This window comes from Nitrospira tepida (assembly GCF_947241125.1).
Classification (GTDB): domain Bacteria; phylum Nitrospirota; class Nitrospiria; order Nitrospirales; family Nitrospiraceae; genus Nitrospira_G; species Nitrospira_G tepida.
Genome location: NZ_OX365700.1, coordinates 1,887,672 through 2,003,014, shown reverse-complemented (window position 1 = coordinate 2,003,014; position 115,343 = coordinate 1,887,672). Strand labels below are relative to the sequence as shown.

Annotated in this window: 104 protein-coding genes, 1 pseudogene and 1 CRISPR repeat array (1 of these 106 only partly in view); of the genes and pseudogenes, 32 read left to right on the top strand and 73 right to left on the bottom strand. The window is 62.2% G+C overall.

The genetic code is table 11. From position 1 onward, the window contains the following. From QWI75_RS09460 to QWI75_RS09390, 15 genes are all read right to left on the bottom strand, one after another. Nucleotides 1–512, bottom strand: the 5' portion of a protein-coding gene (locus tag QWI75_RS09460; RefSeq protein WP_289268452.1) for a hypothetical protein. The gene continues 139 nt to the left of window position 1, outside the view; 512 of the gene's 651 nt are visible here — the first part of the coding sequence; it begins with the start codon at nt 510–512; its stop codon lies beyond the left edge, outside the window. 171 nt (nt 513–683) lie between these two features. Further along, a complete protein-coding gene (locus QWI75_RS09455) occupies nt 684–1,148 on the bottom strand; it encodes a peptidylprolyl isomerase (protein ID WP_370693632.1) in 465 nt (154 codons plus the stop codon). Between the two features lie 67 nt (nt 1,149–1,215). Further along, nucleotides 1,216–2,307 (bottom strand): ligand-binding sensor domain-containing protein, encoded by a 1,092-nt coding sequence (locus QWI75_RS09450; RefSeq protein ID WP_289268450.1) that lies wholly within the window; start codon nt 2,305–2,307, stop codon nt 1,216–1,218. A 14-nt stretch (nt 2,308–2,321) separates the two neighbouring features. After that, nucleotides 2,322–3,104: a twin-arginine translocase subunit TatC gene (gene tatC / locus QWI75_RS09445; RefSeq protein ID WP_289268449.1), complete on the bottom strand. Its 783-nt coding sequence runs from the start codon at nt 3,102–3,104 to the stop codon at nt 2,322–2,324. Nucleotides 3,105–3,172: 68 nt separating this feature from the next. Then, the gene (locus QWI75_RS09440) at nt 3,173–3,418 is read right to left on the bottom strand and encodes a DUF465 domain-containing protein (RefSeq protein WP_289268448.1); all 246 of its coding nucleotides are present in this window, start codon (nt 3,416–3,418) and stop codon (nt 3,173–3,175) included. Nucleotides 3,419–3,477: 59 nt separating this feature from the next. Continuing rightward, on the bottom strand, nt 3,478–3,999 hold the full coding sequence (gene rimI / locus QWI75_RS09435) for a ribosomal protein S18-alanine N-acetyltransferase (RefSeq protein ID WP_289268447.1): 522 nt from the start codon (nt 3,997–3,999) through the stop codon (nt 3,478–3,480). Nucleotides 4,000–4,485: 486 nt separating this feature from the next. Then, nucleotides 4,486–5,265: a tRNA (adenosine(37)-N6)-threonylcarbamoyltransferase complex dimerization subunit type 1 TsaB gene (gene tsaB / locus QWI75_RS09430; RefSeq protein ID WP_289268446.1), complete on the bottom strand. Its 780-nt coding sequence runs from the start codon at nt 5,263–5,265 to the stop codon at nt 4,486–4,488. Nucleotides 5,266–5,281: 16 nt separating this feature from the next. After that, nucleotides 5,282–6,163 carry a hypothetical protein gene (locus tag QWI75_RS09425; RefSeq protein WP_289268445.1) on the bottom strand — a complete coding sequence of 294 codons (882 nt, stop codon included), beginning with the start codon at nt 6,161–6,163 and terminating at the stop codon, nt 5,282–5,284. 1 nt (nt 6,164) lies between these two features. Beyond that, a complete protein-coding gene (radA, locus tag QWI75_RS09420) occupies nt 6,165–7,532 on the bottom strand; it encodes a DNA repair protein RadA (protein ID WP_289268444.1) in 1,368 nt (455 codons plus the stop codon). A gap of 100 nt (nt 7,533–7,632) precedes the next feature. Further along, complete coding sequence (locus tag QWI75_RS09415; RefSeq protein WP_289268443.1) at nt 7,633–8,490, bottom strand: hypothetical protein; 858 nt, start codon at nt 8,488–8,490, stop codon at nt 7,633–7,635. A gap of 42 nt (nt 8,491–8,532) precedes the next feature. Then, entirely contained in the window at nt 8,533–8,997 is a 465-nt protein-coding gene (bcp, locus tag QWI75_RS09410) for a thioredoxin-dependent thiol peroxidase (protein WP_289268442.1), read from the bottom strand. Nucleotides 8,998–9,051: 54 nt separating this feature from the next. Beyond that, complete coding sequence (locus QWI75_RS09405; protein ID WP_289268441.1) at nt 9,052–9,525, bottom strand: tetratricopeptide repeat protein; 474 nt, start codon at nt 9,523–9,525, stop codon at nt 9,052–9,054. Between the two features lie 49 nt (nt 9,526–9,574). Beyond that, a complete protein-coding gene (locus QWI75_RS09400; RefSeq protein WP_289268440.1) occupies nt 9,575–9,853 on the bottom strand; it encodes a DUF507 family protein in 279 nt (92 codons plus the stop codon). 14 nt (nt 9,854–9,867) lie between these two features. Beyond that, nucleotides 9,868–10,149 (bottom strand): DUF507 family protein, encoded by a 282-nt coding sequence (locus QWI75_RS09395; protein WP_289268439.1) that lies wholly within the window; start codon nt 10,147–10,149, stop codon nt 9,868–9,870. A 46-nt stretch (nt 10,150–10,195) separates the two neighbouring features. Continuing rightward, on the bottom strand, nt 10,196–10,579 hold the full coding sequence (locus QWI75_RS09390) for a cyclophilin-like fold protein (protein ID WP_289268438.1): 384 nt from the start codon (nt 10,577–10,579) through the stop codon (nt 10,196–10,198). 187 nt (nt 10,580–10,766) lie between these two features. Here QWI75_RS09390 and QWI75_RS09385 point away from each other — a divergent pair, with 187 nt between their 5' ends. The 5 genes from QWI75_RS09385 (at nt 10,767) to QWI75_RS09365 (ending at nt 19,207) form a co-directional block, all read left to right on the top strand. Further along, nucleotides 10,767–11,576, top strand: coding sequence for a Stp1/IreP family PP2C-type Ser/Thr phosphatase (locus QWI75_RS09385; RefSeq protein WP_289268437.1), 810 nt, complete (start codon nt 10,767–10,769; stop codon nt 11,574–11,576). A gap of 62 nt (nt 11,577–11,638) precedes the next feature. Continuing rightward, complete coding sequence (locus tag QWI75_RS09380; protein WP_289268436.1) at nt 11,639–12,085, top strand: hypothetical protein; 447 nt, start codon at nt 11,639–11,641, stop codon at nt 12,083–12,085. 567 nt (nt 12,086–12,652) lie between these two features. Next, on the top strand, nt 12,653–16,243 hold the full coding sequence (locus QWI75_RS09375) for a serine aminopeptidase domain-containing protein (protein WP_289268435.1): 3,591 nt from the start codon (nt 12,653–12,655) through the stop codon (nt 16,241–16,243). 141 nt (nt 16,244–16,384) lie between these two features. Next, a complete protein-coding gene (locus tag QWI75_RS09370) occupies nt 16,385–17,800 on the top strand; it encodes a sigma-54-dependent transcriptional regulator (RefSeq protein WP_289268434.1) in 1,416 nt (471 codons plus the stop codon). A 267-nt stretch (nt 17,801–18,067) separates the two neighbouring features. Further along, nucleotides 18,068–19,207, top strand: a complete 1,140-nt coding sequence (locus QWI75_RS09365) for an HD domain-containing phosphohydrolase (RefSeq protein ID WP_289268433.1) — start codon at nt 18,068–18,070, stop codon at nt 19,205–19,207. A gap of 8 nt (nt 19,208–19,215) precedes the next feature. Here QWI75_RS09365 and recN read toward each other — a convergent pair whose 3' ends face one another. The 10 genes from recN to moaC all read right to left on the bottom strand — a co-directional run bounded on the left by recN (nt 19,216) and on the right by moaC (nt 29,851). Continuing rightward, nucleotides 19,216–20,907 carry a DNA repair protein RecN gene (gene recN, locus QWI75_RS09360; protein WP_289268432.1) on the bottom strand — a complete coding sequence of 564 codons (1,692 nt, stop codon included), beginning with the start codon at nt 20,905–20,907 and terminating at the stop codon, nt 19,216–19,218. 32 nt (nt 20,908–20,939) lie between these two features. Then, nucleotides 20,940–21,287, bottom strand: a complete 348-nt coding sequence (gene trxA, locus QWI75_RS09355; RefSeq protein ID WP_289268431.1) for a thioredoxin — start codon at nt 21,285–21,287, stop codon at nt 20,940–20,942. Between the two features lie 121 nt (nt 21,288–21,408). Continuing rightward, nucleotides 21,409–21,969: a hypothetical protein gene (locus tag QWI75_RS09350; RefSeq protein ID WP_289268430.1), complete on the bottom strand. Its 561-nt coding sequence runs from the start codon at nt 21,967–21,969 to the stop codon at nt 21,409–21,411. A gap of 86 nt (nt 21,970–22,055) precedes the next feature. Further along, nucleotides 22,056–24,503 carry an LPS-assembly protein LptD gene (locus QWI75_RS09345; protein ID WP_289268429.1) on the bottom strand — a complete coding sequence of 816 codons (2,448 nt, stop codon included), beginning with the start codon at nt 24,501–24,503 and terminating at the stop codon, nt 22,056–22,058. A 1-nt stretch (nt 24,504) separates the two neighbouring features. Then, the gene (locus QWI75_RS09340; protein WP_289268428.1) at nt 24,505–25,812 is read right to left on the bottom strand and encodes a bifunctional folylpolyglutamate synthase/dihydrofolate synthase; all 1,308 of its coding nucleotides are present in this window, start codon (nt 25,810–25,812) and stop codon (nt 24,505–24,507) included. A 19-nt stretch (nt 25,813–25,831) separates the two neighbouring features. After that, complete coding sequence (accD, locus tag QWI75_RS09335) at nt 25,832–26,668, bottom strand: acetyl-CoA carboxylase, carboxyltransferase subunit beta (protein WP_289268427.1); 837 nt, start codon at nt 26,666–26,668, stop codon at nt 25,832–25,834. Between the two features lie 59 nt (nt 26,669–26,727). Next, nucleotides 26,728–27,438, bottom strand: a complete 711-nt coding sequence (locus QWI75_RS09330) for a HoxN/HupN/NixA family nickel/cobalt transporter (RefSeq protein WP_289268426.1) — start codon at nt 27,436–27,438, stop codon at nt 26,728–26,730. Between the two features lie 62 nt (nt 27,439–27,500). Beyond that, nucleotides 27,501–28,568 (bottom strand): GTP 3',8-cyclase MoaA, encoded by a 1,068-nt coding sequence (gene moaA, locus QWI75_RS09325; protein WP_289268425.1) that lies wholly within the window; start codon nt 28,566–28,568, stop codon nt 27,501–27,503. Between the two features lie 48 nt (nt 28,569–28,616). Next, nucleotides 28,617–29,351 (bottom strand): molybdenum cofactor biosynthesis protein, encoded by a 735-nt coding sequence (locus QWI75_RS09320; RefSeq protein ID WP_289268424.1) that lies wholly within the window; start codon nt 29,349–29,351, stop codon nt 28,617–28,619. A 2-nt stretch (nt 29,352–29,353) separates the two neighbouring features. Then, nucleotides 29,354–29,851 (bottom strand): cyclic pyranopterin monophosphate synthase MoaC, encoded by a 498-nt coding sequence (gene moaC / locus QWI75_RS09315; RefSeq protein WP_289268423.1) that lies wholly within the window; start codon nt 29,849–29,851, stop codon nt 29,354–29,356. Here moaC and QWI75_RS22780 point away from each other — a divergent pair. From QWI75_RS22780 to QWI75_RS09305, 3 genes are all read left to right on the top strand, one after another. After that, nucleotides 29,745–30,509 (top strand): addiction module protein, encoded by a 765-nt coding sequence (locus QWI75_RS22780; RefSeq protein ID WP_370693564.1) that lies wholly within the window; start codon nt 29,745–29,747, stop codon nt 30,507–30,509. The genes moaC and QWI75_RS22780 overlap by 107 nt on opposite strands. A gap of 182 nt (nt 30,510–30,691) precedes the next feature. Continuing rightward, nucleotides 30,692–30,979, top strand: coding sequence for an encapsulin-associated ferritin-like protein (locus QWI75_RS09310; protein WP_289268422.1), 288 nt, complete (start codon nt 30,692–30,694; stop codon nt 30,977–30,979). Between the two features lie 277 nt (nt 30,980–31,256). Next, nucleotides 31,257–31,532 (top strand): hypothetical protein, encoded by a 276-nt coding sequence (locus QWI75_RS09305; protein WP_289268421.1) that lies wholly within the window; start codon nt 31,257–31,259, stop codon nt 31,530–31,532. A 35-nt stretch (nt 31,533–31,567) separates the two neighbouring features. On the opposite strand, the gene nhaA is transcribed toward QWI75_RS09305, so the two are convergent. Next, entirely contained in the window at nt 31,568–32,920 is a 1,353-nt protein-coding gene (gene nhaA / locus QWI75_RS09300; protein WP_289268420.1) for a Na+/H+ antiporter NhaA, read from the bottom strand. A gap of 313 nt (nt 32,921–33,233) precedes the next feature. Here nhaA and QWI75_RS09295 point away from each other — a divergent pair, with 313 nt between their 5' ends. Continuing rightward, on the top strand, nt 33,234–34,292 hold the full coding sequence (locus tag QWI75_RS09295; protein WP_289268419.1) for an alginate export family protein: 1,059 nt from the start codon (nt 33,234–33,236) through the stop codon (nt 34,290–34,292). A 511-nt stretch (nt 34,293–34,803) separates the two neighbouring features. On the opposite strand, the gene QWI75_RS09290 is transcribed toward QWI75_RS09295, so the two are convergent. The 29 genes and pseudogenes from QWI75_RS09290 to QWI75_RS09145 all read right to left on the bottom strand — a co-directional run bounded on the left by QWI75_RS09290 (nt 34,804) and on the right by QWI75_RS09145 (nt 69,299). Continuing rightward, a complete protein-coding gene (locus tag QWI75_RS09290; protein WP_289268418.1) occupies nt 34,804–35,739 on the bottom strand; it encodes a mechanosensitive ion channel family protein in 936 nt (311 codons plus the stop codon). Nucleotides 35,740–35,787: 48 nt separating this feature from the next. Further along, nucleotides 35,788–36,774 (bottom strand): hypothetical protein, encoded by a 987-nt coding sequence (locus tag QWI75_RS09285; RefSeq protein WP_289268417.1) that lies wholly within the window; start codon nt 36,772–36,774, stop codon nt 35,788–35,790. Nucleotides 36,775–36,869: 95 nt separating this feature from the next. Continuing rightward, nucleotides 36,870–37,448: a hypothetical protein gene (locus QWI75_RS09280; RefSeq protein ID WP_289268416.1), complete on the bottom strand. Its 579-nt coding sequence runs from the start codon at nt 37,446–37,448 to the stop codon at nt 36,870–36,872. 121 nt (nt 37,449–37,569) lie between these two features. Then, complete coding sequence (locus QWI75_RS09275) at nt 37,570–37,875, bottom strand: lipopolysaccharide assembly protein LapA domain-containing protein (protein ID WP_289268415.1); 306 nt, start codon at nt 37,873–37,875, stop codon at nt 37,570–37,572. 72 nt (nt 37,876–37,947) lie between these two features. Next, a complete protein-coding gene (locus QWI75_RS09270) occupies nt 37,948–38,160 on the bottom strand; it encodes a cbb3-type cytochrome c oxidase N-terminal domain-containing protein (protein WP_289268414.1) in 213 nt (70 codons plus the stop codon). 5 nt (nt 38,161–38,165) lie between these two features. Next, a complete protein-coding gene (locus tag QWI75_RS09265; RefSeq protein WP_289268413.1) occupies nt 38,166–41,048 on the bottom strand; it encodes a cbb3-type cytochrome c oxidase subunit I in 2,883 nt (960 codons plus the stop codon). Between the two features lie 87 nt (nt 41,049–41,135). Then, the gene (locus QWI75_RS09260) at nt 41,136–41,672 is read right to left on the bottom strand and encodes a hypothetical protein (protein WP_289268412.1); all 537 of its coding nucleotides are present in this window, start codon (nt 41,670–41,672) and stop codon (nt 41,136–41,138) included. A 79-nt stretch (nt 41,673–41,751) separates the two neighbouring features. Next, nucleotides 41,752–43,929 (bottom strand): amylo-alpha-1,6-glucosidase, encoded by a 2,178-nt coding sequence (locus QWI75_RS09255; RefSeq protein WP_289268411.1) that lies wholly within the window; start codon nt 43,927–43,929, stop codon nt 41,752–41,754. Nucleotides 43,930–44,058: 129 nt separating this feature from the next. Beyond that, nucleotides 44,059–44,298, bottom strand: coding sequence for a hypothetical protein (locus tag QWI75_RS09250; protein ID WP_289268410.1), 240 nt, complete (start codon nt 44,296–44,298; stop codon nt 44,059–44,061). A 35-nt stretch (nt 44,299–44,333) separates the two neighbouring features. Beyond that, nucleotides 44,334–44,702, bottom strand: coding sequence for a BON domain-containing protein (locus tag QWI75_RS09245; protein ID WP_370693563.1), 369 nt, complete (start codon nt 44,700–44,702; stop codon nt 44,334–44,336). Next, nucleotides 44,590–45,141, bottom strand: coding sequence for a BON domain-containing protein (locus QWI75_RS09240; protein WP_289268408.1), 552 nt, complete (start codon nt 45,139–45,141; stop codon nt 44,590–44,592). The genes QWI75_RS09245 and QWI75_RS09240 overlap by 113 nt, the downstream gene beginning before the upstream one ends. Nucleotides 45,142–45,209: 68 nt before the next feature. Next, nucleotides 45,210–47,039, bottom strand: a complete 1,830-nt coding sequence (locus tag QWI75_RS09235) for a glycoside hydrolase family 15 protein (RefSeq protein WP_289268407.1) — start codon at nt 47,037–47,039, stop codon at nt 45,210–45,212. Nucleotides 47,040–47,047: 8 nt separating this feature from the next. Further along, nucleotides 47,048–47,959, bottom strand: coding sequence for a YihY/virulence factor BrkB family protein (locus QWI75_RS09230; RefSeq protein ID WP_289268406.1), 912 nt, complete (start codon nt 47,957–47,959; stop codon nt 47,048–47,050). Between the two features lie 47 nt (nt 47,960–48,006). Further along, entirely contained in the window at nt 48,007–49,104 is a 1,098-nt protein-coding gene (locus tag QWI75_RS09225) for an AI-2E family transporter (protein ID WP_289268405.1), read from the bottom strand. A 29-nt stretch (nt 49,105–49,133) separates the two neighbouring features. After that, nucleotides 49,134–50,276: a site-2 protease family protein gene (locus QWI75_RS09220; protein WP_289268404.1), complete on the bottom strand. Its 1,143-nt coding sequence runs from the start codon at nt 50,274–50,276 to the stop codon at nt 49,134–49,136. 33 nt (nt 50,277–50,309) lie between these two features. Next, the gene (locus QWI75_RS09215) at nt 50,310–50,711 is read right to left on the bottom strand and encodes a cupredoxin domain-containing protein (RefSeq protein ID WP_289268403.1); all 402 of its coding nucleotides are present in this window, start codon (nt 50,709–50,711) and stop codon (nt 50,310–50,312) included. Between the two features lie 112 nt (nt 50,712–50,823). After that, complete coding sequence (locus QWI75_RS09210; RefSeq protein ID WP_289268402.1) at nt 50,824–50,985, bottom strand: hypothetical protein; 162 nt, start codon at nt 50,983–50,985, stop codon at nt 50,824–50,826. 10 nt (nt 50,986–50,995) lie between these two features. Next, nucleotides 50,996–53,794 carry a cation-transporting P-type ATPase gene (locus QWI75_RS09205; RefSeq protein ID WP_289268401.1) on the bottom strand — a complete coding sequence of 933 codons (2,799 nt, stop codon included), beginning with the start codon at nt 53,792–53,794 and terminating at the stop codon, nt 50,996–50,998. Between the two features lie 382 nt (nt 53,795–54,176). Continuing rightward, nucleotides 54,177–55,547: pseudogene (locus tag QWI75_RS22775) on the bottom strand (ammonia-forming cytochrome c nitrite reductase subunit c552). Between the two features lie 17 nt (nt 55,548–55,564). Continuing rightward, the gene (nrfH, locus tag QWI75_RS09190) at nt 55,565–56,035 is read right to left on the bottom strand and encodes a cytochrome c nitrite reductase small subunit (RefSeq protein WP_289268398.1); all 471 of its coding nucleotides are present in this window, start codon (nt 56,033–56,035) and stop codon (nt 55,565–55,567) included. Next, nucleotides 56,032–58,515, bottom strand: a complete 2,484-nt coding sequence (locus QWI75_RS09185; protein WP_289268397.1) for a phosphoketolase family protein — start codon at nt 58,513–58,515, stop codon at nt 56,032–56,034. The genes nrfH and QWI75_RS09185 overlap by 4 nt, the downstream gene beginning before the upstream one ends. A 199-nt stretch (nt 58,516–58,714) precedes the next feature. After that, nucleotides 58,715–60,133, bottom strand: a complete 1,419-nt coding sequence (locus QWI75_RS09180; protein ID WP_289268396.1) for a glucose-6-phosphate dehydrogenase — start codon at nt 60,131–60,133, stop codon at nt 58,715–58,717. Between the two features lie 13 nt (nt 60,134–60,146). Beyond that, entirely contained in the window at nt 60,147–60,827 is a 681-nt protein-coding gene (locus QWI75_RS09175; protein WP_289268395.1) for a cyclase family protein, read from the bottom strand. A 37-nt stretch (nt 60,828–60,864) separates the two neighbouring features. After that, nucleotides 60,865–61,323: a c-type cytochrome gene (locus QWI75_RS09170; RefSeq protein WP_289268394.1), complete on the bottom strand. Its 459-nt coding sequence runs from the start codon at nt 61,321–61,323 to the stop codon at nt 60,865–60,867. A gap of 184 nt (nt 61,324–61,507) precedes the next feature. Continuing rightward, nucleotides 61,508–61,936, bottom strand: coding sequence for a cupredoxin domain-containing protein (locus QWI75_RS09165; protein ID WP_289268393.1), 429 nt, complete (start codon nt 61,934–61,936; stop codon nt 61,508–61,510). A 409-nt stretch (nt 61,937–62,345) separates the two neighbouring features. Further along, nucleotides 62,346–62,771 (bottom strand): cupredoxin domain-containing protein, encoded by a 426-nt coding sequence (locus QWI75_RS09160; protein ID WP_289268392.1) that lies wholly within the window; start codon nt 62,769–62,771, stop codon nt 62,346–62,348. 401 nt (nt 62,772–63,172) lie between these two features. Beyond that, on the bottom strand, nt 63,173–66,517 hold the full coding sequence (locus QWI75_RS09155) for a DUF3971 domain-containing protein (RefSeq protein WP_289268391.1): 3,345 nt from the start codon (nt 66,515–66,517) through the stop codon (nt 63,173–63,175). 131 nt (nt 66,518–66,648) lie between these two features. Then, entirely contained in the window at nt 66,649–67,332 is a 684-nt protein-coding gene (locus tag QWI75_RS09150; RefSeq protein WP_289268390.1) for a response regulator transcription factor, read from the bottom strand. Further along, entirely contained in the window at nt 67,329–69,299 is a 1,971-nt protein-coding gene (locus tag QWI75_RS09145; protein ID WP_289268389.1) for a PAS domain-containing sensor histidine kinase, read from the bottom strand. Before QWI75_RS09145 ends, QWI75_RS09150 begins: the two co-directional genes overlap by 4 nt. Nucleotides 69,300–69,523: 224 nt before the next feature. Between QWI75_RS09145 and QWI75_RS09140 the strand changes: the two genes are divergently transcribed. The 4 genes from QWI75_RS09140 to QWI75_RS09125 all read left to right on the top strand — a co-directional run bounded on the left by QWI75_RS09140 (nt 69,524) and on the right by QWI75_RS09125 (nt 72,809). Continuing rightward, nucleotides 69,524–70,438, top strand: coding sequence for a P-loop NTPase (locus tag QWI75_RS09140; RefSeq protein ID WP_289268388.1), 915 nt, complete (start codon nt 69,524–69,526; stop codon nt 70,436–70,438). Between the two features lie 98 nt (nt 70,439–70,536). Beyond that, nucleotides 70,537–71,466 carry a dihydroneopterin aldolase gene (gene folB, locus QWI75_RS09135; RefSeq protein WP_289268387.1) on the top strand — a complete coding sequence of 310 codons (930 nt, stop codon included), beginning with the start codon at nt 70,537–70,539 and terminating at the stop codon, nt 71,464–71,466. 13 nt (nt 71,467–71,479) lie between these two features. Further along, nucleotides 71,480–72,343, top strand: coding sequence for a PHP domain-containing protein (locus QWI75_RS09130; RefSeq protein WP_289268386.1), 864 nt, complete (start codon nt 71,480–71,482; stop codon nt 72,341–72,343). A 37-nt stretch (nt 72,344–72,380) separates the two neighbouring features. Then, on the top strand, nt 72,381–72,809 hold the full coding sequence (locus tag QWI75_RS09125; protein WP_289268385.1) for a hypothetical protein: 429 nt from the start codon (nt 72,381–72,383) through the stop codon (nt 72,807–72,809). Nucleotides 72,810–72,832: 23 nt separating this feature from the next. Here the strand turns inward: QWI75_RS09125 and QWI75_RS09120 are convergent, their stop codons facing one another. Further along, a complete protein-coding gene (locus QWI75_RS09120; RefSeq protein WP_289268384.1) occupies nt 72,833–73,420 on the bottom strand; it encodes a DUF3332 family protein in 588 nt (195 codons plus the stop codon). 165 nt (nt 73,421–73,585) lie between these two features. Between QWI75_RS09120 and QWI75_RS09115 the strand changes: the two genes are divergently transcribed. The 3 genes from QWI75_RS09115 to QWI75_RS09105 are packed head-to-tail and all read left to right on the top strand — an operon-like array spanning nt 73,586 to nt 76,614. Then, nucleotides 73,586–75,031: a serine/threonine-protein kinase gene (locus QWI75_RS09115; RefSeq protein WP_289268383.1), complete on the top strand. Its 1,446-nt coding sequence runs from the start codon at nt 73,586–73,588 to the stop codon at nt 75,029–75,031. A 4-nt stretch (nt 75,032–75,035) separates the two neighbouring features. Next, nucleotides 75,036–75,899 (top strand): PP2C family protein-serine/threonine phosphatase, encoded by an 864-nt coding sequence (locus QWI75_RS09110; protein WP_289268382.1) that lies wholly within the window; start codon nt 75,036–75,038, stop codon nt 75,897–75,899. Then, entirely contained in the window at nt 75,892–76,614 is a 723-nt protein-coding gene (locus QWI75_RS09105; protein WP_289268381.1) for an FHA domain-containing protein, read from the top strand. Before QWI75_RS09110 ends, QWI75_RS09105 begins: the two co-directional genes overlap by 8 nt. A gap of 15 nt (nt 76,615–76,629) precedes the next feature. On the opposite strand, the gene QWI75_RS09100 is transcribed toward QWI75_RS09105, so the two are convergent. From QWI75_RS09100 to QWI75_RS09090, 3 genes are all read right to left on the bottom strand, one after another. After that, the gene (locus QWI75_RS09100; RefSeq protein WP_289268380.1) at nt 76,630–77,241 is read right to left on the bottom strand and encodes a cysteine rich repeat-containing protein; all 612 of its coding nucleotides are present in this window, start codon (nt 77,239–77,241) and stop codon (nt 76,630–76,632) included. Nucleotides 77,242–77,300: 59 nt separating this feature from the next. Continuing rightward, nucleotides 77,301–78,317, bottom strand: coding sequence for a hypothetical protein (locus QWI75_RS09095; protein WP_289268379.1), 1,017 nt, complete (start codon nt 78,315–78,317; stop codon nt 77,301–77,303). 134 nt (nt 78,318–78,451) lie between these two features. Then, the gene (locus tag QWI75_RS09090) at nt 78,452–78,865 is read right to left on the bottom strand and encodes a secondary thiamine-phosphate synthase enzyme YjbQ (protein ID WP_289268378.1); all 414 of its coding nucleotides are present in this window, start codon (nt 78,863–78,865) and stop codon (nt 78,452–78,454) included. A gap of 230 nt (nt 78,866–79,095) precedes the next feature. Here QWI75_RS09090 and QWI75_RS09085 point away from each other — a divergent pair, with 230 nt between their 5' ends. The 7 genes from QWI75_RS09085 (at nt 79,096) to QWI75_RS09055 (ending at nt 87,041) form a co-directional block, all read left to right on the top strand. Beyond that, nucleotides 79,096–80,841, top strand: a complete 1,746-nt coding sequence (locus QWI75_RS09085; protein ID WP_289268377.1) for an adenosylcobalamin-dependent ribonucleoside-diphosphate reductase — start codon at nt 79,096–79,098, stop codon at nt 80,839–80,841. Between the two features lie 159 nt (nt 80,842–81,000). Further along, the gene (locus QWI75_RS09080) at nt 81,001–81,684 is read left to right on the top strand and encodes a hypothetical protein (RefSeq protein ID WP_289268376.1); all 684 of its coding nucleotides are present in this window, start codon (nt 81,001–81,003) and stop codon (nt 81,682–81,684) included. A 189-nt stretch (nt 81,685–81,873) separates the two neighbouring features. Further along, on the top strand, nt 81,874–82,572 hold the full coding sequence (locus tag QWI75_RS09075) for an HAD family hydrolase (RefSeq protein ID WP_289268375.1): 699 nt from the start codon (nt 81,874–81,876) through the stop codon (nt 82,570–82,572). A 92-nt stretch (nt 82,573–82,664) separates the two neighbouring features. After that, nucleotides 82,665–83,600, top strand: a complete 936-nt coding sequence (locus QWI75_RS09070) for a cobalamin-binding protein (protein ID WP_289268374.1) — start codon at nt 82,665–82,667, stop codon at nt 83,598–83,600. A gap of 3 nt (nt 83,601–83,603) precedes the next feature. After that, nucleotides 83,604–84,491 carry a presqualene diphosphate synthase HpnD gene (hpnD, locus tag QWI75_RS09065; RefSeq protein ID WP_289268373.1) on the top strand — a complete coding sequence of 296 codons (888 nt, stop codon included), beginning with the start codon at nt 83,604–83,606 and terminating at the stop codon, nt 84,489–84,491. Then, nucleotides 84,488–85,855 carry a hydroxysqualene dehydroxylase gene (locus QWI75_RS09060; RefSeq protein WP_289268372.1) on the top strand — a complete coding sequence of 456 codons (1,368 nt, stop codon included), beginning with the start codon at nt 84,488–84,490 and terminating at the stop codon, nt 85,853–85,855. Before hpnD ends, QWI75_RS09060 begins: the two co-directional genes overlap by 4 nt. Before the next feature lie 16 nt (nt 85,856–85,871). After that, complete coding sequence (locus QWI75_RS09055; RefSeq protein WP_289268371.1) at nt 85,872–87,041, top strand: pyridoxal phosphate-dependent aminotransferase; 1,170 nt, start codon at nt 85,872–85,874, stop codon at nt 87,039–87,041. A gap of 400 nt (nt 87,042–87,441) precedes the next feature. On the opposite strand, the gene QWI75_RS09050 is transcribed toward QWI75_RS09055, so the two are convergent. After that, on the bottom strand, nt 87,442–88,086 hold the full coding sequence (locus QWI75_RS09050; protein ID WP_289268370.1) for a hypothetical protein: 645 nt from the start codon (nt 88,084–88,086) through the stop codon (nt 87,442–87,444). A gap of 96 nt (nt 88,087–88,182) precedes the next feature. Next, a complete protein-coding gene (locus tag QWI75_RS09045; protein ID WP_289268369.1) occupies nt 88,183–88,647 on the bottom strand; it encodes a TM2 domain-containing protein in 465 nt (154 codons plus the stop codon). Nucleotides 88,648–89,256: 609 nt separating this feature from the next. Here QWI75_RS09045 and nuoI point away from each other — a divergent pair. Both nuoI and QWI75_RS09035 read left to right on the top strand, forming a co-directional pair. Beyond that, nucleotides 89,257–89,844 carry an NADH-quinone oxidoreductase subunit NuoI gene (gene nuoI / locus QWI75_RS09040; RefSeq protein WP_289268368.1) on the top strand — a complete coding sequence of 196 codons (588 nt, stop codon included), beginning with the start codon at nt 89,257–89,259 and terminating at the stop codon, nt 89,842–89,844. A gap of 103 nt (nt 89,845–89,947) precedes the next feature. Next, nucleotides 89,948–90,667 (top strand): CPBP family intramembrane glutamic endopeptidase, encoded by a 720-nt coding sequence (locus QWI75_RS09035; RefSeq protein WP_289268367.1) that lies wholly within the window; start codon nt 89,948–89,950, stop codon nt 90,665–90,667. Between the two features lie 62 nt (nt 90,668–90,729). On the opposite strand, the gene QWI75_RS09030 is transcribed toward QWI75_RS09035, so the two are convergent. Next, a complete protein-coding gene (locus QWI75_RS09030; RefSeq protein ID WP_289268366.1) occupies nt 90,730–91,551 on the bottom strand; it encodes a class I SAM-dependent methyltransferase in 822 nt (273 codons plus the stop codon). A 218-nt stretch (nt 91,552–91,769) separates the two neighbouring features. Between QWI75_RS09030 and QWI75_RS09025 the strand changes: the two genes are divergently transcribed. Together QWI75_RS09025 and QWI75_RS09020 are read left to right on the top strand one after the other, a co-directional pair. Continuing rightward, nucleotides 91,770–92,789, top strand: a complete 1,020-nt coding sequence (locus tag QWI75_RS09025; protein WP_289268365.1) for an AraC family transcriptional regulator — start codon at nt 91,770–91,772, stop codon at nt 92,787–92,789. A gap of 155 nt (nt 92,790–92,944) precedes the next feature. Next, the gene (locus tag QWI75_RS09020; RefSeq protein ID WP_289268364.1) at nt 92,945–93,517 is read left to right on the top strand and encodes a Uma2 family endonuclease; all 573 of its coding nucleotides are present in this window, start codon (nt 92,945–92,947) and stop codon (nt 93,515–93,517) included. A gap of 67 nt (nt 93,518–93,584) precedes the next feature. On the opposite strand, the gene QWI75_RS09015 is transcribed toward QWI75_RS09020, so the two are convergent. Beyond that, nucleotides 93,585–94,754: a coiled-coil domain-containing protein gene (locus QWI75_RS09015; RefSeq protein ID WP_289268363.1), complete on the bottom strand. Its 1,170-nt coding sequence runs from the start codon at nt 94,752–94,754 to the stop codon at nt 93,585–93,587. 653 nt (nt 94,755–95,407) lie between these two features. Here QWI75_RS09015 and QWI75_RS09010 point away from each other — a divergent pair. Then, entirely contained in the window at nt 95,408–95,611 is a 204-nt protein-coding gene (locus QWI75_RS09010; RefSeq protein ID WP_289268362.1) for a type II toxin-antitoxin system HicB family antitoxin, read from the top strand. Then, nucleotides 95,608–95,820, top strand: coding sequence for a type II toxin-antitoxin system HicA family toxin (locus QWI75_RS09005; protein ID WP_289268361.1), 213 nt, complete (start codon nt 95,608–95,610; stop codon nt 95,818–95,820). The genes QWI75_RS09010 and QWI75_RS09005 overlap by 4 nt, the downstream gene beginning before the upstream one ends. A 138-nt stretch (nt 95,821–95,958) precedes the next feature. Continuing rightward, nucleotides 95,959–102,512: a CRISPR direct-repeat array (repeat unit 36 nt; unit sequence GCTTCAATGGGGCCACGGCATTGCTGCCGTGGAATC). A gap of 218 nt (nt 102,513–102,730) precedes the next feature. Here the strand turns inward: QWI75_RS09005 and cas2 are convergent. The 10 genes from cas2 to QWI75_RS08955 all read right to left on the bottom strand — a co-directional run bounded on the left by cas2 (nt 102,731) and on the right by QWI75_RS08955 (nt 112,636). Further along, entirely contained in the window at nt 102,731–103,021 is a 291-nt protein-coding gene (cas2, locus tag QWI75_RS09000; RefSeq protein WP_289268360.1) for a CRISPR-associated endonuclease Cas2, read from the bottom strand. 5 nt (nt 103,022–103,026) lie between these two features. After that, nucleotides 103,027–104,781 carry a CRISPR-associated endonuclease Cas4g/Cas1g gene (gene cas4g/cas1g / locus QWI75_RS08995; protein ID WP_370693562.1) on the bottom strand — a complete coding sequence of 585 codons (1,755 nt, stop codon included), beginning with the start codon at nt 104,779–104,781 and terminating at the stop codon, nt 103,027–103,029. Between the two features lie 234 nt (nt 104,782–105,015). Then, entirely contained in the window at nt 105,016–105,216 is a 201-nt protein-coding gene (locus QWI75_RS08990; RefSeq protein WP_289268358.1) for a type II toxin-antitoxin system Phd/YefM family antitoxin, read from the bottom strand. A gap of 17 nt (nt 105,217–105,233) precedes the next feature. Next, nucleotides 105,234–105,482, bottom strand: coding sequence for a type II toxin-antitoxin system RelE family toxin (locus QWI75_RS08985; protein ID WP_289268357.1), 249 nt, complete (start codon nt 105,480–105,482; stop codon nt 105,234–105,236). Nucleotides 105,483–105,555: 73 nt separating this feature from the next. Beyond that, on the bottom strand, nt 105,556–105,765 hold the full coding sequence (locus tag QWI75_RS08980) for a hypothetical protein (RefSeq protein WP_289268356.1): 210 nt from the start codon (nt 105,763–105,765) through the stop codon (nt 105,556–105,558). Nucleotides 105,766–105,999: 234 nt separating this feature from the next. Then, nucleotides 106,000–107,628, bottom strand: a complete 1,629-nt coding sequence (gene csb2, locus QWI75_RS08975) for a type I-G CRISPR-associated protein Csb2 (protein WP_289268355.1) — start codon at nt 107,626–107,628, stop codon at nt 106,000–106,002. Between the two features lie 11 nt (nt 107,629–107,639). Continuing rightward, nucleotides 107,640–108,746: a type I-G CRISPR-associated RAMP protein Csb1/Cas7g gene (gene cas7g / locus QWI75_RS08970; RefSeq protein WP_289268354.1), complete on the bottom strand. Its 1,107-nt coding sequence runs from the start codon at nt 108,744–108,746 to the stop codon at nt 107,640–107,642. After that, nucleotides 108,743–109,552, bottom strand: coding sequence for a hypothetical protein (locus tag QWI75_RS08965; RefSeq protein WP_289268353.1), 810 nt, complete (start codon nt 109,550–109,552; stop codon nt 108,743–108,745). The genes cas7g and QWI75_RS08965 overlap by 4 nt, the downstream gene beginning before the upstream one ends. Further along, nucleotides 109,549–112,344, bottom strand: a complete 2,796-nt coding sequence (cas3g, locus tag QWI75_RS08960) for a type I-G CRISPR-associated helicase/endonuclease Cas3g (protein WP_289268352.1) — start codon at nt 112,342–112,344, stop codon at nt 109,549–109,551. The genes QWI75_RS08965 and cas3g overlap by 4 nt, the downstream gene beginning before the upstream one ends. 43 nt (nt 112,345–112,387) lie before the next feature. Further along, the gene (locus QWI75_RS08955) at nt 112,388–112,636 is read right to left on the bottom strand and encodes a hypothetical protein (protein WP_289268351.1); all 249 of its coding nucleotides are present in this window, start codon (nt 112,634–112,636) and stop codon (nt 112,388–112,390) included. Between the two features lie 512 nt (nt 112,637–113,148). Here QWI75_RS08955 and QWI75_RS08950 point away from each other — a divergent pair. The 3 genes from QWI75_RS08950 (at nt 113,149) to QWI75_RS08940 (ending at nt 115,132) form a co-directional block, all read left to right on the top strand. Then, complete coding sequence (locus QWI75_RS08950; protein WP_289268350.1) at nt 113,149–113,400, top strand: AbrB/MazE/SpoVT family DNA-binding domain-containing protein; 252 nt, start codon at nt 113,149–113,151, stop codon at nt 113,398–113,400. Beyond that, nucleotides 113,375–113,782: a type II toxin-antitoxin system VapC family toxin gene (locus tag QWI75_RS08945; protein WP_289268349.1), complete on the top strand. Its 408-nt coding sequence runs from the start codon at nt 113,375–113,377 to the stop codon at nt 113,780–113,782. The genes QWI75_RS08950 and QWI75_RS08945 overlap by 26 nt, the downstream gene beginning before the upstream one ends. A gap of 399 nt (nt 113,783–114,181) precedes the next feature. Beyond that, nucleotides 114,182–115,132 carry an IS110 family RNA-guided transposase gene (locus QWI75_RS08940; protein WP_289266904.1) on the top strand — a complete coding sequence of 317 codons (951 nt, stop codon included), beginning with the start codon at nt 114,182–114,184 and terminating at the stop codon, nt 115,130–115,132. Nucleotides 115,133–115,343 lie beyond the last annotated feature (211 nt).

Genomic DNA, 115,343 nt, shown 5'->3' with positions numbered 1-115,343 from the left:
TGCTCGACCACGGCCGCCCCGTCGTCGAAATAGAGGTTGAAGCCCTTCGGTCCCGTCGGCCGCATGGGATACCGCTTGTCGTAGATCATTCCGTAGGCGGGAATGCCGTACATGATCTGCCGGTTGGCCAGGACGAAATGCAGCAGCGAGCCCTGCAGATAGAGCCCTCCCGACGTGATTTCCCGCTTGATTGAAGTCTCCGGGCGGCTGAGGTAAAAGGTCACCCGTTCGTTCCACTTCGCCTGGGCGAGGGCTTCGGCCAGCTTGGGCACGAGCAGCTTCAGCTCCTCGTCGCGGAAGGCCGGTTCGCGCGGAGCCAGACCCAAGAGTTTCTTCTGGATCACGATGCGGCGCTCCTGCACCTGGAGGCCGGTCAGGATGCGTTCGAGCAGATCTTCGCCGAGGTGGGCCGGGTGGCTGTGAGCGGACGGGGGCCATTCGGGCAGCACATAGGGATCCGGTTCCAAGCGAACGAAGTTGACCGGGTCTTCATACACGACGCGCGCCGGCACCTGCGGAATCGCGCAACCGGCGAACAGGAGTAGTGCTGTGATCTGAGTACTGAGTGCTGAGTAGGCGATCGATCTTCGAAGCCGACATCTCTGGAGGACATGGCGACCATTCAGGCTTCGGGTTGTTCTCCCGTCTCCTCGCTCAGCACTCATTGCCCAGCACTCAGCACTTCACTCAGTAATGGTCACCGTCATCTCGACCCGCTCCAGCGGGTTGTCGCGGCCGTCCCGTTTTGCGTTCACGACCCGGTCCGCCACCTCCATTCCGCTGACCACCTCTCCAAACACCGTATAGTTCCAGTCCAGAAAGTGGGAATCGGCGACGCAGATGAAAAACTGCGACCCAGCGCTGTCGGGGTCGTTGGCCCGAGCCATGGAGACCGCCCCGCGCTTGTGGGGCCTGCTGTTGAACTCCGCCTTGACCTTGTGGCCCGGGCCTCCCATGCCGTGCAGGGCGCGGTCGGGGTTCTTGCTGTTCGGATCGCCGCCCTGGATCATGAAGCCGGGAATCACGCGATGAAAGGTGGTGCCGTCGTAAAATTTTTCGCGGGCGAGCTTGACGAAATTCTCCACGTGTTTGGGCGCCACGTCCGGAAAGAATCGCAGCACGATCTCGCCCAACGGCTCGCCCTTCATCGTCACGCGAATGGTGGCCTGGGTTTTTTCAGTCACGGCAGTCATTCCGATGTCTCCTGCGTTGAGGTTATTGAAACGTGAACGGCACTTCCTGTTCGACCCGCAATCCCTCGCTGACCCCGACCCAGGTGGCGCCCTCGTCGCTGCTGCGGAAGACGCCGGCGTTGGTGCCCGCGTAGAGCGTGCCGTTCTGAGAGGCCACGAGCGATTGGATGGATTGCTCCGTCAACCCCTTGTTCAAGGGCACCCACTTCTGCCCCTTGTTGTCGGTTTTGTAGATGCCCCGTCCCGTCGCGACGATCAGGGTCTTGTCGGCGGCCACGATGCCGCGGATGGAGTCATTCGGGAGCGCCCGGCTGATCGGACGCCAATTCTCTCCCCGATCCGCGCTGTGGAACACCCCGCCATCGAACGTCCCGATATACAGTTCCTGGTCCTTGTCCACGGTGATTACGCGGATGAAGTTTTCCACCAACCCTTCATGGTCCTTCAAGCCCTGCCTCATGCGCGACCAGCCGGGCGTCTGCTTGCGATACCGCATGATGCCCTTTCCGGACGTGCCGGCATAGAGCGTCCCGTCTTTGGACCGAGCCAACGCGTGCACCAGGGTGTCGTCGAGACCGGTCGTCACGACCGACCACTTGGGCGAGGCTTCGGAAGCCTCGTAGACCCCGTCACCGGTTCCGGCGAACAACCGGCCGCTGCTCACCACCAGCGCCTTGACCTCCAACCGCTTGAGCCCCTCGTTGATCGGCTCCCATCCAGCCTGTGACGGCTTCTTGCGAAACACCCCCCCGCGAAAGGTGCCGGCATAGACCGTGCCGTCCCGCGCCGTCGCCAGCGACAACACAAACGGATCGCTCAGTCCTTCGTTGGCCGCCACCCACTGGTCGCCGCGATTGTCGCTGCGGTAAATACCGGCTCCAAAGGTCCCGGCATAGATGAGCTGATCGTTCACCGCGGTCAGAGCTTGAATGCTCGCGGCGGGATTCGGGATGACGAATCCCCCCTCCTTGCCGTAGACGGCACGGTCGCCGGGCTGCCATCCGATCAATTCGAACAGGCCGAACAGGCCGAACGTCGCCACGATCGTCCATAGGACCGCAGGACCTGCGGCGGCCAGCCGCCGAATGGTCTCGTCTGTTCTGCGCGAAATCATACGCCCTCCTGTGACTAGCGCATGCGATGCCCGGCGGTCTCGATGGGCAACTCGCCGTCGATCGTGAACGATTGGTTCGCTGAGGCGGCCGGAGCGTATCGGCGGAACCACCAGGCGCCCCAGATGCCGATCTCATACAGCACCATCAACGGCACGGCCATCAACAGCATGGTAAACATGGTGGCGTCCGGCGTCACGATCGCCGAGAGGATCAACGAGGCGAGAATCGCATGCCGCCGGTACCGGGCGAAGACCTGCCAGCCGACCACGCCGGCGCGGGCCAGCAGCGACATGGCCAGCGGCAACTCAAACGCGCAGCCCATCACGAACAGGAACTTGGTGTTGAAATCGATGTAGGTGCCGACCGCCAACTGCGGGGTCAGGGAGCGTTCCATGCCGAAATCGACGAAAAATGCGATGACCAACGGGAGGATCACCAGGTTGCAGAAAACCAATCCCAGCATGAACAGGCCCGCCGCCAGACAAAACAGCGGAATCGCCCAGCGCCGCTCCTTCTGAAGAAGAGCCGGCTCCACGAATTTCCAAAACTGGTAAAAAATCACGGGAAGGCTGACCACCACCGACGCGAACAGCGCCACCTTGACGGACGCGAAAAAGGCCTCGGTCGGGCCATAAAACACGAGATCATCCGCGAGCGGGCGCTTCAGCCACGCCACCATCTCGGCCGAATAGGCGAACAGCACGACGAAGGCCGCCATCACGGTCCCCGCGATGACCAGCAACCGGTGCTTGATCGAGCGGATGTGCGCTTGAAGTGGAGCGAGGACGGCCGCCATGATGTCTCACCCGAGCAAAACAAAAGGGGCGATGCCGCGATCCGGCCCGCCCCTGTCCAGTGAACCGCTTACCGTGTCGGCGTGCCGAGCCTCTCTTCCCTGGCGCGCCGGATCAGTTCAGCCATTTGGTCTTTCTTGGACAGCTTTTCCTTTTGAATCTGCTTCTTCAAGAGTTCCTCGGCCGGCGTCAACACATGTCGCTTTTGCAGATCTGCAAGCTCGGCATCGAGCCGGTGGTGGGCCTCCTCCAGCTCCCGGTACTCCATGTTCGTGGCCCGCAGCCGATCGGCGATGACGCTCTCGTCGTTGAGCATGTGGCACCTCCCTGGTCAGGATGAGGGTGAATGGGATGAACGTATCTGCGCCCAGACATTCAATCCGCCCGATTCTCCGAAACCAAGTCCGCACGCATCAAAATCGCATCCTCGCATGGGTTCCGATAGTAGTGTTTTCGCACACCTGTTTCCTGAAATCCAAGCCCTCGATAGAGCCCGCGGGCCGCGGGATTGCCCGCGCGCACTTCAAGGAGCGCGTGGCGGACTCCCGCTCGGCGACCTTCCTGCACGGCATGGACCACCATCGCGCGGGCCAACCCCTGACGCCGATCGGCTTCCTGCACGGCCAGGTTCATGATCCGCAACTCGTCGAAGATGAGCCAATAGCAGAGGTACCCGACCAGGCGGCCATAGCCTCCCTGGTGATCGCGCCGCCGGAGCACGAGGACACGGGCAAATTGGTTGCCCGTCATCTCCCCTTCGAACATTCTGGCGGTCCAGGGATCCGAAAACGAAGCGGTTTCGATCGCCACCATCTCCGGCAGGTCCCCGACAGTTGCGGGCTGCAGGACGAATCCCGCCGGAATGGTCGATTTAATATCCGAGTCTTGAGCCAGCATCGGTCTATTAGCCCGCATTATTCACGACGATTCGTCGCGTTGCACCCGTTGCATCGGGAAGAGCAACGGGTACCCGGCAGTCGCCAGGCGTTGGACCCATTGCATGTTCGACCCGTTGCATGGAACAACCCGCAACGGGTCCCCCAGCAATGGGTACCTCCAAGCACAGCCGCGAAGGACCAAGGCGTACTTGAAACAGTACGCCGAGGGGCGCACGGCGCGATGAATAAAGAGCGCCACGTCTGTGCGCGCCGCCGAGTTGGTGAGGCGGCCGGACCCGAGCGGCGAGCACGCCCGCCATACCAAGCTTCGCTTGAGCCGCCGCGTCCGATCACATCGCGGCGGAGAGGTACTTTGCCTTCGACTTCTCATGTTGGCTTGTCGCAGCAGCGAATCGGGGCGCCGGTTGCTCCTCTGTTGCAATGGGCCAAAGCAGCAGAAGCGTTCATGAATAATGCGGGTTAGCCACCCTCGTTGGCTCACAGGCTATGAACCGGCTGGGATCCCGGCTTGCTTGGTGGGCCGTCTCTTGGCCTTTCCCAGTCCCTTGATGATCTGCCTCGATTTGCTCGGCACCACCCCTTGCTTGATCTCCGCTTCCGCGCGCTGCACATAGAGCGGAGCCTGGCCCGATTCAAATAGCTCGCCTCTCTTCAAACGCGCCAGACCCAGGAGTCCGACTGACAGGGCGGACGGCTTCATCCGTTCCGGTGGGGCCGGTTGAAAGTGGCCGTGGCGGCGGTCCGCCGCTGTGACAATCTGATCCCCATACAGTTCCCAGGCCGATCCCACTACGACGGTCGGCTTGCGGAGGGTTTGGCTGATCGCTGCCGGTGGTCCGACCCGTTCTTCCAGCATGGCCTTCAGCTCGCCGGCGCCGATCCATTCATATTGCGCCCAATAGAGCTCGCCCTGCCGGCACTTCAAGACTGAGCAGATGGGCAATGGCCCAGGCTCCACATTCGAAGCCAGGGCTTCGAGAGTCGGCACAGCCGCTATCGGCAACCCTGTCACCGAACGGAATCCCAACAGCGTTGCCAGCCCAACCCTGAGTCCGGTGAAGGAACCGGGGCCGATCGATAGGGCCAGACCGTCCAGATCGGACAACGACAGCCGGCAATCCCTCAACGCCCGGTCGATGGCCGGCACGAGCCACTTTGCATGGCTGTTGGGCTCGTTCTGCTCGGTCAAGGCCAGGACTCGGTCGTCGTCCAGAATCGCCACGCTCTGGTCAACTGTCGCCGTTTCAATAGCGAGAATCTTCATGCCATCATCACGTCGATTAAATCACGCCCAGTTCGTCAGGCTGCAAGATGACATTTGGCACGATTTCGTGAAAGGTCAGCCGGACGGAACCACGCCCGTGCCCGTCTTCCAGGGTGATCTTGAACGGACGCAGCAATCGCGAGGCCGACCCCGGACTTCCTACAGGCTGAATAACCTGGTCTCCCACCGGCCGGTAATCTTCGAACCGCATGACGGCTTCGACCTCTCCGCTCGCGGAAAGCCGGTCTTCCTGCACCATCAGGAGGGTCCGGCGATCGAACCAGAGCCGCCGGCTGTTGCTGTTCGCATCGTCCGTGCCGACCTGATGATCGGCGCCGGTCGACCCGTTTAAATCGGCCGACCCGATTGCACCGGCAGCCTGGCCCGGACTCTGCACATCCAACCGGTATCGGTCTCCTTCTTCGTGCAACAGGACATGGGCATCGGCCGGCACCGTCGTTAAGCCCAACGCTCCGTGCACGGCCCACAAACTCAGTTGGACCGGGCGCCCGAGTTTTCCCGCCTCTCCCAGGCGGGCCGTGTGGCCTTTCAGTTCACGGCCTTCGGCGGGAATCGACAGACGATAAAGGTTCCGGCTGACGACGAGTTCGAACAGCTCTCCGCCGAACGGCGTGAAGCCCCGGACCCTCATCGCGTCCGGGCGACTATAGTAGACTGCCCCTTCGACCCGGGCAGGCAGCAAGAGGCCCGGGCCTTTGATCTGGGCGCGAAACAGGCCTTTCGCGCTCTGTGTCGCCTCGGCCCGCATCCGCACCAACGCCACCAGTTGTTCCGCCGTAGCCTGTTGGTACTCTTCGCTCGGCTTCACGCCGGGACCAGCGCAGGCGGCCATGCCCAGCCACGCCACCACGAGCGACCAGGCGACTCTGTTGCGCACCTTAGACCAACGCCGCTTCAAGCGCCTCTCCGATCTCTTCAACTCCCACCAATTCCACTTCGAAGCTGCCGAGATTGTCCAGCTTGGCCAAATTCCGTTCCGGCAAGAGGCACCGTTTGAATCCCAGCTTGGCCGCCTCCTTGATCCGCAGCTCGGCCTGGGTGACGGCGCGCACTTCACCTCCCAACCCCACCTCCCCCATCATGACGGTCCGATGGTCGATCGGAACCTCGCGCAAGCTCGACGTGACGGCGGCGACCAGCCCGAGATCGATGGCCGGCTCATCGATCGTGATTCCTCCCACCACGTTCACGTACACATCCTGACCGGCCACATGCATCCCGAGTCGCTTCTCCATGACGGCCAGCAGCAGCGACAACCGATTGACCTCCACCCCGTTCGCCATCCGCTTGGGCATGCTGAAGCTGGTCGAGGAAACCAATGCTTGGACTTCGCAGAGGATCGGACGGGTCCCTTCGAGGCTGGACACGACCACAGACCCGGTACTGTGCTCCGGCCGTTCCGCCAGAAACAGCTCCGACGGATTGCTGACCTCTTCGAGGCCGCTCTCCTTCATCTCAAACACGCCGATCTCGTTCGTCGAGCCGAAGCGGTTCTTGACGGCGCGAAGAATGCGGTAGGCGTGCCCCCGATCCCCCTCGAAGTACAGCACCGTGTCCACGATATGTTCCAACAGCCGCGGCCCGGCAATGGCCCCTTCCTTCGTCACGTGCCCGATGATGAACACGGGCAGGCCGCCGCGCTTGGCCAGCCACATCAACTGCGCCGCCACTTCCTGGACCTGGCTCACGGTGCCGGGCGCGGAGGTCAACTGATCGGAATAGACGGTTTGGATCGAGTCCACGACCAGCGCCGCCGGCTGGAACTCGCGGACGACGTTCAGCATTTCCTGGAGGGATGTTTCGGAGAGGATAAACAGCGAATCGGTCCCGACGTTCAATCGGTTCGCGCGCATTTTGATCTGCCGGGGAGACTCCTCTCCCGACACGTAGAGCACCCGTTCTTTCGGCCCGGCCAGTTTGGGGAGGGCCTGTAACAGCAGGGTCGTCTTGCCGATGCCGGGATCGCCGCCGATCAACACGACCGAGCCTGGCACGACGCCGCCGCCCAGGACCCGATCCAATTCGCCGATCCCGGTCGGCAGACGCGGTTCCTCCGCCAGTTCGATTTCGCCAAGGGCCGTGGGCTGTGCCACCTGATCGGTAAGGGCCTGGGGACGGCCGCGGGAGGCGGGAGCTTCGCGGATCTCCTTGAAACTATTCCACTGTCCGCAGTCCGGGCACCGTCCAAGCCACCGCGCCGCCTGATACCCGCAGGCCTGGCAGTGAAAAGTAGTTTTGGCCCGCATGCTTTCAATATGTTAATGCATGCGCTCGCCAAAAGAAAAGAGCGCGCGGCCTGTTCGTTCGATGAACGGTGATGGGAGGTCTGGTTCCTCTCGGATATCCCTATTCCTGCAGCCGCTTGCGCGCCTCCTTCCATTCTTTTACGCGACGGGCCTTTCGGGGCAGCTTGACCCTGTCATTCTCGTTGATCGCCACCACCGTCAGCCGTTCGGCGACCAAAGCCTCGGCGAAAGCCGCGGTCGTTCCCACGCCGGACTTGATGTTTTCCCAACCGTCGGCCCGCAACCGTTCAAGCAGGTTGCGCAATCCGTCCACATCAGGATCGGCCGACAGGACGATGCCCTGGGGAAACTTATGTTGATCGAGCCACTCACGGAATTGCCGGACGCTCTTGAGGGCGGCCCCTCCCGGCGGCACCAGATAAATCAGGTGATAGTAGAAGCGGCTGAGGCGTTCTAATTCTTCCGCCGCGTGCTCCGCCGGCTTTTCGACCGTCATTGACAAGGGCACAGGCAGAGGCAGCCCTGGTGTGATGCCACCTTCCGTTGACGCGAACAGGGCCGCCCCCTCGACCAACAGGATCGGCCGGCGCCGTTCCCACACCGCCAAGACCCCGGTCCCTTCGGCATCCGCCACGCGAGGGGAATCGCCGACCGTGACCCTGACGCGAAACGTGCCGAGTTTGGAGGGGGTGTACTGAAAAAACGCCCGCCCGTCACCCCCCGTCATAGCCGTCGCGGCACGGACCTTGTCCACCCAGAGGATCAATGGTTCTCCTCCCACCCCTTGCTGACGCAACACTCCCTCTTCGACCAGCAGCGCTTCGATGGTCACGGATCGGTCGGCCTTCGCAAGGCTATCTCCCACGATGACGGAGACGGCCCGCCGCTCGGAGGCCCGCACATCGACGCCGGACCAGAAGCTCATGAGCAGGCTGAGAAGGCAGATCCAGACTGGCAAGGGTCGCCCGATGGGAGTGAGAGGGTGATATTCGACCAGGGTTTACTTCAATGAGGCCAACACTTCGTCGACATGGCCGTCGACTTTCACCTTGCGAAACACCTCTTTGATTTTGCCCTTCTCGTCGATCACGAACGTGCTGCGTTCGATGCCCCAGTACTTTTTGCCGTACATGTTCTTCTGTTTGTACACGCCGTAGGCCTTAGCCACCGCTGCATCTTCGTCGGACAGGAGCGTGAACGGCAGGCTGTACTTGGCGATGAATTTCTGATGGGCTTCCTTGCCGTCCAGGCTGACCCCGATCACCACCGCTCCCGACTTGGTCAGGCGCGCCATGGAATCGCGGAAGCCGCAGGCTTCCTTGGTGCAACCCGGCGTGTCGTCCTTGGGGTAGAAATACAGCACCACCTGCTTTCCTTTCAGCGACTTGAGACTCACCGGCTTTCCCGACTGATCAGGCAACGCAAACTCAGGTGCCGCATCCCCGCTCGCCAGCTCTTTTGCCATGCTCATGCTCCTTTGACGTACCGCCTGCCTGATCCGGTCAACTGCCTGATCCGGTCAACTGCCCGATCCGATACCGCCCAGCCCGCTGGTGGGTCCCCGCCGGTTGTTGACGCTCGGCGGCGCCTGAGCCGGCCGCGAGACTTCCGGATTGCCGTAGGGTCTCAAGGCCGGAGAATCCCAGATGACCTTGTGTCCCGGTTCAAGCGTCGCGGCCTCGATAAATTCATCGTGCGCCGCCTGGGCATCCCCCAGCGCGTTGAGGGCCAGGGCCAGATTGTAATGGGCGGCCCCCAGGCGAGGGACCATTTTGACCGCTTGCTCAAAATACTGCTTGGCCTCGTCGAACTGCTGGCTTTGATAGGCTCCGCTTCCCTGTTCCGTGAGCGCGATGGCCTCCTGGGGCGCGCGCGAGTCAAGCGGCAAGGGAATCAGCGGCTGAGGTTTGGACCGAGGACAGCCAGCGCTCGCCAATGCCATGAACAGCATCAACAGGCACAGCAACCGATGTGTCATTCCGTGTCTACGCATGGGGGTTCGCCCTCTTCTGCATCCGACCGCCCGCTTCGTCTTCGCCGCTCTAGCGGGTCCCGATCCGCCGGCGCAGTTCCTCTTCTGAAAACTTCCGATACAGCACGTCCCACTCCTGTGTCCCCTCGACGAGGGGCCTGGCATAGGAGGCCAGCCGTTGGCGCACCGTGCGGTCGATCGCGGCTTCTTGTTCCAATTCCGACGCCAGCACCCATTTAATGAGCCGCAACACTTTGGCCTCGTCGCCGTCCAGCGTTGCGGCCGGCGTGCGTTTAAGGCTCGCCAGGATGACGTGCGAAAGATGCGAGATCTTGTCGTCGCTCAACATGGGCCGCGGCGCTCCTACAAGACAAGTCCCCTGTCGCGGGCCAACTTGGTCTTGATCATCGTGAACATCTTTTGATAATCGACCTGACCGCGCTCAATCTGATCCGCATAGGCCTTCAAGAGTTCCCGCACCTCGGCGTTCAAGCGATCCTCGACCTGGAGTTCGTCCGTGATCGCCTGCTCCAGCGCTTCCCCCAGGGCCTTTTTGTCGCCCGCGACACGAACCAACCCTTCCGTCTGGAGCTGTTCGCTGAGAGCCTGGGCGAGATGACGGACACGTTCCTTGGACAAGCGCATAGCCTAATATCGCTCAGGCAGGATTCGCGCGCGGCGCGCCGACCCGTTACACTTTTTCGATTGTGATCTTGCTGGCATCGAATCCTTGTCTCAAGACCGTCGCATCTCCAACGATCTGTCCGATGACGTTGACGCGGTCGGCCGGCACCGGGTCGGATCCCATGCTCATCGGGGTCCGCCCGAAAAAAATCGCCAGCACCTCCCCCGGTCCCCACCAGGCAATGTCGCCGATTTTGACTTTGGTTGTCGCGGTTTCGCGAAAATCCTTCACGCCCACTATCTTACAATAGTACTCCTCGCCCCATGTATTCAACGGCGCCTCGACAGGCAAGGCCGCATAGACGCTGTCCGCGGTCTTATTGGACTTGAGTTCCGCCTCGACCCGAACGGGTCCGACGGTGATCTTGATGCGTTTCGAGGTGTCGGCCATGGCTCACTCGTACTCTGTTCGTCATCTTCCGCCGGACCATCCGGCGGGGGCACTCTAGCGGCTCATCGGGGTGAAATCAAGGCTGGATTCCCCGCCGTCCACTCTGGCAGACTCGAACAGACTCTCCCGTCCTTCCTCGTCGCGATGCGAAGGCTCGGGCTTTCAGGTTCTCGCGGTACGAGCGCAGATGACGGCACCCATCAGACAATGGATCGGATATGGACTCAGCGACATCGGCCTCATACGCGCTTCCAATCAAGATGCTCTGCTTGTCCTGAACGATCACGGCATCTGGGCGGTCGCCGACGGCATGGGCGGCCATGCGGGAGGCGATGTCGCCAGCGGGTTGGCGATTGCGGCCATCCGCCGCCTGGCGGCGGAAGCCCCTCCTTCCGGCCCCGCCGCCGGTTCCATGGCGGACGCCGAACGGTTCCTTCGAGCTTCGGTCCAAGCGGCAAATCGCCGCGTGTTCGAGGAAAGCGCGGCCGTTCGAAGCCTGCGCGGGATGGGAACGACTTTGGTGGTCCTGATGATCAGGGACAGCCCAAGACCGATCGCCTACCTCGCGCACGTCGGCGATAGTCGCGCCTATCTCTACCGCCATGGAGCCTTGCGGCTGCTCACCCGTGACCATTCTCTCGTGGAAGACTATATCCGCCGAGGTCTGCTCACGCGGGACCAAGCCGCCACCCATCCACGTCGGCATGTCTTGACTCGCGCGATCGGCTTGGACCCGACTGTCGAGGCCGAGATCACACAGGCCGAGCTGGAACCGAACGATCTGCTGATCCTCTGCACCGACGGCCTGACCAAGATGCTCGATGACCAGGATCTCGCCCTGTTGGCGGCCAAGGCCGGACAAGGCCCGGCCGAATTGTGCCGCGCATTGGTCGCCGAAGCCAACCGCCGGGGCGGAGAAGACAACGTCACGGTACTCGTCTGCGCGTATCGCGATTCCCGGTCCGGATCCATTGACAAGGCCTCGGCCGCCGCGTAGCCTTGGCACCCCATCAGGGCCCATCGTCAATCGTCATCCGTTTCTATCATGAGGTTGCACCTATGACTCGACCGCCGTGGACCTTCATTGTGCCCGTGATCGCGCTGGCCGTGCTCTGGTTTGTTCAGCCGGACCGGCTCTGCGCCGAATCCCCGACGACCCCAGAGCGCGACAAGCCTGATCTCAAAGGGCAGTGGGAGATCAAGGAAGAGGACAAGTCCTACGTGGCAACCCTCGATCAGGACGGCCATGGGTTCTACACCTGGCAAAACGGCGAAATCACCGTCTCCACGTGCCGTCACCGCCGGTGCGAGGGGACGTGGAAACAAACGGGCAACGACCGGGAAGGCGGGTTCGACGTGTTGTTCGGCGAAGACGGATCGGAAGCCAAGGGAGTCTGGTGGTATAGCCGCGTGGGCAGCAAGAACAACATCCCCCCGAGGCAATGGGGAGGGCCCTACACCTGGAAGCGCGTCGACTCCCCTGCAACATCCCTCGCCCCCCGGTAGGACAGGAGGAATTCTTTCCCTCGCCAACGCTTCACATTGCCGACCCTGATGACCTGACCATCCATTTCGGCCCTCCACCGCCCTCCCTGCGAAGTTGATCCGGCTTTCCCAAGTGCTGATTGCCGCCCTGCTGTCAGGCTGTTCGGTTTCTCCCTCAACCGAGTAGGTATTCTCCGTCCCATCCTAACCGCTTTTACGGGCCGGAGATCCTTGTCATAATGGGGCGTACAGCCCTACTGTTGAAACCAAATGGATTCACTGGTCAGTGGATTCTTTGGCCCTGCGCAAGTAGGATAGCCCCCCCAAGCTGTTATCTCCCCGCTCTACAAGAACTGTGTTATCCAGGCTCTAAGGGAGCAGGGTCTCGATGGCCACTCGAAGAGCGCAATCCTCAAGGGTGAAACAACCAGCCCTGAAGCCTCGCGCCCGTACCATGCAACAGCGGATAGCGTCTCTTGGCCCGGATGCTCCGACCTGCGCCGGTCAGCCATCGACCTCATATCCAGAACCCGGCGAGGACCTGATCGCTCTCCACACAGCCGGATCGGTCGGGGCAGGACAGGCCCGATGACTTCGCTTCAGTTGATAAACGTCCTGCTGATTGCCGATTCGGCCGAACAGACGATCCGCCTGACGCAGGATCTTCGACGAGAATACGATGCCTGTCGCATCGAGGCCGTCCGCACGTTGGAGGAAAGCATCGAGTGGGCGGGCAAACTCACATGGGAGGTCATCCTCGTCGATGTCGATCATGGCGCGTTTCCCGGGCTCTCCTTTGTCCGCACCCTGCGCGGGCAGGCGCCAGGGGCGGGGATCGTGCTCCATGCGGAACGCTTCGTGTTGAGTCCGTTGCAAGCCATGCAGAGCGGAGCCGATGCCGTGTTGTTCAGACATTCTCCCGACTTCAGGGACGAGTTGCTGTCAGCCGTTCAGGAAGCGCTCCTCCATAAAGAGCGGCCCGCCATGCGCGAGCCGGCCTACAGCCAGTACCTTCAGTTCGCCGAGTCCACAGGGTTGATTCTCTACGAGTTGAACAGCGGAGGAGAATTTACGTACATCAGTCCCGCCGTCCATCGTCTGCTCGGATACGGAACGCAGGAGCTGTTGGGCCGGCACTACAGCCAGCTCTTGGATGCCGACTCGCGACGCTATGCCGAGCAACGGTTCAATGAACGGCGGGCCGGCGCGCGGGCCACCCGCGGCCTCGACCTCCATCTCTTGCCGAAATTTCGCAAGGGCGTCCTTCGTACCCGTCTGCACGCCGCCGTCAGCGCCAAGGGCCTTTACGCACCCTCCAACATGTTCCTCGGCACCCTAGGCGTGATTCGCGGCGTGGGGCAACCGCGCCCAGGCCGGCCCACGATCGGGCCTTCGGTCACACCGATGCCTGCCGAGCAACAGGCGCAGCCAGATCCATCCTGGGAGACCATCGAGACGTTGTGGCAGAAAATCCAACACTTTCTGGGCGCGCCCGGCGAAACCCGATTGGTCGCCGAAGAAGAACGTCGCCTGTCTCTTTCTGAGCCGCGCCGCGCCGAGCCGCTGAAGCCGGAGCCTCTGACCGTGCCCCAGTTTCCCTCCGCTTCTCGGTTTGAATCGGCGGCGAGCGAGCCTCTCGTTTCACCACCGGACACAGCCCCCACGGACCTCCGCCAACAAGAACTCCCGGCTCACCGATTACCCACCGACATCCGATCCGAAGGTGGGACGGTGAGCGGGATCACGACCACTCTGGATGCGACCGGCTTGCAGTTTTACCTTACGACATCCTCCACCTCGGTCCCGGCCGGCCGGGCTGCCATCCGTCTGGCATCCGACGTCATGTTTCTTCATCTGACCGGGATGGTCTTGGCCGATACAGCCCGCCCATCCGCGGGACGCGCCCTGTTCGACCCGATCGAAGACATCCAGCGGGCCGTGCTCCTGTCCTTTCTGGAAGCCCTACGGGAGGAACCGGGCTGTTTGAAGGTGGAGATCGTCATCACCGGGGACCTCCGGACGTCGCCGCCCCCGGCTCCATCGTCCCAGGCTTCCTGGACGATCGAAAACGGCGACCGCCGGCTGGACTTTCGCACGCCCTGTAGACTTCAGGCGATCCTCACATCTCGCGAGGACGGCCACCGGAATGAGCCGGTCTCTCTCGATCTCGTGAACATCAGCCTGGGTGGATGTGGTTTCAGCAGCACGACGCCACTTTCGAAATGGCAGAATCCGTTTCACCTCATGCTCCCGCTGATCGGCGCGAACGGCCCGATCGGTGGAGCGGCGCATGGATCGGATAATCCGGCCGCCCTGCCGATCACGATCGTCTGGGAGAAACCGTCGACGGCCGTAGCCTCCGTTGAGCAGGAAGCCAAGTGGACCTATGGCGCGCGATCGACACCCATTCCTGAGGAGGCTGCGGAGGCCTTGTTCCGGCTTGTCAATCGACAGGTCCTCTCGGCCATGGATGACGCCGGGCAACGGTCCGTCCGGCATGTCGTCACCGACCTCTTATCCTGCATCAATCCCTACGACCGCCGAATCGCGCTGTATCACGATCATGCCCCCCACAGCCGCTTGGCCCTCTCCCCGCTGGTGATCATCACGCCAGGCTTTGCTCATCCCAAGGAACAGTACGTGGAACTGGCCTACTACCTCGCCGGCCAGGGCATGCAGGTGCTTCGTTACGATTGCACGAACCATGTGGGAGAGAGCGACGCCGCCGCGCCGCACGCGACGCTCAGCGACATGCTCATGGATTTTACGACCGTCCTCGATTTTGCGGCGGAATTCTGGCCCAGTTGCCCCCTGTTCGTCATCGGCCATGGAATCGGTGGGCGCATCGCGGCCAGAGGCCTCAAGGATTATTCCCGCCTGGCCGGGCTCCTGCTGCTCCATGTGCCGTTGGACCTGGACGAGGAGCTGCATCGGCTCCAGCACACCGACATCGATCCGATGCAGGCGCATAAGCCGGACTTCGAAACGGGAACCATCTTCGGCCTCAACGTCATCGCCGAGCGTTTCATCCATGACGCGATCTTGTCGCGCTTGGCCGGCGTCCATGATTTCCTTGATGATCTGGAAGGGCTTCGAGCACCGACCGGCATCTTTGCGCCGCTCGAAGAGGCCGCGGCGCACCGGGACATCCTGGACCGGATCCGCGCGGCGCTCGGCGAGGCCTGTCGTTTTGTGACCTTTCTCGCGGAACCGATCACGGGGGCGCCCGCGCAACCGCTCCGTCCGGACAACTGGTTCGACAGGATCGCACGATTTTGTCTGACGGAGGGCTCGCGCGCGCCGCAGGCGGGCCGGCTGGTTCCCATGCCGACTCAGGACCTCCGGCTCGAGACGGGGCTGGAACTGACGCGAGTCCGGTGCCTGCACCGTCGCTCGTCCGCCGAGCGGGCCCGCAACTGGAACGACTTCGCGACCCATTCGCGCCCGCTCCTCAATCTTCCCGACTACTGGAAACTGCTCGAACGATCCTGCCAGTTGCTGGCCCCTCTGGATTCCACATGCCGGCTGCTGTGCATCGGCGACGCCAGCGGCCACCTCGGCACGTTTCTCCTGACGCACCACGCGTACCGCCAGCGAACGCTCGGTCCAGCCGGGCTGGATGGCCCGGCCTATACAGGTCTGGACTTTCATTGCGATGGGCTGATCCAAAGCCGCCAGACTCTCTTGTCCATCCAGGCCAAACTGTCCCGCGAATCCGCCCGACCCTGGCCCGCGGATCGATCCTTGGCGCCGTCCTTCTGCCTTGGCGACCTCGGCGGTCCGCTTCCCCTCTCCGACAACAGCTATGACGCGGTGTTTTGCCATATTGTGCTCGGGCACTTCGCCGACCCGCTGTCGACACTCAGGGAATGCATGCGCGTCTTGGTTCCCGGCGGCCGGCTGGTTCTGTTGTGCCTTCAGCCCGCCGCGGATTTGTCAGCCTGGTACCGACATCAGCTCTCCGGACGCGCGCCCGGCGCGGGACCGTCGAGCAGCGTATTACTCCGGGCATTCGGCGAATTCCAACGCAGTTATCTGGAAGGAGTGCTGCGGCGGTTCACGCCTCGTCAGGTGGAATTGCTGCTCGAAACCGCGGGAGGCCGCCTGCCGGCGGTCGAACCCGCGCTGGCCCATCACCTTCACGTCGCGACCGCCCGGAAGCCGAATTCCACTGGCTGAAAGCGGAACCTCCGTGTATACTTCCTCCGGTGCTGAGGTAAAACCCGGAGTGACGCGCGGGGTTCGTCCCCCCTCCGGAGAGTCGGCCGCCCACGGACCGCAAAGGTTTCCAACACCCCTCGTCACACGAGCCGACATGATATGAAGAGACGCATTCTGATCGTTGACGATGAGCCACGGGTCCGCACGTCGCTCAAGATGGTGTTGGAGCCGACCTATGAGGTGCTCCAGGCCGCGGATGCGCAGGAAGGGTTGGACCTGTTCAGGCGCGAAAGTCCGCATCTCGTGCTGCTCGACGTGATCCTCCCCGGAATGGACGGCCTTGCCGTGCTCGAGAAATTGCAAGCGGAAGACCGTTCGGTCCCGGTCATCATGCTCACCGGCACGAAAGCCGTAAAGACGGCCGTGGACGCCATGAAGCTCGGCGCCGCCGATTACATTTCGAAACCGTTCGAAATCGACGAACTCCGCATCATCATCGCCAAGGCCCTGGAAAACCAGGAACTGGAGCGCGAAGTCCGATACCTGCGCGCCCAAGTGGTTCACCGGTACGGGTTTCACAATCTGATCGGAAAAAGCTCGGCGATGCAGGAGATTTATTCCAAGATCGAGCAGGTTGCCGACAGCCGGACCACCGTGATGATTACCGGGGAAAGCGGCACCGGCAAGGAACTGGTTGCGCGGGCGCTCCATTACAACAGCGCCCGCCGGGACCGCCCGTTCGTCGCGCTGAACTGCGCGGCCTTGCCCGAGACCCTGATCGAAAGCGAACTCTTCGGACATGAAAAGGGGTCGTTCACCGACGCCACCGCCCGCCGCGTCGGCCAGTTCGAGCTCGCCCATACGGGCACGTTATTCCTGGACGAGATCGGGGACTTGAGCCCGACCACGCAGGCCAAACTGCTTCGAGTTCTTCAAGAGCGAGAATTTACGAGGATCGGCGGCGTGCAACCGATTAAGGTGGATGTCCGGATCGTGGCGGCCACGAACAAGAGCCTGGACGAATTGGTGCGGCGCGGCACGTTTCGCGAGGATCTCTACTACCGCATCAACGTCATCTCCCTGTACCTCCCGCCGCTGCGCGAGCGCGGAGAAGACGTCGCGTTGCTGGCCAAGCATTTTCTGAGCAAGCGCAACGAGGAAGACAAGCGCCCCCCACAGGACTTTTCCAAGGAAGCCTTGGAGTTAATCTGCCGCTATCCCTGGCCCGGCAACGTGCGCGAGCTGCAAAACGTCATCGAGCAGGCCGTGCTCTGGTCCCAAGGGGCCGCGATCATGCCCGACCACCTCCCCAACTCGCTGAAGTCCGACACCAAATCCAGCACGCTCCGCGAGGATATCTTGTCGGGACGCGTGTCGCTGGAAAAGGCCGTCATGGATTTCGAGAAGGACATCATTTTGGACGCGCTGCGCCGGACCAATTACGTGCAGACTCATGCCGCCACGCTGCTCGGCATCAGCCGGCGCATGCTCAAGTACCGAATGGACACTCTCGGCATTTCACGTCCGGAGACGGTCCCCGCCGCTTCTGACCCTCCATCGATGACGCAGGAATAACCACGAGCTCCCTCCACATCCGTTCACACAGCCGGCCCACAATCTTTTCACAGGATATTCATTTTTGTCAGAATCATGGCTCGATCTGAAAGGACTGCCTCGCGCCTATATGCAAGCACCCCATGGCCTGACCCCACTATATATGGTAGAATGTCAACGACACCATGTCATAAACCCACCTACGAGCTTTCTCTTGTCCACAGCATTCACCGTTCAGGGCCTGTGAATTGCTTGACATTTTAGGCGATTACCACTACACACCTACCTATGCCTTTCAACCAGGACCCCTCGCAGACGGACAAACCTACGATTTTAGTCGTCGACGACGAAGCCGGTCCCCGAGACGCCCTCAAAGTCATCCTGCGCCCCTTCTTCAATGTCCAATCGGCCGATTGCGCGCGCGACGCGCTCCGCCTCCTTCAAGAGCACCGCATCGATCTCATCACCTTGGATCAGAAGCTTCCCGACCGGCAGGGCCTTGATCTCTTGCAGGACATCAAGCAGCTCTATCGGGACATCGAAGTGATCATCATCACCGGCTATGGAAGCTTGAAATCCGCCATGGACGGCATTCGTCACGGGGCGGCGGGATACCTGCTCAAGCCCTTCAACGTGACCGAGCTGATCACGCTGATCAACCAAACGCTGGACAAGAAAAAGCGTCTCGATTTCCTCCGGGCCTTCCTCGCAGGCAGCCAGGCGCTCTGGCAATCAGAGGATCAGGCCGCACAGGCCTGGGTCCGGCTGCGGGAAAATTATCAGGCCTTGACGAAGCACAAGACTGAGAGGCGAATTGAGTCAGGGGACTATGCCGATTTGGTGCCGCTGCTCTCCAGCCTGCTGGAAGCCAAAGACCGGAACCTTCTGAATCATTCCAGCCGCGTCAGCTTCTACGCGACGCTGCTCGGAAACCGTTTGAGTCTGACTCCGGCGGAGCAGAAATCCCTGGCCTTGGGCTCGTTTCTCCACGACCTGGGCATGATCGGGATGGAAGCGGCTCAAACCTCGGAGCAAACGACTGCGCAAGCGGAACGGCTGGGGCGCCATACCGAAATCGGCGCCAGGATGGTCCTGTCGCTCGGCATTCCGGCCGAGGTCGGGCAGATCATCTCCTATCATCACGAACGGTACGACGGGAAGGGATTTCCGCACGGACTGCAAGGAGAAGGCATTCCGCTGCTGGCCCGCATCGTGGGGATCGCTGAAGAGTTCGACCGCATCACCTCCGACGGCCCGAGCGCTACGCCGCTCCCGATCGACGACGCCATCCGTTACGTCGTCCAGCAGGCCCATACTCACTTCGACCCGCGCCTGGCAACCATGTTTGCCCAGGTCGTCAGCGAATGTAAAACCTCTCTTCCGGCGCTGGCTCTGGCCAATGTCCCTATCTCCGCTCCTGATCCATAACGATCAGATCAGTCCGACTCGGCCTGCCCGCCCTGTTTCAACAACTCCGCCGCAGCCCGACGCATCGTCGACGTGACCGTCTGGCCTCCCAACATCTTGGCGATCTCCTCGGCCCGCGATCCCGCATCCAGGAGCCTGACCGAGGTCTGTGTCCTCCGATTCCTGGCCTGCTTTTCCACCAGAACATGCGCGTGGGCCTGCGACGCGACCTGCGGGAGATGTGTGACGCACAACACCTGGTGATAGGCCGCCAGCGCCCTGAGCCGCCGGCCGATCGCCTCGGCTGCCGCTCCTCCGACGCCGGCGTCGATCTCATCGAAGATCAGCGTTGGAACGGTATCGTGCGCGGCCAACGCCGTCTTGAGCCCCAGCATGACCCGGGACAACTCCCCGCCCGACGCCACCCGCGCCAGGGGACGCAACGGTTCCCCTTTGTTGGCCGAAAAGAGAAATTCAGCCCGATCCTGGCCGGCCGGGTCGAAGAGCTCGTCGCCGTCGTTCCGTTCGATCTTGACCTGCAACCGTGCGTGCGGCATTTGAAGATCCGTGAACTCCCGTTGGAGGCGACTTTCCAGGAGAGCGGCCGTGCGTTCCCGGGCGGCCGACAACTGATCTGCGAGCCGGCGGACTTCTTGGAAGGCCTGCCGCTCATCCTCTTGCAGGTTGTGCAGCCGATCCTGTGAATGATCCAGCAGAGAGAGGGCTGCCAGCAGCTCGTCGCCTTTCCGGCATACCGCCTCCAGCGTGCCGCCGTATTTCTTTTTCAGACGCTCCAAGAGGGCCAACCGATCGTCCACCTCGGCCAGTTTCGACGGATCGGCGGCGATCCGGTCCCGATACCGCCGAACTTCATCGGCCAGGTCCCGCAGCTTGACCTTGACCGTACGGATCTCGGGCAGCCAGTCCGCGGTTGTCCGGTCGATTCCGGCCAGCTCTTGCGCCTGCCGCTCCACCATCGCCAGTTGTCCCAGCACCGCCCCATCAGCCTGATACAAAATCTGGTATGCGGCCTCGGAGAGGCTCTGGAGCTTGTCCGCATGGCGGAGCCGCTGGAGTTCCTCAAGCAACTCCCGATCCTCTTCAGGCGACGGCGCCGCATCCTGAATTTCTTTAGCCTGAAACCGCAGCAGCTCTTCTCGCTGCCGGAGATCCAGGGCCTGGGCTTCCGCCTCCGTCGCTATCCGGCGCGCCAGACGCCACTGCTCGAAGGCCCGCTTATATTGTCCCCGCAGATGATCGTGAGATGCAAAGGCGTCCACTGCGGCCAGTTGCATGGCCGGACGTAGCAGGGACTGCTGTTCGTGCTGCCCGTGAATATCCACGAGCACCCCGGAGAGTTGTTCCAGGTACTGAAGCGGCACCAGGCGGCTGTTCACATAGGTCCGGCTCCGGCCCGACCGGGAGAGGACGCGCCGGACGATCAGCTCCGTCTCCTGGGAACCGAGCAGGTCGAGCGAACGAAGGTGCTGAACGAGCGGGTGGGGATCGGAGAGAGAAAAGGCGGCTTCCAGTTCGGCCTCCTCCGCTCCGGTCCGGATGAGGTCCGCCGCCGCCCGCTGGCCGAGCAGCAGCGCGATCGCATCGATGAGAAGGGATTTGCCGGCCCCGGTTTCACCGGTCAGCACGACGAATCCTGGCGGAAGAGTGAGCTGGAGTTGCTCGATCAGCGCAAAGTTGGCAACTCGCAACTCGCTGAGCATGAACCCCGATGAGGGTGAACCACGACGAGCGGTCAGGTGGTCGCGGAGGGCTTCGCCAACAACGAATCGATCACGTCCTTGAACTGTCGCTTGGGACGGGCGCCAACCAGACGCTCGGCCAATTGACCGTTCTTGAAAAACAGAATGGTCGGAATGCTCATGATCTGATAGCGGCCGGCAATTTCCGGGTTTTCATCCGTGTTCAGCTTTCGAACCCGCACCCGACCGGCATATTCCTGGGCCAGCTCATCCACGATGGGCGCCACCATCTGGCAGGGTCCGCACCACACCGCCCAGAAATCGACCATGACGAGTTCCGGCGCGTTGATCACTTCGGCTTCCCAGTTCTTATCATCGACTTTCAGCGCTAAGCCAGCCACCGGACGGCCTCCTTCGGTTACGCAGTCACCTTACAATCATCTCTGCGGCAACGCTCGCGCGAGCGAGACACTCACGCATCCTAATCTCCCCGTCGCTCGGCTGTCAACGGCGGGACCGTCGCTACGGACTGTCCCAACGCCACGCCTCGGGGGCAGACCGCCACCAATCCTGCGGATGCGCGCGCCGCCAGGCCGTCTGTTCTTCCCAGAGGCGCCTGACTTCCGCCGCATCCAACCGGGAGGCCATCGCGGCCGTGATGTCGGACTGTTTCTGAACACTCGTATGGATCAGTTCCTTCGCCACACGAGCCAGGATGTCGGGAGGATCCAACAACTGCTCCGGCCGGTCGCCGGCTAGGCTGAGCGCGAGTTGTTCGATGCCGACCCACTGGTCCTTTTTGGCCAAATCGTCCAGGTATGCGTCCAAGGCATGATAGACGTACGTGAGATAGACGTAACTCGCCACGGAGGGCCGCGCGCGAACCTCTTCCAGACAGGCGTCGATCGCACGCCGATAGTCCGCAGCGGCAAGGTACAGACGGGCGTGGCGGAGGTGGGGATGAGGAGAGGCCGACTCGGAAGGCAGGGTCGTTCCCGGGAGACTCGAACAGGCCGAACAGAGCCACAGGAACGCTCCCAGCGCTATTCGTCCCACCGCCCGTTTCCCTTTTCTGACAAACATATCCCGCTCCTCCTTGCTTCGCGCGCTTCACCTTGCGGCAGAAGATAGATTGCTCCCTCAGGCCAGTGGGCAGGCCGTCGCGCCGGTCATTTGATGGCAGAGGCGCCGGACTGTCCGGCCGGCTGCATGCGACCGTAGGGGCCTCCCACCGCCGCCCAGGGCAGGCCTCGCTCGCCGATCATGATCGGCGAGAGAATGGTCTTCAGGACCGCGGTGCCGAAGTTCTCCGTCCATCCGATTCCCGTCAGGCTGAGCACCACGTTGTACTGCACGCGGTCGGGAAACTGCAGGTACCACATCCCGAGCGACCAGCACTTGCATGGGTTCTGGTACATCCCGACGACATCGTACTCCGGACTCCGCCCGTTTTTCAGGTCGTAATAGCCGCGGGCCCCGACCGTCCATCCCTGCGACAGGCGCACGGCCGCCATGGCCGTGACGAACTGAATCTCCGACGTCGGCGCATAGACCTCGTTGAATGAAATCGGATTCCAGATGTCCCCGCGGCGCACGAGATTGCCCTCGCGGGCATAGCGCTGGCCGACCTCGATATACCAGGCATTGTTGTTCTGCACCCGGAAATCGGTGTTGAACTGGCTCAAGGTTCCCTTATAGGGATCGACGAAGGCGTCCACCGTGAGGTACTGGTTCAACGAATAGTGGCGCGACCAGATATCGATCGTGTTCGGGGTCAGACCGGGGATGAATTCCGGGGTGTTGTTGCCGATCATCGCCCGGATCCACAGATCGGAAAATTTCCGGCCGTCGACCGTGGTGGTGGCGGGAAACAACGGTTGGGTGATCGTGCCGAGCGTCGGGGGCGCGCCCGGCGTGAAATCCCGTGCTCTGGTTTGCACCGCTCCGACGTGGTAGCTCTGCGCAATCATCAGATCCAGCCAGTTGAAGGCGCTGCCGGAGCGCTTGTTCTCCAGCAATCGGCTGCGCACGGCATAGGTCACCAGATTTTTCTTGGGCAAATCGTCCAATTGGTCGATCTGAGCGATCTGGGACTGATCCGAGGCCGGCACGTATTCGTAGATCACCTGGGGCTCGATCGTGTGGAGCATGCTGGTGCCGTCGCCCGTCCCATACCGTTTCGTGAGCCGCGACTTGGCCTCCAGCGCCGCCCAGAAGGTCTGGCGCTGCACCGAGACATCCTCGACCGCCCCGCGCGAGTAATAGGATTCCAGAAACTTGGCTTGCGGGGTGAGCCCCACGACATGGCCGAGGTTCAACGTGTCGGTGGTCAAGCCCGGCATGATGGTGGCGCGGCCGACATGAAATCCCTCGTCCCGGTAGAAATAGGTCATGCCCGTATCCATGTTGAATTGAAGCGGCCCGGTGAGGGGGGTCGCCGTATTCGCCATGCTGTAGCCGAGTTCGGGCAGGCGCTGGAACGTGTCGCTGCCGCCGGACTGCAAGGGCTGGAGATATTGCCCGAGCAGATACAGATTGCCGGTTCCCCACCGCTGGGTGGTCAGCAGGTTCGACTCCCCGCTTGGCAAGGCCCGCGCGACGCCCGAATTGCTGAGTTGCTGGAGATAATCGGGGTCCGACACGAAGAACACCTGCGCGATCATCCGGAGATCCTGATCGAATTGCTGCACATGGTTGCCGCTGAGCAGGCCGCGGATGCGCCGGACATCCGCCCCTGCTTCCTGCACACCCGATACCTTTGGGAGCTGCTCCTGCTGAAAGACGCTCGCCAGCCACTGGCCCCGCGATTGCCGGTTCAGGATGTAGCGATAACCAAAATCCGACCCATAGCCCAGATTGCTGTAGTAATTCGGCGTGATGAGCAGATCCTGGCTGGGATTGATCGCCCAAAAGAACGGGACCTGCATGCCCAACCCGAAGCGATTGTCGAACGTCGGCGAGGGGATCAGGAACCCCGTCTTGCGGTAGCTGACCGGATAGGTCAAGGTCGGCAACGGCAAGAGCTTGTGGTCCAACACGCAAAACCACGCCCCCTTCATGGCCAAACTGTCGCTCGTGTCGAGATCCAGATCCTGGAACGTAAACCGCCAGGCCGGCACCTCCCCGTCCTTGGCATCGCAGTTGGTGAAGGACCCCTCTTTGATGCGGTAATGGCTTTCGGAATAGCGCTGCAACAGACGTCCGGTGGCGAACGTGTTCGTTTGCTTGAAATGGACCTGGCCGTTGGCGACCAGGCCGCCTTCCGTATTGATGTCCAACCGCAATTGCTCGCCCCAGACTTCCGACACCGGCCCGACCAAATGGACGTTGCCGGTGGCGATGACGTGGCCCGTGAGCGCATGGATGGTGACATGATCAGCCGTGAGGCGTTGATCGCCATAGAGGATCACGACCGACCCGTCGGCCTGATAGGTGTCCACTTCCTGGAGGTATTCGATCCGATCGCCCGTGACCTCGACGCGCGAATTGGCCGAGCCGCTCGTCGCCACGCTGGAGGCCGCGATCGGTTGAGCCGGAGCGGAATGGGCGGACAGGATGGCCAGGAGCGGACAGAGGAGCCAGAGGACCCAGACCACCGACTGAGGGAAATCCCTCATGTCAACCCCGGAGCGGCGACAGAGCGGAGCCACGCAGCAAAGCCTTCACCTCTCCGATGATCATGAGGGAACCGGTCACGCAGATGATGTCCGACGGACGGGCCAGGCGCCGCGCGAGCGCCAGCGCGTCGGCCACGGCCGGCTCGACTTGCACGGGCGGCCCGCCCGGCGGGATCGCCGCGCGCAGGGTCTCGACCGGCGCGGAACGGGCCAGACCGGCCTGGGTCAGCACGACCTGATCGGCCAGCGGGAGCAGGGCGCGGAGAAATCTGGAATGGTCTTTATCGCGCATCATGCCGATCAAGAGAATGACCGAACGATCCGGGTGTTCCGGGCGCGCGCGCAGTTGCCGGAGATAGTCGCTCAAGGCTTCCGCCGCGGCCGGATTATGCGCCCCGTCCAACAGCAGCATCGGCTCTTGCCCGACCGTTTCGAGGCGCCCTTCCCATTCGACCCCGCGGACTCCGTGCCGCACGGCCTGCTCGGAGATCGCCAACCCGCGTTCCGCGGCCGACTCGATCATCATGAGCGCGCAGCCGAGATTATCCAATTGATGCGTTCCCTGCAAGGGACAGGACAAACCCGTGAACCGCCACCGGCGGCCGCTGAACCGGCAGTCCCCCGGATGCCGCCCGAGAATCGAATAGTCCTTTCCCAGCCGCAACAGCGGCGCCTGTTGCTCCTTGGCGACCATCTCAACCACCCGCGCGGCTTCGCTCGGCAGCGATCCGGTGACGACCGGGACCAGCGGTTTGATGATGCCGGCCTTCTCAAACGCGATCGAGGGCAGATCATGGCCGAGGAACTCCTCATGGTCGAACGAGACCGTGGTAATGCCCGAGACCAGCGGCGTGACAACGTTGGTCGCGTCGTACCGGCCGCCGAGCCCCACTTCCAGCACGGCCACATCGACCGCCGAATCCGCGAAATGCCGGAAGGCCATGGCCGTTGTGAACTCGAAGAACGTGGGACTCAGCCCGGGCGGGCAGGCCGCACGGAGATCATCGGTCAGGGCCGCGACCCGGTCCTCGGCAATCAGCTCGCCGTTGACCCGGATGCGTTCGCGGAAGTCCACCAGATGAGGCGACGTGTACAGTCCGACGCGATAGCCGGCCGCGGCGAGCACCGACGCCACGATCGCCGCGGTGGACCCCTTCCCGTTGGTGCCGCCGATATGGAGCGAAGGAAACCGGCGTTCCGGATGCTCCAGCGCCGCCAGCAACGACCGGATGGTCTCCAAGCCGAGTTTGATCCCATGTCGTTGGAGCCCGTAGAGGAAGGCGACCGAGGAGGCGTAGGAGGACGGCATCGCAACAGGGAGACGCCGGTTACAAGTGTCCGATCAGGGTAGCCAGGGTGTCTTTCAATTGCTTGCGTTCGACAATGCGGTCGATCATGCCGTGTTCGAGCAGAAATTCGGCGCGTTGAAAGCCGTCGGGCAACTGTTGCTTGATCGTCTGTTCGATCACGCGGGGTCCGGCGAATCCGATCAGGGCCTTCGGTTCGGCCAGAATCACATCGCCCAGCATCGCGACGCTCGCGGTCACCCCGCCGAAGGTCGGATCGGCCAGGACCGAGATAAAGGGCAACCGGGCTTCATGGAGCTTGGCCACCGCGCCCGAGGTCTTGGCCATCTGCATCAGCGACAAGGTGCCTTCCTGCATCCGCGCGCCGCCCGACGAGGTGACCAGGATGACCGGCAGCTTCTGTTCAATGGCGCGATCCACCGCGCGGCAGAATTTCTCCCCGACCACCGACCCCATGCTGCCGCCCATGAACCCGAAGTCGAACACGCAGAGGACGGCCTTCCGTCCATGGATGAGCCCTTCGCCCGTGACGAGCGCGTCCTTGCGGCCGGTCTTGTCCTGCTGGGCCTTAAGCCGGTCCTTGTACGACCGTTGATCCTGGAACTGCAAGGGGTCCTGCGCCTCCAGGTCCGTATCCCATTCCTTGAACGTGCCGACGTCGATAAGCAAGGCAATCCGTTCGAGCACGCTGATCGGAAAGTGGTAGTCGCACTTGGGGCAGACGCGATGGTTCCGCTCCACCTCCTTGCGATAAATGATCTCGCGGCAGTGGTTGCACTTGAGCCACATGCCTTCCGCCGTTTTCGGCTTTCGCGGAGGCTCTTCAACCGTCGTCTTCTGCTTCTTGAACCACGCCATTGGACACGTCCCTCAGAGGTAGATTGCGCGCCAGCCCACGTCGAAACGGGTCTCGCCGCTTACAGGCTCACGAATCCGGCCTGCGCGACCATGACCGCGCCGACGCCGACCGTGCCAAGACTCACCATGCCCCGCACCACCACCTGCGCGACCGGTCCCCAGGCTCCCCAGGACCCGGCGTACACCATCGGCATACTGATCAGCGCACCGGTCACCATCATACCGAGAATCGACCCGACACCAAAGACCGCAATATAGGCCAGCCCCTGCCCCAACGTCCCGACATTAGAGAGGACCAGCAGCAACAGAGCGGCCGATCCGGCCAGTCCGTGGACCATGCCGACGGCAAAGGGTTTCCAGGCCCCGTTCCACCAATGCAGGTGATCATGGTCCGGACTGCGGTGATGGTGGTGGATGTGCAGATGGCGCGCGCCGTCATGTTCGTGGCTGTGCCAATGCCATCGCTCGGCGTAGAGCGTCCACGCGAGCGAGCCACCGAGGATGATGAGCATCAGGCCGACCACCCCTTCGAGCGCCTGCGCCACCGGCTCGGGGATCGCCACCTGGAAGGCCATCATGACGGTGCCAGCCGCCAGCAACATCACCGTATGCCCGACGCCCCACGAGAGGCCCACCAGCCCGGAGCGCCAGACCGACGACGACCGCGCCAGCATCGTCGAGACGGCCGCCACATGGTCCGCATCCAGGGCATGGCGAAACCCCAGGACAAAACCCAACCCCAACATGGTCAGGAAGTGAAAATCAGACATGTGAACGAGAACGGCGCCGGATCTCGTGCCGGACCGGAAACCGGCAGGACGTTCGTTGCGCGTCAGCCCCCGCGGGCATGCATTTCAAGGTGAGGATCTTCACGCAGACGGGAGACATCGATCAGTTGCAAGTCGCGGAGCCCCTCCTCTTCCAAGGCCTTCCGCTGCTCGGCGCCCCGGTCGCGGCGGGCTTCCCAGACGGAGGTGATGAGGGCCTGGATCGTCTCCAACGTCCCGTCCCGGCGCAACGGGACGCGCAGATCGAATCCCTGCTTGGCATAGAGACAGAGATACCACATGCCGTCGGCGGTCAGCCGGCTCCGGTCGCAGGTAGCGCAGAAGGGAACCGTCGTGGAGGCAATAATGCCAAAGATCGTCCCGTCCGGCAAGGAAAAGCGCTGCGCGGGGGCGGAGGAGTCTTCCCGGATCGGCGTGATCGGCCCATAGTGTTTGGTCAGAATCTGAAGAATCTCCGCCTGCGAGAGCACCTTGCTCATCGACCAATCGGTCGCGCCGCCCACGTCCATATACTCGATGAACCGCACTTCGCCCTTGACGGCCTTGCCGTATTCGATCAAGGACACGATCTCGTCGTCATTGAACCCCTTCATCGCCACCGTATCGATCTTCAGGTTCGGAAAGCCGGTCCGGTTCACCGCATCGATGCCCTCCAGCACCTGATGGAACAGATCGCGGCGAGTCAGCGCGCGGAAGCGCTCGGGCCGCAAGGTATCCAAACTGACGGTGACCCGATCCAGGCCGGCCTCGTACAATAGCTCCGCCTGCTCCGCCATGAGAATGCCGTTGGTCGTCAGCGCCAGGTCCTTGATCTGATGATTCTGCCGAAGCATGCGGATCAAAAGCGGCAGGTTGCGCCGCAGCAACGGCTCCCCGCCCGTAATCCGGACCTTATCGACCCCCAGCCCCGTAAAGGCCTGGGTCAGCAGCGCCATCTCCTCGAACGAGAGCACCGTCTCGCGGGGCAGCCAGGCGTAGTCCTCCTCCGGCATGCAGTACTTGCAGCGGAGGTTGCAGCGGTCGGTCACGGACAGCCGCAAGCTGCGCAACGGCCGGCCGAAGGTATCGTTCACCGTCGGCACCAACTGCCTCTCGGATACCGGCTCACTCACGTTTCAGACTGCTCCCATGACGAATGACGATCGACGCCGCACTCGCGCTTATGGATGTTCCTCGACCCAGACCTCCCCCTCAGGAGTCTGCTCCAACTTCCAGATCGGAGTGATCTGCTTCAATTCGTCGATCGCCCACTTGCAGGCGCGGAACGCATCGGCTCGGTGCTCGGCTCCGGCGATGATCAACACGATGTTCTCGCCGATCTCGATCGGACCGTAGCGGTGGACGATCAGCAATTCAATGATGTCGAAATCCTTGAGCGCCCGCTCGCGGATCTCGCGCAGCTTCTTCTGCGCCATCCCTTCATAATGTTCGAAGGTGATACCGCTCACATCCCGCCCCTTCGAACGGTCGCGCGCGGTGCCCAGAAACACGGTAATCCCGCCGATCCGTTTGGACCGGCGGCGCACGCGGTCGAGTTCCGCGTCGATGGAAAAGTTCTCGCGTTGGACGCGAACGAGCAGGGCCTCGTCGTCGGCCACCACGGTCTGTCCGTTTGGTTCCATTGGAGGTGCTCCACCAGCAAACGGTGGCAACAGGGCAATTTCGTCGCCCGTATTGAGTTCCGTCTCCTCGTGAGCGACGTCCTGATTCACCGACACCAGGACCTTCTTTTTCAGAATCAACTCTCCGATCGCAGGATACTGCGCGTCGATCAACCCGACCAGGTCGCGGACCTTCCGGTCGCCGTTCAACGTAAAGACCAGATCGGCCTGGTTCCTGGCCAGGCTCTTGGTCAGACCGAATAGTTTGACCGACACCTGCACCGGACCGGCCATAGTCAGGACCTTTCTCTCATAAACGTGCCGGACTTCCCGCCCGACTTGGAGAGCAAACAAATCTCCCCGAAACTCATCCGTTTGTCGATGGCTTTGCACATATCGTACATCGTCAACGCGGCCACGGAGACGGCGGTCATCGCTTCCATCTCCACCCCCGTCTGGCCGGTGGTTTTGACCGTCGCGGTGACGGTGATGGAGCACTGCCCGTCGGCGTTCGGCTGAGGCGCTTCTTTAAAGGAGATATCGACGCTGGTCAGCAGGAGGGGGTGGCACATGGGGATGAGATCCGGGGTCCGTTTGGCCCCCATCACGCCGGCGACCTGCGCCACCGCCAGCACATCGCCCTTGGCGATCGTGCCCCGTTGGATGGCTTGGAGGGTGGCCGGCTCCATGAAGACCTTGGCCTGGGCGACCGCCACGCGCTCCGTGGTGGCCTTGGTGCCGACATCGACCATCCGCGCCCGGCCCGACTCGTTGAAATGCGTCAATTCAGCCATTTGTCTTGGCGAATCAGCCGGTTTGCGCCCACCGTCGGCGAATTATAGGAGCCGGTGGAAGGGGCAGTCAAGGCGGGAACGGGGCTGGCAGAGCGTGTCCGGCTCCATAGCTCCAACGCCCTCGAAGCGAGCGTTCGAGGTGAGCGCGCGTGGAACCCCTCGGAAATTCCCTCGCAGACTCGGTCAGTTTCCGCTTCCCTTCGCGCACTCGCCTCGACGGTTGCCTCGCTCCGAGGTCAAAGTCGCTGTCATGAGCCGGACACGCCCTGTCCTTGGGACACAACGAGCGAGCTTGGAAGGAGCATTGATAACGGTGAGGGACCTCGCCAAGCCGCCACTACAGATAAAGTCGAGGAAACAAGACCGAAAACAAGGGCTTCTCTCACGTGCTCGCAGACCGCGCACGCAGGAAGCGATCAGACTCCTCAAAGCGGCGGTGTTCGGTCCATGCGCGCAATCAGAGAGCATCCTCCTGCCAGCCCTGAAAGAGGAACAAACAAGCAAGCTTGGAAGGAGCATCGATAACGAGCACGTTCCAGTCCCAGAGTGGCACCAGCAGATCGTTCAGGAACGACTCGAATCCTACAAAGCCAATCCTGCCGGGAGGCCTTGGCCGGACGTGCGTAACGATATTGAAGAGAAGTTACGGACTCGTTGACCTGATTAATGGTACGGTGGATCTTCGTTCCCACCGATCGGATATATTCATCGACTCCTCCCGTTGACATCGCCCCAGGCCCTGCCTAGATTCGAGATCAGGCACTTCGAAATGAGGCGCCGGTACAGACGCAACGAGCGGCGTCTATCTTATTCCACTGCACTCATCAGGAAGGAGTTCATATGGCCAATGAGGGATACCACGAGCGGTTTGAAGACCTGTCCGACCCCACGCGCGACATGCATCGCGCGATCACGTCGCTGATGGAGGAGCTGGAAGCGGTCGATTGGTACAACCAGCGCGTCGATGCCTGCAAGGACGCCGACCTCAAGGCGATCCTGGCGCACAACCGCGACGAGGAAAAGGAGCATGCGTCGATGGTCCTCGAATGGATTCGACGCAAGGACCCGACGTTCTCCGACCACCTCAAGGACTACCTGTTTACGAACAAATCGATTGCGCACAAATAATCGAGAGCCTTTTCCGCGGCCGCCCGTCTCGCCGGCGGCCGCGGTTCTTGTCCCAATCATCCACTCCTATCACGTGCCTGGCTCCACGCGCCGATCATCTCACGCAACGGTTTTCGCAATTCCCGCCTCTGAGGTTCTCCGGAAACGACCGGTTCCAAATCGACGAATTCTTGGTCGCCAGCGAAACTCGTCATAGAGTGAAGCCGACAGCATGAGGTCCTCCCGCTGAACCGTATTCTGCAGGCCGTTCGGTTGTTTCAAACGAGAGGGCTCGACAATGGGCTTTGCGCTTCACAAGCACGACCAGCTTCCACTTGCCGTCCTTGGTGCGTTACGGCGAGGCGACAAAATCGAAGCCATCAAGCTGCTGCGCGAAGATCAACAGATCGGTTTGCAGGAGGCAAAAGCAGAGATTGATCGATACCTGCAAGCCAACCCGGCCCTCTTGCAACAGATGCAGGCCAAGCAGGCGGCCATGGTCCACCGGTTGCAGTTTTGGGTGCTTGTCCTGCTCGTGGTCGCAATCCTGGCCTATGTGACGTTGATCGGGTGATGCCCGATCAGTCCTGAAGACGGGACACCATCCTCTCATTCCCGAGTGGCCACGGGTCGGACTCCCCTCAGGATCGACCATCCGAGCGTTCCCGCCATCGTCGAAGCGAAGAGAATACCCATCTTCGCCGAGCGCAATAACTCGGCCTGCTCGAATGCCAAGCCGGCGATAAAGAGCGACATCGTAAACCCGATTCCTGCCACGCACCCGACTCCAAGCAACTGCCGCCAGGACACGCCTTCCGGCACCTGGGCCGCGCCGGACCGGACCGCCAGCCAGGTCGCCCCCACGATGCCGACCGGCTTGCCGATCAGCAGACCCAGCATGATTCCGATCACGACTGGGTTGCCCAACGCCGCCGTCAGGTCGCGATCGAGCGCCACCCCGGCGTTCGCCAGCGCAAACACCGGCATCACGACCACCGTCACCCAGGGATGCAACACACGCTCCAAGCGCTGCAACGGCGTCTCCACATGCTTGAGTGCCACCTCCAAGTGTTGCGTGACCTGTTGACGCTCACGGTTGGCGAGCGGCGGAGTATCGGGCGAGGTCACCTCCGCAAAGCGCTCCAGCAGCGCCTTCCCCTTGGCGAGAAATTCGCGCCCGCTGAGTCGCGTGCGGGCCGGAATCGTCATTGCGGCCAACACGCCGGCGATCGTCGCATGGATTCCCGACAGCAAGAACGCCAGCCACAGGCCGCCGATGCCCAGAATCGAGTACACCAGCGGATGCCGCACGCCCGCGACGTTGGCCCCGATCAACAGAAGCAAGAACACAAGGCCGATGCCCACGTTCATCCAGGATATCGTCGAGGTATAGAACAGCGCGATCACGATCACCGCCATCAGATCGTCTCCGATCGCGAGCGCGGTGAGAAACACCTTCAGCGCCAGCGGGATCCGCTTGCCGAGCAAGGCGAGCACGCCCAATGCGAAGGCGATGTCGGTCGCCATCGGCACGCCCCATCCAGGGGCGCCGGGGCCCCCAGAATTCACGGCGGCATAGAGCGAAGCCGGAACGATGGTCCCGCCGAGGGCCGCCGCGAGCGGGAGCAGGGCCTGTCGGGGCGAGGACAACTCCCCCACCAGCACTTCCCGTTTGATCTCCAGCCCGATGACGAAAAAGAACATCGCCATCAAGCCGTCGTTGATCCATTCCAAAAGCGTTTCCGTGAGGGCATGGGATCCGACGACCAAGCTGACGGGCAACTGCCAGAGTTCATGGTAGGAGTCGGCCCAGGGAGAATTGGCCCAGACCAACGCCGCCAGCGTGGCGGCCAGCAACAGCACACCGCCCGAGGATTCGGCGTGGACGAATCGTTGGAACGGCTCCACCACCGGCTGGATCAACGGATTCTGCTGCGAACCTGTTGCTTCTACCTGCTCCATTGCATCTCCATGATCCGGAGAGATGAGTCTCAAGGCCCACGGCCCTCCGAGACAGACCACGCAGTCGCTCTATCTCCAACCAGTCAAACCACCGCCAAGTGGACAGCCTCAAGACGCTGCGGGAGTGGACGGTAGGGATCGTGACATGAGTCGTCGTCCATTCATCCTAAGAGGGGTTCCGAGCCTATGCAAGAGCACGTCTCCGGTTTCGTCTGCGGAGATCCGTTCGGTCCTGGTTGTCCCTTTGCGGCAAACGTGGCATAAGGCGTGGCGCGCCATTGTCGTTGATTCAAATACCGACCAGAACGCCAGGATGCATGCCGCACAATCCGACACACGATACGTACGGTTGGCCCTTGCACAGGCCCTGCTGTGGTTGGCGCTCGGCATGACGGGCGCTGCCTTTGCCGCCGCGACGGACCGGCCGGAACAGCCCGGAGAAGCGGACGATCCTTCTCTCGATCAGCGACCGGATAGTGCAACAGAAACGCTCCGAGAGTTGGAAAGGGAAACACCAGCCACGCCGGAGTCCTCTCCGTCCCCTCAATCGCGTCAGAAAGAAAAGGCTCAGGAGCAGCTCCGCCGGTTGGAAGAGAGGCGCGCCAAGGACAAGGCGGCTGAACGAGAACAACAAACTCCACAAGAGCGAGCCCGTGAAAAGGTCAGGCAACTGGAGCAAACGGCACCGGCAGACGAAGCCCCGCCCCAAGGCCTTTCCCTCGATCCTCGGGACCGGAAACGGGAGAGGACCGCCGGAACGCCGCCGGCCCGAAGGACGGAATCAAGAGAACGAGTCAAGGAACTCCTCGGCGTATACGAAAGCCAAATCGGCATTTACGACGAAATTCTCGACAAGACGAAAGTCGGCCCGGGCCTCCTCCACGACGCCTTGCGGGCGCCCCGCTGGCTGGTCCTCGGCGGGGAGCACCGCACGAGGTACGAAGGACTCAGCGGCTCCTGGCGGATGAATGAGCCGGACGGAGGCCAGTTGCTTTCCATGCGCACTCGCCTCCAGGTGGGAGTGCAGAACATTCTCGATCCGGTTCGGCTCTTGATCGAGATCCAGGACTCGCGAGCCCCGCTCACCACGACCGGCAGCTACATCACCACCGACCATGTCAATGAGCTGGATATCCAGCAGCTCCACCTGGACCTCGTCTCCAGCAACTTCCTGGGAACCAGGATTCCAACCGTCCTTAAGGTCGGGCGCATCAATATGGAAATGGGACGAGGCCGCTGGGTAAGTCGCAACTGGTTTCGGAACACGACCAACGCCTTCGATGGAATCCACTGGCAACTCGGCGACGAACGGCAATGGCAGTTCCGCTCCTTCCTTGTCCAGCCGGTCCAACGGTTCCCGGCGTTGACATGAACCGCAAGGCCGTTGTCGTACGGGTCCTCGCTTGCTTCCGGCGTGAATAGAAACCAACTGGCATGGGCCATGGCACAGGAGTTCCACCGTTGGCGATCGCCACTGATGGGAAACAACCACCCTCCTGCCACGGACAGCGACGGGATGATGCCGAACGGCCGATGAAGCAGAAACTTCGGCTGTAACACGAGATCGTCCACGGATAGTCGTGATTCGTGGTATTCCAGTCCCGCGCCGCCGGCGATGATTTCCATCCAGTCTGTCGGAGAGAAACCTTGGAGCGCACCGAGGTGATACCCTGGCCGGCCTCCCGAGCTGAAGGTCATGCCCGCAAAAGATTCGGTTTCGAGTTGGCCCTTGTTCACGATACGGGCATCGTCCGTCACAAACGGACGCACGGCTCCGGCCCTGCCTGCGTCGAACAACGTGGCCGGGAAAAGGCCGCAGAATGCCAGCCGAACCTCGATTCGGCGGCATGACCCCGGCCAGACCTGCACCGACAGTTGTCGCCTCATGCGCGACTCGGTTCGAGGCTTGGAGGATCGCCCACGACCTGGGCCATGAACGGACGGCTGGCCTCGCCCATGTACAACGTCCGATGTGGAAACGGGATCTCAATGCCCTGGGCGTCAAAGGCCAGTTTCAGTCGCCGCCGGTATTCCCGTCCGACATTCCACTGCTCCAGAGGCCTGGTTTTGATGCGGATGCGGATCACCACGGCCGAATCGGCGAAGTTGTCCACTCCGATCATTTCGATGGGAGACACGAATTTGTCGCGAAAGCCCGGATCGTCCTGCAATTCCTCGCCCACGGCCTTCATGACCGCCACGACCCGATCCGTGTTCTCCTTGTAGGCCACCCCCATATCCAACACAAAGGCGGACCATTCCTTGGTCATGTTCGACAGGGTGTTGATCGCGCCGTTCGGAAAGACATGCACGACGCCGGAAAAGTCGCGGAGCGTGATCGTCCTGAACGTAATGGCCTCCACGAGACCGCCGGTCCCGTTGATAATCGCGACGTCGCCGAGCCGAATTTGATCCTCCAGAATGATGAAAAATCCGCTGATCAGATCGCGGACGAGGTTCTGCGCGCCGAACCCGACGGCCAGGCCGAGGATGCCGGCTCCGGCCAGCACGGGTCTGATGTCCAAGCCAACGAGGGTCAGGACCTCCACGATCACGATGGCCCAGATGAACGTCAGCGCGATCGTCCGCAGAATGCCGGTCAAGGTCGCGGCCCGTTTCTTAGCCATGCCGGGAACCGACTCGGTCCGTTCCCCGGCCCGCGAGATGACCGTCTCCATATGGCCCAATCCAAGCTTCACAAAACGCACGCCGGCATACCCAATCGCCAATACGATCAGGATATGCATTCCCGACTTGGCGATCACCGCCCCAAGGTGAACCAGAGAAGGAACCAGATCATTCCAGGACAATTCCAGCATGGCCGAGGCCTCCTTGTGGATGAGAACAACCGTATGGGCAGGAATATGTCAGAACTCTCGGATGAGGCGGAAGCCGATCTCGGGCAGGGTGAACTCGCGGGTCACGCGCACGCCGGCGCCGGCCTGGATCATCCAATGTGGATCCACCTCATAGTGAACCTGCGGCATCACCAACAGGGCGGAGCTGCCATCCAGGACCTGCCCGAAGTTCGTCTCGATTCCACCGACGAGCCGGTCCGTAATGTCGGCGAACAGCGTGACGTTGGCCAGCATCTCGACGTTCCGCCCGCCGATCTGACTGCCATGTTCGAATCGGGGTCCGACCATCCCGAAGAAGCTCCAGGTCTCATCGAACCGAAACCCGGCCAGGTACAGCCACGTCGTCGTCCAGAGACCCGGCTGGCGGTCATATTGGGCAATCACCTGGGCACCGTGAATGAATCGATAATTCCATAAGGTGCCGAACGAGAGTTGGCCGGCGGTTTTGTACGCTTCCAGCGAGAGATTCTCCATCGGCAGTTCTAACTCGAGCGCAAGGCCTTCCGTCAGAACGAACTCGAGTTCCGGCGCCCATTCGACCCCTTGCGTGTCTTCGCTGCGCCGCACCAGACCCAGCGGGTCGGAGACGTCATCCACAGTCCGGGTCTTGCGCGCGAGCGGAATCAGACCGAGGGTGTTGAATTCCGCCTCTCCCCGCTTGGCGCCCAACGGACGCACCAGATCGAACACCATCGGTTCCGGGATGCGAGGCCCCTTTTCTTCCCCGGACACCCGCTCGATCGTGGCAGAATCTTCATCGCCTCCCAGGCCCCTGCGTGCTTGCAGTTTGCGTGTGAGATTGTCGCCCCAGATTTCTTGAGGAGGCAACCGGAGCGACGGCCCGGACGGGTGCGCAAGCCACGGGGGTGCCGTCGGCCCTAATACCTCGGCCTGAACCGGCGCCTGCTCCAGGGCAAGGGCGATGAATACCGCCGAACAGGTCCACCACGCCGATCTGCTGCTTCCTGACCTCACGTACTTCACCGATTGCGCCATCGCCTACCTTAACCGATCTTTATCGACGGGCAACTGTGAAGCAGAAATGTGTGAGTGCGTAATGGCGAGCGCCCTTGAAAGCTGGAAAGCAGTGCCTACGGAGCCGCAACCAGATCGGTCGAGGTCCATGTGAAGAAAAACAAGACGGTGTATTGGTTGTAATAGGCCGTGCCGATCCATGTGGGCGTCGTGTGAATGAACCGTCCGGTGACGCCGTCGTAGAGATCGACATACAGGCGCACATGCGCCAACTGATCGATCTCCTGGTACAGGGTGAGCTGCGGGAGCGCAAACGGGATCAACACGCTTTGCACAGGCGGCATGCCGAAGAACGTCCTGCCTTGATTCGTGCCGATGGACTCCACCATGACCCGGGCGATGTACGAGGTCTCCCCTGTCGACCTCCCGACGAGATAACCCAAGGCTCCCAGCCGGGCTGTTGCGACGTCGCGCACGTAACCAAGATCCCACGAGGGCGCATCGACGATGCCGAATGCCTCTTCATCGCTCATATGCACATGCGCCCGATCCGTTTGCAGCCCACCCACCTGAATCGCCACCGTCGCGTCTCTTGGCAGTGGCACGTCGAGATCGCTCAGCGCTCGCTTCACCGACTCGGTCAGGAGAAGTTGTTCGGTCGCGCTGCGGGGCGTTTTCGACACTTCCTGAGGCAAGGTACAGCCTCCACTCGCTACTAGAATCCCGACCAGGAGCCAGGCCGACGCGGCTCCGCTCGCCGGACTGATGGGTCGGCGCCCAGGTGGTTTCACAGATTCGATGGCATCGCATTCCTGTTCACGGGATGCAGGTTGGTGCGGACGGATGGCGTTCATGCGATTGTGACTCCAGTTCACGGATTCGAGCGCCTTGACTTTCGACCAGCTTGGCAAGCTCTCGCGCCTCGCGCGCATGCCGCCAGAGCCCTCCCAAGGAGGCCACCAGATATAGCATGGCGCCCAACACCGTCGCCCCAAGAATGAGCAGCGCCAACGACAGGTCCAGTTCCCAGACCAAGAATCGAACCGTGACCGACTCGTTGTTTTGCAGGGCGAACAGGGCCGTAAAGATGGCCACCAGCAACCCCAGAAGCAGCAGCCCCATCGTCTCTCCGCACGCGAGCCGTCATGCGCATCGCGCGGGTCCATCCGCTTTCCCCACGCGGTGAACCGGCCGTTACGACGCGCTCCAGTATCGCACCGTATAGTACACGCTCCAGATCAGCAGTCCGATCACGACGAGCATCAACCACACCGGAATGGAGCCGTCGCGCTCTCTGATCCCCGCATGCCGGTACAGATACGCCGGCGAGGTTTCCGAAGATTCCGGCTGCGCCGGTTCCGGCTTCTCCGCCGGATCGGTCCTCACGCTTCTCTGTTCGTCACTCATGGTCGTCACCCCTCATCAGCAGATTCGGCCACCAACTCGGTTTCCGGCTGTGGCTTCTGCGCAGCCTGCACCACTGCCTGGTCCAGATCGCCCCGCCGAGCGGCGGTCGAGAGCGACGCCCAGATGCGCAAGCGGGTCTGCTCCCGATCCCCGTCCTTGAGGCCGGCTTCCACCAGTTCGGCCTGGTGCGCCTTGACGCGCAGAGACTGCACATAATGGACGATATCCCAGATCTCCTCCGGCGTGAGCTGCTCACCGAACACCGGCATCGGCGTCCCGCCCACGCCGGTCGTCGCCGTCTTGAAAAGGTGTTCCCCATCATGACCCAGTTTCACGCCGCCCGAGAGCCCCGCCGCCAGCGTGAAGTTCGCGGGCTTGAGGGGCTGTCCCCAGGCATCCTTCAAAACCGGGACCATCGGGCCGTCCCCTTTCCCCTCGTTCCCGTGACACAACATACAGTTCGCGATGAACAGCGTCTTGCCTGTTTCCAGGGAGGCCGGAGTGATCGGCGGCTCCGGGGGAATCGTGATCGGCGGCGGCACGGCCTCCTCGGTCCAGCGATCTGAGAACGTCTTGATGTATTGGACGACAGCGCGCCGCTCGTGGTCGGAGATTTCCTGCCAGGACGGCATCGCCGTGCCCCAGAGCCCGTGGGTGACCGTGCTGTAGAGATCGAGGTCGGTGGGCAGCGAGTCCTTGCCCGGCGTCGACCGGAACTTGAAGATGCCTTTCGTGAAGTCGCGCGGGCGCGGGTCCATAAACCGCGCAGAGGGGCCTGTTCCATTGCCCTTGACCCCGTGGCACCCGACACAGCGGCGTTCGTAGACGATCTTTCCGAGCGCAAGCAGTTCGTCCTGCGATTGTGGGTTCGCGTTCAATACCTGCCCGGCCGCCACTTGGGTGGAGACAAAACCTTCGCGCCAATCGCCGATGCCGGTCCCCAGTTTTTGCAGATAGGCGACCATGGCCTTGCCCTCCTCATTCAGCTCCGGCGCTGCGCCGTCCTTCGCCGGTTCATAGAGCCAGGGAAAGGCCGGCATGATCGAATCGGGCACGACTTCGCGCGGATTCCAATGGTGGGCGGCATGCCAGTCGTCGCCGAATTTACGCCCGACCCTGGTCAGATCCGGACCGATGCGCCTGGTGCTGAACAGATGGGGCCGGTCATAGGCATACTCGCCGGCCTGCGACACCGGCCCCCAGCGGAACGATTCGCCGGTGACCGGCCGCACATATTGCGAATGGCAGTACCAGCAGCCCTCGCGGATGTAGACCTGCCGGCCCTTCAGCTCTTGCGGCGTGTAGTCCGCGACCTGGATCACCGCCTTGGTGACCGTGTCTTCCACGGACGCCGTGCGGGTTTCCGCCATCAACCAGGGAGTCACGCCCTGGACGCCGACCGCCAGGAAGAAAAAGGCGAAGCCGGCGACCAGCAACACGGTCGAAGGACTTTCGATCCAACTGCCCTTGGCCACGACCTCGACCGGCGTCTCGATCGGCGGAGGCGCGGCCGCTCCTTCTTCGACCGGACGTCCCTCCGCCGCCGTCTTGTAGAAATTGATGATCATCAACAGGAGCGCGACGTCCATGGCCACGCCGCCGAGCGTGCGCGCCACCCACCAGGGCTTCATCTCCTTGACCGTGTCCACGAAATTGGCCCCGTACTCGAGCATCGAGCCCTGCACGAACCCCTGCGCCGTCAAACCGACCGCCATCACCGTGAACCCGCCGACCGTGAGCCAGAGATGCCAACTGGCCAGCTTGTCGCTCCAGAGTTGCCGCCCCGTCACCCTGGGCCAGACGTAATAGGCGGACCCGACCGCCCAGACAACAAAGGTCCCGAAGACTGTCAGGTGCGAATGGGCAATGACGAAGTCGTTGAAGTGGGTCAATTCCTGCAACCGTCGCAAGGCTTCCACTGATCCCTGGAAACAGCCGAGGAGATAGTAGACCGCCCCGAGCATCAGGAATTTCGCCGCATAGTTGTCGGCTCCTCCCCCGCCCGCGACCCTGCCCCACCGTCCGAACATGGTCCCGAAGAAATTCGCCACCACGGTCCAAACCGGAATGATCAGCAACATGCTGGTCACGATCGAGATCGTCTGGGTCCAGTGGGGGATCGGACTATACAGGTAATGGTGCGTGCCGACGAAGGGATAGAAAAAGGCCAGGCCCCAAAATCCCAACAGGGATAATTTATGGCTGAAGAGGGCGTTCTTGGCGCTGAGCGGCAGGAAGTAGTAGATCAGCGCGAGCCCCGCCGGCGTGATCCAGAGGCCGACGATGTAGTGGATGTAGAGGCCATGCATGGCCGCGCTGTTCACCCCCGCGATGTCGTCCGTATAAGGCAGCAGGACGTTGCCGAGAATCAGGTTCATCACGGTCCAGATTAAGGCGGCCGTCGTGTACCACATGGCGACGTAGAACCGCCGTTCGATCCGGCGGAAGACCGTGCCCAGAACCTGGAGCGTGATCAGGCCGAGCACGGCGAACCGCAGGAGGTTGAGGGGCCATTCGAACTCCCCCGCCTCCAGGCCCATGTTGTAGCCGAGCACCAGGGACACCGTGCCGAGCACGAGAAAGGCGTTCCACGCATGGAGCAGCCACCAGCCCCATGCTTCCTTGTACATCCGCACGCCGCAGAGGCGCGGCACGATGTAATAGAGCAGGCCGAGAAAGACCGTGGAAAACGAGCCGAAGATCACCCCGTTCACATGCACCGGCCGCAACCGGCCGAACGTGAGCCAGGAAATGCCGTCCAAAAATCCGGGATGATGAAATTTGATCGACACCAGCACGCCGACGATCGGAAAGAACGTCAGCCAGATCAGCGCCCACCACAGCCAGGCCTTCACCAACGGCCGGTTGACCAGTTCGTGATCAGTCATCGCCATCCCCCCGTGAATCTATCGTCCCTGCGGACGGGCCGACGGCCCGCCGCCGTTATTGACGCGCGTTGTCATCGCCAATGCCGTTTATCGCCGGGTGTCTCGCTTGCCCTGCCGCCGTTTGCCGCTGGCGCGGATATGCCCTTGAATCGCCCGCATCTTGGATTTCTGAAACTGGCGAGTCACCCGCGCCGCCAGCGCCGATTCGCTGGCCGCCCGGCGCCGCTGCTTTCTCCGGCGCAGCGCGTCGCGTTGCGTGGCGAAGCCAGAGGTCTCCCGGAGGGGTGGCTTCGGAGGCCGTCCTGTCTTCCGTTTCTTCGGGTGCTCAAGCTGCTCAAGGCGATGCTCGAAGCGGCCCGCCGCATCCCCCAGGAGCGTCGCCTTGCGCTCCGTCCGGGCATTCGACGGCGGCGTGGGCCGGCCGAAGCCGGAGACCCGTTTCGTCCGGCGCTGCTGCCTGCGCGCCAGGTCGCGATACTTTTCCGCGGCCTGGCGTGCCCGCGCCATCTGGACCTTCAGCCTCGACGGCGTGAGAGCCTTGATTTCCTTCGGGAGGCTCGATTTGATCAAGGCCATTTCGGCAGCGGTGAACAATGCCCGGTCACGTTCTGACATCAATGCCATGCTCCTCCCTCCTTTTGAAGATGTGGTCGGTTCGCCACCTATCCGGCGAGACCTCTTCGCCATGTTTTCACGGCGCCGCTCATGTTTCGATCACGAGATCGAGCGGCCCTTCGATCTTGAGCGGACACACGGTGATCGAGCCGTTCGAGCGTTCAAATCGCAAATCGACCTTGGCCTGCCCGACGCGGACCCCGTGCAACTCCACAAAGGTCACGAACTCGGGGAGGACCGGCCGGGCGATCCGAAGCCGGTTCTCGAACGCCTCGGGCGCGAGCCCGAGGATCGTTTCGATCAAGTAGGGGATGGAAGCCGCGGCCCACGCCTGCGGGTGACAGGCGACGGGGTAGCGAACCGGCACGGGATATTCTCGCCTGGAAAACCCGCAGAACAGTTCCGGAAGTTGATGGTCGTCGAAACGCAGGGCCGCTTCCAAGAGCCCGCTGAAGATCTGCGCGGCGGCCTGCCCGTATCCGTATCGACGAAATCCCGCCGCGATCAGCGAGTTGTCGTGCGGCCAGACGGTGCCCAGGTGATACCCCATCGGGTTGTAGCGTCGCTCGTCGGCAGAGAGGGTCCGAATGCCCCAGCCGCTGAACATCGACTCCCCCATCAGGCACTCGGCGACCCGCCGGGCCTTGGCCTCGTCGGCGATGCCGCACCACAGCACATGCCCCGCATTGGAGGAGACAACCGCCGCGGGTTTACCCCCGGCCTGGAGCGCCAGCGCATAACAGCCCTTGTCGTCCAACCAGAAATCCCGGTTGAACCGTGTGCGCAAGTCCGCCGCGTCGAGGGACAGCCGCTCGGCCCGGTCGCGCTCTCCCGCTCGCCGGAACAATTCGGCCATGCCCGTCATCGCCTCATAGGCATAGGCCTGCACCTCGACAGGCGCGATCGGGGGCGTGGCCAGGCTCCCGTCCACATTCACGATGGCATCCTTGGAGTCCTTCCACGCCTGGTTCTCCAACCCCTGCTCGGAGGTCCGCCGGTATTCGAGATAGCCGTCTCCGTTGACATCACCGTAGTCCGTCATCCAGGCCAACGCCGCATCGATGTTCGAACGCAACTCCTTGAAGAGGTCGAGTCGGCCGGTCCAGGCCGCGTGCCGGCCGATCAGGATCAGGAACAGCAGGGTCGCGTCGATCGTGCCGTAGTAGGGGGCATGAGGAATCTCGCCGAGCCGGGCCTTCTCTCCGGTGCGCAATTCATGGAGGATTTTCCCAGGCTCCTCCTCGCGCCACCGGTCTTCCCGTCGCCCCTGATGTCGTGCGAGCAGCCGCAGGGTCTGCGCGGCGATGTCCGGATCATAGGCCAGGGTTTGGAGCGCGGTGATCAGGCTGTCCCGCCCGAACAGCGCGACGTACCATGGCACGCCCGCCGCGAAATAGCTCTGATCCTGAAGGCGGCTTTGGAGCACATGCAGCGCCCGTTGGGACTGTTCCATCACCCGGTTGACGACGAGACTGTCGCTGAGGAGTCTCGCCTCGCGGGCCAACCACGCATCCGAGGCCGCCCGGAGCCTCGCTTGCATCTGGCCTCGATTGGGCTGGTGATAGCGATGGGGTTCCGTCTCGCAGCGATCCGGCGATTCCTTGACCACGAGGGACAGCAGAATCTCCCGTCGTTCTTGCGGGGCCAACCGGAGGTAAAACGTCGCGCCGGCCTCGTCCTCTACATCAGGCTGCGGCTCGCAGTGAACCGAGAGGCTGCGATGAATCTCGTCCCTCCCTTCGTAGTGGAAGCAGAGGACGCCGTTCCGCCAGCGCGGCGGCCGGCGCGTGCCGGCTCCGGCCGGCTTCGGCTCCCGGACGTCAAACACGTCCTCAAAGGCCGCGCGAAACACGATCGACACGGGAAGGTCCACGGGGTCGACTCCGAAATTCTGAAACGCCAGCCGCTCGTGGAGCGCGGGCGTCGTCCCGTCGAGCAAACGCTCCCATTTGATGCCGATCGTCTCACGATCAATGCGTGCCTGCTCGGTTCGACACTCCGGATTCGTGAGCTGAAAGATGGCCATATACCCGTCCTCCGCGGTCGCGACCAGACACAAGGGCCGCGCGCCGGCCAACTCGAACTCATAGCCGTTCAGATAGCGGCAATCGCGATAGTACAGACCGAATCCATGCGGACCATCCAACGGGACGGTCCCGTCTGGGTCGCACACAAAGCAGAGATCGCCGTCTTTCACGACAACGGCGTTGGCAATGTCCCCCGCCAGCGACGCGGCTTTCTCAATAGGCGCTCGATCCTTCAACATCCCTGATTTCCCCCTCGATGACAGGACAGAATGAGGCTCCATTTACTCTTCGGGGTGGGCCGGGGAGGTCCCGCCTCCTTCGCCTCCATCTTGGCGACCCGGTCGTCCGCGAAACACCGGCACGAGTCTTCAGCGGGCTCCGTCCAGCCGCCGTTGCAGCGCCTCAATGCGATTCTCCAGCTCCTGAATACGCCGGGTCAGGTCCGGTCTCTTCGGCGCCGCAGCCCGCAGAACCTTGGCCCGCAACTCCGCCAGCAGGGTCCGGAACCGATCGAGCCGGCTTCTCCACTCCTCTACCGGTGGCCCTCCCGCCTGCGACGAGTCCCGCCCGCCCTGCCGGCCGGCGGGATGATCCTCCCGCTCGTCCATGGCTCACCTCTTCTTTCCCCGCCCACCCGCAGTCATCATGGAGCCTGTCCGCCGGCCAGCACCGGGCCGGCGGCGATGTTCGACACGTCCACGTCTTCCACGCCGACGATATGCTCCAGGTCGATGGCCAGCGCATCGCGGTAGGCAAGATGCTCCACGACACCGCTGACCGCCACGACGCCGTCGCGGACGGTCACGCCGAGCCGTTTCGCATCCACGAAGGGAGACCAGCGGAGGTAGTCGACGACGTCCCGCTTGATCTCCTCGTCGGATCGCGCCTGACCCGCTACCTTAATGGCGCTGGTCACGCTGGTGACGCCCGGCACGGATTCCGCGGCCCGTCTCGCCTGACGGCGTTCGCGGCGGTTCTCGACGGTCCCCCCCGAGCGTCGCCTGACCGTCACGCACGTCGACGGTCAAGGCATAGCGCGGCAGCAAGCCGGCGGCCCGCAGGCCCTCCTTGATCGCGTTCGCGACTTTCACGTCCGCACCGGGCTCCGGCGCGACGCGCAGGGTGTTCTTGAGCGCGGTCACGCCGACGACCGATCCGGCGATCAGGCCGGTGAGCGCCCGTTCCTCCAGCGTCCGCGCGGTCCCGAACAGCGTAGCCGTCTTGTCTTCCACCGTGACCCCGATGTGTTCCATGTCGATCCGTGTATCCATCCGCAGTCGCTGCTCGATAGCCCCCTGGAACTCGGCGTCCGTTCGCTGAGAGGCGCGGTTGTCGACATAGCCCCACGACTGGCCGGCCGCTCCGAGCATGAACGCGAGGCCGGCCAAGGACAGCCCTGTCCGCCTGATCGAGGTGAAGAGAGAGAACACTATCGGATATCGGTATGCCACGTGACACCTCCTTTCTCTGTCTTCCGTCCCGCGGCCGCCTCAGTGGCCGTGATGACGACCGCCGATCCTCACTTCGTTCTGCCCGCCTGTTTCAGCAGGCGGGCCAAGTTGACCCCGCTTGCAATCACGCCGATGTGGCTGAAGGCCTGGGGATAGTTGCCCAGAAACGCCCCGGTCGAGGGATCGATCTCCTCCGGCAGGAGCCCCAGCGCACCGGCCCGCTCGCACAACGAGTCATAGAGCTCCAGCGCCTCATCGAGCCGTCCCTGTTTGGCCAGATTGTCCACCAGCCAGAAGCTGCACAAGAGAAAGGCCCCCTCATGCCCGGCAATCCCGTCCGGCGACTCGTCCGGCAGATACCGGTAGAGCAGCCCCTGTCCTACCCCCAACCGTTCGACGACGGCGCGGGTGGTCGCAACCATTTTCGGATGATCCGCCTTGATCACCCGCCGCAGCGGCAGCGCGAGCAGACTGGCATCGAGCCCTCCGCCGCCGAGATGCTCCGTCAGCGACTGGAGCTTGTCATCCCACGCCTCTTCCCGAATCGCCCGCGCGATGTCCTCCGCCGTGCTGGTCCAGCTCTCGCAAGGCCCCGGCAACTTGAAGCGCGCGGCCATGCGCGCGGCCCGGTCCAGCGCGACCTGGCACATGGCGGCCGAATAGGTAAAGGGACGCCCGCTGGTGCGGACTTCCCAGATGCCGTGATCCGGCTGCCGCCATTCTTGAGCCGCGGACTCCGCCAATTTTCGGAGCCGCGCCCACAAGCGCTCGGGAATCTCGCCATGGTGCGCAGCCCATTGATAGGCGCAGTCCAGAATTTCGCCGTAGACATCATGTTGATGCTGGGCTGCCGCGGCATTGCCCCACCGTACCGGCCTGGAGCGCCGGTAGCCTTCCAGGTCGGGATCCTCCCGCTCCTCCGGCGGCAGGCGGCCGTCGAGGTCGTACATCACATGGGGCCGGCCGTCCCGCTCGACGGCATCCAGCACCCAAGCGAGGAACCCTGCCGCCTCATGGGAAAGCCCGATGCGATGCAGGGCGTAGACGGAAAACGCCGCGTCGCGCACCCAAGCGTAGCGATAATCCCAGTTACGGGAACCGCCGATGAGCTCCGGCAACGAGCTGGTCGGAGCGGCGACAATCGCGCCGTTGGCAAAGTGATCGAGCAGCTTGAGCGTGATGGCAGACCGGCGGACTAACGATTCCTGTGGCCCGTGATAGTCGAGATGCGTGAGCCAGCGCCGCCAGACCGCCACCGTGTTGCCGTAGAGCTGTTCCGGATGAAACGACGGCGCGGGCACGTGCGACGACCGCCAGCAGAGCAGGAGGTCGAGCGACTGCCCGGCCTTCAAGGTCACCGAGGTCCGAAGCCCCGTCAACGGGATCGTCGAACCCAGGTGCAGATGGAGATCCGGCTGCGCCAGGCAACGGATGCGGAGGCCGCCGTCGCGGGGCTCCGCCTCGGCCCCGCCCCGCGGTTCGATCTCGATCCGCAGCCGCGCCGTGCCCTCCAGCACGGTGACGCGGCGCAGTAGCTCGTTGCGCGTCGCCGGCAAATCCTCGGTCAGATCGGCTCCGGACACCAGGGGACAGCAATCCGCGAGACGCAGGGTCCCTTCCGCCACCTGCATCTCCGTGACCAACACGGCGCTGTCCGGCTCGTAATATTGGCGGGCCGCTCGCAACCCGTCCGGCTCGATCCTGAATGCGCCGCCCCGTTCCCGGTCGAGCAGGCGGCAAAACAATGGAGGCGAGTCGAAGCGCGGGAGACACAGCCACGCGATGCTGCCGTCGCGGCCGATCAAGGCCGCCGTCGCTCCGTCTCCGATGAGGCCGTGATCCTCGATCGGCAGGTAGCCGTCGAGACGGTGAAGCGATGTGAATCCAGAATTCGTCATGGTGTCCCTCATGGCCTATGGATGAAAGGTTCGATCGCGTCTTGCGCCGCTCCACCAGCCGATGGGACGAGAGTCCGCCGATGTTCAAAGACCCAAGCCGCCTCCGCGCCCACCACAAAAAGCACCGAGACGTAGTAGAGCCACAGGAAGAAAAACAGAAAGGCCCCCAGCGCTCCGTAGAGGGCGATGTTGGCCTGGGCAAACTGGACGTACCAGGCAAAGGCCTGCTTCGCGAGCCCGAACAACGAGACCGCCACAGCCGCGCCGACCGCGAGCGAGCCGAGCTTGAGCGTCTTGACCGGCGAGAATCGGTAGAGGCCCAGGATCAAGCCGGTTCCCAACAGAATTCCCGTGATCCGGTGGATCATGCGGATGCCTTTCCCCCACAGGAAGCCCACGGCCGGAACATGGGCGCCGATGTTGCCGATCACCGCGAACAGCGACGCCAAGCCGATGGCCGCGATCAGGAGCGCCACGCAGAACGCCAACATGAGCAGATCATGCGCCGTGCCGCGCAACAGGCTCCGGCCCGGGCCGGCCTGAAAGACCACATTCAACACATGCCGGACGAACCCGAACAGGGTCGTGCTCAGCGCCACGAACAGGGTGAATCCGACTGCCCCCAGCAGACCTCGGTCCGCCACGACGGCCTCCACGTTCTCCGCGAAGATCTGTTCCGACTTCGGGAGAAACTGCCGGATGACCGATTGCACCTCCTGCATGGCTTGCTGCGATTCGAGCACCGTGTACCCCAAGGCCGAGATCATGATCAGCGCCAGCGGGATCGCATAGAGCAGCAGGCTGAAGGCCAACCCGCTTGCCAGAAACAATCCGTGATCCCGGCTGAACTTCAGCATCACCTCCCGGGCCATCCGCCAGGCCAGGATTCCCGTCCGTCCGAGCCTTGTGAGAGGCGACACCCAGTCCCAGCCTTTCGTCACGGATGGCCTGCCCAAACCACCACCTGCTACGCCTCCGAGGCGGACACCAACGTCGGCGGCGCCGGCCCCCGATAACTTTCAACCAACGTAATCCCCATCGCCACGACCAAAGGACCGGCCACGATGCCCACCAGCCCAAAGAGCTGGAGCCCGCCCAGGACGGAGAAAAACACCAGCAACGTGTGAAGATGGGAGCGGCCGCCCACGACGATCGTGCGGACCAGGTAATCGATCACGGCCATGAGGGCGCCGACTCCGATCAGCACCGCCATCTTGAGGTACGAGCCCTGCCAGAACAGATAGAACGCGGCGGGCATCCAAATGAGCCCGGCCCCGACCAGCGGCAGATAGGCCAGCAGCGCCATCACTGCCCCCCACAGCACCGCGGAGGGCAAGCCCACCAACCAGAAGCCGACCCCGCCGATCAGACCCTCTGTCAGGGCAATGACGGTATTGCCGTAGACGGCCCCCTTGACGACCTCGTCGAACCGCCGGACCAGCAACTCCTGGCGTTCCGGCACGATCGGCAGGTGCGCGCGAAGCCAGCCGATCATCGCATCCCCGTCTCGGAAGAAATAAAAAGCGCACAACAGGATCATGCCCAGTTGCACAAGGGCATACAGCGCATTGGTCACGATGCGGGTTACCTGGCCGACGAGGACCTTGCCCAACTCCGCCAGGTTCTCCGCGATGCTCGTCCGCAAATCGGTTCCTGTCAGCCGCTCCAAATTCTGAAGCGCCTCGGCCAGCGCCGCGAGCAGCGGATAGCGCCGCCAGCTCTGGAGGAGGGGCTCGTCTCCCCCTCTCAAGGTGGCGATCAGCGTTCGATAGGCGTCCGTCAGGTCTTCCGCGATGAGCAGCGACAGATAGACCAGCGGCGCGATGACGCCGACCGTCAGGATCAGGCACATCGCCAGCGCGCTGAGCGCGCGACGCTCGCCGGTCGCGCGAACCAATTTGGCATAGAGCGGATAGAGGGCGTAACAGAGGACCCCCGCCCATAGGAGCGGCGAGACAAACGGGCTAAACACCGCCAGGCCGAGGCCCAGAATGCTCCCCACCAAGGCCAGCCGCACGACCCGGCCGGCCCACTGCTCTCCTTCCTGGCTTCGTCCCCCAGCCACAGACGGCCTCCTCGACAACGGCATCCGCCTCAACGTGGCGCACGGACCGGCGGGCGGTCGCCGAACTCCAGATGCGCGGCAATGACCCTCAACAGATGTTCCCTCGTGATGAGGCCCAGCAACCGCCCCGACCTCGTGACCGGAACCTGATTGATGTCGTCCCGTTCCATCATCTGCAGGACTTCCGTAATCGCCGTCTCCGGACCAACGACCCGCAACCGGTCCAGCGGGGTCATGACGGCGTGGATAGGCGTGCGACTCCATTGCTCCCGCGGCACCGTCTTCACCTGGTGCAGCGTGACCAGGCCCTCGATACGGCCGTTGGATGACACGAGGAAGCACCGGCCTCCGGTTCGCAGGACCTCCCGCTCGATCAGGTCGCCAAGGCTTCGATCGCCCGCGACCGTGGCGCATTCAGACGACATGACGTCTTCCGCCGTCAGGCCGGTGAGCGCAGAGCGCACGCTGACCTGCAACACGCTTTCCTGCGCGGCATTCAGGAGAAACCATCCGATGAAGGCGAACCAGAGCCCGCCGAACCAGTTGACCGTGAACCCGGTCCAGATCCCGAATACGATGAAGGCATACCCCACGACCTGTCCGGCCCTCGCGGCAATGCGCGTGGCCTTGGCCAGGTTGCCCGTGAAATGCCACAAGGCCGCCCGGAAGACGCGTCCCCCGTCGAGCGGAAAACCCGGAAGCAGGTTGAAGAGCGCCAGGACCAGGTTGATCGACGACAGCCAGCCCGCCAAGGCTGCGACGTGCTCGAACCGGTGCCCGGCCAGAGCGGCCGCCGCCCCGAATCCGACCCAAAGCAGAGCGCTGGCGGCCGGGCCCGCGATCGCAATCTGGAACTCGGTCAGCGGGCGGTCCGGTTCCCGCGCAATCTGCGCCACGCCCCCGAACACGAAGAGCGTGATCGAGCGGACCGGAATCTGCTTCGCCAGCGCGACCAGGCTGTGCGCCAGCTCATGCAGCAGGATCGACACGAAGAACAACAGGCTCGTCGCGATCCCGACGGCGTAATGCTCGGCCAGCGACCAGTGCGGGTGCTCCGAGGCGAAGCGAGTGGTCAGGGACAGGGTGATAAGAAAGAAAATGATGAACCAGGAATAATGGACCCCGACCTCGATCCCTCGAATCCTTCCCACCCTGATGGATTGCCCGATCATGACCTCCCTCGGCCTCTCGCGCCCTTCTCCGCCTTACACGACCGGAACCTCCAGCAGATAGAGCTCTCCCTTCATGTCCGGATGCAGGTCGCACCGGAACGGATGGCTGCCGGGCCGGTCCGTGGTAAAACGGATCACGAGCGTCTTGCCGGGATCGAGATAGAATCCCTCCAGACCCTTGCCATACGAGATCAATCCGTCCCCTTCGCCTCGCACCATGAGTCCCTGAAACAAGGACGAGGTGAACCCGTGCCGGACCTGATCCTCGTTGCGCAGAATGATCACCGTGGGCAAGCCGCGCCGCATGGCCGCCGTCTTCGTTCGCAGGAACGAATAGTCCTTGATCGTCATCTCGATCTGCTGCTCCTGAATCGAGAACGCGTCCGGTCCTGACGCGAGAAGCACGCCGGCCCAGACCAACGCCAGGAACGCCACGCGCCCACAGCTCCTCCACCCCCCGCACGCGCCGCCGCATCGCCGATACCGCATCATCAACCTCTCAGGTTAAAAGTGTTGACCTTTCGCCCCCGTTGGGGCCGCCGACCGCTCAGCGGACTTTCTTGCGTCCTTTGACGAGCACGATGATCCCCAAGATCCCAATCACGACCGCCAAGACTCCGAGCAATGCCAATGGTTCCATGTCCGTCCTCCCCGCCGGCGGTTGCCCCTCCGGCACCCGCTGCGCCTGCTCTTCCTTTGATTCAGTCACCCTGAACCGACTAGGGCTGAGCCACCGTCGGTCTTTCCGGCGGAGCCTGCAACCACCACCGCCGCAACCGTTTTTCGAATCCCACGATCAGATAGACCAGGACCGAGATGGTCACGATCAAGAGCCAGGCCGTGCCATCGATCGGCACCGTGTGAAACAACCGATTCATGACCGGGACATACGTCAACAGCAGTTGCAGCCCGACCATGGCGGCCACCCCGCGCCAGATCCAGGGATTGCTGAACACCCCCACGTGAAACATGCTGTGATCCAGCGAGCGACAGTTGAACAAATAGAACAGCTCGACCATGACGAACACGTTCACCGCCGCCGTGCGCGCCGCTTCGATCGACAAGGCACGCTGCTGTTCCCAAAGAAAGACGCCATAGGCGCCCGCCAGCATCAGGAGCGCCACCAGGACGATCCGTTCCACCAAGACGCCGGTCAGGATCGGCTGTCCCGGATCGCGGGGCGGCCGCCGCATGATGCCCGGCTCTTTCGGCTCGAACGCCAGCATAAGCCCCAGGGCCACCGCCGTCGTCATGTTGATCCAGAGGATCTGCACCGGCAGGATCGGGAGCACCGAGCCGGCGGCGATGGCGGTCAGCAGCACGAGCCCTTCTCCCATGTTGGTCGGCAGGGTCCAGACGATGAACTTCGTCAGGTTATCGAAGACGCAGCGCCCTTCCTCCACCGCCGCTTCGATCGAGGCGAAGTTGTCGTCGGTCAGCACCATGTCGGCGGCCTCTTTGGCCACCTCGGTCCCCCCCAGCCCCATCGCCACGCCGATGTCCGCCTGCTTCAGCGCCGGCGCGTCGTTCACCCCGTCTCCCGTCATCGCCACCACGTGCGCCCTGGCTTGCAACGCTTCCACTAAGCGGAGCTTCTGCTCCGGAGACACCCGGGCGAACACCGCGGTATTATCGGCCGCGTCCGCGAGCGCCTCCGGCGGAGTCGCCGCCAACTCCTGGCCGGTCATGGCGACGAGCTCGCCGTTCTCAGGACGCTTCCGCCCGTCCAGCCCGACTTGCGCGGCGACCGCCCTCGCCGTGAGCGCATGGTCGCCGGTGATCATCTTCACGGCGATGCCGGCGGTCCGGCAGGCCCGCACCGCGGCGATGGCCTCGGGCCTCGGAGGGTCCATCATGGCCTGGAGCCCCAAGAAGGTCAGGCCCTCCTCCACGTCGCGGTCCGACAGGGTCGCCCGATCCGCGGGCGCCGATTTCCGCGCGAATGCCAGGACCCTCAGCCCTCGCCCGGCATACGCGTCCGTCTGACCGAGGACGCTCGGCGCATCAAGCGCTCCTTCCGATCCCTCCGCCGTAAGCATGCGATCACAGAGCCGAAGCGTTTTCTCCACCGCCCCCTTCAGATAGATCACGGCCTCACGGCCCGAGTCGCCTCGATGCAGCGTCGCCATGTACTGACGCTCCGATTCGAACGGAATCGCATCTATCCGAGGGAATCGCTCGCCCGCCTGGCCGGGATCGATCCCGGCTTTCTTCGCCGCCACGAGCAGGGCCCCTTCGGTCGGATCGCCGACGATGGTCCATCGTCCCTCCTGCTCCACGAGCTGCGCGTCGTTGCAGAGCGCGCCGGCCGTCAGGAGTTCACACAGAGCAGTATCGAGTGGAACGTGACTTCCGACGGTCACCGCTTGCCGAGCAACTTCTTCACGATTGACGGTTGACGATTGACGCCCGACTTCCCGGATTTCCCCCGCCGGCTCATAGCCCGCCCCCTCGATGTCGAACGTCCGGTCTCCGGCCAGGATGGCTTGGACCGTCATCTCGTTCTTCGTCAGCGTGCCGGTCTTGTCAGAGCAAATGACCGTCGTGCTGCCCAGGGTCTCAACGGCCGGCAGCTTGCGGATGACGGCATGCCGCTGGGCCATCCGGCTCACGCCAATGGCGAGCGTGATTGTCACTGCGGCCGGCAGCCCTTCCGGAATTGCGCCGACCGCGAGCGCCACCGCCGCCATGAAGATCTCAGCCGGATTCTGCCCGCGCCACAGTCCGAGCAGAAAGGTCACCGCGGCCAATCCCAGGATCGCCGCCGTGAGGACCTTGCTGAAATAGGCGAGCTTCTTCGTCAGCGGGGTCGCGATCTCCGTCGTTTCGCCGATCAGTTGGTGGATGCGGCCGAGCTCCGTGGCGGCGCCGGTCCCCACCGCCACGCCCCTCCCCTGTCCGTAGGCGACCAGCGTGCCGGAAAAGGCCATGTTCCTCCGGTCCGCGACCACGGTCTCGGGCGCCAGCACCAGGTCGGCCTTCTCCACCGGCACGGACTCGCCGGTCAGGGCGGATTCGTCGATCCGCAGCTCGCGGACCGCGACCAGCCGCAGGTCCGCAGGCACCTTGTCGCCGGACTCCAGGAGGACGACATCCCCCGGCACGATCTGGGCGGACGGAATCTTCGTCCTCCGCCCATCGCGCCGGACCGTCGCTTCGGTCTTCATCATCGAGACCAGCGCGTCCAAGGCCTTCTCGGCCCGGGATTCCTGGATGAACCCGACCATCGCATTGACCAACACCACGCCGAAGATCACCCCGGCGTCCACCCATTCGCCGAGGACCGCGGTGATCGCCGCCGCGGCCAGCAGGACGTAGATCAACGGATGATGGAACTGGAGGAGAAAACGGACCAGCGGGCCATGGCGGCGAAACTTCGGCAGGACATTGGGCCCGAACCGTTCGAGCCGCCGGCCAGCCTCCTCGGACGTGAGCCCCTTGTCCGGATCCGATTCCAGCAGCAGGACGACCTCGTGGGCCGGGAGATGATGTAAAGGGCGTTCGGCAAGATCGGCCATCGGTCACTCCCTGTCAGCCGGACCAACCGGCTCCCGTTGCGGGTCCAGCCTCCTTGCCCCTTACCTGCGTCTCCGCGGCCAACACCACACCGTGCGCATGAGGGGTCATCTTCGTGTCCCTTCTGCTCGGCGTCCCAACCCACGACACGCCGGTGACACCAAGCGGCTCTTTGAAAGACGGCATCAGCTAGCCCGCATTATTCATGACGATTCGTGGCGAAATCGCGCAGTCGCCAGGCGAGACGGGCAAGCACAGCCGCGAAGAACCAAGGCGTACTTGAAACAGTACGTCGAGGGACTGAGCGGCGAGCACGCCCGCCGTCAGGCTCTGTCGCAGCGGCGAATCCGCGATTGCAGCAGAAGCGTTCATGAATAATGCGGGCTAGGGCCTTGGACTCAGCTCCCCGCGCAGCGCCAATTGCCCCTGTCTGGCGTAATCGATCGCCTCGCCGAGGATCCGCGCCGCTTCCTGCGGCGCATGGAACCCCATTGAATTCTCCGCCTCCACGAAGTCCACCATGAATTGCGCCTTGCGCTGCAGCGCCCGCGCCCCGGCCAGCGCCTCATCGCTGCGGCCGCCCGTCCGGGACGCCGCAAGGTCGTGGATGAGGGCGACGAGCTCGTCCAGGGCGCGATTGCGAAGCTCGAGGTCCGGTGCTGGATGGCCTCCGCGCGATCCTTCAGTTCGGCCTCCGGCCATTTGTGGCAGGTCTGGCAGGCCCGATTGATGTTGAGCAGCGGGCTGCGGACATGGTGATCGCTGATCTTCATGGCGCCCTCCCGCTTGTACGGCATGTGGCAGTCGGCGCAGGCGACGCCGGAGCGGGCATGGATGCCCTGATTCCACATTTCGAATTCGGGATGCTGCGCCTTCAGCACGGGCGATCCAGTCTCGGCATGCGTCCAGTCCTTGAACTGCGTCTCTTCGTAATAGGCGAGCATGTCGTCAACGCGGAGGCCCTTGGCCCAGGGAAAGACCAGGCGCTTCTCCGGCCCCCGGAAATAATATTCGACATGGCACTGGCCGCAGACGAAGGAACGCATCTCCTGTCTCGTCGTCATCGTGTTGACGTCATAGTTCCTGACGCCCTCCTGTTCCTTCAACGCCCGCAAGCCCTCGATGAAGGCCGGGCGCGTGACGCGGAGATGCATGGCATCGGGCGCGTGACCAATCGAGACAGGTGACCGGATGGGTGACAAGTGGTCGCGCCTCGGCGTAGAGCATGGCATTCAGCTTGTCGAAGCCTTTGAACAGGTCTCCGTCGCCGAGCTTCTTCATGGCGGTATAGACGGACGAATGGCACTGCAGGCAGGTTCCTGGCTGCTTGGCCACGATCTGACGCTCGGTATAGGTCTGGTCCTCCAGCATGTAGGCATGGCCCCGCTCTTCGCGGAAATCATGGGCGAAGGCGTAGCCGGCCCACATGGTTTTCAAGCGCGGATCTTCTTCGATCCTCGATTGCGCGACCACGGAGCGGGGATCGGCCTCGGTCGGGGTCCTCGGAATCGCCTCGCTGCCGCCGAAGCGCGTCCGCACCTGATCCACGGTTCTGATATAGGCGTCGTACTGGAACGGAAAATTCTTTCCCCACACGGCCGGGTCTTCTGTGTCGTCGGTCAACTCGACGACGCGGAAAAACACGTGCTTTTCCTCCTGCTTGCGCTGAAAAATGCTCACCAAGAGGGCCGCCACCGCAAAGGTCGCGGCGGCGGTGAGCACCAGCACCAGGATCAGTTTTCTCGTTGGGTTCATAGATTCCTCGCAGGCTCTTACTGATGACCGACGTCGCCGTGACATCGGAGACAGGTCAGGTTCTCCCGCCCAGCGCCGGTCACGGTCATGGCTTCTACAATGGCCGCGTGACACTTCAGACAAGCTCGTTCGGTCAACGCATGCATGTGCGGCGTGATCTGGATTTCGTCAGGGAAGCGGCCGCTCGTAAAGGCATAGGCATGCAGGAAGCCGTACATCGCCTTGGCGGCATATTTCTCGATCATGCCGTCCGGCGTGTGGCAGTCGTTGCAGACCGCCACCGACCGGTGGCTGCCCTTGATCCAGCCCGCGTACTGCTCGCGCATCACGTGGCAGTTGATGCAAGCTTCCGGCTTGTCGGTGAGGTAGGAGCCGCCGCGCGCGTAGACGAACGTGTAGACTCCAACGCCGATGAGCGTGCCGAGCGCGAGGGTCGCCGCCCAGAGCAACAGCGACAACCGACGAGCGGACCAGCCGGCTCCGTTCATATGACCGCCTCCGGAATAATGACGCCGTGCGGGCTTCGCCGGCCATCCAGCGCCTGGCGCTCCTCGTGGCTCAGCACCTCGCTGTCGGGGAGTTGCAGCAGCCGCGCCGCCTCGCGCAGGCAATGCGCCCAACTACAGCGGTTGATGAAGAAGAGCCCCGGCGTGCTCAACGTGCCGCCCTGGTTGATATAGCCGAGCCCGCTGGTCCGCGTGCCCGTATGCAGCGGACCGAGCAGGCCCAGGATCGTTTCCGGCCTCGTGTGCGTGACGAACAGACGTGCCGGCACCTTGGCCGGGAACAGCCGGGCGATGACCTCCGGGGATGCCTGATGCGCCTGCTCGGCCTGCGAGCGGGGGGCGCGGAACCGGGCCGGCTCCAGGAGATACACGACCGTATGGGAAATCTTTCGTTCCGCCAGCCGGCGCGAGGCGGTGAGCACCTCGATGAGCTGATAGGCGCCGACCGCGACCAGGAGGAGGCGGGCCTGCTCGACCTCGTAGCCGGCCCAGTCCAATCGAAGGCCGCCCTCCTTCACCAGCCGCCGCGCTTCGTCCGCGGTGAACAGGTCCGGGATCAGGTCCGCCTTGGGCACCACCAACGTCCAAATCTGCCCGTGCGTGCGATAGCACTCCTCCATGACCGCGGCCGCGCTGTTGAAGTCCGGCGGAAAGAGCACGCGCGAGACGTGCGACGGCTCGCCCAACATCGCTTCCGCCATGCTGGGGTCCTGATGCGACTGTTCGTTCTTACCGTTTTCCCAGGTGTGCGAGGTGAGAATCAGCGGCATCGAAAGCCACCGCTGCGAGCGGCCCGCTTCCAGACAATGGTTCGCGAAGATGATTTCCTGCCGCACGGCCCCGTGCATTTTGCTGCCGAACGCCTCGTAGGTGTGGATCAAATTGATCCCGCCCTTGTTGGCCAGGGCCGCGGAGGCCACCGCCTCCTCGTTCAACGCCGTGATGACGGCGCCACCCACGGACTCGGGCACGGCCGGCTCCGGATCGGTGACCCGAAACTTGAGCAGACCCAGCGTCGCGACCAGGCGATTGGACAGCATCTCGTCCGGATTGCCAACCCTCGGTCGCAGGTGGGGATTGGCCTCGACGATCGCGACGAACATCCGGTCCACGGCGGTCATCGGCGAGGCGGTCGTCCAGGCGGCGGGATCGCACCGCGCCTCCTCGGAGACCGGCCGGAACGTGGGCTCGGGAACCGTTCGTACCAAGACGTCCCGGTGGGCCAAGACATGGTCTCGCTCGCGGGGGCGTCCGGAGGCCCGGTGCTGTTGAAACAACCCGGCCGCAGCGGTCAGCTCGTTGATCGGAACCCACAGCCGCTTGGTTCCCTGGTTGAACAGATCCGCCGCGCGGGCGTCGGTCCGTGGATTGGCCATCAACGGCAGATTGTGCGCGAGGTTCGTCCCCTCGCCCGGAAAGCCCGCGCCCTTCGGCGCGACCGCGATGCCATAGGGAAGCGGGACCGGGTAGCGGCCTTGCCCGGCCTTGATCCGCTCCGCCGCCGCGTCGAGGCGCCGCTCCATTTCCAGAATCGCCCAGAGGAATGCGGCCGGATCGCGGCCGTCGAACAGGATCGGATCGAAGCCGTTCAATGTCAGATGCTCGCTGAACCAGGCCGCGCCACCCTGCTGGGACATCGTCGTCCGCTGGTCGATCCGGCGTCCGTTCTTGATCATGATCGGCGCTACGAACCCGGAATCCTCGGCGCGCCACCATCGGGGGGCCCAGTCGCTGCCCCGCTGCTCTTCAAACGCGCCGTCGGAGAGAAATGCCACGAGCCTTTCTCCGGGCAACGGCATGTGCACGTACTGAAGCTCCGCGAACCCCAAATAGCCGCCTTCCGAGAGCCCTCCCGCCGTATGGACATTCACGTGGCTACCCAGCGGCGAATCCTGTCGACCGTCGTCGCGCAACCGGTAGGAATAAAAATCCCGCACGTAGCGGGTCAGCCCCTTGTCGGTGACGGCGTACCGTTCGGCGTGGGCCTCTGTCATGTTGCCCACGAGCAGATTCAACGCATCAATCGCGGCCACGCAATGGCCTTGCCCCATGAGCCAGGCTCTGGTACAGCCGGTCACGGCGTTGGCGGCGAGGTAGCCGGCATAGGCCGGCACCATGTTGAGCGAGCCGCCGGTGTGGCCTTCAGGGCGCACCTTGAAATCTTCGGTGTCGAGAGGCCGTCCGTCGAGGTAGACGTTGCGGGTATACGTTTGATGGACGACCAGCCACAGCCCGGCGCTGGCCAGGCGGTCCAAGGCCATCAGGAGATCGTAGAAGGCAGCTCCATTCGCGGTGCCGCTTCGCTCCCCAAGAGACTGCGCGAGTTCCTGCACGCGCACCTGGGTCAGGTCTTGGTGCTGAATGACCCCGTAGCCTTCCGCCCAACGGGCGAACACCGGGTCCTCCTGGCGGCACCGAGCCGCTTGCTCCGCCACGTCCCGCTCGTCTTGTGCTTCGTTCACCGTTTTGCTCCTTCCCCGCCCGTAGGCATCACACGGTTTCGCAGCTCCCGGTCCCGACCTGCCGTCCCCGCTCGCTGGACAAGCATCGCGGCGAGAAACGACCGCGGTTCTGCACCTGCATCGTCATGCCGCTTGACTCTCTGCATTCATCCCCAACCGGGAACCCGGATTCATGCGCGAATCCGGTGAGCATAGCCTCCTATGGTCGGGCGCTGTCCGGACGCAGCCGATCGACGTGACGTAGAATCCGCTGCGCCTCCGGCGGGCCGCTCGATCCGGCCGGATACTCCAGCAACGGCACGGCGCCTGCGGCCCACGACTCCAGGATCGGCTCGACGATCCGCCACGATTCCTCGGCCTCGTCGTCGCGGATTGAGAGAGTTTGATCGCCGCTCAAGATGTTGAGCAGCAGCCTCGCATAGGCGGGCACCCCCCCTGATCCCAACCGGCTGTCCAACTCAGCCCGGTCCAGGTCAAAAAGATCGCCGGGCGCATTGACGTTGATCGAGAGCCCGATACGGTCCGGGTCCAGCTCGATCGTGAGGACGTTCGGCTTCGGTTGGGTCTGCTGCCCGAACGTCAGGAGCGGGACCGGCTTGAAGTGAATCGCGATTTCGCGACGGTCCCGTTTCAAAGCCTTGCCCGTGCGGAGCCGAAACGGGACGCCGGCCCAGCGCCAGTTATCGACCGCCAACGTCACCTGGGCGAACGTTTCGGTCCGCCGCGCCGGATCGACCCCTCGCTCGCGTACGTAGGCCACGATCTCCCGTTCCTCGATCGCGCCGCGCCCGTATCGGCCGCGGACCGTCTGCAGGGCGATCTCTTCCGGCGAGAGTCGCCGGACCGCGCGAAGCAGGTCCACTTTGCGATCGCGCAAGCTCCGCTCGTCGAGCCTATGCAGCGGCTCCATCCCGATCAGGGCCAGCAACTGGAGCAGATGGTTCTGGATCATGTCGCGCAAGGCGCCCGTGCCGTCGTAGAAAGAGGCTCGCCCCGCCACCGTCAGCGTTTCGTCCCAGACAATATCCACCCATTCGACATGCTGGGCGTTCCACAACGGTTCGAACACGCGGTTCGCAAACCGTAACCCCAGAATGTTCTGCACCGTCTGCATCCCCAGGAAATGGTCGAGCCGGAACACGTCCTGTTCCGGAAACGATTCATGCAGCAGACGGTTCAGATTCTGCGCCGAAGCCAGATTGGTCCCGAACGGCTTTTCCAGCACGAGCTTGCTGCCCCTCGGCAGCCTGAGCGCCGCCACGGTCTCCACGGTCGGCGCAAAGAGAGACGGCGGCAGGGCCAGGTAGGCAACCAGGGGCTCCGTCATCTTGCCCAAGGCCTCGGCAAGCTGGTCGCGGTCCTTGATATCGACACGGCGGTATTCCGTGTGGGCGAGGACGGCGTCGCGTGCGCCGGCAAGGATTGACAACGCGGAGGGAACCATCTTCTCCGCAAGATGACGGCGGAAGGCCTCCGTATCCCAATCGTCGCGCGCAAGCCCGATGATCCGGAAGCCGGACGGCAGCTTTTCCGCCTGATGGAGGCGGGCAATGGCGGGCATGAGGAAACGCGAGGTCAGATCTCCCGAAGCGCCCAAAATGACGAGCCTCTTGATCATGCGCGACCTCTTGTCATCGTCTCGCCGAGCGTCTCCAACTCCGCTTCGTCACATCTTGGCCGCGGGCCCTGATCACCGCGCGGGCCGGCGCGCCGTCCCCACCCGCGATTTTGAGCGGCAGGCAGAGCAGATCGTATGGGCCGGGCCGGACGTTCGTCAGATTCAACCCCTCGATGATCCAGATGCCAGCCTTCAGCAATGTGGCATGGATGGCGGCCGTGTCAGATTCGAACCCCGCCACCGACAGATAATCGATGCCGACCGTGCGCACCCCGCGCGCCACCAGCCAGCGGGCGGCCTCCTCGCCGAGATACACGAAATCTTCCACAAACCGGTCCGTCAACCAGCAACGGGGAGAGTTGCGGGTTTTGAACAGCAACCGTTCGCCGCGCCGGACGCGATGCGGCCGCAGTTCTTCCGGCGTGATCGACTCCCGATCCTTGATCGCGATGACCCTCGCCGGCCCGATCGTGGCCGACAGGGGCATCGCGTCGATCCCTTTTCCTCCCCGGAGAAAGTGCACCGGGGCATCCATATGCGTGCCCGTATGCACCCCCAGCGAAAGGGCGGTGAGGGTACAGTCATCGCCGCGATCGAGGTCCTGGACACGTGTCACGCGCACGGGCGGGTTGTCCGGCCATCGGACCATGCCATCCCGAATGGGTACCGTGACGTCGATCCATGGGGAAGCCACAGTCACTCGTCACCGCCTGGATGCCGGATGCGCCACATCACGATTTGCAGAGACTCCGTACGTAAGCGATAATTTTCCAGGCTTCCTCTTCATTGACCGAGCCCGGCATGAGCGCGACCATGCCGGTTCCAGGGCTCCCGTTCTTGATCACCCAGAACAGTTCGCCGTCGGTCCGCTTCTTCTGAAATTCGCAGTTGGTCAAGTCTCGCGGGACAGGATCCAGCATGGCGCCGGCCGGCCCATCGCCCTTGCCGCTCTTGCCATGGCAGTTGAAACAGGTCCCCTTGCCGTCATACAGCACCTTTCCTTCCTTGACGATGTCGGCGGACGCTTGCTTGGCATCCTTGAACAACGACGTCGACAGCTTCTTAGCCTCCTCCATTTGATCGGCCGGCACGCGAGGCTTCAGCGGGTCCTTTTCCGGCGCGGACAACGCAAGAGTCCCGACCAGTAGAATCGCTCCCATACCCGATACTCCCGCTATCCATCGTGGCATTGCTTCCTCCTTTCCTAAACGGTTTTCGCTCGTTGCGGCCGGATAATGGGCTCATGAGCGGCCGTGACCAACAGATCCTCTCATGGAATCGTCGGCGCATGACCACACTTGGCCGCCTGATAAGACGCCCTCGTCGTTCTCCGATGGGCTCCGAGCCGACGAGGGCGTCCTCGGTTCCCACCGACTATCGTTTGGTCGGATCACCCACCTGGACTGTCCCGGAGGTGATCGCTCTTCCGCCGGGCAGGGCCGATTCCATGCGAATGTTGTACTTCACGACCCCGACCTTGCTGAAGCAGGCCGCGACGGAGTCGTTGGGCGAGATCTCGGCGGAATCCCGCTTCATGCCGACGAAATTCGAAAAGCCCCGTTGACATGACAACTGCTCACTCGCATCTCCCAGGATCAAATCCAATCGGACGGGCAATGTCCGGTGATTCACCCACCGGACTTCGTCGCCGACATTGACGACCAGATCGGCCGGCTCGGGCTCCTTTTCGATTTTCACGGTGTGAATCTCCCCGCTCCTCGTGGTTTGCGGGCCGGCACAGGCCATCAGGCTTCCTGCGAAGGCTACGACTGCGACGGCGGTCATCATCATCATCTTCATCATGATCCTCCTGGGTTGAAAGTCTTGCTTCGGCCTCCGGACGGTTTCCGGCATGGGTTCAAAGGCCAAGGCACCTCTTGTGTTGAATACCATCAAGCAGTGGGCTGGGGTAGCGGGGAAAGTCCGACAAGAATGTCACTTTGTCAGGAAAGTCCTGACAGCACGCGGCCCAACGCCGCTCAACTCCGTATTGCGCCCGATCTGACTGAGCGATTCGAACACCCGCCTATCGCGGTCGCAACGCCATCCTCTACCCCATCGGAGACGATAACGGCGTGACCGCTTCGAGTCGGAGGGCGACTGAATGAAGGAGAATCAACAGGCTGGATGATGACTGACAGGAGATGGGAGATGGGGGCAGACCCTCCGCCCCAAACGCGGCGGAGAGTCCGCACACCTCAGATTCGGTTCGTCAGCGCTTGGTGGGGTCTCCGACCTGCACGGTCCCCGAGGTGATGGCCTTCCCCCCGGGCAGCGCCGATTCCATGCGCAAGTTGTACTTGATCACGCCGACCTTGCTGAAACAGGCCGCGGCGGACTCGTTGGGCGCAATTTCGGCGAAATCCCGTTTCATGCCGAAGAAATTGGAAAACCCGCGCTCACAGGACAGGGTTTCCCGCGGATCGCCGGTCACCAAATCCAGGCGCACGGGCAACGTCCGATGATTCACCCACCGGACCTCGTCGCCCACATTGACGACCAGGTCGGCCGGCTGAGGCGCCTCCTCAACCTTCACCGTGTGAATCTGCCCGCTCCGTGAGGTTTGCGGACCAGCACAGGCTACCATGCTCATGGATAGCGCGACCGCGGCCATGGCATACACCTTGACCTTGTTCATGACTTCCTCCTCTCCTGAGGTTAATTGACCTTAGTAACTGTCACAGTCCCATTGATTTAATATCCATCCGCAGATGGGCTTAATCAAGAGGCATGCCGACTGAGTGTCGTTGCTAACTCCTATTGAAAGCCACGTAGAATCATGAGGATCAGGATCAACTCCCGCCGACCGTATCCATGACACCGACACCCTATCCCCTCCTAGCCACAGCGTAATGCCACACCCTGTGGCGAAAACGGTACAACCCGTACCCGATGACCGATCACAGACACCGATGAAGCCTCTTCGTCATTCCCCGGAGATCGAGCGCAACCATCGGCGGCCTCCTAGCGAGGCCGCCGATTCGGTTGATGGTTTCCGCCAATGGTCGCCGGAGGCCCAACCTCGCTGATCGGCGCAGGTCAGGGAGAATCGGGACTGGTGAGTGTCTGGGGGAGCGTCAGCAGATTGGTCAGCACGTCGATGGCCAGCCGAGGATAGCCGGTCAGGCCCTTGGCAAGGGATTCGACGGGAAGATAACGGACATCAGGATCGCTCCACGGCCCCTTGACGTCGAAGAGCGCCGTCGTCACGCCGGGGCGATCACCCGCGAACAGCTTGCCGAACAGGGGAATGCTGGCGATGGTGTCGGAATAGGCTCCCAAGGGACTCACGGCCAGGGCCAGATCGAGTTGATCGGTCATCAGATTGTGAGTCCCGGCACCGCTGACCTTGACGATCGGGCTGTCGAACCGAATGTCCTCGGAGGCCAGCACCCCGTCGTTGATCGACACCGTCGCCGCGATATGTTCGAATGGGATGCCGTCGTGGTCAAGATCGATTTTCCCCTTCAACAGCGCCGGCACATTGAGGATCTTGAGGACCTTCGGCAGGACCCTGCCATGCACGATCTGTCCGCGCTCGATCCGCACCACCACCGGATCGAGACTGCGCAGGGTGCCGAGGAAGCGAGTTCCTTCCTGGAACGTGCCTTGCATTTTTCCCGTCACCGATAGCAGGCCTCTCAGGATCTCCTCTTCCGGCTCGAACAGCGAGACGACACGCTGAACCGGCACCCCGTCGATCCGGAACATTCCCGTGAGATCCGCCTTAGAGGCACGCAAGTCCAGCAAGGCATCCCCCGCGATCGTCCCTTCCTTCGTGTCGCCGCTTACGCGGTCGATCTCGATCCGCCCCTCGCCCATCCGCAGGTGCCCGCTGACCTTCTCGACCAGGAGTTGCCGATACCGAGCCTGCGAGATGATCAGGCCCACGTCGGCATGACCGGCCTGTACCCACCGGCGCAAGCGATCGAGCAGCGGCTCGCCTGCTTCGGCCTCCCCTCCATCGGCCTTGTCCGTTTGCGACAGCAGCCGCCAGAGATCCAGCTTCGACGACTCGATCGTGAGCACCATATCGGGTTCGCGCATCCAACGCTTGATGTACCCCCTCACCCGCAGGTCGCTTTCGCGGATTCTGAAGGCCAGCCGCTCGATGTTGATTTCCTGTCCCGCCAATTGCATCCGCAGCCCGACATCCTGGAGCGCATCCTTCATCCGTTCGTCCTGGATCACGCCGTTTCTCAGCTCCACCCACCCGTAGAAGCGGGACGAGGCCCAATCCGGCCACCGCCCCTTGGCATCCACCGACACCTTTAACACCCCTTCCTTGAGGGAACCGGCCGAAAACCCGCTCTCCAGCCTCGCAACCGAGACCGGCCCCGCCGCCAGATGAGCGTTGAACCGATGGGGAGGCTTCAAACCGATCTTGGCCCTCCCATCCAAACGCACGAACGGCAACCGGACATCGAGCCGGGAGAACGTGAGTCCGTCCCGGCCTGAGAAGCTCCCCGCAAATTTGACGGTGGTCTCGACGCCGACTGGTTTGTCAATCACGGGAGCTACGGCCAATGTCGCCTGATCTAATTCGACCATTCCCTTGAATCGAGGAGCCGACCAAAGACCCTGGATGGTCACCATCGCGCGGAGAGGTCCCTTCAAGACAAATCCCGTATAGGCCGACGGGTCGACGCCGACAAACGGGAGGAGTTCCTCACCCTTCCCCTCCAAACGAACCGAGATATCATGCAGCCTTGAGAGTGGCTCCAATTCCACCGCACCCTTTGTCTCGAAGCGGAGCGGCCCGACCACGCCGTTGAATTGCCGCACTTCGGCGGCACGCGGCGTCACAATCACATGAGCATCGATCTGCTCGATCGCCTGCGGTAACTCGGTGGTTCGAACTTCGACCCCATGCCCGGAAATCTCGGCCCTCACTAGCGCCACCTTGGGCTCCGGCGTGAGCCCTCCCGCCAGACGAACCGACAGCCGGAGCGGTCCCGCCGCATCGTCAATCCTCTCCCGCAGCACCCGTTGCACCTCAGATTCGCCCGTTTGCCGCATGAGCCGGAGAAGATCGCCGGCCTGAACCTCACCTGTCACCTCCAGATCCAACGTCGGCGCCACCTGTGCATGGGACAATTTCAATGTGCCGTTGGAGATTCGGATCGGCCCGTAGGCGCCCTTTACCTCCATGAATTGAATGGTGTGGGAATCAAAAAAGATCGTGCCGGACAGATCCCGAGCCGGGATGCGGTCCGTTCCGAGCACGACATGCCCCTGAGACAATTTCACGATCCCTTTCCACTCATCCGCCTGAGCTTCGCCGACCCGCCCGCTCACGCTGGCCTTCACCACCTCGAACAGTCCGGCCCCCTCGTGGCGGGCCAACATCGCCCTGACCTCCGGATCGACCCAGAGGGCGGGAACATGCTGGACAAGGGTTTCAAAACTGAACGGTGAAGAGGAGAGCGTCGCCGTGTAGCGCGGACTCTCGGTCCCAAGTCCTTGAATCCCCCCATGCCCTTGGACGGTTAACCAATCCAGCCGCAATTCGAGATAAGAGAGGCTGAGGTCATAGCCGCCTGTCCCCGGGGCGAGGGTGACATGGGAGGTCAGATCCGTCACTCCATCAAGGTCTTGACGCGTTGAACCCGCTCCCAGCCATCGGCTCCACTCCCTGGTCGCCATCCCGTGAACCTCGACCCTTCCCGTAAAAGACAGCCGAGTTGCTTGAGGGATGTCTTGGCTGGGAAGCACGGTCTTCGCTTGATCAAGACTCGTGATCGCTCCGGTCACGCTCAAGGTCGAAACAGCTCCGCCCGACTCGATCCGCCCGCCCAAGAAAAGCTCGATGCGCTGCAGTACGGCGGACCTCACGGACGAGAAATGAATCTCCGTCATCTGAAGCGAATCAGGAGCCCGTCCTTCCCGCTCCACGACCAGCAGGATCTCGCCCCCGCGGCATTCTACGACCGGTGGCAGGTCCGCGAGACGGTCTTCCAGTTTCTGATCCGGCTCCGGAACGGCATCGGCTTGGCCCTCGAACGGAAGGTGCCAGCGTCCGCCGGAATCCCGACGTATCGTCAGGCGCGGGTCCACCACCAGCACCTTGGCCAACGAGAATTCCCTCCGCAGCAAGGGGCGGAGCGCCAACACCACCTCTACGCGTTGCGCGCGGAAGACCGGCTCCTGCCGAACCGGATCGCGCATGACGACATCAAGCAGTTGCGCCCTTGGGCGCGGGACGAGGCGGATATGCAGGTCTCCGGCTTCGAGTCCGGTCTCGCCCGCCAACAGTTGCGCAAGCGCCCCTCGCACCGGCGCGAGATTCAACAAGGCCTGAACCGCAGGGCCAAGAAGAATGAAGCAAGCAAGAATGAGAAACCAGCGGGGGATGCCGAGGGGAGGACGGCGGTTGCGCTCCATATGACTTAGGCAGATGGGACCTGGCTCACGTAGACGGCTGAGAAAGGTCACCGGGCGACGGTATCGGTGTCTTTCGACGCCTCGACCACCAGCCCGGCCGGAATGGGGCCGGCAGGCCTTTCACCATCCTGTTACGCGCCATGAACGCCTCGTTCCGATGTCAGCAGACCCGACCCCAGTGCAAATCGGACCAGTTCGGCGCGGGTCCGTAGGCCCAGCTTCTCCAGCACTCGCGCCCGATAGGTCTCGATCGATTTGACGCTGATCCCCAACGATTCGGCGATCTGGCTATTGGTAAACCCCTGTGCCACGCGGCTTAATACCTCGCGCTCCCGTCCGCTGAGCCGGCGTATGGGATCGGCCGGCCGGGACTCCGACTCCTGGCGATACTCCTCCATCACCTCACTTCGCACGGCTTGGGCTTCAAAAGCCAGATCGACAAAGGTCCGCCCCTGCGCAACTGCCCGAATCGCGGTCAACAGTTCCGTATCAGCCACGCTTTTCGCCACATACCCGGAGGCACCGGCCGCCAGCGCCATGCGGACGTACGAGGCGTCGGTGTGCATGCTCAGCACGAGCACTTTAGTTCCCACGCTGGAACTGCGGACCTTGGAAATCGCCTCGAGTCCCGAATGTTCCCCCATCGACAGGTCCATCACCACAAGATCGGGGGCCGTTGTTTGAACGCTGCGGACGGCCTCGGCGCCGTTCCCGGCTTCCCCCGCGACTTCCATATCCGACTGGGCGTTCAACAGCATCGCGAGGCCGGCCCGCAACACGGCATGGTCATCCGCCAGCAATACCCGAATGGTCATGGAGCGCCCTCCTTTACCGGTATCCACACATAGATAGTGGTCCCTTTCCCGGGAGACGATTCGATCTCCACCGTTCCATTCAGCAGGCTCGCCCGTTCACGCATGCCCGGAATGCCGAGCCCGGAAGGACCGCCGGAAACAGTTCCTTCCCCCTCAAACCCACATCCGTCATCCTCGATGATCGTAGTCACGACCGAATCGCCCCGATGCAGCACGACGCTGACATGTCTGGCGGCTGCATGCTTGGCGGCGTTGGTCATCGCTTCCTGAATAATCCGGTACAACGCCGTCTCCACCACGTTCGGCAACCGGCTGTGCTTCTCTCCCATGAACTGGACGTCGGCTTCGATCCCGTAAGACCGGATATAGTCCCAGACATATTGCCGCAAAGCCTCTTCCAAGCCCAGATCGTCGAGCACGCTGGGCCTGAGCCCCCTGGCGATGCGGCGTACTTCCTCCACGGCGTCTGTGGCCACCTGCCGGAGTCTGCGGGCCTGAGGCACCAGCAGCTCCGGCCGGGTCCCGTCTTCGAGCGAGCGCAGTCCCACCGCCAGACCCGTCAGAATCTGGCCGATCCCGTCATGCAGCTCCCGGGCAACGTGCCGGCGTTCCTCCTCCTGGACGACCATGATCTTGTTGAGCAGCCGGGTCCTGATCGCCTCGGCTCGTTTGCGCTCTGAGATATTCTTGATCATGCCCAACGCGTACCCGGGTTTCCCGTTCCCCTCGCGCAGCACGGCGACAGTCAGATGGCCCCAGACCACGCCGCCGCTCTTGGTGAGATACCGTTTTTCAATCTGATACGACCGCCGTATCCCTTCAAAAACCTCCTGCGCGAGCCGCAGGTCATGCTCCAGATCGTCCGGATGGGTGATCTCGCTGAAGGTTTTCACCGTCAGCTCGGATTCGGCGTATCCGACCATGCTGCACAAGGCCCCATTGACTCTCAGAAAGCGTCCGTCCGTTCCCACAATACCCATCCCGATCGGGGCCTCGTCGAACACCTTCCGGAACCGTTCCTCGCTTTCCGTGAGGCGATCCAGCAGGCGCTTCGATTCCGTGACATCGTTGACCACGGTCAACCTGGCTCGCCGCCCCGCATAGTCGAGCGAATAGAGACCCAGCTCGACGTCAATCAACGACCCATCCTTCTTGCGGTGGCGCCAAACGCCTTCCGCGCGGGGAGTATCCTTCACAGTCTGTAAGGCCTGCAACAATCGGGGAATATCCTCGGGAGGGCGGATATCCTTGATCGTCATGGCCAGGAACTCCTCCCGCGAGTACCCGTAGTGGCGGACGGCGGTCTCATTCACGTCCAGGAACTGAAGGGTCTCCAGGTCCACAACCCACATCGGATAGGGCGCATGTTCAAAGAGCATACGGTATTCTTCCCGGCTCTCGGCCAACAACCGCTCCGCTTCAGTCCGCTGTGCCAATTCGGCCTGGAGCGCCTCGATGGCATGGGACAGTTCGGCCGTGCGCTGCCGGACCATGGATTCCAACTCGGCATGAGACTGTTGCAGCGCCTGATGGGCTTCGCGCCTGGTCACCCCGAGTTCCAACGTGATCCACATCACGACCGTGGCAAAAAACCGGTTGGCCAGATCAACCCACAGCAGCGTGCCAGGGGCGGACAGGCCCGCCCCCAAGACGGTGAAGATCGTGCAGCCGCAGGTCATGAGGACCGGAAATCCACGCCTGCGGGACCAGAGGGAGAAATAGATGGCACCGCTGTAGAGGAATTCCGGGGCCGCCCCTCTCGGCAATTCCACATCCAGCGCAAAGATCGCCAGCACCAACGCGATCAGCAAACCTTCAAGCGCGCGGCCGGCCTGCGCAGTCTGTTCCCACTCATGCCAAAAGGCCTCGGCCCAGCGGCGCAGGAGCGAGGTGTGCTGAAGGTCGTCGGTCACGCCCCGTCCGCTACGGCGCTCCACGTGATCCGTAGCGAAACCCCGATCTATCATAGGTGGCTCCGATATCCCATCGTAGGGTGGGACCTGAGGCTATGCAAGTAGATGGATCGGCGGTCGTGCGCGGCCATTTCTCAATCTGGCAATTCATTTGGGGAATGGGACTTCCGCAGGTAAGATTGAACACGCATCGCCCCAGAGGCGGCGAGCCTCCGATTTCGGGCTTCGCGCCGCGCCGCAGAGCCGTTCTCGACCAGCATAGGACCAAAGCGCACCCCATGCCGATCATGATCTCCGTTGCCTCGGGTAAAGGCGGGGTTGGAAAGAGCGTCATTGCCGCCAATCTCTCCCTGTTGCTGGCCAAGAAGGGGAAGCAGGTGGTGTTGGCCGACCTGGACGTGGGGGGCGCCGATGCGCATGTCTTGTTCGGGCTCTTTCACCCTGCCGCGACACTGACGGATTTTCTGAACAAGCACGTCGCACGATTGGACGAGGTGGCCCAACCGGTGACGATCCATCCGGCCCTGAAACTGATCGCCGGAACCGGCGACACGCTGGCCACGGCGAACATGCCCTATGCGCGCAAGAAGCGATTGATCCGCCACTTTCAGGATCTTCAGGCCGACGTGGTCGTGATCGACATCGGAGCGGGAACCGGCTTTCACGCCCTCGACTTCTTCCTGATGGCCGACCTCCATCTGGCGGTGGCCACGCCGGACCCCACCTCGGTGTTGGACCTCTACCGGTTCATCAAGCTCGCCGCGATCCGCCGGGTGCTGTCTCACTTTCTGGCCCGCGATCCGATGGCGGAGGCGTTGTCCGAGCGGGACTTCAACAGCGTGCAGGAGGTGCTGGACGCGGCCGGCCAGACCGACGAAGCCGGGCGGGTCGCCGCGGAAGCGGCCTTGTCCACCTTTCGGCCCGGCTTGATCATCAACCGCACCGTTCGCCACACCCACGTCAACATCCTGCATCTGCGCAAGCTCCTTCGCGACTACGTCGGCGGGGACTTGACCTTGATTGGAGAGATTCCCGAAGACCAGGCCATGGAGCGGGCCGTCCGCGGCTATCTCCCGGTCGCGGAAGCCTTTCCACAGTCCCCCGCCGCCAGGGCGCTCGAACGGATCACCGAGAACCTGCTGCCCCTTCTGGCATCCCAACCGGTCCTCCAGCCTGTTCCTCAAGTTGCGTAAGACCTTCAGGATCATCCCGACCGCCATCGAACTGTCTTCGTATCCATCTCGTGATCCTCATTTGACTTGGCCGGCGGCAATCTTTAAGAATGGCCCCCATGCCGGCACGGATTGTCATCGAACGGCTGGAGTTCCAAGCTTCTTGCGGCGTCACCGACCAGGAGCGCCGCATTCCGCAACCCATCGCGGTGGATGTGGAATTGGAGGGCCGACCCGACAAGGCCGGCGAGGCCGCAATTACCGACGACCTGCGCCGCACGATCGACTATGCCCAGGTGGCGGAGCGGCTGGTCCAGGTCGGCACCGGCGCTCCGTGCCACCTCCTTGAGACCATGGCCGAGCGCATGCTCGCGACCCTGTTTGCGGAGTTTCCGGTCGAGGCGGCGTACCTGTGGGTGCGCAAGGTCCATCCGCCGGTCAAGTCCGTGCAGGGTTCGGTCGGTGTTCAGCTCAAACGAACGAGGCAGGCCCATATGAATCAGCGACAAGATCCGCTTCCGGCACGGTTCCTGATCGAACAACTCCACCGCCTTCCGCGCGGCCGCGCGCTCGATGTGGCGAGCGGCGCGGGGCGGAATGCCATGTACCTGGCGGCCAACGGATTCCAGGTCGACTGTATCGATCGGGACGAGCAGGCGCTGATCGCGCTCAATACGATGGCGCAGGAGCGGCATCTGGCGACGCTGTCAACCAAGACTATCGATCTGGAAACCGACCCGGTCCATATTCCGGACCTGGGGACCGAGCAATATGATGTCGTGTTGGTGTTCTTCTATCTGTATCGCCCGCTGTTTCCGCGCCTGATTCAGGCGCTCAAACCGGGCGGGATGCTCGTCTACGAGACGTTCACGGTCGCGAACCATCTCAAGCACCAGCATCCGCGGCGCCGGGAATTTTGTCTCGAACCGAACGAGTTGATCCGCCTCATCCACCCCCTGCATATCCTGTGTTACGATGAAGGCGAGCACGCGGGCAGCGACGGCGCCGCCCCCCTCTGGACGGCGCAGCTTCTCGCACAAAAGGTCTGACGAAGCGATCCGCATGAGCGACCGGGCCCGCCGCATCGATCTCCATCTGCACACGACCCATTCGGACGGCAGCCTGCCGCCGGCCGCCGTGCTGGCCCTGGCCCACGAGGCCAATGTCACCGCGCTCGCGATCACCGACCATGACATTACGTCCGGCCTGCCCGAGGCGATGAAGGCGGGAGCCGACTACGGCATCGAAGTCATCCCCGGCATCGAAATCAGCTCCCGCTATCTCGACACGGAACTGCACATTCTGGGGTACTTCCTCGACTGGCGGGACCCGCTGTTGAACGAGCGGCTGATCCGCCTGCGCGCGGGCCGCCACCAACGGAATCCTCAGATCATCCGGAAATTGCAGGAACTCGGGCTGGCCATTACCTATGACGAGGTGCAGCAACTCGCCGGGACGGAATCGGTCGGGCGCCCGCACATTGCGCGGGTGTTGATGGCGAAGGGCTATGTCTCCTCGGCCAAGGAAGCCTTCGACCGCTACCTCGCGAACGGCGGACCGGCGTTCGTGCCCCGCGATCTGCCTGACCCCACAACGGCGATCCAATGGATTCGCGAAGCCCAAGGGGTCCCGGTCCTGGCCCATCCCACCTGGGTGCCCGCGACCGGCGCGGCGCTGGTCTCTTTATGCGAGGAGCTGAAGGAAGCGGGCCTTGGCGGGATCGAAGCCCACTACAGCACGCATAAGCCCAAGCAGACCGCCGAATATCTGCAACTCGCGCAACGCCTGGATCTATTGGTGACCGGCGGGAGCGATTTTCACGGGCTCACGAAACCGGACATCGATGTCGGCACGGGCCGAGGGGATCTCAAGGTGCCGGAGAAGCTGTTGGAGCCGCTGAGGCGCGCGGCCGAGGTGGCGGGCTGACCGTCGGGAACCCTGTCTGTAAGGAGCGGCATCGACCATGAGGCCGGCTCTGGCAGGACGATCATACATCATCGTGATTGCCGTCACGATGGCGCTGAGCCTCGCGCCCTGGCCCGATGCAGCGGCTGATGTCACGGTGTTTCGAGGCCAGGACGGAACCAGCGGAACGATCACGGATCTGGGAAGCGGGACGGGGCTCTACTCGGATCCGCACGGTACGTTTGGGCCGGTTCAGGAGCGTGGCGATTCTCCATCGACGCTCACTCTACCCCCGGGTCAACCAGCCCAGGGGGCCAAAACGCCATTCGGGATGCCGCTTCCTCCTTCGAACCTCACGCCCGCTCCCGTACTCCCCTTTCAACCCCATGCCCCTCTGATGCCGGGACCAGGATCATCAACCCCGTCGGTTCCCTTTGCGCCGGGCGTGAATCCTGGCGGGCCTGGCGGTAGCTTTCGCGGACGCTGAGCCCCTGACGGGATTCCTCCTTCTTACAATTTCTCTGCCTGTTGGCCAAGCACCTTCACCTGTTCCGGAGAGAGCGTTTCGACTGGCCGGCAATCACCGTCCAGGATCATCACCTGTCCCTCGCGCGAGACCTCGGCGGAAAAGAGTTCCTGTCCGTTTTGATCGACCAGCTTCAGACGTCCGCCCTCCTCGATCACCCTGCCGGTTTTGACGACCAGCCCATCCCGCCGGTATTCGACCCGTTTCGACGGCCCGTCCGAGACCAACACCACTTCCGTTCGCAGATCGCCGACCCGGACCGTCTTCGTGCCGTTGGACGGTGACGACTGGCTGACTTTCACCGGATTCTGGCCGGTCCAGAATTCGACGGAATTGAAAATGAACGCGTCAGCCAAGGTGGAGAGTTGGTAGACCGGAATGATGACCAGCGCGAGGAAGATGATCTCCTTCATCCATTTCTCGTTGACCTCCCCGCTCCCCTTGACGTTGCCGTTCCATTTATAGACGCTGCGCGTCAGGTTGAAGGGGCCGTAACAGGCGCTGGTCGTCGCCAGCAAAGCGGCCAGGACCATTCCCGAGACAATCGAGCGATGCGGACCAAACAGTTTCATCGGTGTTTCCTCCTTACAGGGTCCTGTAGAACATGTGCTTGAATCTTAGCAACTCCTCGGGCAGGCGCCAGCAATTCATCCTTTCCACGTTCTGACAGTGTCTCGTCGAAAACCGCCCGAATCGTTGACTCTGCTCCTCCCTCCGTTAGACTGGGACTGTTCCCTATGTCAACGACTCACGGCACAGTGTCCTGGGGCTGGGTCGGCTTCTGCGCGATAGCCGGCGCGGTGTCACTGATCGGCGGCTCCGTTCTCAGCCGCCACCCGCTGCTGCATGACCTGCGGATCGGCCAGTCCGACTTTACGGCCGGAGCCTCAAGCCTGCTGCTCGGCAACACCCTAGTTGTCTTCTGGACCTTCCTGCTTGCCCGCCACATCGTCGGCACTCGTCCGGACGATGGACGAGGAGGGACATGGGCGCGGACGATCGTGCCGCCCGCCGTCTTGCTGGGAGGATTCCTGCTGGCCGCACCGTCCATCCGTCGTGCGATCGGAACGGCTGCCGGCGCACAGGCCCATGTCCCTCTCCTGTTCGTGTTTAGCGGGGTCCTGGTCGGTAGTGGGCTGTGGTTCACCCTGGCCTGGCTCAGCCGCCTCGATTCCCTCCACCACCTCCTTGGAGATCGCTTCCAAGGCACCAGCATGCCGAATGCGGACCAACAGGAAGAGGAAGCACCCTCGGTCACGGAACAGGCAGGCGAAGAGAGGACGCAGATCTTGTCCCATGCCCGCCGGTCCCCTGCACCGGCTCCACCCCTGTCCCGCTCCGGCGCCGGTCTCATCGGATTGTCGCTGGGGCGCTACCGGGTGCTGAAGGAAATCGGCCGAGGATCGATGGGGACGGTCTACCTTGGCAAGGACCCCACCATTCAGAGATTCGTGGCCATCAAGACCGTGCGGCTGGATGGGGCGGAAGATGCGGAGGAGGCCGATGCCGTGAAGGCCCGGTTTTTTCGCGAAGCCGAATCCACCGGCCGGCTGTCCCATCCGAATATCGTGACGATTTACGACGCCGGCGAGCAGGACGGTCTGGGGTTCATCGCGATGGAATATCTGGAAGGGACAACCTTGCGGCCCTACGGCCGTGCTCAAAACCAGTTGCCGCTCGCCGCCGTGCTGGACACCGTGGCCACCGTGGCCGACGCGCTCGACTATGCCCACCGTCAAGGCGTGGTGCACCGCGACATCAAGCCCGCCAATATCATGCTGACTTCCGACAGCCGTGTGAAGGTCATGGATTTCGGGATCGCCACGGTGACGAATTCGATCAAGACCCGTTCCATGGCCGTCCTGGGCACCCCCTCCTACATATCCCCGGAACAGGTGGCCGGCCGAAAAGCCGACGGCCGCGCCGACATTTTCTCGTTGGGAGTGGTGCTGTTCGAGTTGCTGGCGGGACGCAGGCCCTTCGAAGCCGACGACGTGACGACGTTGCTCTATCGGATTGCGCGCGAACCGCACCGGCGTCTGGCCGACGACCGGCCCTCGCTGCCGTCCGAACTGTACCGTATCGTGGATTGCGCGCTCCAGAAAGACCCGGCCCATCGCTTCGCGAAGGCCGGCGACCTGAGCCGATCATTGCGCGACTGCCTGCGCGCCATGGCAGCCTGACACCATGACTCCTCCCTTTTCAATCTCCGTCGCAGCCCTGACGGACCCCGGACTCATTCTGGAGCGAAACGAAGACGCCTATGCGATCGAGACGTCGCTTGGGTGTTACCTGGTCTGCGACGGCCTGGGTGGCCACGCGGCCGGCGACATCGCGAGCCGCCTCGCCGCGGACAGCATCTGCTCCTACCTTCGCGACGCTCCAGACGGGCCAGGGTCGGCCGCTGATGCTCCATCCGACGAGTCCGTTTCCCCGGTCACGAACCGGTTGGGCGGGGCGATCCGTTATGCCAACCGCGTGATTCATTGTGAAGCGCGGCAACGGCTGGCCTGCGCGGGCATGGGCACGACGGTCGTTGCCGTTGTGATTCACGATCAGGTTGCCTCCATCGCCCACGTGGGCGACAGCCGGTTGTACCTGGTGCGCGACCGGCGCCTCGACTGCCTGACCAGGGACCATTCGGCGGAGATCGAACGGACTCGCTTGGACTCGTCTGGCAGCGGCACGATCGAGGGCTCCCGCCGGACATCCGTTCTGACCCGCGCGGTGGGGATCGCCAACTCCGTCGAGGTGGAATTGTCCGAGATCCCGTTGATGCCGGGCGACGTGCTGCTGCTCTGCTCGGACGGTCTGACCCGTGAGGTCATGCCGGACGCCATCTTGGAAACCATGATCGATCGGAAAACCCCGCAGCCGATCGCCGAACGCCTCCTGTCGCTCGCCAAAACCGCTGGAGGACGCGACAACATCACCGTCATTGTTCTGGCCATCCAGGCGGCAACAACGCCAACCCTATGGGATCGCATCCGCCGGCATGTCCGCCGCCATCCACTATCCATGACGATCAGCAAGGAGAATTCCCATGCCTGAGGTCATTGCCTCCCATGCCAAACTGTTGTTGAAGTCGAAGGATGCCGCGATGCAAGAGATCGACATCGCCAAGCCGACCTTCGCCATCGGACGAAAACCCGACAACGATCTGGTCCTGGACGATCCCGCGGTTTCCGGACACCACGCCCGTATCGTGAAAATTCAGGCCGCCTACTTTCTTGAGGATTTGAAGAGCACGAACGGCACCCTCTTGAACTCAAGGGCCGTGGACCGCCGCCAATTGCAGGACGCGGACGTCATCGCGATCGGTCATGCTCGATTGGTATTCCGGGATCAGAGCGCCGTTCCGCTGCAGGCGTCATCCTCCGGCGAGATGGGCGCGATGGACCTGGACAAGACGATGGTCCTGACCGGCAAGGCACATCGGGGACCGGCTGCAGCCTCTCCTGCGGCCAAGGTCGAAGTGCTCTCGGGCCGGACCGACCGGACGGAATATCACTTGACGAAACTCGTGACCGTGATCGGCTCCCAGGAGGACGCCACGATCCGCTTGACCGGATGGTTTGCCCCCAAAGTCGCGGCCATGATCGCCAGGCGGAAAGAAACCTGGACCCTCATTCCGCCCAATCACGGCAAGAAGGTGCTGTTGAACCAGGCTCAGGTGACGACGCAGGTGGAATTGAAGGACGGGGATCAAATCGATTTGGCCGGAGTCTCGTTGCGAATTCTCGTCACATCGAAAAAAGCCGCGTAACCCGGCTGGCTGTCGTCAGTCCAGCACGCGCTGCTGGATCAGCACCTCCGTGCATGTGGAGGATAGCTCCTCCGCGTGAGTCCGCAGACAGTGCAAGATGGGTCCGCCGCGCAGGGGCGCCTGCGGACACACCTTCCGGATATCGGCTCGGCAGGACGCGAGGACGGCGCGGGCTCCGTCTGGAGAACGCCCCTCCTGGTCGCCAGGACGGCGCTGGCACGCGGCGGGCAGCCAACTCCCGTACATGCGAAGACAATCTCGGAATCGCCCGCTTCCCGGTTCCACCTCGCCACAGAGCTTTCTGACTTCCTCGGCGCAGTTCAACTCCGGCTCCCGTTCGAGTGAGAGAACCGGCTGGTCGCGTGGGAAAGCCGGCGATCCGGTCGCGTCCCGCGACACGGCGGGCGTGCCGCCTGGCGGCTGCCCTCTCTCAGGACCCGGCCGCGATTCCGGCGCCATGATGAGGGATGGGCGGGACTCGAAACCGGTCTCCAACCTGGTTCCGGTCCAGGCGCTGAAGAGAGTTTTCGGCAGGTTGACCCAGATCAACGACCAGACGAACCCCAGCACGCAACACGTGACCAATTTGGCCGGCCACGACGATCGCCCGGGGCGAGGATCAGGCATGGGAGGCACTCCATCTCATGACCGGTCGCGCGAATGCCGGCGCGGCGAGCGGCCGCGCGTCAATTGTCCGGCGTTTCGACGATGTGGTTCTCGAACTTGGTGCAGCCTTCGGCGAGCAGGCGGTTCGTCAACATTTCGCCAGGCCATTCGATCGGAAGATCGGCTGTGAAGACCCACACGTCCGGCGAGGTCCAGACCGGCCCATGGTCTTCAGGCAGATCGGGATCGAACAGGTCGGTCCAGATGGGCATGTACACCCCGTTGCCGCATTGCGTGTGGAGATGGACGATGGTGCGGGCGCGCACGGCCGGATCCAATTCGCGCCAGACCGCCGCGGTTTCATCGGCCAACCGGTGCAGGCGGACGGCGTTTTGCGCGTCGTAGAGCGCATAGGCGGCGTAGACCGGCGCTTCGATCATATGAGGCGCCTGCGCCAATTCGGCGCATTGTTCCATCAAGCCGGCCAACAGCGCGCGCCGATCCTGTTCTTCCATCCCCTCGGGCAGCCCCGGCTCCGTCGCTCCGATCAACTCGAACATGAGAAACGCGGTATTTTCGACGGGAGGATGGAGCCGCGCCGCCACCGGCTGCGGCCGCTGTGATTCCGCCAACAGCGACAAATGATCATGGATCGTTTGCAGGCTGAGCAGGTCCAGCGTCGCATCGGTCAATAAGCGAGGCTCGACCGTGATGACCGTGCCGGGCGGCACGCGCAAATACTGGTGCAGCAGGTTCGCCGTCGCGACCGGATCGACCTTTAAGCCGAGCGGCAACGCGAGGTTGGCCTGCAACGGCAACGCCAGGGCGCCCATGATCGCATAGGACGGTTTCTCGTCCGGATCGTGGACCTCCATCATCACCGAACAGGCCGCTTCCGCCAGCAGGTCGAACAACCATTCGGCCATCTCTTCGTCCAGCGCGGCCATGACCATGAGCAGTTCCTGCTCCCGCCCCTGGTCCAAGAACGCCTGGAGCGTATCGACGGCCGCATCGTTGTCCCCGTGATCGTGCCGGCGGGCGTTGATGAGGTGAATCAGGTCCCGCGTGAGGGGATCGGGACGGGTCCAACTGAACATGTGGTGCTCCTTCGAATGTCGCGCCGGCTCGCGCGGACTTGCGAACCGGCCGAGATCATGTTGCCAAAGATTGAATGGAGAGGCAAGCTTCTCAAAGTTTCATCATCGACGCATCCGACCTCATCCGGTCATGGTTACTCCCCGATGATCTTGATCAGGACGCGTTTTTTGCGCCGCCCGTCGAACTCGCCGTAGAAGATCTGTTCCCAGGGACCGAAGTCCAATCGCCCGTTGGTCAGCGCCACGACCACTTCCCGCCCCATGAGTTGGCGTTTGATGTGGGCGTCGCCGTTGTCTTCTCCCGTCAGATTATGGCGATAGGAGCCGGTCTGAGGAGCCTGCCGTTCGAGAAACTCGTCGTAGTCCTGAAGCAGGCCCGGCTCGTCGTCATTGATGTAGACGCTCGCGGTGATGTGCATGGCATTGACGAGGACGAACCCTTCCCGGATGCCGCTCTTCCGCACCGCCCCCTCCACCTGCGGCGTGATGTTCAGATAGGCGCGGCGAGTCGACGTTTCGAACGAGAGTTCTTCCCGATAGTGTTTCATGGGGGCGACGGACGATCCGTTGCACGATGATGCCTCACGCTCCGCCGGAGTTGCAAGCCCGCCGCCGACGACGCGGCTTCGGAAGACAGACGGATGATCGGGTCACGGTCGAATGAGGCTCGGCTCGCAATCGGATGGTGGTCGGACGCATGGCCGTCACCGCCTTGCTGGCACTGACGCCTTGCATCGCATATAATTGCAGGACAAGCCCACTCTCGACAGGATCACCCGTGCCCACTCCTCGACCGACAGTTCCCCAACTCTCTCGCAATGCGCTGACCGTCTTGGAGCGGCGTTATCTCATGAAGAACACGCAGGGGCGTCTCGTCGAAACACCGGCCCAGATGTTCCATCGCGTGGCCGCCAATATCGCCGAGGCGGAACGGGGTTACCGCAAGCGGGTGCCGCCCGCCCGCCTGGCCCGCTCGTTTTATGACATGATGGCGAAACTGGAGTTCCTGCCGAACTCCCCGACACTCATGAACGCCGGGGGCCGGTTGCAGCAACTCTCCGCCTGCTTCGTGCTCCCCGTCGAGGATTCGCTCGAATCGATCTACGAGACCCTCAAGCATCAGGCGCTGATCCATCAATCCGGCGGCGGCACCGGCTTCTCGTTCAGCCGGCTGCGGCCGAAGGACGACGTCGTCGCGACAACTCACGGCATCGCCTCCGGTCCGGTGTCCTTCATGCGGATCTTCAACACCTCCACCGACGTGATCAAGCAGGGAGGCACCCGCCGCGGCGCCAACATGGGGATTCTCCGCGTGGACCATCCCGACATCCTGGAATTCATCCAGGCCAAGCGGCATCCCCAGGAATTGACCAACTTCAACATCTCGGTCGGCGTCACGGATGCGTTCATGCAGGCCGTCGCCCGCGGGCGCGACTATCCCTTGATCAATCCTCGGACCAACAAGGTCGTGCGCCGGGTTTCCGCGCAGATGGTCTTCGATGCGCTCATCGAAGCGGCCTGGACCAGCGGCGAACCGGGCATCATCTTCCTCGACCAGATCAACCGGACCCAACCGACGCCGGCCGTCGGCGAGATCGAAGCCACCAATCCCTGCGGCGAGCAGCCGCTATTGCCTTACGAATCCTGCGTGTTGGGCTCGATCAACCTGTCGAAGTTCGTCGCGGGGCCGGAACAGACGCGGCATATCGAGTACGAGCGGCTGGCCGAGACGATCAGGCTGGCCGTGCGGTTTCTCGACAACGTCATCGACATGACCCGGTTCCCGCTGGAGGCGATTGCGGAGGTGACAACGCGCAATCGCAAGATCGGCCTGGGCGTCATGGGCTTCGCGGACCTGTTGATCTTGCTGAACATCCCCTACGACAGCGAAGAGGCCTTGAAACTCGGCGAATCGCTGATGCGGTTCGTCCGCGAACATGCGCATCAAGCCTCGGCCGACCTGGCGCGGGCGCGGGGCGTGTTTCCCAACTACGCCAAAAGCCGCCTGAAAGAGAGCGGGGAACGCCGCCGCAACGCGACCGTGACGACCATTGCCCCGACCGGGACCATCAGCATCATCGCCGACTGCTCCGCCGGCATCGAGCCGCTCTACGGCGTGAGCTTCGTCCGAACCGTGATGGACGACGTGCGCTTGGCCACCGTGCATCCCGAGTTCCTGCGCCTGGCGCGCCGCCACGGCATTGCGACCGACGCCTTGATCCGGGAGGTGTCCCAACAGGAATCGATTCAGCACCTGACGGAGATTCCGCCGGACCTGCGCCGGTTGTTCGTGACCGCCCACGATGTCAGCCCGGAACATCATGTCAAAATGCAGGCGACGTTCCAGAAGTACAGCGACAGCGGCGTCTCCAAGACCATCAACCTCCCGGCCGGCGCCTCACAGGCCGATGTCGCCGCGGCGTTCCGCTTGGCTTATCACCTGGGTTGCAAGGGGCTGACCGTATTTCGAACCGGCAGCCGCGAGAAACAAGTACTTTCGTGCGCCAACATTCAATACTGCTGAGTCCGTGGAGCAGCGCCGAGCGTTCAATCGACAGAAAGCCGCTTGGGCTAACCCCGCACGATTTCAGCGGAAGTTTGACAGGGCCGGATGAGGGTGCTATCACAAGCAACGAAAGAGACTGCTCAGACCGCGTTTCACACAGCCCACGAGAGGTGATCCATGTTCGCTCATAGCGGGTGGTCAACTGGCGTCGCGCAATTTCCACAATGGAATCTCCTCTTTGCCCGAGCGCCCGAACCGGATTTGGAATTCGAAGAGGATGTGTTGGAAGAGGCGGAATCGGGATCGGGGCAGCCTTCCCCTGCGAACAAGCCGCCGAAGCGCAAGGGCAGCAGCCCGGTGATGTGGATCCTGCTGTTGCTGCTCCTGGGCGGCGGAGCCTATGTCGCGATGGACCCTGATATCGTCATGGATCTGCTCAATCCTCTCTTGGGAGAACCGGTCGCCACGCCGCCGCTCGCGCAAATTCCGCCGCCGAAGCCGGCCGCTCCCAAGCCTGCGCCCTCGTCCCCCGCGCCGGCTCCGACGGACTCGGCGCCGCCGGGACCGAGCGCCGTTCCCGCGCCTTCGCCGACCCCGGCCCCGGGACCGACCGCCGCCGCCAAACCGTTCATCGATCCGCAATTCAGCGAAGGCCAGCGCGTCACCATCGTCGGCACGGCCGGCCCGTTGATCCTGTCACAGGATCCGGCCGGACGGCAGCCCGGTCCGTCGGTCAAGCCGGGCAGCGCGTTGATCGTGCTGGACGGCGATCTCCAACCGACGGGGTGGGTCTACTCCGTGCGCACCGAGCAGGGAACCAAGGGATGGATTCCTGAAAAGATGCTGCGCCTCATGCCGTAACGGAACACTCGTCTCCCGCAACCCTGCGTAAGCCCCGATGCGCCGAGGCTGCCCGAAAGGCAGCCTCGGCTCCGTTATAAGTCCGGCGCCTCACCGACGATTCTTCCGCTTCAATCAGCCGATCCGCATTCGTCTTCTCTCTCGCCCGGACTCCTGTGCTATACTGCCGCTCTCATCGAGAGTCCAACCATGCTGCGCGCGATCATCTTTGACTTCGACGGCGTCATCGCCGATACCGAACCGCTGCACTTTCGAGCCTTCCAGCAGGTGTTGGAAGGGATCGGCCTCTCGCTCAGCGAGACCGACTACTACGCCAACTATTTGGGTTTCGACGACCGGGGCTGTTTCATGACGGCTCTCGCCGCCAACGGCCGCCCGACGCCGGCCGAGACGGTCCGTTCCTTGATGGAACGGAAGGCCGTCGCCTATTTGGAGGCGGTGCGCAACCATTTGGTGGTGCTGCCCGGGGTGCCCACATTCGTCCGGCAGGCCAGCCGGCAGTATCCGCTGGCCATCGCCTCGGGCGCGCTCCGGCCTGAAATCGAGTTGATTTTGCAGACGATCGGCTTGCGGGATTGTTTTCAACAGATCGCCAGCGCCGAGGACGTGGCCAGGGGAAAGCCGGACCCGGAGCCCTTCCTGCTGGCATTGGAGCTGTTGAACAAACCCGATGGGATCGCGACAACCGCTCCCATCAAGCCCGATGAATGTTTGGTGATCGAGGATTCCATTCCGGGCATCCGAAGCGGCAAGGCCGCTGGCATGAAGGTCCTGGCCGTGGCCAACACCCATGCGATCGGCGAATTGGACGAGGCAGACGCCATCACGCCCGGCTTGGATCAGGTTAACCTCCACGAGCTGAGCGGACGGCTGTGGGGGACAGGCTGAACCGTCACTCGTCGATGGTCAACCGTCATTCGCACATGACCGAGTGGATAAGGCTGCGTTGTCTCACCCTTGACGCTTGACGATTACCGGCCATGCGCATCGTCTCACTCCAGCCCGGCGCGACCGAGATCATCGCGGCCTTGGGACTGACCGATCACCTCGTGGCCGTGAGCCACGAGTGTGATCATCCCCCAACGATCGCCGGCCTGCCGGTGGTGACCGGACCGTTCACCGCCCCAACCACGGCCTCCTGCCGCGAGATCGACCGGACCGTCACGGAACGGCTGGCCGTGGGAGCCCCGCTGTTCGAGATCGATGCCGCCGCGTTGGCAACAGCCGGGCCGGATCTGCTGATCGTGCAAGACCTTTGTCACGTCTGCGGCATCACCCCCGAACACCTCGACCAGGCGCTCACCTGCTTGCCGGCCAAGCCGCAGGTGGTGACGGTGGGAGGGGTCACGTTGGAGGAGGTCTTTCTGGATATCCTGCAGATCGGCCAGGCAACCGGCCGGACGGAGGCGGCCGAGTCCCTGGTCGATGATCTGCGCAGTCGCTGCGAAAGGGTGCGGAATCGCCAATCGGCCCGTACGCGGCGACCCAAGGTCGTGTGTGTGGAATGGCTCGATCCATTCTATGTGGCGGGGCACTGGACTCCCGAGTTGGTCGCGTTGGCCGGAGGACGAGCCGTGCTGGGAACAGCCGGGGCGCCCTCTCGGAAAGTCTCGTGGGACGACATGGTTGCGGCGGAGCCGGACGTGCTGCTCGTGATGCCCTGTGGCTTCACGCTGGAGCGCACGGTCGAAGAACTCCGGTCCTCTTGCCCGGCCCTCCCCTGGGATCAGTTGCAGGCCGTGCGTCACGGGCTGGTGTTTGCGCTCGACGGCAACGCGCACTTCTCCAGGCCCGGTCCCCGGCTCGTCGATGGCTTAGAAATCCTGGAAGTTCTGCTGGCACATGAACGCCCCCCGGCATCCACGCCGCCAGGTGCGCAGCTCGTCACCTGGCTGCAAGACCATATCAAGGTGTAAGCCGTGACGCCGGCCGAGGCCCAAGCCTACTGCACGACGCTCACCAAACGGAGCGGCAGCAACTTCTACTACTCGTTCTTCTTTCTCCCGCGCGAGCGACGGGAGGCGATGTATACCGTCTATGCCTTCTGCAAGGAAGTGGACAGCGCCGTGGATGAACCGCCGGCCGGAAGCAACCCCCAGGAGGAGCTACGGCGGTGGCGGCAGGAACTGACCGCGGCGTACCAGGGCCAGCCCACCCATCCGGTGACGATCAGCCTGTCGGCACAGGCGAGGCTGTTCGACATTCCGCAGGAGTTGTGCGAGGAACTGATCAACGGGGTCGAGATGGACCTGAGCATGACCCGCTACCAGACCTTCACCGACCTCTACCAATATTGCTATCGGGTGGCGTCGGTGGTGGGCTTGATCTGTCTTCGCATCTTCGGCGCTCGATCGCCTAAAGCCACGGCCTATGCCATCGACCTCGGGCTCGCATTTCAATTGACGAACATCCTCCGCGACCTGGGCGTCGATGCGCGCAACGGCCGCATCTATCTGCCGCTGGAGGACTTGGCCCGGTTTGCGTACACGGAGGAAGATCTGCTCGCGGAGCGCATGACGCCGGCCTTCCATGCCTTGATGCGGTTTGAATGCGAGCGGGCTCGGGAGTTTTATGCCAAGGCCCGGCAGACCCTTGAGGAGTTGCCGGCATCGGATCGACAGCTCCTGACTGTCGCGGAAATCATGCGCGGGGTCTACAGCCGCATCCTCATGCGCATTGAATCGTCCAACTACCAGGTGTTCGGGCCGCGCATCCGTCTTTCGTCTCCTCACCGGCTGGGGGTCGCAGCGGCGATCTGGCTTCGGTCCCGACTTCGATCACGTCTCCTGTCCCAGGCCTCGGCATGACACGTCCTGCTTCGGTCCTCGTGCTCGGCGCCGGCCCGGCCGGATTGGCGGCGGCCTTTCGCCTGGGCCAACAGGGCCACTCGGTCACGCTGCTCGAAGAGCGCGACCGCCTCGGCGGAGGTCTCGTCGCGCCCGGAGAGGATCAGAGCCTCGTGGACGCGATCCCGCCCGTGATTTTCGGACACCAGTCCGCGACATTGCAGCTTCTCAAGGATCTCGGCACGCTCAAACATGCCCAATTCCGCACGCCGGGCCAGATCGAGTTCCGGACAAGGGATCATGGGGCCAAGCGGCTGCGCAACCTCTGGCTGCCCGCTCCGTTCCACAGCATCCTCGGCCTGGCCGCGTCGCGCGGCCTCACGCTCCGCGATCTCTGGCGGGCGCTCGTATTTCTCGAACGGACCTGGGAAGAGGATCCGGGGCTTCCACTGGATCTGGACAGCCGCCGCGCCGATCAATGGCTGACGGATATCCGGCAATCGGAGGAGGCTCAGGTCAACGTGTGGGCGCCGCTTTCCCGCTTTCTGTTGAGTAGCGAGCTGTCCTCGGCCTCGGCCGGCCTGCTGGTCGAAATGCTCCGGCGCAGCTTCTTGACCACCAGGGCCAACTCGCGCGTCGGCATCCCCGACCGGGATTGGTCCAGCCTGCTGATCAGGCCGGTCGTGGAGCAATACAAGAAACGGCAGGTGATCCTGCACACCGGCTGCCTGTTCGACCAGATTCAGGTGAAGGGCCAACTCGTGACCGGCGTGCGAGTGAAAGACCGGCGGGTATTGACCGCCGATTGGTACGTCGCAGCGGTGCCGCCTCGGCGCCTCTCCGACCTGTTGCCCGAGGGAGTCGTCACGCACTATGCGACTTTTCATCAACTGGGCAAGCTTGCCGACGCCGTCGGCCTCACCGTCCATCTCTGGCTGGAGGCGCCGAGCGAGACGCCTCGCCTGGCCCTGTTGGTCGGCCACACCTTCCATTGGCTCGTCATCCGTCGGGCGCCTGGATCAGAGAAGAACGCGCTCGTTTCGCTGGTCGCGACCGGCCGGGCCGATCTGATGCACCATTCCGACCAGGCGCTGGCGGACTTCGCGTGGACGGACGTCAAGACGGCGCTCCCCGAGCTGAGCCAGGCGCGCCTGGCCAAGGCGCAGGTCATCAAGCGGGAGCGAGCCTGCCTCATGGCCCGTCCCGGCGCCACCGCCTACCGGCCCGTGACGGAATCGCCCTTTTCCAACCTGTTGCTGGCCGGCGGCTGGACCGATACCGGCCTACCGGACTCGGTCGAGGGAGCCATCCTCAGCGCCGACCGCTGCGCGCAGGTGATTGCCGCGAGAGCGGCGGCATCCGAACGGAGCCAACGCACCGCCTGATTCGAAGGGATCAATCATGACGCGAGACACGAGGCGAGCATGGAGTCAGCGCACAGCCAGCCTGGGGCAATCGGACATTCGCGCCATGACCCAGGCCTGCGTCCAGATCAAGGGCATCAACATGGCGCAGGGCGTGTGCGATACGGGCGTGCCCCCGGTGGTCGCCCACGCCGTCCAACATGCGGTTGATCTCGGCTACAACATCTATACGAGGTTCGACGGGTTGCCTCAGTTACGCCAGGCCTTGGCGAGAAAGACGGCCCACTACAACGGCTTTTCCCCGGACCCCGAGACCGATATCACGGTGTCGGCGGGCGCGACCGGCGCGTTCCACTGCGCCTGCATGGCCCTGTTCGATCCCGGCGATGAAGTCATCGTGTTCGAACCCTACTATGCCTACCATCTGCATGCGCTGGCCTCGGTTGATGCGGTTCCGCGCATCGTCCCGACGCTCCCGCCCGACTGGGCCTTCGACCTCCGCGCGCTCGAGGAGGCCGTCACCGCTCGCACCAAGGCCATCGTGGTCAACACCCCGTCGAATCCCTCCGGCAAGGTCTTCAGCCGCGCCGAGCTGGAGCAGATCGGCCGGATCGCCATGGAACGGGATCTGTTCGTCATCACCGACGAGATCTATGAATACTTCCTGTACGACGGCCGCCCGCATGTGAGCCTGGCATCGCTGCCCGGCATGGCCGAGCGGACGATCACGATTTCCGGCTATTCGAAAACCTTTGCGATTACCGGCTGGCGGATCGGCCATACCATCGCCGCGCCGCGCTGGGCCCAAGCCATCGGGTCGATGAACGATCTGCTGTACGTCTGCGCGCCGGCCCCGCTGCAACATGCGGTGGCGACGGGGATCAATGAATTGCGGCAGGAGTTCTATGTCGAACTTGCGACCGAGTATCAGGCCAAGCGCGATCGGTTCTGCGAGGCGCTGCAACGGGCGGGCCTGCCCCCATCGGTTCCCCAAGGAGCCTATTATGTCCTGGCGGATGTCTCCCTTATACCGGGAAAGACCGGAAAAGAGCGGGCGATGTATGTGCTCGAAAAGACCGGCGTGGCCGGCGTGCCTGGCGAAGCCTTCTTTCAAGGCGAGACCGGCCATCGCTTCATCCGGTTCTGCTACGCCAAGACCGAGAAGGACCTCGCCGACGCCTGCGACCGTTTGGCCCGCCTCACCTAACAATTCTGGACCAAGTCCGTGTGATTCCCTCAACAGGCTGTTTCGTTTGCGGGACGGCGTTCGGGCAACCCACTGACGTCGTCTTTCCGGTTCTCCCTTCCTGCCAGGGGACCTTGCCCCCGCTTTTCCTTGCGAAGCCAATGGCTTAGCCCTTGCTCTCTATCAGCCAGGCCCACGACGGCGCACAACGGCACAGGCCTTGCTGAAGTCATCGCTACTTCACGAATGGAGGCCCGGTCATGTTGTGGACCTGGTGGTATGTTCTGCTGCTCCTCTTCCCATCCGCGATTCTCGTGATCCTGATGAAGGACGCGATGAAAGCGCTCCAAGGTGCAGCATGGGTGAAGAGGCGGAGGTTGTTCGGCAGGAACAGGGTCAACGCGGGAGGCTCCCGGCGCCGCTAGCGGATGGGGGACGGCTGCCTCCGCAGATAGCACAGATCCCGGAACGAATCGCCGCCTTGGTAGGAGGCGATCACCACGTATATATAGGGCGGCGAAGTTAGGCTCACGTAGGCCCGCCCATCCATCACGAACGACTCGATCGCAAACAGCGTGCGCAACACGGCCGAGGCGCCGCCGGCTTCCCCAACCTGTAAGAGATACGTCCCGCCTGTCCGCTCGAACTTGTCCGGCGTGGCGTGAAGGGGCGTCAGATCCTGCCAGGTCGCCTGTTGCAACACCGGACTGTCTTCCGGAAACAGGTACAGACTGTCGCTCGGTTTCCCCTTCATGCAGAAACGGGTGCGGATGACCAGGTCCTGCCGCCCGTCGTTGTTCAGATCGACCAGCGCCTGCTGCAATTCGGAACAGCGGGTGGTCTTGGGCGCATCCCCTCCCAACTGAACCGGCTGCCAGGCCAAGGGACGAATCCGCTCATCATCCGGTCTGAATCCGACCGACCCATCGGAGAGCGGGATGAGCGCCTCTCCCACCTGCCGGCACAGCCGCTCCTCCCGGCTCATGAGCAAGTCGTAGCCGGCGGCCCAGGCGAAGCCCCCGGAGAGAAGCGTCCACAGTCCGGCCACAAGGATGCGATGCATCATGAGCGCCCATGCCGACGTGGTTCGCTGTCTTCCGAGAAGAATTTCGGATGAGAGGAGCAAATGGATCGCCGAACCATGATTCTTCTCGGATTGAGATTAGTTGTTCAGATACAACGGCCACGGCCTGCTTCGCTGCTCGGGGCGAGGCGGACCGCCGGGCTCGCGAAGCGCCTCGATGACCTGCGCTTCCATCTCTTCGTTGTAGCGCTCCACCTGCTTATGGAGCGTGACGAGATCGACGAACCACCAACCGGCCAGAACCAAGCCGCCGCCGACCGCCGCACCGCGGAACGCCAGGCTCCAGGTCTCGTCCATGACCCATGAGAGCAGAAACCCCAGGACCAACCCGGCCGCTCCCACCGTGAAGGCCAGAATATAGGCGATTGCCTTCCAGGGCCGTTCCAAATAGAAGTGATGCACGCCGAACCAACTGAGCACCAACCATAGGGCATAGGCTGTCAGTGCGGACTTGTGGAGCCGGACCATCTCGCTATTCAGCACTTCAAGCTGATGGGCCGACAGCGTCGTCTTGAGTTCCGCCAGATGGGATCGGTAGCGCATGGTGCCCATCTTGTCCGGTCGTTTCTGCCTCGGTGGATCAGCTCGACCGCCCGGCCGGTCATCCAGCCCTGACAGTCTACACCCAGTGAGTTCGATTGGGCAGCCATTCCTCGTTCGCGCGAGCTTGCACGGTCCACCGGCGCAAGGCTTATCGGCGGTTGCAGTAGAAGCCCTCATGAATCATGTGGGCTAGCCCGCATGATTCATGAGAATTCGTGACGAAACCGCGGAGATGCCACGCGTTGGACCCATTGCACGGAGAAGAGCAATGGGTACCCTCGCGCGGAGCCACGAGAGCCCGAGGCATACTTGCGACAGTATGTCGAGGGAGCGAGCGGCGAGCCCGCCCGGCTGGCGGCCCTTCGGGCACGGCCAGCCTTGTCGCAGCCGGGGTACCTGTTGCTCTTTACCAGCAACGGGTCGAACGGCGGTTGCAGTAGAAATCATCGTGAATAATGCGGGCTAGGGGAACCTCCAGTGACGGACCGCCACCGGCAAGCCATAGCATGAGAGGAGAGTGCTTCCGTCGAAGGGGGAATGCTCTGGCAGATCAAGAGAACGAACTTCCGGGACGAACCACTACGAGGCGTCATGACACGAGGCCTGACGATGTCAACGCGATGGGATCGGCTCAGAGCGTGGGCCAGGCGACTGCTGCTCTACGAAATCGTGATGAGCATGGCTACCACGCTGAGACATCTGCTTTTTTATAAGCCCTTCACGGTTCAATATCCTCATGAAAAGCCCCTCCTGCCCGAGAGCTTTCGCGGCATGCTCGCGCTGCTGCGGTACGACGATGGGACGGAGAAATGCGTGGGCTGCGATCTGTGCGAGGCAGCCTGTCCATCACGCGTGATCACCGTGACAAGCGCCGAGGTCCCGGGAGAGCCGACCAAGCGCTATGCCAAGGCCTATACCATGGATATGACCCGATGTCTGTTTTGCGGGCTCTGCGTGACCGCCTGCCCGGTCGATGCCCTCGGGATGACGCGGGAATATGAATGGTCCGTGTATGACAAGCGGGATCTGGTCCTCAACAAGCAGCAGCTCCTCGCGATTGGAGACCGCGCGTTTCCGGCACGAGAGAAACGGCTGGAGTTCCAACATCTCAACGTCGCCGTCTTCAACGTGGCCTTCCAGAATCATCCGCCCAAACGGTTCGAAGACCATCCGGTCGCTCAGAACCGATCCGAGTAACCGCTCGTGCCTTGCCCTTTGGCTCCGGCCTCAGCCAGTCGTTGACGCCGTTGCGTTCCGCTTGGCTCGGTTTGCTATGATGAAGCGGGCGGCGGATGTCTCCATGGCTATATTCTCAGCCAGGGCCGACGAGGCCATTTGCCAGACGCCTCGACAGCGCAGAGCGGCGGTTGAGTTATTGGTGTTGGGGATCCTGGCGGGTTGCTTCCTGGCGCTGTTTCCACGACGGCCCATCGTCGTGGATCTCGGCCTCGCCCTCTTTGCCGTCGGTCTCGTCCTCCTCGGCGCCAACAACCGCAAGGGGCAATGTTGGGGCTCGCCAGCGGCCGAAGTCGGCCACGCAAGCCGCTGGCGGGGGGTCGCCGTCACGATGACAATGACGGTGATCGTGATGCTCGTCTGGTTCGCGGTCGGAGCCGTGATCGGCTATCAGGGAGCCGATTGGCCCGGCGTGAAGGCCAGGATCCTCCACCCCTACATCCCCACCGCCGTCCTGCTGTATTTGCCCTGGGCCTTGATCCAACAAATTCTTTTTCAGTTCTACCTGCTCGGCCGGGTGCGGGCGCTCTGTCCCTCACTCCATCCGCTCGCGCAGTCCTCGCTCAATGGGCTGATCTTCGGTCTGGTTCACGCCACCGACCTCGAGATCATGCTCTTGGCGGCCCTGGGCGGAACCCTCTGGAGTTGGTTGTACCTTCGCGACCGCCGGCTCTGGCCCCTCGCGGTGTCGCACGCGCTCGTCGGTACCACGTTCTATTACTGGGTGTACGGGTACGATCTCGCGAGCCGATGGAGCGCCTTTCTCCGAAGCCTGTTGGGTTAAGCCGGAACCAGCTCTACTTAGCCCGCGATCGACCTCCACGATCCGTTGCTGCGAGAGGCCATTCACGCTCGAACGCCGATCACCTCCAGATACTCAGCCAAGACCATGGTGCAGCCCAGGCCCGCTCGATTGTGAGCCGACCAGAGGGTCTCAAGTTCCTGGCGAAGTTGCTCACGGCCGCCGCCGTCAAGGGACGCAAAGGCCCGATTGGTCGGCCCATAGTAGAGGCGGAAGAACTCCACCACCTCCGAGGGAGGAAAGGGATAGCTGAACAGATAGTGGCGCTTTGTCAGGTGAAGCTCCGCCAGCCCCTGGCCGAATCGTTCCCGGACCGTGGCTTCGTCGCCCCAGAGGACCGGCGCGGGCATCCCGGAGGGGGCAATGAATTTCGAGACCGCCTTGAACATCTGCCCGACGAAACCCTGCGGCGTCCAATTGGCCATGGCAATGGTGCCGCCCGGCGTGCAGACTCGCAGCAGTTCTTTGGCGACAAAGTCCGGCCGCGGTGCAAACATCGCGGCGATCAAGCTCACGACCGCGTCGAAGCTTGCATCCTCGAAGGGGAGCGCCTCGGCATCGGCCTCCTCGAAGCGGACCCGCAACCCCTCCGCTTGCGCGCGCGCCCGCGCCCGCTCGATCAAATTGCTCGCAATGTCCACGCCGGTCACGTCCAGACCGTCCTTCGCGGCCATCAGCACGAGCTGGCCGGAGCCGCAACCGACATCCAGTAAGCGGGAACCAGGCGGGACCGCGAGGCGCTCGTAAAACTCCCGCGCTCCGCCTTCCAGGTACCGCGAGAATCGATCGTAGTCGCCGGCCATCCAGGTCTGCTTGAGCCTTGCCTTCAGACTGTCCGCTTCAGACGAAAGAGCGCCGGTCGACATGGTGGTCCTCCTTGGTGTGGGGGGGTCGGATCGTTCGGATCGATCGACAGCCGCTTCGGCCCCGCTGCGGCCATGACATCATCGCACGGCGCACTATAGGACGTAGGCCGCACGTTGTCTTATCCGAGCGTCTGGTTCTCTTAGCCGGAAAGTGCTATCACTTACCCAGGCGTCCGATAGACTTCGCCGACAGGCCGATCGCACCGGTGTGAACCAGCATGGATGTCCTCTCCGAAGTCCTCAAATCGATCAAGCTCGACGGAGCCCTGTTTTACAACGGCGAATTTTCCGCGCCCTGGTGTTTTCGCTCACCCACCTCGCGCCTCATGGCGTCCTATCTTTCGGCAGACTCCCGGCATGTGATCGTCTATCACCTGCTGACCGAGGGCCGCGGGTATGCTCAGGTGGAGGGGGACGATCGGCCGCTTCCGCTCAACGCGGGCGACCTCGTCATCTTTCCGCGCGGCGATTCGCACCTGATGGGAAACGGGACGCCCGTCACGCCGTTCGACAGCGCGCAAGAGCTGCAACGGGTGTTAGCGGAGGGCCTCACGCTCTCACGCCGAGGCGGAGGTGGGGAGATCACCAGAGTCGTCTGCGGGTACATGGCCTGCGAGCCGCAACTCAGCCGGATCTTTCTGGGAGGGTTGCCGCCGATTCTGAAGGTTCATATCCGAGACGACGACTCCGGCCAATGGCTGGAGCAGTCCGTCCGCTATGCGGTAGGGCACGCCGATGCATCCAGGCCCGGTGGTGAGGCCGTGCTCGCCCGTTTGTCCGAAGTCCTGTTCATCGAAACCCTGCGGCGCTACATCGCGCGGCTTCCGCCGGAACAGACCGGATGGCTCGCCGGCGTCCGCGACCCGGAGGTCGGAAAGGCCTTGGCCCTGCTGCATCGCCAACCGGCCCATCCCTGGACGATCGCTTCCCTCGCGAGCGAAGTCGGAACCTCGCGGTCCGTCCTGGCCGAGCGGTTCCGTCGGTATCTTTCGGAAACCCCCATGGCTTACCTCACGCGCTGGCGGCTGCAGCTCGCCGCGCAACGGCTCGCCTCCACGAACGACAGCGTGGTTCAAATTGCCGGGGAAGTGGGCTATGAGTCGGAGCCGTCCTTTAACCGCGCCTTCAAGCGCGAGTTCGGCCTCCCGCCGGCCCGATACCGAGGCGACGCGAGAGCAGTTCGCAGCAAAACCGGCCGCGACCCATCGACGAATGAACAGCGCCGCAGGAAACCGTGAGGCAGGGGACTTGCCGGGCACGCGTTGCCGTCACCCGTTAACGATAATCCACCCCGGTTACTTCATGCAATGGCGCCACGGCCGTGATGCCGTGGAATTCTTGTGATCAACCCGTTGCTTTGTTAGACTGGTCACACATCGACCCGAGGGCGCTCATGGCTGCACCGGCCATCCAAACCAAACGCTGGACTCGTCAGGAATACGACCGCATGGCCGAAGCGGGCATCTTCAGTCCGGACGACCGTGTCCAACTGATCGACGGTGAAATCGTCACCATGACTCCCCAAAACAGCCCGCATGCCGCAGCCATCGGAAAGACCCAACGCGTGCTCGACCGCATCTTTGGACCGAATGTCTGGGTCCGCGTGCAAATGCCGCTTATCGTTGATCCCGATTCGGAGCCGGAACCAGACCTTGCGGTTGTTCCAGGAGCCCCGGACGATTATCGCAACCAACACCCTCGCTCGGCTCTGCTCCTTGTCGAGGTATCAGACACCACCCTCCCGTTGGATCGGGACCAGAAGAGGGCGATTTATGCCCGCGCCGGCGTCCCTGAGTACTGGATCGTCAATCTCGCGGAACGCTGCCTCGAGGTGTACCGCGACCCGATGTCCTCCGCCGACCAGCCGGCTCGCTACCACGCCAGCCAACGGTTGACGGCCACCGACAAGATCACGCCGCTCGCCCGCCCCGACGCCTCGGTCTCTGTCGCCGACCTCTTGCCGTAATCTCCGCGCTCCCCGCCACGCGTCCCCTTCCGCATCCCTCGTCCCTCGCCCCATTCGTTGCTCGTGTCTAAGACCGACCCTGACTCACGGCCCTGAACGCCTGGATGGCGCCGCGCACCTCCGCGAGCGCCTCGTCGGTCCGCAGTCGCGCCAGCCCCGCCTCCAGGCTGACAATCATCCGGTCCAGCCGCCACGCCTCCGTCGGACCGTCCGTTTGCATGGGGATCCCGAGCGGCCCGGTCTCGACCATGATCGGCTGATAGCGGGGATGGTACGGCAACTCGTCAAGCTCCCACTGGAGTTCGTCGGCCTGCTCCTTGAGCACCTGGTTGTAGACCGCCAACTTCTCGTCGGTCAGCCGCTCGATGTCGCCTTCTTCCCGCTGGAGCCAGGCGAGTTCCAGACGGAGGAGGCTGTGCAGATCGTTGTCATGGTAGGCGGTGGTCAGCTCCTGCATCAGCGCGACCTTGCGCTCCCTCCGTTCAGGATCGGGCTCGAGGTCGGGGTGCAGCGCCTTCGCGAGTTGTCGGTAGATGGTCGTGAGGCTCTTCTTGCGCATCTCCTCCGCCTGCTTCAGCCGCAGCTCCTTCGCCGATTGGCGCTTCGATTGAGGCCGGTCTGACCGGGCGCCGGCCTCTTCCTCGAACTGCCGTTGGAGCCGGTCCGCCATCTCAGCCGCCTTGGCGGCCAGCGTTTCCTCGCTCGCATTCGGCTCAATGTCGGACAAATCCACATCGAGACCGAATTCGCCGAAGGCCTCCTCCATCATCGAGCGCACGGCTTCGAACCCTTCTCGTTCCGCGCGGTCGAAGCTGATCCGATGCACCCGTTCGAAGAGCGCCCGAAGATCGCTATCGGCGAGCGAGCCCTCCGCCTGCACGAGCGCGTCCAAATGGTCCGCGATGAGGCCCTCCAGCGCCTTCCGCTCACGCTTGCGCGGCAGGCGCGGATCGTCGAGAAACGGCCCCAGCGCGCGCAGCAGGTCCTTGCGCAAGGCCGTCAGCCTCACCCGCCGCGGATGCAGATGCTGTGCATCATACGCGAGCGCCGCATCCAGGCGGCGCGTGTCGCCGGCCAGCTTCTTCCGCAATGTCTCGATCTTGCCCACCAGCCGGTTGAACGTGCGTTGCGCCTTGGTCAGCGGCCGGTTCGGCTGCGCGCGCAGGACCAGCTCACCCGTCATCCCCCGGTCGGCGGTATCGGCATCGAACAAGGAAGTCTGATTGTCCGCCATCATCGCCTCCTTCACACAGGGTTTGGATCCCCTTCGCGGCGCCCACGCCGGAACGTTGTCCCCCCGTCACGCCTTATTGATCATTCGATCCCGCACGTCTCACCGGACTCCCTTACGCCTTACCATTACCCATCCCCATCCTGCATCACAGTCCTCCGATTCCCCTCTCTCCTGAGGGGAGAGGCCGGGTGAGGGCCAATCACATATCATCGACTCGTGCCCCGCCATCGCCGATCACCCATCACGCGACACTATCTCCCCCATCGACCTGTCTGTGCAAGCACGGCGGACAGGCACAAACTGCCCGAGGCCAAAGTGGGCCGCATTGTGCCACGTAACCGGAAGCCTCACAAGAGTACGTGCGCCTTGTCCCTCGCGCATGCCACGGGACAAGACCCGCGCTTCCGTTCTTCGTTCACATCTCACCCGGACGCCTCTGTCCAGAGCCCCACGCCGTTGAGGGCCGGCCTTCAATGGAGCCACGGCTGTGCAGGGGAATTTGGGAACTCGAAGATCAAGGGGTCGGGGGTGCGGCTCGCTTCAATGTGGTGTCATGGAACCATATCGCTCTCACCTTGCAGAATTTGATCAGTAAGCCTTAACCGCTCTCGCTCTCTGTTATAATGACCTCCACAACATATGACTTGGGAGGCCATATGGAATATCCAATCGTCATAGAGCAAGATCAGGAGGCCGGCGGGTATGTCGTATATTGTCCCACGCTAAAAGGCTGCGTCTCCCAGGGCGAAACCGAAGAAGAAGCCCTGGAAAATATCAAAGACGCCATTAAGGCCTACCTGGAAAGCATTGAGGATCTCAAACGCCGTCATAAGCTCAAGACCGTCGAAGTCAGCGTATGACGAAACTGCCCCAGGTCTTTCATGACCGTGTCGTGAGAGCCCTCAAACACGCCGGCTTCTACGTACTTCGTGAGGGCAAGCATATTTCAATGACCAACGACAAGCATCTCGTCATCATCCCCCGTCATCACACCATCAAGCCTGGCACCTTGAAACACATCCTAGACTCGGCAGAGATTTCTCCCGAACAATTCAAAGACCTGCTCTGAACGATTCACTCCCTGCTCCCCAGTCCAAGTTCCCTGGTCACGAGCAGTGATCGTCTCCCATCCCTCATGTTTTCGTCTTTCCAGGCGGACGTTCCTGCTCCAAGTGGCTACCCAATAGAGGGCATGCAGGGGCGGTTGGCTTCAATGGGGCCACGGCATTGCTGCCGTGGAATCATGGAGGGAAGGTGATGACGCCTGAACGAATCTCAGCTTCAATGGGGCCACGGCATTGCTGCCGTGGAATCTCAATTCTCGTTAAGAAATGAATAAAATGACGGTCCAAGCTTCAATGGGGCCACGGCATTGCTGCCGTGGAATCCAAGATGTTGCAATAAATGGAACTTTACGATTATTGCTTCAATGGGGCCACGGCATTGCTGCCGTGGAATCGCGGAAAGGAAGAACACGTCTCCTACAAACTGCGCGCTTCAATGGGGCCACGGCATTGCTGCCGTGGAATCTACTACCTACGTGTCATCACGAAAACGCCAAAGCTCGCTTCAATGGGGCCACGGCATTGCTGCCGTGGAATCCACTCGCCATGGGTCTGGCCCGGGGTGAGATATCAGGCTTCAATGGGGCCACGGCATTGCTGCCGTGGAATCAACCGGTCCGTGAAGAGCCAAAGCCGGAGCCAAAGCCGGCTTCAATGGGGCCACGGCATTGCTGCCGTGGAATCGCCCCTGCCGCAACTTTCGGACAATCAAGCGTTCCTTCAGGCTTCAATGGGGCCACGGCATTGCTGCCGTGGAATCGGCCCCCTAGATGAACTTATCGACTTGGGCTTTGAGGCTTCAATGGGGCCACGGCATTGCTGCCGTGGAATCTGAGTCGGTCGAAGTGCAATCCAAAATGGATCCGGCATTGCTTCAATGGGGCCACGGCATTGCTGCCGTGGAATCGCGGATGAGGACGAGATCGAACCGGTCGCGGATGTCCAGCTTCAATGGGGCCACGGCATTGCTGCCGTGGAATCCACCTGGATTTCGATCCGGCCATACCCGTGCTGGATCAAGCTTCAATGGGGCCACGGCATTGCTGCCGTGGAATCCCTGGAATGAGAAAGGAGAAGAATCATGAACATGCCGCTTCAATGGGGCCACGGCATTGCTGCCGTGGAATCAGAGCTCATTCATGCAATTAAACCAGATTTAATTATGCTTCAATGGGGCCACGGCATTGCTGCCGTGGAATCCTTGCAAGAAAGGCAAAGTATTCTAAGACATTTGACCGCTTCAATGGGGCCACGGCATTGCTGCCGTGGAATCGCGTCGTTTCGAGGAAGAGAGGGCGAAATGGGAGAAGCTTCAATGGGGCCACGGCATTGCTGCCGTGGAATCGCGGGCAGAGGCCGGCGATACGCCCCCCTGGGAAAAGCTTCAATGGGGCCACGGCATTGCTGCCGTGGAATCGTCTCGCCCTCCTGAATTGCCATCGAGAATTCAAAGCAGCTTCAATGGGGCCACGGCATTGCTGCCGTGGAATCGTATGGCATGCACGACACAGAATGTGCAGACTGCGAATGCGCTTCAATGGGGCCACGGCATTGCTGCCGTGGAATCGGGGCGCGCGGGCGAGCGGGGCGTAATGATCGAGCAGTGCTTCAATGGGGCCACGGCATTGCTGCCGTGGAATCCATGGGTCGCAACTCCCATGAGTGAAGGCGGCCTCGCGGCTTCAATGGGGCCACGGCATTGCTGCCGTGGAATCAGCGGGCTAGAAGAAGCTAAGGCAGTCAAATAATCCTGCTTCAATGGGGCCACGGCATTGCTGCCGTGGAATCTTCAGGTCCGCCAACGTGGTAGAGCTCGCCGTGTCCACCGGGCTTCAATGGGGCCACGGCATTGCTGCCGTGGAATCGCATTGCACGGTAACAACCTCGGCTAAGGGGGCGGTGGGCTTCAATGGGGCCACGGCATTGCTGCCGTGGAATCCCCTGCCCATTCCGGGTGTGGCTAGCAGCTTCCGATGCTTCAATGGGGCCACGGCATTGCTGCCGTGGAATCAGCGAGCGGTGGCGAAGGCACTGGAGGACGCGGGCGTGCTTCAATGGGGCCACGGCATTGCTGCCGTGGAATCGGTATCGCTCCATGTCGGACAGGTTGGTGTCCAACATGCTTCAATGGGGCCACGGCATTGCTGCCGTGGAATCCCACCCAATCCCCAACATCACACCTCGAATCTCATTCGCGCTTCAATGGGGCCACGGCATTGCTGCCGTGGAATCCATCCAGCCCCAAGCTTGGGCAGGCCGTAAAGGCGCCGCTTCAATGGGGCCACGGCATTGCTGCCGTGGAATCATTCAATAACAGGATCATCTTCCTCAAACGCGCTATGCTTCAATGGGGCCACGGCATTGCTGCCGTGGAATCCGCGGACCACGCCGCATTCGTCCCGCGAGCCTGGTAAGCTTCAATGGGGCCACGGCATTGCTGCCGTGGAATCGACGCTAGAGACCACCTGGACCATCTGGGAATTCTAACGCTTCAATGGGGCCACGGCATTGCTGCCGTGGAATCTGTTGATCGTGGGCATCGTGGCGGGCATGTTGGCCTAGCTTCAATGGGGCCACGGCATTGCTGCCGTGGAATCGCTGCAATTCGCTCGTGTGAGTAATCTCCGGCAGGCGCTGCTTCAATGGGGCCACGGCATTGCTGCCGTGGAATCACTGTGGATAACTCCAAGTAATTTGCGAATATCGGGAGCTTCAATGGGGCCACGGCATTGCTGCCGTGGAATCTTCGCCGCGGTGAAGCCCGAGCTGCGACGCGTGGCCGATGCTTCAATGGGGCCACGGCATTGCTGCCGTGGAATCCGGGCAGCAGCGCCACGGCGCAGAACCAGCAAACGCTCGCTTCAATGGGGCCACGGCATTGCTGCCGTGGAATCTATTGGCCGCGCGAGCGACTGACCTGAATTTTTCTGCTTCAATGGGGCCACGGCATTGCTGCCGTGGAATCCACACGCCTGTTCGGTCGTTCGGGCTAGTACTCTTACGGCTTCAATGGGGCCACGGCATTGCTGCCGTGGAATCGATGGTCGAGAGCGGCTCTGTACCGTGTGCTTGTCAGCTTCAATGGGGCCACGGCATTGCTGCCGTGGAATCGATTTTCATAGCCCTCAAGGGGTGAAAGCCTTTCGCGCTTCAATGGGGCCACGGCATTGCTGCCGTGGAATCGACGCTCCCGGGTGCGATCTACGGCGAAGAATACCGGCTTCAATGGGGCCACGGCATTGCTGCCGTGGAATCGTGCGAAGTCAATCCGGTGTTGCTGAATCGCGCCTTGCTTCAATGGGGCCACGGCATTGCTGCCGTGGAATCCAACAAGCCAGATCATCGTGGTGATGCGAGCATGACACGCTTCAATGGGGCCACGGCATTGCTGCCGTGGAATCCGGGCGGACGACTTCAGTACGTTCACGCTGCGATTGATGCTTCAATGGGGCCACGGCATTGCTGCCGTGGAATCGGAAGATGATCCGCCCGCCTGGCTTGACGATCGAGTCGCTTCAATGGGGCCACGGCATTGCTGCCGTGGAATCCGCATGGCCTTCGTGATGGCGTTCAGCCTCAGTTCCAGCTTCAATGGGGCCACGGCATTGCTGCCGTGGAATCCGCAATCAAGGTGCCATCGTACTGTATCTGGTCAACCCCGCTTCAATGGGGCCACGGCATTGCTGCCGTGGAATCCTCACTCTGGAGGAAGCGAAGGACCTGATCACGGAGCTTCAATGGGGCCACGGCATTGCTGCCGTGGAATCCTCCAGCCCCGAGCGGAAGCCATCTTCCCCTTGAGGCTGGCTTCAATGGGGCCACGGCATTGCTGCCGTGGAATCACACAATCTGCCGACCATCGGGAGTGTAGACGGTCTGGCTTCAATGGGGCCACGGCATTGCTGCCGTGGAATCGTCGGACAGCTTGCCACTCTCCGAGACCTCTTTGGTGCTTCAATGGGGCCACGGCATTGCTGCCGTGGAATCACGCGGATTGTTCGGAGAGCCAACCAACGGGAACGGCTGCTTCAATGGGGCCACGGCATTGCTGCCGTGGAATCTGCGAGCCCGTTACCAGGACGGTCAAGAGCTTGACCTGGCTTCAATGGGGCCACGGCATTGCTGCCGTGGAATCCGGATCGTGGAGAACAGCCGTGTCATCGCGGAGAACACGCTTCAATGGGGCCACGGCATTGCTGCCGTGGAATCTCGCAGCTATACCAGAGTCAAGATGGAAAATAGCAAGCTTCAATGGGGCCACGGCATTGCTGCCGTGGAATCGGCCTGTGCTCTGTGACGGGCGCTGATGCCATCCAGGAGCTTCAATGGGGCCACGGCATTGCTGCCGTGGAATCCCACCATCTTCCCGCTGTCCCGCCAGAGTTGTTGACCGCTTCAATGGGGCCACGGCATTGCTGCCGTGGAATCGGGCGGGAGCGGAATGATGGCTCCCCCGGACAGGCTCCGCTTCAATGGGGCCACGGCATTGCTGCCGTGGAATCTGGAGCCAGCGCGAGTTCCGATCAGTCGCAGTCTCAGAGCTTCAATGGGGCCACGGCATTGCTGCCGTGGAATCGTCGGACGAGGCGCGGACGCATCGTCTCCAAGTCTACAAGCTTCAATGGGGCCACGGCATTGCTGCCGTGGAATCCGTTTCGCTCGTCCACACAGTTGAAGAGGAGGGGCCTGCTTCAATGGGGCCACGGCATTGCTGCCGTGGAATCGTTCTCCTCCTTTTCGTTGCGCCCGGTTAACCGTGGCTTCAATGGGGCCACGGCATTGCTGCCGTGGAATCGATCGCCGCGACCCACAAGGTCAAAGAGATTATTGTGGCTTCAATGGGGCCACGGCATTGCTGCCGTGGAATCCCCGTCCGGGTGGACATGAAGGGTAAGTAAGAACACGCTTCAATGGGGCCACGGCATTGCTGCCGTGGAATCGACATGCGGACGCTACCGGGCAAACACTACAACCCAGGGCTTCAATGGGGCCACGGCATTGCTGCCGTGGAATCCCGCGTCAGGCCCGCGGGCTGGCTTTTGGTGTGTGGTGCTTCAATGGGGCCACGGCATTGCTGCCGTGGAATCGGGCGGGTGGAACTGGTTCGGCTCATGGACGCGCTGGCTTCAATGGGGCCACGGCATTGCTGCCGTGGAATCGCGGGGACTGGCACTTCAACCGGGAGTACGAAGTCACCCGCTTCAATGGGGCCACGGCATTGCTGCCGTGGAATCCACCGCAGCATTCGTTCACGACGAATGGCAGATCATGGTGCTTCAATGGGGCCACGGCATTGCTGCCGTGGAATCGCAATAGCGGCCATCATGCCGGCTAAGTATGTGGAATTCGCTTCAATGGGGCCACGGCATTGCTGCCGTGGAATCTCGTGACGACCGGGGATGTCCACACCGAGAACCAGGCTTCAATGGGGCCACGGCATTGCTGCCGTGGAATCAATGTTCTGGCCGTTATGGTTCAAGTGGCCCCGCAGGCTTCAATGGGGCCACGGCATTGCTGCCGTGGAATCATGGGTGGCAATCGAGGCCTGGGAACGGGAAGTTTGGCTTCAATGGGGCCACGGCATTGCTGCCGTGGAATCGGGACAAGCAGGCCATCGGCGCGACCGGCCAAGTTCTGGCTTCAATGGGGCCACGGCATTGCTGCCGTGGAATCGCGCTGGCGGGATATTGGCGAGCCGGATCTGATCGTCGCTTCAATGGGGCCACGGCATTGCTGCCGTGGAATCCATCCACTCGATCTGTGGTGATCCGATCGAGGGGAGTTGCTTCAATGGGGCCACGGCATTGCTGCCGTGGAATCTTTTCGCTCATGTTGTTCCTTTCCTTTCCATGTGCGGCTTCAATGGGGCCACGGCATTGCTGCCGTGGAATCAGGAACCCAGAACGGCTCTCTTTTTCGCGCCTGCAGCATGTTGCTTCAATGGGGCCACGGCATTGCTGCCGTGGAATCCGGTGACGTGCTATGCCTATGACAACCAATTCGGAGCTTCAATGGGGCCACGGCATTGCTGCCGTGGAATCAAGGACCTGGAAAATTGGATGCGCGATCTGGAGAAGCTGCTTCAATGGGGCCACGGCATTGCTGCCGTGGAATCTGGCATTCTCCAGAAATCGAGCGAAGGAGATGCAGTTGCTTCAATGGGGCCACGGCATTGCTGCCGTGGAATCGACGTAGGAGCCGGCGCAGCTTCCTGGGTTTGCATTGCTTCAATGGGGCCACGGCATTGCTGCCGTGGAATCCGATGAATGGCGGGAGCCGATGGGACGCGGGCTGAAGGCTTCAATGGGGCCACGGCATTGCTGCCGTGGAATCCGGGAAGAGCGCCCAAGGCAGGCGTTGAAAATCCGGCTTCAATGGGGCCACGGCATTGCTGCCGTGGAATCTAGGCCTCACGCTGCGCTTGGGCGTACAACTCGCCCCGGCTTCAATGGGGCCACGGCATTGCTGCCGTGGAATCGCGCACCGCAGTGCTGTATCCGCTTACGCCTGGGCAGCTTCAATGGGGCCACGGCATTGCTGCCGTGGAATCACGAGATCCGCCAGCAACCCGCTGACTGTTCCTCCCAGCTTCAATGGGGCCACGGCATTGCTGCCGTGGAATCCCAGAGCGGCCCAGAGCGGCGGAGCCGGCCCTGTTTCCGCTTCAATGGGGCCACGGCATTGCTGCCGTGGAATCAGTTCTCATGCAAGGCAGCGATCGGCCTGGGCTTCTGCCGCACGTTGCGAGCGCTTCCGTCATGTGACCAACACAAGTCTTTCATTTCTGTCTCCCACCTCCTTTTGCAGCCAGTTGTACTGTGTTTCTGCTTGTTTCGACTCGTTCTTCTCTGCGAGCACCTCCCGTTCCTGCCTCATCACTCGACCGCTCGCGTGAGATGCGGCGACCATGTCCCCTCACACCACACGTGCGCGTCGTTCCTCCACCTCGACTCGAAGACCGAGCGCCTCGAACCGCTTGATCGGCCGGCTCTCCGTCGGACCCAGATCGATGATCAGCACTTGATCCTCGCTCTGATGGATGATCTCCGTCAGCGCGACCTTCATGCGCACCAGATCGATCTCTGGGAGATCGCACTGAAAGACCGACAACTGCAAATGCGCCCCATAGCCCTTCATCGTCTTGAACACGCGCCGGAGCCGTTTCGGATCGGCGATATCGTACGTGACCAAATAGCACCGGCGCATGGCGGTCACCGCGTAATGATCGCGGGCAACTCCGGAATCTCGCCCAGCAGGTAGCGCCCGAGCAGCCGGGCCTGCACTTCCAGCACGCGGCGGTAGCTGATCTGATAGCCGAACACCGGATGCGTCAACTCCTGGCCCATTCGCCGCTCGTAGGTGTCGATCAACCGGCGCCGCCCCTCCGGCGTCAAGGTCACGGCGCCCATCCGCTCGATCCAATCCGTCGGGCGGATCTCGCCGTTATTGATCGCGGTCAGCACGGCCGAATCCGCAATCAACGGCCGAAACTCCTCCATCATGTCGAGGGCCAACGCTGGGCGGCCGTAGCGAGGCTGGTGGTAGAACCCCAAATAGGGATCGAGCCCCACGCTGTGCAGCACCACCGTCCACTCCCGCGCCAACATCGAATACAGCAACGACAGCATGGCGTTGACGGGATCGCGCGGCGGCCGGCGGTTGCGCCCCGTGAAATCGAACCGCGCGCCTGGCTCCGCCTCCTTCAACATGCCGGCAAACTCCGAGAAATACCGCCGGGCCCCGGTGCCTTCGATGCCGAGCAACGACTCCAACGACTCCGCCAAGCCGGCCTGCAGGTGATCGTGCTTCAGTTCCTGAATCACCGTCTCCGGCGCAGCCCGGTGATTGCGGCGGAGCAGGGTCCGGCAGTTCGCGATCTTGGCCTGAACGAAGCGTCTCGCCAAGCACAGGCACCGAGCCGGATCGGCCGCCGCGGCATATTGCCGCCGCCGCAGCTCAACGTGCTTGTGCGACAGACCGGTGGTCATACCATAGAACCAGCCGCCGCTCGAACAGTAGACGAGCGGGATGTCTCGCTTGCACAGCTCCTGAATCACTTGGGTGCTAACCTGCACCGCCCCGTACAGGACGACCTGGGAAGTTTCCACCAGCCGAGCCTCCCCGATGGTGTCGTCGTGATCTTTGATCTTCAGGCACTCCCCGTCCTTGGCGAGTTTCGCGCCGGGGGTCTGCACGTGGAGCGGGAGGGCATCATCGTTGGTGGGAACCAGCTTCCTCAGTGTCGGGGCTTCCCCCTCGTGAGGCGTTCGCAGCCAGCCGATTTCGTCCGGCAGACAAAGACCCACCAGCGAACAACGCGGACATTTGGGGCTGTCCACCAACGGCGGCGGGGCCACGGAGCGCGTCGTCATGGCCCGCATCTCCTCCAAAATCTCCTGTGTTCGTGCGATCAACGCCTCGTCAAACGGTACCTCGACCCGTTCACGAGAGCCGACGAAGTAGAGCACGCCATGATCGCAGGCATAACCCTGTTCCCTGAGCAGCAACCCCTGCACGCAGAGCTGCACCCGCTCCGGCTCCCATGCGCCTTGGGCGGTATGCGGGCGCTTCCCGCGCTTGTAATCCACAGGGACAACCGCGCACACCCCATCGCCGGCAGAGCCCGCGTCGCCCTCCACCAGGTCGATCTTGGCCGTCACCCCGAGCCGCTCGGAGGACAGCCAGACCGACCGCTGATGGATCGCCCCGGCCTTTTCTTCCTCAGCGGGACCGGGGCCGGCCTCGCTGGAGTCGGTCCCCGCCGTCCGCCGCGTCTGGCGCGCCGGCGGCCGGTCCACGCGCCGGTGATGAAACCGCCCCTCGACCGTCTCGGCGTTGTCGGCGAACTCGCCGTCCACCCATTCGAAATAGGCCAGGCGAGGACAGTAGGTGAATTCGTTGACCATCCGAGCGGGGAGCAACGGGATGTCGCTCCCCGCTAATTTGTCCGGTGATTCCATTTCCATACCCCCCTTTTCGGCAGGAGCGATGGAAATATTCAGTTGTCAAAGAACGAAGGCCTCCATAGGCCAGACCTATCATCGTTTAGTTACGCATCTTCGCTTCGAGTTGCCTGCGATCTCCTCATCCTTGCGAGGAGAAGGCCAGGGTGAAGGTGACTCCCTCGTCACGCACCGTGCCGATCGCCACGAACCGCCCAGGCCGAAACAGCGCGATGGACCGATGGACTGGAAGATGCCTTACTTCAACCCAAGTTCACGCTTCACACGGGAGAGGGACACGGATCGTTTCCGGCCTTCTGCCTTCTTCGCTTTGCGGAGTTGCAAAAGGTCTTCCATGTCCTCCAACCGTTCTTTTAATGACACGAACTCTTCATAGGGCAGCACGGCAAACTGTTTTTTCCCGTCTTTGATCAGAATCTCAGGATGTAAGGTCATCATAGACTTCTCCTCAGGACTTAACGATAGGCTTTATCACGAGGCAATACGCGAAAGATCATCACCCTGTCGTCCTCAACCTGAAACAGCACACGGTAGTCCCCCACGCGCAACCGGTATTCCGGTGTGAAGTTAGTCAGGCGCTTCACATCTCCAGCAAGATCGGTCTGTAGTGCTTCCACCTTCGCGACAACCCTTTCACGCTCACGCAAAGACATGGTTTTCAAATCCTTGATCGCTCTTGGCTTGAACTCAATCTTGTATTTCATTCATGCTCCAACTACCATGGACAGATAGGGAATATGGAGCCGTTCGAAAGTCTCCACCACCTGCGCCAATAATTCATACAGCTCCATGCGAGAGCCTCCGGGCGACTTCACGCTCAAGCCGTTGGGCATCCCACTCCGGATGCAGCGATGCCAATTGTCCCCGTAACATCTTTCTCGCCGATCGCCACAGCCCAAACCCGATCGCCAGGCGTTCGGCCGGCGTTTTCCGGCGCAGCACCTCGGCCATCGCGTCGTCCAGCACTTCGATCCGGCGCCAGTCCATGATTGGCGCTTTTTCTCCCGTCCGCTTGTCACGCAACAGCTTTTCCTCCGCCGTTGACGCGCCATCCTCACTGCACGATTCGTCACCCGTCTATCGTCATTCGTCCGTGTTCAGCGTTCAGGCTTTCATCTTCGCCCACTCTCTCCCGTTTCATGTTTTGCGTTTCACAACCTTCCACGGGCACGAACTGCCCGAGGCCGAAGTGGGAGGAATGGCCGGGAGTCGGTGTGGCATCTATTCAGCCGCAAACAAGCCCAGGCCATAGAATCGTCCCCCGCCAAGACAGATAGGCCCTGGAACAGCGACAGGTCTATTCTGTGTATCACACCATCGAAGTCTCACATGTATTCTGGGAAAACGCTTGAGATGATCGGGCACACCATAACGATCGGCCAGATCGGTTCCAGCCCAGAACCCAACCTTGCGCCATTCAAGTTCGGCGTGGTCCGCCAATTCTTTGGAAAAGCCAGCCTGGACAATTGCGTTGCGGAGCAGTCCGTCGATTCTCTCATTCAGACGTTCCAGCAGCCGCTTCTGCTCTTCAGCCTCGACCCCTTTCTTTAATCGCCTCCGATAGTGTGACGGGTCGTCATAACCAGGAAGAACTACTGGCGTCACAGTGGCCCATGTGTCAGCAGGCTCGACATAACAGCGGATCATCTTTTCATTGCCGGGCAGAAGCGAGAGCAACGCCACGGATTGCCCACTGTCCTCGTTAACAAGGTCACGCCCTGACAACGCACGCCGTGCCCACGCAATCTCATCCGCACAGTCATCGGCGAATGCGGTCAGCAGGACTCGGCGGATGCTTCCAACGACACGCGCGTTCCCCTCGCCCCGTCCTTCAATACTGGGAAGCGGTAGGTAGACAAATCGTCGAGATCCTACAGGAATGTGGTTTTCATTTTTAGATTCACGATGCCCAAGAACGAAAGCAGCTATCTTCGACTCAGGCCACCCAGCTCGACGAGTGGCGCATGTCACGGCATGCCGCATCATTCCGGCAAGGGTAAGGTTGCTACGCACCGTATCAAATGGCCGGAAGCCGCTGGCATCTGGCTTGAGGAGTGAAAACGCTGCGACGATCCTCCTCGGTGGATCAGTGGCCCTTCGATATTCGATTCTCCTGTAAGCAGAGTCCGGCAATGGTGGGGTGGGATCGAACGTTTCATTCGGCCGCACCCGCATGAGAAAGCGTTCATGTCGATCGATGAGCGCGTTGAGTGTCCCGGACGTCGGCACGCGAAGCCCATCTTCGACTCCTTCTCTTCCGGGTACCCACCGTTCTCCGCATAACGCTCTCACTTGCTCATCAGACAGGAGCGCCGCATGCCCAATCGCCATATCGATGCCCCAGCCAAGAGCCGCAAGATTGCTGGCAATCTTGGCCAAAACGTCTGGGTACACGCCGTCCCCGTTGGACGCAGGATCAGGAAGGAACCACAGGTAATGGATTGTGTCACCGTCCAGCAGATGCGTTGGATGCACAGTTTTCATGGTGCGATGGGTTGCTGGATCGGTGTCTCCTGTTCCAGCTAGATTTCCTCGACCCCATGCTCTCGCGACAATATCCATCGCGTTATTGGGCACTGAGAGCACATGTCCGTGACGCTTTCCATTGGGGCTGGAAGAATACGCCTGCGGCGCAATAATCAAGGACGGAGCCGTTCTTCGCTCCAGCCAGGTTAAAGCCGATCGGGTGTCGCCGACACCTAACGCGTTTTCTCCCATTCTGGAAGCCGCAGCAACCAGGGCTTGATAAACGCGAAGCGGCGACGGCGGCCATTCTGGGACGCGGCGGTCTTTCCGACCGTGAAATGCGCGGTTGAGCAAACGGATGGATATGCAAAAGTGTGTGAGCATACTGCTTCTCGTCACTTCGCCTTCTTCCCTTTCGCTTTTCGTCCTCCCTCACCAGCATCATCACCGGCCACATCTTTCTTTGCGAGTTCCTTGTCAAACTCGACCTCGCGGTCGGGAGGCTTGCAATCGTCTATCTTGCGATTTGTGTCGATGCCGAAAGCCTTCGCCGCATCCTTGGCGTAATCGGAAGCCTCTTTATGCTTCACGTCCACATCTTCACGCCTGCCGTCGTGATAGACCGCCTTGAACTCCCGTTTCTTGTCCGGGTCGAGTACAAGATTGCAGCCCTGTCGGAGATACCCAATTGGCGAATAGGTGAACGCCGTTAGAGCAAGCCCCAACACGTACCGACGCAAGGCGCGGGTCTTCTCTTTATCCTGGTCCGCAGTCAACAGACGCAAGGCGGCAAGGTGCAGAGTCGCATCGCGACGGATGCCACCCGTCGCAATCACACCGCCATGTGTTCCTGCGGCCGGAACGTGGATAAACCCTCGTACGGCATAGGCATCTTTTGTCCTTTGGTCGGAAGGTAGCTCTAGCAGATCCTCGTTCACATATTCGACTGCCGGAACGTATTGAGCTGATCGGGTTAGCTTTCGGACATTAAAAGCGCGAACTGCTGACGAGAGAAGCCGAGGTAGCTTCGCCTGTGTGTCTCGGGAGTCCCACACACCGAACACCATTGAAGTTGGTGCGACATTGGCCAATAGCTCGGCGTTACCGTTCATCACCTTCTTGAAGGCAGATTGCAACTCCTGCTTTAAAGCCGAGCAGCGAATGATCGCATCACCCGCGCGGTGTCCGGCTTCAAGGAGATTCACGCGCTTCTCGCCAGCCTTAATGACGATCTGCGGCACCAAACCCGCGTAGCCGTTCTTGGCGAACAACGGCTCGATCCGGTTGGCCTGCGAGCCTACGCTATCTATCAGGCACACGTTTGTCCCGTCAGGGAAAGTGTCAATGTTGTATCCACCTGGGAAACCATCACCGGCCGCAAAGGTCGCTGGAAAGACGACACCATCATGCCCTTCGACCGGCATCAGGTATTCTCGGATGACCACTGCGGCTGGACCGGTGTCTTCCAGCCACGCATCATACTTCGTCAGCACGTCACTCATAATTCGCTCCTTTCAAGAGGTGTCGCTGGGGTAAAGGCCTTGTGCTTCCTTTTATCTGTGCGAAAGGCAATCTGAAACCGGTAGCTGCAATCGCTGGCGTGGGGCAAACCACCACACGCGGCTAAAGGCGCCACTTGAGTCGCCAGTGGTACCTGCCAGGTGGAGTAATCAAAAACACGTCTCGTATCGGTCGGCATTGGCCGAAAACGCTGTAGCCCCACGAGGCAGAGAAATTCCACTGTCGGATAGGCAACGGTCGTCATGCTGAGGCTGTCAGGCATGAACCCAATATCGATCGCTAAGGCATTCGATCCGCGACGGGCATCGAAGTAGAAAGGCTCGACCTTTTTATCTGGCTCTTGTGGGTCATACACGACGGCACCGTATTCAAATAGGCCTTCGTTGTGTAACTCAGTCCGACTCAGTGTGGCTTGCATCGCTCGCGCGATCCGCACGCTTCGCATGCTTCCTGCCCACACCTTAAGCTGATTCCCACCCGTGTCTTCGTCTTTCCACCAATCAATTCGTAGCCCGAATGGAGTGGGTAACTCCATTGGAGATGAGAAGTCGTCCTCAGTGTCAATCTGCCTAAGAGGCGTCTTTGATACCTTGCACAGCAGCGAACTCAATGTTCTATCTTCTCCATCCCCAAACGTGCGAAGATGAAACATTCCCTTTTCAAACCACCCTTCACATTCTTTCCATAAACGTTCGGCCAATTCCAATAACCCGCAGCATGCGAAGAATTGACCGGGGTTTGTCGGGTCCACGCGGACGCGGATGACGTGGTCGTACTTTGTGTTCATCGCGCAACCTTACCCGTGACATTCGCTTGCTGCACCACGCCATCTGAACCGAGCGCTTGTGATGCCAGCGCATCAGCAGCCCGCACCAGCGATTCAAGATATGCCAATCCCCAGCGGCCGTACTTCCGTTGCAGGCGGGCAAAGCGGCGAGGCACTTGCCTGGCGAGTTCAGCGGCGTCTTCTTCAGGATGGTCGGGATCAAACGCCTCATCAGCCGGGAAGTGAGGACGAGCCCGTCCATGGTGCGCAGCGACCAAATGTAAGACCAGATCCTGCGTTTCCTGGTCGAGCTGTTGAAACTCGGCCAGGGTTTTCATTTCGAGCAGCGAGCCAAACTCATGCCGATATGTGGTGATATCGATCGGTCGCATCTGACCACCCGACTTTGCCAGTACTTGACGTGGATAGTCGTGGTTGCCAATGGACCGTTGCCAGGTCGCGCGGTTCTTACCAAGATCATGCCACTTGGCCGCCAGCGTAACAGCCTTGGCTTCTGGTTCTTTTTCTTTAAGACCAAGCTTAGTGACGAATCGCCTCGCTACGTTTTCAACTGTTTGGAGATGCTCCTGCAAGTCTTGTGGCACACGTGCCGTGCGTGAGCCATCATCGTCTGCAGATCGTGGCCGGGCATACCAGTACCAGTAACGGCGAGTGTACTGTTCATCGTCCTCTGCTATTCCCTCTTCCTTGCCTGTATAGGTATCAATTGTTCTCACAAGCCGCATGCCTGCTGGCGGCTCAGCATTATCCCAGACCCGACATCGCCTCAACTGACGATCCTCGTCGCACCACTGCTCCGCCACGTCGTAGAGGCCACTGTGGTTTTCATCAAATGGCTCGTCCCCGTCCAACAGGCCCTTTTTCAACCCTCCAGCTTTGGGAGGCAGAATCACTGTGCAGTTTTTTAGATCAATTACCGGCTTCTTCTGCTCGTCTTTCTGGATAAGTTCACACGTCCTCAGCACGCGGATTTCATTATTGGCATCAAGCAGCCAGCACAAGAAGTCCGGTTCCCGTGCAGCAATATTCTCCAACTCCTTGCGGACTCGGTCCGAACGATCCCGCAGCGATTCATGTGGTTTGAGTGGATAGTCTTCGAGGAGATCCTCGGGCTTGCATCGAGCCAGCAGATCGTCCGTCAATACCTCGACTTCCTCGCGCCAGGCGACGTAGGTTTCCGGCGGTTCCCACTCAGCCACACCGTGCAGCCAATCTGCGACGGGTGGCCTGCCGGGGAGCTTTTCTAGAACCGATGTCAATGCCCACGCGTCGAACAGGATGTCGGTCGCAGGACAGATCACTGGCGAAGGAGTAAAAGCTGCTATCCGTTCTGCCTCTGGCAAGTTACGCAGCGCTGCTGGGCTTACCTCGAAAGAACCATCAGGCTGTTTTGGAAGCTTTGTCAACAACAGCTGAGTTCGCTCTATCGCTATTTCAAACGGCGACTGCTCCTCGTTCTTCTCTTTTGATTCATCGACTTCTGGGATCTCACTCGCAGCATGTTCTTCCACCTGACTTGTTCCTTGATCGGTTGCACCACTATCCGATCCAGGATTGCCAGCTTCCGAGACTTCCTTCCCCTTTTTGGATGCCACATGCACAACGTCAACGCTGGCTTCGCCATCCCCAAAGCGGTTCACGCGGCCAAGACGCTGAGCCATGCTGTCAAATGGCGTGAGATCGCAGACCATATGGTCGGCAGACATATCCACTCCAACTTCTCCGGCTGATGTGCACACGAGGTACACGGTACCTTGTGCAAGTTTGACTTCCTTCCTCGACCTTGGCATGAAGCGGGCAAAGATTGGGTCCTTCTTTGCTAACTCGTCTCGCTCCAATCCGCGGAGGGTGCCTGTGAGCGTTTGGACCTGTTGCTTAGCCTTCTCCAGATCACGGCACACTTGTTTGACATGATCAAGTTCGCGCAAGAAAACTAGGATGGCTTTGTCGCTGTTCTTGTATGCCAGCGCCAACTTTATCACGTTACCTGGCAACTCCTTCTTCTCTCTCACAGGATGAAATCGAAGACTTTTGCTTGCCTCGAGCCGCTTCGTCACACGTTCATCTTCCACGTCTTCATCGGTGAAGATTGAAGTCTCGCCCGCCTGGTCCGTCCTGGACGTTGCGGTCAGTTCCATGACGTGAAAGACGTGGAGCTCACGGCTGCGTTCCTGCTCTGCATGAATCGCCGTGATGAGCATCTGAAAGGGCGGTTCAAGATGGGCCTCATCATGAATGAACAATACATCCTGTCCAAGAAAGCCGGCGTGCAGCGGTTTACTCTTAAATCCACACCCATAACCGCTGAAGAGCAGGCGGCTCCCCACCATATCCACCGTGCCAACAATGACGGCCGGCCTTGCGGGATCATTGCGCCATTCAGCGTTGTCCGCAAACTGACCGCGCAACGTGCTGATCGCAAGAGGTTGGCCTTCTGGCTGAATCGAAAGGGCTCGTAGTGCGTCTGCCACTGGTTGGAGTTCGGGTTTGCCAGTGAGCGCATCTCGCAAATGTTCCACTTCGCGGGTTGCCTGATCCACAACGGTTCTTCGATTCACCACATGGACCAGTCGGCGCGGGAATCCATCAAGAGACCCATTCTGCGCGTGGTGGGCCAGCGACAGAAGCCACACCGCAATGACCGAGGTTTTTCCAAGCCCCGTAGGGACATCACACTTTCTGCGGAATTGCTTCTGCACCAACTCGCCGTAAAGCTTTCTCTGCCACGGAAACGGCTTGTTGTCCGTGAGATCTTCAAATAGCTGATCGAAGTCAAGGTTTGCTGTACCCACGTTGTCTGTCCCCCCCCTTTTGCTTCATTCATATCCCGTGAGGCTACAGCACCCACATCGGTAGGCAGTCCACCAGTCGGCGCGGGGTTTCCTTTCGGACCGCCTCATCGGGATGGAGCCGTCTCCGCCACAGCCATCCCAGCACCGCCATGGCCGTCTTGCCGAGGCCCGTGGGCACGTTCACCAGTTTGGGTAACGGCGCGCAGGCGAATCGCATCTGGAATGGATAGGGCTTGTAGCCTGTAGCCTGCTGGAACCACCGCACAAACTCTTGGCTCGTATCCTCTTTCATGCTTTCCTCTCGTTTATCCTCGTCACGCCCAGGCGCTCAGGTTGCCCCGGATTTCATCTCGAATCCGATTCGCCAGCACGGCGCGCCGAAGACCACCCCAACTTGAAATCACAATTTGTGATTTCAGAGGCCCTCACCCGTGAAATCCTCCTCACCCTGCCCTCTCCCTCTGGAAGAGGGTTGTTGAAACAAGGTCGGGTCACAGGGGAAGCGGATCTGAGAGGCTTCTTCAACGTCCGGACAGGCATACGCTGTTTTGCTGATTGAATCAATACGCAGATCTTGGACAAATGACCTTCTTCCCTCTTATGCCCCATCGGCCTGATCCTTCCCTTCCAAGCAAACCTCACCATCCCCGCCCGCTCCATCTTTTCCCATTCCCCGCCGCGAAGCATGCGTCGAAGCTGTGGTTATAGTTGTTCCCCTGGTTCAGCGGATGGTGCGACGAAGACGGACAAATTGACCAGGATTCCGGCCCTCGGTATACTGATCCTGAAATGGAGGACGTTTCCATGCCTGTCTCCCAAATCTCCTCAAAGGGGCAGATTCTGATTCCCCGGCAACTTCGCCGCAAGCTTGGCTTCAAGGCCGGGGGCAAGGTCCAGTTATTCGAAGAGGGCGGCCGGTTGGTCATTGCGCCGGCACCTGACGATCCCATCGCGGCGGCCACGGGCTTTCTCACCGGCAAGTTCTCCTTGACGGACGATCTCCGTCGCGAGCATCGAGAGGAGGCCCGCCGTGAGCAAAAAACTCGTCCTCGATAGTTTCGCGCTGGTCAGCCTCTTTCATAAGGAGCCCGGTTGGGAAAAGGTCCGCGCCGCCCTGTATGAACAACAACGGGCAGGGACCAAGGCCTTTCTCAACTGGGTCAATTGGGGCGAGTTCTTCTACATCGTCAAGCGCAAGGTCGGCGCGGTCCGCGCCGCTGAAGCCCTCCATCTCCTGGAACAATTGCCCATCGAGCTGGTGGCGGTGGACCTGCCATTGGTGCGAGACGCGGCGGAGATCAAGAGCGAGCATGCGGTCTCCTACGCGGATACCTTTTGCGTCGCCACGGCCCGACGTCTGTCGGGAACGGTCCTGACGAGCGATCCTGAATTTCACACCGTCGAGCATCTGATCCCCGTCCGATGGCTGACACCCTAGGAGCCTGATCCGTTCATTCCGGCTGCTCCGCGACTCTGTGACCACGGCTCGCACCCTGGTGCTGGTGCTCCTGGCAACACGTCTGGTATGGCTTGCCGCTGCTGCAGGACAGGGATCGTTCCGGCCGATCTCTGGCGTGATGCGGATATACTGAATCTCCTCCGCACCAGTGGCTTCGGCTTGGGCCGCGATCCGGGCACCTTGTCCATTACTTCTACGCCTTGTATCTTGGAATTGTGGTACATGAGACATACGGAATGTGACAGATCGATACGCCTCCGGTCCGAAGAGACCGCGGCCGAGCCGGGTCGTCACATTCCCTATTCCATAAGCCCGCACAGTTGCCTGGGCCACCGAGCCCGCATCAAGACAAGGACGGGCTTCACCAAGGAGGAGGCGATGCAGACATCGTCGGTGTGTGTCGGAATTGATATCTCGAAAGCGCAGCTGGACGTCGCCATGCGGCCGGCTGGCACGCCGCTGAGCGTCCCGTATGATGCCCAGGGAATCAGCACGGTGATCGCACGGCTGAGCCAGGTATCGCCGATACGGATTGTCGTGGAAGCCACCGGGGGCTTGGAACGGCCGTTGCTGCGGGCGCTGGTGGACGCCGCCTTGCCCGTGATCGCGGTCAATCCGCGCCAGGTCCGGGACTTTGCCAAAGCGACGGGCCGGTTGGCGAAGACCGATACGCTGGACGCGCAGGTGTTGGCCCGCTTCGCAGAGGTCATCCAACCGGAAGTGCGGGCGCTCCCCGATCCGCAGACCGCGGAACTGGCGGCCCTGTTGGCGCGACGCCGCCAAGTGCTGGCGATGCAGCGGGCCGAGCAGAACCGGTTGGACCGAGCTCCAGCCCGCGTGCGGAAGCGGATTGAAGCCCATCTGCGCTGGTTGCGCACCGAACTGGCCCGGCTCGACGAGGACCTCGATGACATGATTGAAGAGAGCCCCATCTGGCGTGCACGCGAAGATTTGTTGCAGAGCGTGCCCGGCATCGGACCGGTAATGAGTCGCACGGTCTTGGCCGAGCTGCCGGAGTTGGGCTTGCTGAATCGCAAGCAAATTGCGGCCTTGGTGGGCGTCGCGCCCTTCAATCGGGACAGTGGGCGGCTGCGCGGCCGACGCACCATCTGGGGTGGGCGGGCCCCCGTCCGCACCGCGCTGTACATGGCGACCTTGGTGGCGACGCGCTGGAACCCCGTCATCCGGCAGTTCTACCAGCGACTGCGTACCGCCGGCAAAGCATCCAAGGTCGCGCTGGTCGCCGCGATGCGCAAGCTGCTGACCATTCTCAATGCGATGGTACATCATGGGACTCCATGGCAACCGGCCGCTGCACGGAGAGCTTGACATTCAAGACAGTTGCTCGCTCCATTCTCCGCGCTCCCCTTTCTCCGCGCTCCTGTCCGATGCTCCTTCACTGTCCGGACAGGCATACGCTTTTCTCCTGATTGAATCAATATGCAGTCCAGCGACAAATGGTCCTATTCCCGCTCCGTCCCATCGGTTCTACCATCACGTTGGCGTTCGGCATTGAAGCGTTCCCTCCGAGTCCGAGACA

What these genes read in the sequence shown, in the direction of transcription:
- QWI75_RS09075 (WP_289268375.1), top strand. Translation starts at nt 81,874, where the DNA reads ATGCTGCGCGCGATCATCTTTGACTTCGACGGCGTCATCGCCGATACC.
- QWI75_RS09375 (WP_289268435.1), top strand. Translation starts at nt 12,653, where the DNA reads ATGACTTCGCTTCAGTTGATAAACGTCCTGCTGATTGCCGATTCGGCC.
- QWI75_RS08940 (WP_289266904.1), top strand. Translation starts at nt 114,182, where the DNA reads ATGCAGACATCGTCGGTGTGTGTCGGAATTGATATCTCGAAAGCGCAG.
- QWI75_RS09110 (WP_289268382.1), top strand. Translation starts at nt 75,036, where the DNA reads ATGACTCCTCCCTTTTCAATCTCCGTCGCAGCCCTGACGGACCCCGGA.
- QWI75_RS09145 (WP_289268389.1), bottom strand. Translation starts at nt 69,299, where the DNA reads ATGATAGATCGGGGTTTCGCTACGGATCACGTGGAGCGCCGTAGCGGA.
- QWI75_RS09305 (WP_289268421.1), top strand. Translation starts at nt 31,257, where the DNA reads ATGGGCTTTGCGCTTCACAAGCACGACCAGCTTCCACTTGCCGTCCTT.
- QWI75_RS08980 (WP_289268356.1), bottom strand. Translation starts at nt 105,765, where the DNA reads ATGGACTGGCGCCGGATCGAAGTGCTGGACGACGCGATGGCCGAGGTG.
- cas7g (WP_289268354.1), bottom strand. Translation starts at nt 108,746, where the DNA reads ATGAGTGACGTGCTGACGAAGTATGATGCGTGGCTGGAAGACACCGGT.
- QWI75_RS09090 (WP_289268378.1), bottom strand. Translation starts at nt 78,865, where the DNA reads ATGAAACACTATCGGGAAGAACTCTCGTTCGAAACGTCGACTCGCCGC.
- QWI75_RS09385 (WP_289268437.1), top strand. Translation starts at nt 10,767, where the DNA reads ATGACGGCACCCATCAGACAATGGATCGGATATGGACTCAGCGACATC.
- QWI75_RS09345 (WP_289268429.1), bottom strand. Translation starts at nt 24,503, where the DNA reads ATGAGGGATTTCCCTCAGTCGGTGGTCTGGGTCCTCTGGCTCCTCTGT.
- QWI75_RS09395 (WP_289268439.1), bottom strand. Translation starts at nt 10,149, where the DNA reads ATGCGCTTGTCCAAGGAACGTGTCCGTCATCTCGCCCAGGCTCTCAGC.
- moaC (WP_289268423.1), bottom strand. Translation starts at nt 29,851, where the DNA reads ATGGCTGAATTGACGCATTTCAACGAGTCGGGCCGGGCGCGGATGGTC.
- QWI75_RS09290 (WP_289268418.1), bottom strand. Translation starts at nt 35,739, where the DNA reads ATGCTGGAATTGTCCTGGAATGATCTGGTTCCTTCTCTGGTTCACCTT.
- QWI75_RS08990 (WP_289268358.1), bottom strand. Translation starts at nt 105,216, where the DNA reads ATGATGACCTTACATCCTGAGATTCTGATCAAAGACGGGAAAAAACAG.
- QWI75_RS09070 (WP_289268374.1), top strand. Translation starts at nt 82,665, where the DNA reads ATGCGCATCGTCTCACTCCAGCCCGGCGCGACCGAGATCATCGCGGCC.
- QWI75_RS09155 (WP_289268391.1), bottom strand. Translation starts at nt 66,517, where the DNA reads ATGGAGCGCAACCGCCGTCCTCCCCTCGGCATCCCCCGCTGGTTTCTC.
- QWI75_RS09295 (WP_289268419.1), top strand. Translation starts at nt 33,234, where the DNA reads ATGCATGCCGCACAATCCGACACACGATACGTACGGTTGGCCCTTGCA.
- QWI75_RS08950 (WP_289268350.1), top strand. Translation starts at nt 113,149, where the DNA reads ATGCCTGTCTCCCAAATCTCCTCAAAGGGGCAGATTCTGATTCCCCGG.
- QWI75_RS09255 (WP_289268411.1), bottom strand. Translation starts at nt 43,929, where the DNA reads ATGTTGAAGGATCGAGCGCCTATTGAGAAAGCCGCGTCGCTGGCGGGG.
- tsaB (WP_289268446.1), bottom strand. Translation starts at nt 5,265, where the DNA reads ATGAAGATTCTCGCTATTGAAACGGCGACAGTTGACCAGAGCGTGGCG.
- QWI75_RS09005 (WP_289268361.1), top strand. Translation starts at nt 95,608, where the DNA reads ATGACGAAACTGCCCCAGGTCTTTCATGACCGTGTCGTGAGAGCCCTC.
- QWI75_RS09180 (WP_289268396.1), bottom strand. Translation starts at nt 60,133, where the DNA reads ATGATCAAGAGGCTCGTCATTTTGGGCGCTTCGGGAGATCTGACCTCG.
- nhaA (WP_289268420.1), bottom strand. Translation starts at nt 32,920, where the DNA reads ATGGAGCAGGTAGAAGCAACAGGTTCGCAGCAGAATCCGTTGATCCAG.
- QWI75_RS09170 (WP_289268394.1), bottom strand. Translation starts at nt 61,323, where the DNA reads ATGCCACGATGGATAGCGGGAGTATCGGGTATGGGAGCGATTCTACTG.
- QWI75_RS09265 (WP_289268413.1), bottom strand. Translation starts at nt 41,048, where the DNA reads ATGACTGATCACGAACTGGTCAACCGGCCGTTGGTGAAGGCCTGGCTG.
- nuoI (WP_289268368.1), top strand. Translation starts at nt 89,257, where the DNA reads ATGTCAACGCGATGGGATCGGCTCAGAGCGTGGGCCAGGCGACTGCTG.
- QWI75_RS09125 (WP_289268385.1), top strand. Translation starts at nt 72,381, where the DNA reads ATGAGGCCGGCTCTGGCAGGACGATCATACATCATCGTGATTGCCGTC.
- QWI75_RS09020 (WP_289268364.1), top strand. Translation starts at nt 92,945, where the DNA reads ATGGCTGCACCGGCCATCCAAACCAAACGCTGGACTCGTCAGGAATAC.
- QWI75_RS09350 (WP_289268430.1), bottom strand. Translation starts at nt 21,969, where the DNA reads ATGTTTGTCAGAAAAGGGAAACGGGCGGTGGGACGAATAGCGCTGGGA.
- QWI75_RS09320 (WP_289268424.1), bottom strand. Translation starts at nt 29,351, where the DNA reads ATGGCCGGTCCGGTGCAGGTGTCGGTCAAACTATTCGGTCTGACCAAG.
- QWI75_RS09310 (WP_289268422.1), top strand. Translation starts at nt 30,692, where the DNA reads ATGGCCAATGAGGGATACCACGAGCGGTTTGAAGACCTGTCCGACCCC.
- QWI75_RS09015 (WP_289268363.1), bottom strand. Translation starts at nt 94,754, where the DNA reads ATGATGGCGGACAATCAGACTTCCTTGTTCGATGCCGATACCGCCGAC.
- QWI75_RS09080 (WP_289268376.1), top strand. Translation starts at nt 81,001, where the DNA reads ATGTTCGCTCATAGCGGGTGGTCAACTGGCGTCGCGCAATTTCCACAA.
- QWI75_RS09035 (WP_289268367.1), top strand. Translation starts at nt 89,948, where the DNA reads ATGGCTATATTCTCAGCCAGGGCCGACGAGGCCATTTGCCAGACGCCT.
- recN (WP_289268432.1), bottom strand. Translation starts at nt 20,907, where the DNA reads ATGCTCAGCGAGTTGCGAGTTGCCAACTTTGCGCTGATCGAGCAACTC.
- QWI75_RS09285 (WP_289268417.1), bottom strand. Translation starts at nt 36,774, where the DNA reads ATGGCGCAATCGGTGAAGTACGTGAGGTCAGGAAGCAGCAGATCGGCG.
- QWI75_RS09455 (WP_370693632.1), bottom strand. Translation starts at nt 1,148, where the DNA reads ATGAAGGGCGAGCCGTTGGGCGAGATCGTGCTGCGATTCTTTCCGGAC.
- cas2 (WP_289268360.1), bottom strand. Translation starts at nt 103,021, where the DNA reads ATGCGCCGGTGCTATTTGGTCACGTACGATATCGCCGATCCGAAACGG.
- QWI75_RS09030 (WP_289268366.1), bottom strand. Translation starts at nt 91,551, where the DNA reads ATGTCGACCGGCGCTCTTTCGTCTGAAGCGGACAGTCTGAAGGCAAGG.
- QWI75_RS09220 (WP_289268404.1), bottom strand. Translation starts at nt 50,276, where the DNA reads ATGATCGGGCAATCCATCAGGGTGGGAAGGATTCGAGGGATCGAGGTC.
- QWI75_RS09130 (WP_289268386.1), top strand. Translation starts at nt 71,480, where the DNA reads ATGAGCGACCGGGCCCGCCGCATCGATCTCCATCTGCACACGACCCAT.
- QWI75_RS09045 (WP_289268369.1), bottom strand. Translation starts at nt 88,647, where the DNA reads ATGCGCTACCGATCCCATCTGGCGGAACTCAAGACGACGCTGTCGGCC.
- QWI75_RS09340 (WP_289268428.1), bottom strand. Translation starts at nt 25,812, where the DNA reads ATGCCGTCCTCCTACGCCTCCTCGGTCGCCTTCCTCTACGGGCTCCAA.
- QWI75_RS09025 (WP_289268365.1), top strand. Translation starts at nt 91,770, where the DNA reads ATGGATGTCCTCTCCGAAGTCCTCAAATCGATCAAGCTCGACGGAGCC.
- QWI75_RS22780 (WP_370693564.1), top strand. Translation starts at nt 29,745, where the DNA reads ATGAAGACCTTGGCCTGGGCGACCGCCACGCGCTCCGTGGTGGCCTTG.
- cas4g/cas1g (WP_370693562.1), bottom strand. Translation starts at nt 104,781, where the DNA reads ATGGAAATGGAATCACCGGACAAATTAGCGGGGAGCGACATCCCGTTG.
- QWI75_RS09370 (WP_289268434.1), top strand. Translation starts at nt 16,385, where the DNA reads ATGAAGAGACGCATTCTGATCGTTGACGATGAGCCACGGGTCCGCACG.
- QWI75_RS09095 (WP_289268379.1), bottom strand. Translation starts at nt 78,317, where the DNA reads ATGTTCAGTTGGACCCGTCCCGATCCCCTCACGCGGGACCTGATTCAC.
- tatC (WP_289268449.1), bottom strand. Translation starts at nt 3,104, where the DNA reads ATGGCGGCCGTCCTCGCTCCACTTCAAGCGCACATCCGCTCGATCAAG.
- radA (WP_289268444.1), bottom strand. Translation starts at nt 7,532, where the DNA reads ATGCGGGCCAAAACTACTTTTCACTGCCAGGCCTGCGGGTATCAGGCG.
- QWI75_RS09205 (WP_289268401.1), bottom strand. Translation starts at nt 53,794, where the DNA reads ATGGCCGATCTTGCCGAACGCCCTTTACATCATCTCCCGGCCCACGAG.
- QWI75_RS09160 (WP_289268392.1), bottom strand. Translation starts at nt 62,771, where the DNA reads ATGAACAAGGTCAAGGTGTATGCCATGGCCGCGGTCGCGCTATCCATG.
- QWI75_RS08985 (WP_289268357.1), bottom strand. Translation starts at nt 105,482, where the DNA reads ATGAAATACAAGATTGAGTTCAAGCCAAGAGCGATCAAGGATTTGAAA.
- QWI75_RS09010 (WP_289268362.1), top strand. Translation starts at nt 95,408, where the DNA reads ATGGAATATCCAATCGTCATAGAGCAAGATCAGGAGGCCGGCGGGTAT.
- QWI75_RS09250 (WP_289268410.1), bottom strand. Translation starts at nt 44,298, where the DNA reads ATGGACGAGCGGGAGGATCATCCCGCCGGCCGGCAGGGCGGGCGGGAC.
- QWI75_RS08955 (WP_289268351.1), bottom strand. Translation starts at nt 112,636, where the DNA reads ATGAAAGAGGATACGAGCCAAGAGTTTGTGCGGTGGTTCCAGCAGGCT.
- QWI75_RS09115 (WP_289268383.1), top strand. Translation starts at nt 73,586, where the DNA reads ATGTCAACGACTCACGGCACAGTGTCCTGGGGCTGGGTCGGCTTCTGC.
- QWI75_RS09405 (WP_289268441.1), bottom strand. Translation starts at nt 9,525, where the DNA reads ATGCGTAGACACGGAATGACACATCGGTTGCTGTGCCTGTTGATGCTG.
- QWI75_RS09400 (WP_289268440.1), bottom strand. Translation starts at nt 9,853, where the DNA reads ATGTTGAGCGACGACAAGATCTCGCATCTTTCGCACGTCATCCTGGCG.
- QWI75_RS09050 (WP_289268370.1), bottom strand. Translation starts at nt 88,086, where the DNA reads ATGATGCATCGCATCCTTGTGGCCGGACTGTGGACGCTTCTCTCCGGG.
- QWI75_RS09060 (WP_289268372.1), top strand. Translation starts at nt 84,488, where the DNA reads ATGACACGTCCTGCTTCGGTCCTCGTGCTCGGCGCCGGCCCGGCCGGA.
- QWI75_RS09150 (WP_289268390.1), bottom strand. Translation starts at nt 67,332, where the DNA reads ATGACCATTCGGGTATTGCTGGCGGATGACCATGCCGTGTTGCGGGCC.
- bcp (WP_289268442.1), bottom strand. Translation starts at nt 8,997, where the DNA reads ATGGCAAAAGAGCTGGCGAGCGGGGATGCGGCACCTGAGTTTGCGTTG.
- QWI75_RS09140 (WP_289268388.1), top strand. Translation starts at nt 69,524, where the DNA reads ATGCCGATCATGATCTCCGTTGCCTCGGGTAAAGGCGGGGTTGGAAAG.
- QWI75_RS08965 (WP_289268353.1), bottom strand. Translation starts at nt 109,552, where the DNA reads ATGAACACAAAGTACGACCACGTCATCCGCGTCCGCGTGGACCCGACA.
- QWI75_RS09275 (WP_289268415.1), bottom strand. Translation starts at nt 37,875, where the DNA reads ATGGGGCTGCTGCTTCTGGGGTTGCTGGTGGCCATCTTTACGGCCCTG.
- QWI75_RS09440 (WP_289268448.1), bottom strand. Translation starts at nt 3,418, where the DNA reads ATGCTCAACGACGAGAGCGTCATCGCCGATCGGCTGCGGGCCACGAAC.
- QWI75_RS09365 (WP_289268433.1), top strand. Translation starts at nt 18,068, where the DNA reads ATGCCTTTCAACCAGGACCCCTCGCAGACGGACAAACCTACGATTTTA.
- QWI75_RS09330 (WP_289268426.1), bottom strand. Translation starts at nt 27,438, where the DNA reads ATGTCTGATTTTCACTTCCTGACCATGTTGGGGTTGGGTTTTGTCCTG.
- QWI75_RS09270 (WP_289268414.1), bottom strand. Translation starts at nt 38,160, where the DNA reads ATGAGTGACGAACAGAGAAGCGTGAGGACCGATCCGGCGGAGAAGCCG.
- QWI75_RS09165 (WP_289268393.1), bottom strand. Translation starts at nt 61,936, where the DNA reads ATGATGAAGATGATGATGATGACCGCCGTCGCAGTCGTAGCCTTCGCA.
- QWI75_RS09380 (WP_289268436.1), top strand. Translation starts at nt 11,639, where the DNA reads ATGACTCGACCGCCGTGGACCTTCATTGTGCCCGTGATCGCGCTGGCC.
- accD (WP_289268427.1), bottom strand. Translation starts at nt 26,668, where the DNA reads ATGGCGTGGTTCAAGAAGCAGAAGACGACGGTTGAAGAGCCTCCGCGA.
- QWI75_RS09105 (WP_289268381.1), top strand. Translation starts at nt 75,892, where the DNA reads ATGCCTGAGGTCATTGCCTCCCATGCCAAACTGTTGTTGAAGTCGAAG.
- QWI75_RS09120 (WP_289268384.1), bottom strand. Translation starts at nt 73,420, where the DNA reads ATGAAACTGTTTGGTCCGCATCGCTCGATTGTCTCGGGAATGGTCCTG.
- nrfH (WP_289268398.1), bottom strand. Translation starts at nt 56,035, where the DNA reads ATGAACGGAGCCGGCTGGTCCGCTCGTCGGTTGTCGCTGTTGCTCTGG.
- QWI75_RS09390 (WP_289268438.1), bottom strand. Translation starts at nt 10,579, where the DNA reads ATGGCCGACACCTCGAAACGCATCAAGATCACCGTCGGACCCGTTCGG.
- QWI75_RS09235 (WP_289268407.1), bottom strand. Translation starts at nt 47,039, where the DNA reads ATGACGAATTCTGGATTCACATCGCTTCACCGTCTCGACGGCTACCTG.
- QWI75_RS09100 (WP_289268380.1), bottom strand. Translation starts at nt 77,241, where the DNA reads ATGCCTGATCCTCGCCCCGGGCGATCGTCGTGGCCGGCCAAATTGGTC.
- QWI75_RS09055 (WP_289268371.1), top strand. Translation starts at nt 85,872, where the DNA reads ATGACGCGAGACACGAGGCGAGCATGGAGTCAGCGCACAGCCAGCCTG.
- csb2 (WP_289268355.1), bottom strand. Translation starts at nt 107,628, where the DNA reads ATGCTCACACACTTTTGCATATCCATCCGTTTGCTCAACCGCGCATTT.
- QWI75_RS09450 (WP_289268450.1), bottom strand. Translation starts at nt 2,307, where the DNA reads ATGATTTCGCGCAGAACAGACGAGACCATTCGGCGGCTGGCCGCCGCA.
- QWI75_RS09260 (WP_289268412.1), bottom strand. Translation starts at nt 41,672, where the DNA reads ATGGCATTGATGTCAGAACGTGACCGGGCATTGTTCACCGCTGCCGAA.
- rimI (WP_289268447.1), bottom strand. Translation starts at nt 3,999, where the DNA reads ATGCTGGCTCAAGACTCGGATATTAAATCGACCATTCCGGCGGGATTC.
- folB (WP_289268387.1), top strand. Translation starts at nt 70,537, where the DNA reads ATGCCGGCACGGATTGTCATCGAACGGCTGGAGTTCCAAGCTTCTTGC.